The following is a 115,343-nucleotide window of genomic DNA, read 5'->3' on the forward strand; positions in this document are numbered from 1 at the left end:
AACAAAGGAAACATCTTCGGCCTCGGCCAAATCACAGATGCGGTGCAAGGTGTCGCGTGCCTTCAACCACATTTGTCCAGTGACAACCTCATGCTGCCAGATCGGGATTCCGCCCTCCCCGAGCCCCGTGCCATGCAGATTCAACCGGTCAACACCAAGGCGCTTGCCAACTTTGATCGTTTCCGCCGCCGATTTCAAAAGCATATCGGCCCCTTCATCATCAGCAAGCCGACCTTCGAGATAACCGTTCATGATGGTGAAATGCGCGCCGGACTTTTCCAGCGCATCGAGATCGTGGCCAGGCCAGTTCCAGAGACCGACGCCGAAGCCCATCTCCTTCAGCCGCGCGGCACGCCATTCGATGGGCCTGTCAGGCCATAACATTTCCGCACAGACAGCAAGCTGAAAAGGCTGGCTCATGTCACTCTCTCCCTCAGTCCCTTGCTCACGCGTCGCGCTTCATGATCCATTCAACTTCGGGAGCGGCCACAAAACGCCACTTGCGCATCGGCCCCGCCATGACGTTGAGATAATACATTTCGAAACCGTAAGGCGCGCCGCACGGATGATGCCCGCGGGGAACCAGGACCACATCGCCATCAGCGACAGCCATGGTTTCGTTCAATTGCAGATCGTCAGTATAGACACGCTGTATGCCGAAACCGTCTGCTGGATTGAGCCGATGGTAATAGGTCTCCTCCAGATAGGTGATCCGCGGGAAATCGTCTTCGTCATGCCGGTGGCTTGGATAGGAGGACCAATGGCCAGCCGGGGTGAAAACTTCCGTCACCAGAAGGCTGTCGGCATAGTCTTCGTTTTCCATGGCGATGTTATTGATGTAGCGCGTGTTCGTTCCCTTGCCGCGTTCGGTGAGCGTAATGCCATCCGGACCAATGCGGCGGGCTTCGTGACCGCCATTGCCCGGCGCTGAACACACGGCGATGACGCAATCTGTTTCAGCTTTCGCCGTCCAGTCCTTGCCATTCGGCACATAAAGGCAGTGGGGCGGCGACTTTTCAAAAACACTCATGCGCTCGCCAAGCACGCCCCAATCCTTGCCCGCCGCATGAAACGACGCCTTGCCCTCAATCATCACCAGAATAACCTCGCGGTCGCCGGTGGCTTCGGAGGCGCTTTCACCTGCCCGCAGATGATAAAGGCCGAAACCGACAAAGCGCCAGCCAGCTGATTGCGGCGTGATGTCGTGCACCTTGCCGTGTTTGCCAAAGGGTTTGCGCTGGAGATTGCTCATCATCATTTCCTTTCCGAAGCCTCAGATCAGGCCGGTCTCGGACGCCGCTGTCTTCAAGGTCTTCAATCCGAGCGACTGATATTCGAACGGATTGCGCTGGTCCGGATCCTGTTCGGCCTCAATCACAATCCAGCCGGAATAGCCGACATCTTTGAGGATTTTGAGAAGCGGCGGGAATTGAACGCCACCCTCCTCGTCACCCGGAACCGTAAACACGCCTGCGCGCACGCCGTCCATGAAGGACATGCCGGTTTCACGGACCTGTTTCATCACCGCAGGGCGAACATTCTTGGCGTGAAAATGGCTGACACGATCAGCATATTTTTCCAGAACCGGCGTAGGGTCTGCCCCATTGGACCCGAAATAGCAGTGTCCGGCATCAAACAGCAGGCGCGTCGCCGGGCCGGTTGCCGCCATGAACGCATCGATTTCGGCGAGGTTTTCCACCACCGTTCCCATGTGGTGGTGATACACGAGCTTGATGCCCTGCGCGGCGGTGAAGGCCGCCAGTTCCTCAACCTTCGCGCCAAAGGCTTTCATCTCGTCGGCTGAGAAAACAGGCTTTTCCGAAAGCGGCTTTTGCAGGCCCTGAATGGAGTTCGATGTTTCGCAGACAATGCAGACATCGCAGCCATTGTGCTTCAACTTGTCGAGATGTTTCTGGATGGCCTTTTTCTCGTCTTCCACCGATTGGGTCAGCAGGTTGAGCGAGTACCAGCCGGAAATGAAGGTGAGGCCATAGGAACCGAGAAGCTGTTTCAGCGCCTCTGGGTCATCCGGCCAGCGGTGGCCGTTTTCAATCCCGTCAAAACCGATTTCAGAGGCCTCGCGGAGAATTTGGTCAGTTGGAATATGTGCGCCCAGCGTCTGGTCGTCGTCATTGGCCCAGGCAATGGGGTTGGTGCCGAAGCGGATCATGGAATGTCCTTTAATTTACAAGATTTTGCCGGGCCGCCGCTGCAAGATAGCGGGCGTAGGCCTGTTTCAGTTTTTCGGTGGAGCCAACTTCGGGAACGGCAACATCCCACCAGTGGCCCGCCTCGCCAAAGCCCGGCCCCTCGGTCGGGTCGGTCTCAATGACGATGACAGTCGGGATATCGCGGCTGTGCGCTTCGGCGACCTTCGCTTCGAGGTCGGCAATGTCTGCCGCCTTGACCGCATGTGCGCCCATGGAAGCCGCATGGGCCACGAAGTCGATTTCCGGCTGCTGTTCGACATTGCAATTCTGGTAAAGGTTGTTGAACGGTTCGCCGCCGCTTGCCTGCTGCAGGCGGTTGATACAGCCGTAACCGCGGTTGTCGGTCAGCACCACGGTGAACGGCACCTTACGCATGACGGCGGTGGCGAGTTCGGAATTGGCCATCATGTAGGAGCCATCACCGACAAAGCAGATGACCTCGCGCTCCGGCCGCGCAAGCTTGAGACCCATCGCACCGGCAATTTCGTAGCCCATGCAGGAATAGCCATATTCCATATGATAGCCGCCCTGGCTTGGCTGCCAGAGAAGTTTCAGTGCGCCGGGCATTGTGCCTGCCGCGCACATGGCGATGGCATCCTCGCCGGTGGCACGCTGCACTGCGCCAATCACCTGCGCATCGGTTGGTAGACCCGCTACTTCCGGCGCGGCACAATGGGCATCAACGGCTGCCAGCCATTCTGCCCGCAACGCTGCGTCAGGGGCTGCCGCACGATAATCGCCCAAAGCCGTGTTCAACATTTCAAGCGCCACTTTGGCATCGGCCACAAGACCCATGGCACCATGTTTATCTGCATCATAACCGTGGGCATTGATGGACACGAGCTTGCGGCCAGCTGCTTCAAACAACGACCACGAGCCGGTGGTGAAGTCCTGAAAACGCGTACCAACACCGATCACCAGATCGGCCTTGCGCGCCAGCGCATTGGCTGCCGCCGATCCATCAACACCCGCCGCACCGAAATTCATCGGGTGCGACTGCGCAAGCGCGGACTTGCCAGCCTGTGTTTCGATCACCGGAATGTTGTGCGCCGTGGCGAAATCCGCCAACGTCTGTTCAGCATCGGAATAGATTACGCCGCCACCGGCGACGATCACCGGCCTCTTTGCCGCCTTGATCGCGGCAACCACGTCTTCAACATCACGCACATCAGGTGCGGGACGGCGAATGCGCCAGGTGCGGGCTTCGAAGAACTCCGCTGGCCAGTCATAGGCTTCTGTTTGAACATCCTGGCAGAAGGATAGCGTTACCGGGCCGCAATTGGCCGGATCGGTCATCACGCGCAGTGCACGCGGAAGTGCTGTCAAAAGCTGTTCCGGGCGCATAATCCTGTCGAAATAGCGGCTGACGGGCTTGAAGCAGTCATTGGCAGAGATCGTGCCATCCTCGAAGTCTTCCACCTGTTGCAAAACGGGGTCGGGCCGACGATTGGCAAAGACATCGCCGGGGATGAGAAGAACCGGCAGGCGGTTGACATGGGCCAATGCAGCCGCTGTCACCATATTGGTTGCGCCAGGCCCGATGGATGAGGTCACGGCTTGAATGCGCCGGCGCTTTTTCGCCTTGGCATAGGCAATCGCCGCATGCGCCATGGTCTGTTCATTCTGGCCGCGCCAGGTGGGCATGGCATTGCCGGCCTTTTGCAAGGCCTCGCCCAGACCCGCAACATTGCCGTGGCCAAAGATTGCCCAGACACCGTCAATAAAGCGCTCGCCATCTTCTGTCATCTGCGCTGCCAGCCATTTCACCATGGCCTGCGCCGCTGTCAGTCTGATTGTGTTCATGCCGCCATTACTCCTGCTTTTGCGCGCGCAGTATCCCAGATTTCGCAAAGCCGCCGGTATCGTCCGGCCATCTGCGAGACCGCCTCGTCGTCGCTCATGTCGCCTTTCAGCCAGCTGCGCGCTGCATCGCCAAAAATCGTGCGGCCAACGGCAAAGCCCTTCACCAATGGGAAACCGGCTGCAACCTCGAAGCTGGCAGCGAGTTCTTTCTCTGGTGCATCGAGCCCGAGCACCACAATGCCGCGCGTGTGCTTGTCGTGCTTTTCAATGGCCTCGATTGTATATTCCCAGGCCGCCCTGGTTTTCATCGGCTCCAGCTTCCACCAGTCGGGATAGATACCGACTTCATAGAACTGGTGGATCAGCCGGGCTGCGGTGTCCTCGCGCACACCACCCACCTTGGAGGGAATGATCTCGAGAAGAAATTCCAGATTGTTGCGACGGGATGCTTCAAACAGACGCTTGACCGTACTCTCTTGGTGACGCCGGGTGGCGGCATCATCATCCGGGTGGCAGAAGCAGAGAACCTTCACCACATTCTCGCGCGCCCACTGGTTAAGCCCGCCGTAGTCTGCGCCAAGTTCGGGCTCGAGCGTTAGCGGGCGCGAACCTGGCCATTCTGTCGGGCGGCCAATCCACAGGCCGGAACCAGAGGCAGCATGCAGCGCAGAGCGGCCTATGCGGTTGTCGCAGAGAATGCCATAACCATCGCGTCCTGCCTGAACATCCCTGGCGGCCTTGAGGCAAAGTTCCTTGAAGGCCGAACCCTTTTGCTGGCTGTAGCCGTCCATCTCTTCGAGCTGTTTTCGATGGTCGAAGGCGAAGACGCGCATTGAAGACCAATCGCCATTGACGCGGGTGTGGCGTGTGGTCGACCAATGAATCTGCTCCAGAGCCAGATCGTTGCGCAAATCCGGACGGACCACGCCGCGTTGCAGGAAGAATTGCAATTCCTCCCAGCTTGGATACGCTGGTGTGCAACCATGACGGCTGACCGCAAATGCACCACAGGCATTGGCAAATTTCAGCGTTGTCGGCCAGTCCTGATCGGTTATCCAGCCACGCAGAAGACCGGAGAAGAAGCCGTCGCCTGCACCCAGGACATTGAACACCTCGATGGGGAAACCCTGCCCCACCTGCCCCTTGTCCAGACTGTCCGGTATATCACCTTCAAAGGCGGATGCGCCGAGCGGGCCGCGCTTGCAGACAAGCGTTGCCGCGCTGACAGCGCGCACGGCTTTCAGCGCTTCCAACGTATCCGTCGAACCGCCTGCGATGTGAAACTCTTCTTCGGTGCCGACAATCAGGTCGAAATAATGCAGCGTCGTTTGCAGCTTGGCGGTGACTTTTGCGCTTTCCACAAAGCGGCTCTCGCCGTCACCATGGCCTGCAACACCCCAAAGATTGGGGCGGTAATCGATATCAAGCGCTGTGCGCAGGCCATGCTTGCGGGCAAGCTTCAATGCCTTGATAACCGCCGCCTCTGTGCGGGGATTGCTCAAATGCGTGCCGGTGACGACAACGCAACGCGCTGAAGCAATGAAGTCCTCATCGATATCGGCTTCCGTCAGCCCCATATCAGCGCAGTTCTCGCGGTAAAAGATCAGCGGGAATTGGTCTTCGTCACGAATGCCGAGGATGACGAGCGCCGTCAGTCGCTCCTTGTCGATCTTCACGCCTTGCGTGGAAACGCCTTCGCGCTTCAACTGCTCCAGGATGAAGCGGCCCATATGCTCATCGCCGACACCGGTAATGAGCCCGGTTTTCAGACCGAGACGCGCACTGCCGCAGGCAATATTGGTGGGCGAGCCACCGATATATTTCTCAAACGAGCCCATATCTTCCAGACGCCCGCCAATCTGGGCGCCATAAAGGTCGATGCTCGAACGGCCGATGGTGATGACATCAAGCGGCTTTTTCACTCTCTTGCCTTTCAATGCGAATAACCTGGCCGTTGGATCCGGCCATAGCGTGAATGATTTTTTCGATCTCCAACCCCTGCGCAAAATCCGGGCCGCAAGGCGGGCCACCGGCAATGGCGCTCAAGAGATCGCGCGCCTCGATGACCTTCTGCTCATTAAAGCCGAAATTATGGCCGGGAGCCGGACAAAATGCCGAAAAATCCGGTTGCGCGGGACCTGTGAGATGGCGGGTGAAGCCCGCCTCACCTGCCCTGTGGAGCCAAAGCTCGTTCATGTTTTCCTGATCGAACACAATCGTGCCTTCAGACCCATGCACCTCCCACTGAAGGCGGCATTTGCGCCCGCGCGCCACACGCGATGTGGCAAAAGAGCCCTGCGCGCCGGAGGCAAACTTGATGAGCGCCATGGCGCTATCTTCATTTTCCACCACCTTTGGTCCATCAGGCGAAGGCCGCAAGGGAACGGCAATCTGCGTTTGGGCGACAATCTCGCTGACCGGCCCCATCAAGGCAATCATCTGGCTCACGAGGTGACAGCCGAGGTCGCCAAGGGCACCCAGACCGCCAGCCTCGTGAGTCATCCGCCATGACCAAGGGAGGTTGGGATCGGCGGAATAGTCTTCATCATAAACGCCACGGAAAGCGAGCGGCACCCCGATGACGCCCTGCTCCACCATCTGACGGGCGGCCTGAAAGGCCGGGTTGCGCAGATAGTTGTAACCAAGGATCGTCATCTGGCCGGGATGGGACGCGGCCATATTCGCCATGGCATCAGCATCGTCCAGGGTCAGCGCCATGGGCTTTTCCAGCCAGACATGCTTTCCGGCCTGAAGTGCGGCTTCCGCCATCGGGCGATGCATGCCGTTTGGCGAGGTGATGGAAACAATATCGACATTGGGATCGCTGACCGCTTCTTGCCAGCTCGCTGTGGCGCGAGCAAAGCCGAACTGGGCAGCGTGGGCATCAGCACTTTCCGGTGTCAAATCGGCCAGCACTTCCAGCCGCGGATGCGCGCCACCAAAAACGGCGGCCACATTGCGCCAGGCCAGCGCATGGCATTTGCCCATGAAGCCGGTGCCGATCAGGGCCACGCCCAGCGCGTTCTTTGGCATTGGATGTGACATGTTTTCCTCCAAAGGGAATGAAACAGGCGGGCAGAGCTTGTCCGCCCGCGCCTTTTGATCAAACCGTTCCGCCGAGCGAACCTTCAAGATCGGCAAGCTCCTGCCCGCCTGCCATCAGGTCCTGCAGTTCGGATGCTGTGATTTCGCCGCGTTTGGCCGTGCCGAGCGTCTGACCGCGGTTCAGCACGGTGAAGCGATCACCCACAGCGAGTGCATGGCGCACATTGTGCGAGATGAAGACCACGCCGACACCCTGTTTGCGCACCCGGTCAATCGTTGCCAGAACATTGGAGGTCTGGCGCACACCGAGTGCAGAAGTCGGCTCGTCGAGGATCAGCACTTTCGCCCCGAAATAAACCGCGCGCGCAATGGCAACCGTCTGCCGCTCGCCGCCTGAAAGCGTGCCGACCGCCTGGTCGGGACCGCGAAGGTTGATGCCCATCTTGCGCATTTCCTCCATGGTCACTTCATTGGCCATCTCAATGTCGAACCGCCGAAACGGTCCCCAGCCCTTGGTCGGTTCCCGGCCCATGAAGAAATTGCGTGTCACGCTCATCAGCGGGATCATCGCGAGGTCCTGGAACACGGTGGCAATACCGGCTTCCATAGCATCACGGGTGGAGGCAAAATGCATTTCCTTGCCATCAAGGGTAACGGTACCCTTGGTGGGCTTGTGCACGCCCGACATGGTTTTGATGAAGGTGGATTTGCCCGCACCATTGTCACCCAGAAGGCAATGGCATTCGCCGGGACGGACATCGAAGCTGACACCGGCCAGCGCAATGATATTGCCGAAATGCTTTTCGATATCCTTCATTTCGATAATCGGCGCACTCTCGGGCTTTTGGCTCTTGATCTGCTCGTTCATCTCAACGCTCCCCGGTTACGCGCTTGCGGATTGCATTGTTGAAAAAGACCGCCATCAGCAGCATGCCGCCGAGGAAGACCTGGAACCAGTCCTGATCGAAATCGGTGTAGGTCAGGCCGATCACCACCATGCCGAAGATGATTGCGCCGAAGAATGCGCCGATGGCCGAACCATAGCCGCCGGTGAGAAGCGAGCCGCCGATGACGGCTGCGATGATGGCTTCGAATTCCTTCTGGAAGCCGCGGCGTGCATCCGTGGAACCTGCATCGATAACCGTGATGATGGCGACCAGCGCAGCACAGCAGGCTGTGACCATGAAGAGCGAAATCTTGACCCGGTCGACCGGAACGCCGGAATTGGCGGCAGCATTGCGATCACCGCCGGAGGCAAAAATCCAGTTGCCCACGGGGGTTCGCAGCAGAATGTAGGTTGCGAAAAGCGCAATCAGCACGAACCAGATGATTTCCACCGGAACACCCGGCACTTTGGGTGCGCCGTTTTTGAATGTGTCGATGACACCCATTTGTGCAAGCTTGTGGAACAGGCCGGTGAACGCATCACCGGAAAAGAACGGCGCAAGCCAATCGCCCTCGATGGCATCGCGAACACCGCGCAGCTGCGTGGAGCCGCCGGTTGCGAGTTTCAGACCAACCAGCGAAAGGCCGCGCAGGATGAACAGAAAGGCAAGCGTGACGATGAACGACGGCAGGCCGGTGCGGATCACGATATTGCCGTTGATGGCACCGACTGCAGCGGCGACCGCAAATGTGGCCGGGATGCAGACAATGAGCGGCAGCCCCCACGTGACGGCGCAGGTTGCGAAGAACAAGCCGGAAAAGGCGACCATGGAACCGATGGAAAGGTCGAATTCGCCGCCAATCATCAGCATGGCAGCGCCAATGGCCAGAATGCCGAGCTGGGCCGCGGGTGTCATGAAATTAATGGTTCCAGCCAGCGTGAACATGGCGGGATCGGCGGTCACCAGAAAGAAGATGACGACCAACACCAGACCTGCAATTGCGCCCAGTTCCGGCCGCTTCATGAACCTGGCGACAAACGATTCCGTCTTGACCCGTTCATCGGCTATTTGTGTGGATGCATCGCTCACAAGCGCCTCCTGAGACTTCTTTTTCAGGAGCGCCACCGAAAGGCAGCGCTCCGTTCTTTACTGACAAATGGCCGCCTGCGATTAGCGGATGCCCTTCGCGGAAAGATCGATCACCTGGGCGGCCTTGTCGGCAGTGATCAGGTTCGGACCGGAAGGAACATTGCCGCCCGGCATCAGGCCGTATTCGGCGTTCAGCGCCAGGAAGACCACCGGCAGGTAACCCTGCAGGAACTGCTGCTGGTCAATGGCAAATGCTGCATCGCCATCAACAACCGACTGCAGGAAGCTTGCTGACAGATCGAAGGAAGCGACATTGACCTTGCGGCCAGACGCCTTGGCAGCAGCCACAGAAGGTTCACCCGCGGTTGCCGCACCAAGCGCCATCACGGTGTCGATGGCCTCGTCGGATGCAAGTGCAGCGGAAACCTTGGACTCGATTTCAGACGGATCGTTGGTGGTCGGAAGGACGGAGACATCACCACCGAAACCTTCAGAGAAGCCAGCGCAACGCTGATCGAGGGAGACGTTACCGACTTCCTGGTTGACGCAGATGGCTTTCTTGCCGCCCATTTCAGCGAGCTTCTCACCGGCTGCCTTGCCGGCATCGAACTCGTCCTGACCAACGTGCAGAAGCGCGCCGAGCTTCTTGGATACATCGGAACCGGAGTTCATGGAAATCACCGGAATGCCAGCAGCAACGGCGCGTTCGATTGCCGGGCCGAGCGCGTCAGCGTCCGGAATGGAGACCACAAGGCCATCGGGCTCCTGGTTGACGGCGGCATCAATCAGCTGGGACATGGCGACCATGTCGAAGGTTTCCGGCGAACGGAAGTCGACATTGGCACCGGTATCTTCACCAGCCTTGGCAACGCCATTCTTGACTACAGACCAGAACGGGTCGTTGGCCTGACCATGTGCCACCACGACGATATCAGTGGCGAGCGCCGGGCCTGCGATGGCAATCGCAGCAGCAGTTGCAACAGATGCAAGAAACTTCTTCATACTTTCCTCCCATTTGAGTTTTGTTGGACAATTCAGCTTCGAATGCCCGATCCATCCGGCCATAGGGCCGGTCAGCGACCCGGAAATGCTTTCCCTCAGCATCCCCGGATATTCCGTTCAGGAGCAGAGCTCCCGTCTGTCACCCGCGCCTTACAGCGAGACCTCCACCGTCTCACCGGTTTTTGCGGATTGGGTTGCAGCTTCCGCCAGAGCCAGAGCAGCAACGCCGTCTGCCAGCGTGACAGGAATGTTTGCGCCATCAAGGACAGCAGCCACAAAGGCATCCCATTCGGCCACATAGGCGCGCATGTAACGCTCCAGGAAAAAGAATTCCGGCTTGGCACTGACAACACCAGCATTGGTGGATTTGGAAACCGTGTTCATCATCACGTTATTGGCGGACAACAAGCCTTCAGAACCCAGAAGCTCGAGACGCTGATCGTAACCATAGGCCGCGCGGCGGCTGTTCTTGATGACCGCAATGCGCCCGTCGGCATAGCGCAGCGTCACGACAGCGGTATCCACATCGCCTGCGGCACCGATTTCCGGGTTGACGATGGACGAACCGACGGCGTGAACGCTGGTTGGCAGATCGCCCATGATGAAATTCGCCATGTCAAAATCATGGATCATCATGTCGCGGAACAGGCCGCCCGACACCTTCACGTAGCTTACCGGCGGCGGTGCGGGGTCGAAAGAGGTGATGGAAAGAAGCTCAGCCTTACCGATTTCACCAGCTAGCGAAGCTGCTTTGACTGCCGCGAAATTCGGATCAAAACGACGATTGAACCCGATCATGACAGGCTGACCGTTGCCGGAGGTGCGCTCAAGGCAGAGCTTCGCGCGCTCAAGCGAGAGGTCAACAGGTTTCTCACACAATACGGCCTTGCCGGCCGCAGTCGCCTTCTCGATCAGGTCAGAATGCGTGTCTGTGGATGTTGCAACCAGCACGGCATTGATCGTGTCATCGGCCAGAATGTCATCCAGCGAACCCGCCTTCGCCCCGTAAAGTCCGGCCAGCTCTTCAGCCGCAGACGCATTGATATCGGCAACAGCAGCTAGCTCGCTTCTTGCGTGACCGGCAATATTGATAGCGTGAACACGGCCAATACGACCGGCGCCGAGCAACCCAACTTTGAGCACTCTCATCCTCCCTGAAATGCGATCTTATGACCGTCTTGAGCGTCATAAAACACAATCTTGCACGCGCGTGCAAGAGTAAAATGCACGCGCGTGCAAAAAAGAGTTTTGCGTCTTGCGCACAAAAGGGTCTATCAGTCGTGTTCAAGCGAAGCGGAAACCAGGAGGAAAGCTGCGTGGCGCGCGAAAAGAGGCCAGCCAACGGCGGAAACGTGACTGCGGACGATGTGGCTGCCGCAGCCGGCGTGTCGCGCTGGACAGTGGGGCGCGCCTTCAGGAAAGACGCCTCCATCTCGTCAAAGGCGCGTCAGAAGGTCATGATGGCCGCCGAAAGTCTTGGTTATGTGCCGGACCTTCGCGCAGCCAGCCTCGCCTCGGATCGCTCAAATCTGGTGGCCCTTCTGATCGACGATTTCGCCAATCCGCACAAACTGGTGATGATGGAGCGTCTGACGCGGATCCTGCGGCGCACCGGCTGGGATATCCTGCTGGTCAACACACTCGACAAGGACGATGCAGGGCACGCCTTCCTCAATGCAAACCAGAGGCGCGTGGATGCGGTCATTCTCATCGGCATCCAGTTTGATGATGATGTGGTTGATGCGGCCCTGCATGCGCGCCGCTTCCACAAACTGATCATCTTTGCGCGCGACTCCAAGAACCCCAATACGATTTCAATCGCCGTGGACGATATCCACGCCATGAAGGAAATCGCCAATTATGTGCATGAGCGGGGCTATCGCAAGCCGATGTTTCTGGCCGGTCCCCGCACGCATTCCGCCCACCTTCTGCGCAAGGAGACCTTCGTGGATTATTGGCAGCAGCATTTCGGCGCAGAGCCGGAAACAGAGGCTGTGGTCGCCTATGACCCCGCGCTAGCCGCCGAAATTGTCACCAAGGCGCTGGTTGGACGCCCACGCGACCAGATGCCGGATATTATTGTCTGTGAAAACGATGCGCTGGCCATGGGCGCAATTGACGTCATTCGCCACAAGCTTGGTCTGCGCATACCCGATGACATCGCCGTCACAGGCTTTGATGATGTGCCGGGGGCAGCCAGCCCCAACTATCGCCTGACGACCTATCGCCAGCCTTTGACCGCGATGGCCGAATATCTGGTCGAAGTTCTCGAAAGCGACGAGGATAACAATCTCGACCGCAAGTTCCTGGGAACACTCATTCCGCGCGAAAGCGCCTGACAACGGCTCTCCGGTATCGATCTGAATACAAGAAAACCGGGGCGAACTTCTCGCCCCGGCTCCGTGATCTTCAGGTCTGGAGAATTACTTCTGCCAGCTCTTGATCAGTTCATCATAGGAAACGGTTTCGCCCTGCGGCTTCTCGTTTTCGATCTTGGCCTTTGGCGAACCGGGTTTGGAGAGCCATTCCTGCGGGTCAACCTGCGGGTTCAGCTTCGGACCGATATCGCCCTGTACGCCAGCACGCTCGAGACGCTCCATCACCTTTTCCTGATCGGCGCAAAGTGCATCAAGCGCCTCCTGCGGTGTTTTCGCACCCGACATGGCATCACCGATATTCTGCCACCACAGCTGAGCCAGCTTCGGATAGTCAGGAACGTTGGTGCCGGTTGGCGACCACTGCAGACGGGCCGGCGAGCGATAGAACTCGACCAGACCGCCAAGCTTGGGCGCGCGATCAGTGAAGTGCTGGCTGTTGATCGTGGATTCACGAATGAAGGTCAGACCGACATCGGACTTCTTCACATCAACCGTCTTCGACGTCACGAACTGCGCGTAGAGCCATGCGGCCTTGGCGCGGTCGACCGGTGTCGACTTCATGAGCGTCCATGAACCCGCATCCTGGTAGCCGATCTTGGTGCCTTGCGTCCAATACACACCATGCGGGCTCGGTGCCATGCGCCACTTCGGCGTGCCGTCTTCGTTCATCACCGGCAGACCATCTTTTACCATATCGGCGGTGAAGGCCGTGTACCAGAACATCTGCTGGGCCACTTCACCCTGCGCAGGCACCGGACCGGCTTCGGAGAAGGTCATGCCTGCTGCTGCGGGCGGTGAGTACTTCTGAAGCCACTCGATCGCCTTTGACACGGCGTAGACAGCCGCTGGCGAGTTGGTTGCGCCGCCACGGTCCACGCAGGAACCGACAGGCTGGGACTGGTCGTTAACGCGGATACCCCATTCATCGACGGGAAGGCCGTTCGGCTCACCTTCATCGCCCATGCCGGCCATCGACATCCAGGCATCGGTGTAGCGCCAGCCGAGTGACGGGTCCTTCTTGCCGTAGTCCATATTGCCGTAAACGCTCTTTGGTCCGCCAGCGTACGACATGTCGCGACCAGTGAAGAATTCGGCGATATCCTCATAGGCCGACCAGTTGACCGGAACGCCGAGATCGTAACCGTATTTCGCCTTGAAATCGGCTTTGGTCTTCTCGTCGTTAAACCAATCGTAGCGGAACCAGTAAAGGTTGGCGAACTGCTGGTCGGGCAGCTGGTAAAGCTTGCCATCCGGTGCGGTGGTGAAGGATGTGCCGATGAAGTCGGCAATGTCGAGCGTCGGACTGGTCACGTCCTTGCCATCGCCGTCCATCCAGTCGGTGAGGTTGCGGGCCTGCTGATAGCGCCAATGCGTGCCGATCAGGTCGGAGTCGTTGATGTAGGCATCGTAGATGTTTTCGCCCGACTGCATCTGCGTCTGCAGCTTTTCCACCACGTCGCCTTCGCCGATCAGATCGTGGGTGATCTTGATGCCGGTGATGGCAGAAAAGGCCGGAGCCAGAACCTTCGATTCATATTCATGCGTGGTGATGGTTTCGGAAACAACCTTGATTTCCATACCTTCAAAAGGCTTGGCCGCATCAATGAACCATTGCATTTCCTTTTCCTGATCCGCGCGCGACAGCGTGGACATGTCACCGATCTCGGTGTCCAGGAATTGCTTGGCCTCATCCATTCCCGCAAATGCGGTTCCGGTGAAAGCCAGCAGCATGACTGCTGTTGACGTTAAAAGATGCCTTCGCATGATTGTGTCCTCCCGTTCATAGCGATTGCAGTTTTATGATCGGGCAGTTGCCTGTCCGATATTTCAAGCCTCAGACAAAGCGGAATACGCCAATTGCGTAGACCACAGACAAGGCAAGAGCCCACCAAAGGTTGGGCCCGACAAGACCCAGCCAAGCGAGATTGATGAACGCTGACCCGAGCAGCGATATGAAGAGACGATCGCCTCTGGTCGTCTCAAATCTCAAAATGCCCACGCGCGGATTGCCGCCAGGCGAGAAATATTCCCAAATTCCCATACTGGCGACGAGCGCGAAAATGACGATGAAGAAGATCGCGGTCGGCAGCGTCCATGCCATCCATGAAAAATCCATAGTCGGGTCCCCCTCACACGCGACCCAGGGCAAAGCCCTTGGCGATATAATTGCGAACAAAGTAGATAACGAGCGCACCGGGGATGATGGTCAGCACACCGGCTGCAGCCAGAACACCCCAATCCATGCCAGACGCCGACACCGTGCGCGTCATCGTGGCAGCAATAGGCTTGGCCTCCGTTGTCGTCAGCGTGCGGGCAATCAGGAGTTCCACCCAGGAAAACATGAAGCAGAAGAACGCCGCCACACCGATGCCGCTTGCCGTCAGCGGCATGAAGATCTTCACGAAAAAGCGCGGGAAGGAATAGCCGTCGATATAGGCGGTTTCGTCAATTTCCTTCGGCACCCCGGACATGAACCCTTCGAGGATCCAGACCGCCAGCGGAACGTTGAACAGGCAATGCGCCAGAGCGACCGCGATATGCGTATCGATCAGGCCAAACGCTGAGTAGAGCTGGAAAAACGGCAGCGCGAACACGGCAGGTGGCGCCATGCGGTTGGTCAGCAGCCAGAAGAACAGATGCTTGTCGCCCAGGAACGTGTAGCGCGAGAACGCGTAGGCTGCCGGCAGTGCCACCGACACGGAAATGACGGTATTCAAGACCACGTAGATAATCGAGTTGATATAGCCGGAATACCAGGAGGGATCGGTGAAGATCACAGCGTAATTCGCCAATGTCGGATTTTGCGGATAGAGCGAGAAGGAACCGAGAATTTCGGTGTTCTCCTTGAAGCTCATATTCACCAGCCAATAAATCGGCAGCAGCAGGAAGAGAATGTAGAGCGTTGGCACCAGCCAGCCGAACTTCGCTTTTTCAGAATGGTCGTTCATCGTGTTCAACCTTTCGCGTCGGAGCTGGTCATGACGGTGTAGAACACCCATGACAGCAAAAGGATGATGAGGAAGTAGATCAGGGACATGGCAGCAGCCGGACCGAGGTCGAACTGACCAATCGCCATTTTCACCAGATCGATGGAAAGGAACGTCGTGGAATTTCCAGGCCCGCCGCCGGTCACCACGAAGGGTTCCGTGTAGATCATGAAGCTGTCCATGAAGCGCAAGAGCACGGCAATCAGCAGAACCCGCTTCATCTTCGGCAACTGGATATAGCGGAAGACGGAAAAGCGGGATGCACCATCAATCTGCGCGGCCTGATAATAGGCATCGGGAATGGAGACCAGGCCAGCATAACACAGCAGTACCACAAGGCTTGTCCAGTGCCAGACATCCATGACGATGACCGTCACCCAGGCATCCATTGGATATTGGACGTAATTATAATCGATACCCATGGCTTCCAACGTGTGGCCCAGCAGGCCGATATCGACGCGACCGAAAACCTGCCAGATCGTACCCACCACATTCCACGGAATGAGAAGCGGCAGCGCCATCAGGACGAGGCAAACCGGCACGCCAAAACCCTTCTTCGGCATGTTGAGCGCAATCAGAATGCCCAATGGCACTTCTATGGCCAGAATGAAGAAGGAGAAAATGAGGTTTCGAACCAGTGCATCCCAGAAGCGGTCTGAGTGCAGCATATCGGAAAACCAGTCAGTCCCTGCCCAGAAAAACTGGTTGTTGCCGAATGTATCCTGCACCGAGTAGTTCACCACGGTCATCAGCGGAATGGCCGCCGAGAAAATGACGAGAACCAGAACCGGCATAACGAGGAACCAGGCTTTTTGATTGACTGTTTTTTCCATCGCTCAAGCCTCCCCGTTCACGCGCCAGGAATCGCGGTAAAGATTGACCCCGCCCGGCTTGAAGCTGATCTTTGCGTCTGTCGGAAGCGCCTCGTCTTCATCCATGACGACGGCAATCGGCAGACCTTCAAATTCGGCGCGCACGATTTTCTGCCGCCCCGTGTCTTCCACCTTTTTGATGGTGACTGGCAGACCTTCGCCGCCGAGCGTGATGAATTCAGGGCGAATGCCAAGCTCCATTTTAGCCTTCGCATCGGCAGGTGGGGCAAAGCCAAGATCGATTGTCTGCGAACCAACCTGCGCGGAGGCATTTTGAATTTTAGCGGGCAGCAGGTTCATACCCGGTGAGCCGATAAAATAACCGACAAATGTGTGGGCCGGGCGATTGAAAAGTTCATCGGGCGTGCCGATCTGCACGATCTCGCCCTCATACATGACCACCACCTTGTCAGCGAAGGTCAACGCCTCGGTCTGGTCATGCGTCACATAAACCATGGTATGGCCGAACTGGCGATGCAGCTTTTTCAGCTCGGTGCGCAGCATCCATTTCATATGCGGATCGATGACCGTCAGCGGTTCATCAAAGAGAATGGCGTTCACATCCGAGCGAACGAGGCCGCGTCCAAGCGAGATCTTCTGCTTCTGGTCCGCCGTCAAACCCGTTGCACGGCGATTGGCCCAATCGGTCAGGTCGATAATTTCCAGCGTTTCACGCACCTTGCGGTCCACTTCGGCTTCCGGCACGCGCCGGTTTCTGAGCGGAAAGGCCAGATTATCGTAAACGGTCATCGTGTCGTAGATCACCGGAAACTGAAACACCTGCGCGATATTGCGTTCGGGGGTTGAGAGGTTTGTCACATCCTTGCCGTCGAAGAGAATTTTGCCTTCTGACGGATGCAGGAGACCGGAGATGATGTTGAGAAGCGTGGTCTTGCCGCAACCCGATGGGCCGAGCAGCGCATAGGCGCCGCCGTCGACCCATTCGTGATGCACTTCCTTGAGCGCATAGTCATCGTCCGATTTCGGTTTTGCGCCATAAGCATGGCGGATATGATCGAGATTGATGCGTGCCATGGTCTTTGTCCTCCTCAGCCCGCATGCCCATCGGGCGCATAGGCGGCAATTGCCCGGCCGGATGTGTCGAATGCCATGAGATGCCGCGTGTCCACGAACATGGTCACGGCTGCATCGGTTTTGAGATCATGAATTCCGCGCACGAGCATCACCCAATCCGCGCCTGCAAATGTCAGGTGAATGAAACTCTCCGACCCGGTGATCTCGCAAATGCGCACGGTCGCGTCGAGTTTTTCAGCTTGCGCATGTTGCGGCGCCAGCGCCAATTGGTGGGGATGGAATGCGACGGTGAGCGGGCCATCCGGAATGCTTGCAAAATGTGGCGGCGCTGACAGCAGATGTTCCCCATCCTTGACCAGCGACATGCCCTTTTTCTCCACCTGCATCACATTGAGTGGCGGATCGGCAAAAGTCTGCGCCGTCACCAGATCGGCTGGATTGCGGTAGACGTCTACGGTGCTTCCAAACTGCGAAATGCGACCCTGGTGCAGCGCTGCTGTATTGCCGCCAAGCAGCAAGGCTTCCGAAGGCTCGGTGGTTGCATAAACAAAGATTGCACCAGATTCTGCGAAGATTTTCGGCAGTTCCTCGCGCAGCTCCTCACGCAGCTTATAGTCGAGGTTTGCCAGTGGTTCATCAAGCAGCACGAGGCTTGCGCCTTTCACGATTGCCCGCGCCAGCGCCGTGCGCTGCTGCTGACCACCGGAAAGGTTGAGCGGCGTGCGATCAAGATAGGGCGTAAGCTTGAGAAGGTCGGCTGTCTTTTTGACCGCGCGATCAATTTCTGAGGCGCTCTTGCCGGCAAGCCGCATGGGAGAAGCGATATTCTCATAAACGGTCATTGCCGGATAGTTGATGAATTGCTGATAGACCATCGCAACATTGCGCGACTGCACCTTCACGCCGGTTACATCAACACCGTCAAACCAGATGCTGCCTTCCGTCGGCTTGTCTAGGCCGGCCATCAGGCGCATCAGGCTTGTCTTGCCCGAGAGCGTCGGACCCAACAGCACGTTCAGCGTGCCGCGTTCAAGCGTCAGGCTGCTGGGGTAAATATGATATTCCCCACGCACCTTCTTCGCGGCATTGCGCAATTCCAGCATGAAATTTCCCGGCCTCCTCCTGCCGTTATTTCCTCCGTCAGGCCGCTTTCAGCACGCCTGACATATAGTCCTCCAAAGCAGCAATCTTATCCTGAGAGAGCCGCAAACCTTCCTTCGTGCGCCGCCACACAACATCCTCCGCCGTGCGCGCCCATTCCTCACCCATGAGCCACTTGACCTCAGCCTCGTAGAGGTTTCCGCCAAAATGCCGTCCAAGTTCCTCATATCCGGCAGCCTTGCCAAGAATATCCCATGCACGGGTTCCGTAAAGGCGTACATAGCGGGCGGCGTGTTCGTTCTTCAAAAAGCCAAACGCCTTCTTCAACCGGGCAACCTCATCTTGGTAACCGGTTGGAGGAAAATCGCCGCCAGGGAGCGTGGCTTTGGCCGTCCAGGCCTTGCCCTTTTCGCCGATTGTTTCACCGATCTTCTCAAGCGCATGTTCGGCAAGCCGGCGATAGGTGGTGAGCTTGCCGCCAAAGACGTTCAGCAACGGTGCCCCGCCCGCCGACTGCTCCACCTTCAGCACGTAATCGCGGGTGGCTTCCTGCGCCTGTGAAGCGCCATCGTCGAAAAGCGGACGCACGGCGGAATAGGTCCACACGATATCGTCACGGGTCACGGGCTCGGCAAAATATTCGCTGGCTGCACCGCAGAGATAGTCGATCTCGCTGTCACTGATCTTCACAGAATTTGGGTTGCCCTCAAAATCGCGGTCTGTTGTGCCGATCAAGGTGAAGTCGTTTTCGTAAGGGATCGCAAAGATGATGCGGTTGTCGGGGTTCTGGAAGAAATAGGCGCGCGGATCATCAAACTTTTTGCGGATGACGATGTGGCTGCCCTGCACGAGGCGCACATTATGCGCGTCGTTCTTGCCCATCACACCCTGGATCACCTTATCGACCCACGGGCCACCGGCATTGACCAGCATCCGGGTTTTCACCTGCTTGGTTCCGCCGCTCGCCCGATCGCGCAGCGTCACTGACCAGATACCGTTTTCCGAAATGGCGGAAGTGACTTCGGTCCGCACGAAAATAGACGCACCATGATTGGCTGCATCCTTGGCGTTCAGCACGACAAAGCGCGCATCATCAACCCAGCCGTCAGAATATTCAAACGCCTTGTTGAAGAGCGGCTTCAATGGCTTGGCCGCAGAATCCGTGCGCATATCAAGCGTGCGCGTCGGCGGCAGAAGCTTGCGTCCGCCCAGGTGATCATAAAGGAAAAGTCCAAGACGCACGAGCCAGGCGGGGCGGATACCGCCCTTATGAAAGGGCAGAACGAAACGCAGAGGCCATATGATATGCGGCGCAGAAGCCCAGAGAATCTCCCGCTCCATCAGCGCTTCCCGGACCAGACGGAACTCATAATATTCGAGGTAGCGCAAACCACCATGAATGAGCTTGGTTGCGCCCGAAGATGTGCCCGAAGCAAAGTCGTTCATTTCAGCCAGCCCGACGGAATATCCACGTCCGGCAGCATCCCGTGCGATACCCGAACCGTTGATACCGCCTCCAATGACAAAAATGTCGAAATCAACCTCTGTGGCCACTTCGCTCTCAGTCCTTGCTTCTTTCGCATTGCAGCAATATTTCGGAAATCCGAAATTTTCTATATCTTTTTCGAAAGCAAAACGAATGTCAAACGAAATTTCGAGTTTCGCTTTCTTTTACGACCGGATGCAGAAATTTCTCAGCCATTTTGCGTAGATAGGCGTGGGACAAGGCTTGCTCGAGCCGCAGTGCCATTTGACGAGCAGTGGCCTGCCCCTTCAATTTTGCCGAATTCGAAACCGGATTGACCCGGTGCGCCGCACAATCCGCGGGCCCTTGGATGCTGTCACGCGGGCGAAAAGCCATGCCGGGCGTAGAAGCGGTCAAGCTCGCGCTGCTCGGGAGCCTTGCCGGTATAAATCGCAATATATTCCGGAATGCGCTTCATCCGTAGCGCAATATCCTCGCGGGATTGCATGGAAATATAGCCGATCTGCACGAGATAAACCGCTCTGGCGCGCACATCTGCTGTCTCCTCGTCAAAACCGAACCGCGTGAACATGCGCGATATGGCGTCGATCCGGGCCTGATCGGCATCACGAACCTCCGCCAGAATGTCGGAAGATTGCAGCGCCCAGCTACGTACGGCGAACTCGAATTGGGAATCGAACAGGTCGGCATTCAGCCAGCAATCGAAAACGTTGAGCATCGCCTCGGCCAGCGATTCCGCGTAAGCCTGCGATTGCGCAACGAGATTGCCGGTGTTTTTTGACCGCCAGCGGGCGATCAATGCCGACAACAGTTCGTCCCGGTCCTTGAAGAACCAGTAAAAGCTGGTTCGCGACAGGTTCAACCGCTTGGCCAGCGGCATGATTTTCACCGAATCGACGCCGGACTCCAACAGGCTGGCATAGGCGGCATCAAGCCATCCCTCATAAGATCCGCGCCAACCACTGTCATTTGAAGCCTGTTCCATAATTGTTTTCTAACATGCTCCATCCCAACGGGACAAGAAGAATGTACACATATGATTGCTTACTTAACGCATGCGTTTATCCTTCTTGACACTTGTGAACATTTTACACTAGCGTAGCCATCATCTCTCTCGACCCGGAGTTCGACGCATGTCTGGCGATCCCCTTTTACAGCCCTTCCAACTCAAGCATCTGACCCTGAAAAACCGCATCATGGTCACTTCGCACGAGCCCGCCTACCCTGAAGACGGCATGCCCAAAGGTCGGTACAGGGCCTATACGGTGGAGCGCGCCCGCGGCGGCGTGGCCCTGACGATGACGGCCGGTTCAGCGACAGTTTCGAAGGACAGCCCGCCGGTCTTCAACAATCTCCTGGCCTATAAGGATGAGATCGTACCGTGGGTGCGGGAAATGACCGACGCGGTTCATGAACATGGCACCGCCATCATGATCCAGCTCACCCATCTCGGCCGGCGCACGCGGTGGGACAAGGGCGACTGGCTGCCAGCGCTGGCACCATCGCATCACCGTGAACCGGCACACCGCGCCTTCCCCAAGAAAATCGAAGACTGGGATATCGAGCGCATCATCAAGGATTTTGCCGATGCGGCCGAGCGCATGAAAGCAGGCGGGATGGACGGGATCGAACTGGAGGCCTACGGCCATCTCATCGATCAGTTTGCCTCGCCGCTGACCAATGAACTCGATAGCCCCTATGGCGGTTCGCTCGATAACCGGCTCCGTTTCTGTTTCGACGTCTTCAAAGCCATCCGCGAGCGGGTTGGTGAAGACTTCATTCTCGGTGTGCGATACACGGCGGACGAATGTCTCCCCGGCGGCAATGGGCGCGCCGAGGGGATCGAAATATCAAAACGGCTGCGCGACAGCGGGCTGATCGACTACCTGAACGTGATCCGCGGCCATATCGACACAGACCCCGGCCTGACCGATGTGATCCCCATTCAGGGCATGGCGAATTCGCCGCATCTGGATTTTGCCGGTGAAATCCGCGCCGCCACCAGTTTTCCGACCTTCCACGCGGCCAAGATTCCGGATGTCGCGACCGCCCGTCACGCTATCGCCTCCGGCAAGGTCGATATGGTGGGCATGACACGCGCGCACATGACCGACCCGCATATCGTGCGCAAGGTGATGGAAAAGCGCGAAGAGGACATTCGTCCCTGCGTGGGAGCCAATTACTGTCTCGATCGCATCTACCAGGGCGGCGAAGCCTACTGCATCCACAATCCGGCCACCGGACGTGAAGAAAAAATGCCGCATAGAATTGAAAAGGCGGCAGAGCGTAAGAAGGTCGTGATCGTCGGTGCTGGACCGGCGGGCCTTGAGGCCGCGCGCGTCTGCGGCGAACGTGGTCACGCGGTGATTGTGTTCGAAGCGGCCAACAATCCCGGCGGACAAATTCGCCTCACCGCGCAAAGTGAACGCCGCCGGGAGATGATCAGCATTATCGACTGGCGCATGAGCCAGTGCGAAAATCTGGGCGTCAACTTTCATTTCAACACCTGGGCTGACGCCAATGTGATCCAGGCGCAGGTGCCGGATATCGTCATTATCGCCACCGGCGGACTGCCGCATACCGAGGTTCTCTCGCAGGGCAATGAACTTGTTTGCTCGTCATGGGACATTATTTCGGGCGATGTGAAGCCTGGCTCCAACGTGCTTGTCTATGACGATGCCGGCGACCATCCCGGCTTGCAAGCTGCGGAAATCATCGCCAAGGCCGGTGGCAAGGTGGAGATCATGACGCCGGACCGGGCCTTTGCCCCCGAGGTGATGGCAATGAACCTCGTGCCCTATATGCGCTCACTGCAGAAGCTGGACGCCACCTTCACCGTCACCTACCGGCTGGAATCCGTGGAGAAAAGCGGCAATCAATTGGTCGCGCAGATCGGCAGCGATTATGGCGGGGTCTCCAAACAGAAGGCCTATGACCAGATCGTCGTCAATCACGGCACCATACCGCTTGATGATCTCTATTTCGAATTGAAACCGCTGTCGTCCAACCTGGGCGAAGTGTCCTACGAGCAACTCCTGGCCGGTGAAAAACAGTCTGTTCTTCGCAATCCTCACGGGGCATTTCAGCTGTTCCGCATTGGCGACGCGGTGGCGGCACGCAATACGCATGCGGCGATCTACGATGCATTGAGATTGGCCAAGGACCTTTAAGGCTCGCCCGGCCCCGACGGTTGCCCGCCGACACTCTGAAGAGGCCGGCGGGCAAATTGATAACGCCTTCTGGCTTGTCAGCAGGAGAATGCTATCTCCTGCTCAGACACGTTCAAGCGCGATTGCAATGCCCTGACCGACGCCGATACACATGGTCGCCAAAGCAAGCTTTTCACCTTTTTCATGCAGTTCCAGCGCAGCGGAGCCGGTAATCCGCGCGCCCGACATGCCGAGCGGATGGCCGAGTGCAATTGCTCCGCCGTTTGCATTCACAAAGTCGGCATCATCGGCAAGGCCGAGATCGCGCAACACGGCCAAGCCCTGGGATGCGAAAGCCTCGTTCAACTCAACGACTCCGAAATCGCTTGGATTGAGGCCCAGGCGCGCGCAGAGTTTGCGGGTCGCTGGTGCAGGTCCAAAACCCATGATCCGCGGCGGCACGCCGGCTGTGGCTCCGCCCATGATCCGGGCAATTGGTGTCAGGCCATATTTCCTGGCCGCGGCCTCGCTGGCGATGATGAGTGCGGCTGCACCGTCATTGACGCCGGAGGCATTGCCCGCTGTGACCGTACCGCCCTCGCGGAAGGGTGCGCGCAGTTTTGCGAGTGCTTCCAGCGTGGTGTCCGGGCGCAGATGCTCGTCTGCATCGACGACCGTATCACCCTTGCGGCCCTTGATCGTGACAGGCATGATTTCCTTCGCCAACCGACCGCTTGCTTGCGCCGCTGCGGCTTTCTGTTGCGAACGGAGCGTAAAAGTATCCTGGTCTTCCCGGGAAATTGAAAAGTCTTCGGCCACGTTTTCAGCCGTCTCCGGCATGGAATCCACACCGTATTGTGCCTTCATCAGCTTGTTGACGAAGCGCCAGCCAATGGTCGTGTCATGTATTTCGGCAGAGCGGGAAAATGCGCTCTCGGCCTTGGGCATGACAAAAGGTGCGCGCGACATGCTTTCCACGCCGCCGGCAATGATAAGCTCTGCCTCGCCCGCCTTGATGGCGCGGGCAGCGGAAATGACCGCGTCCATGCCAGAGCCACAAAGCCGGTTGATCGTATTGCCGGAAACGGAAGCGGGAAGACCGGCGAGAAGCAGCGCCATGCGCGCGACATTGCGGTTGTCTTCGCCGGCCTGGTTGGCGCAACCATACTGCACATCGTCGACGGCTTCCCAGTCAACGCTGCCGTTGCGCTCCATCAGCGCCTTGAGCGGCACGGCTGCAAGATCGTCAGCGCGAACGGAGGAAAGCGCGCCGCCGAAGCGGCCGATTGGTGTGCGTATGTAATCGCAAATAAATGCGTCAGGCATTCTCAGGGCTCCTTATAGAGAGGGAACGACAAGGTCGCCGACATTGGAGCCGGCAAGGATTTCGGCTTCGGTAACAGCCTGCAATTCGTCAAGCGAAATACTGGCGAGCTTTTCGCGCAAAACGAAACGCTTATCGATGATATCGAAGACCGCCAGAGAGGTATAAACCGTCGTGATACATTGCAGGCCGGTCAAAGGCATCGTGCATTGCCGCATCAGTTTCGGCGCGCCGTCCTTTGTGACATGGTCGGTCACCACCGCCACGCGCTTAGCACCATGGACAAGATCCATCGCCCCGCCAACAGCAGGAATGGCGCCCTTGCCTGTCGACCAATTGGCAAGATCGCCGTTTTCGGCAACCTGGAATGCACCCAGAACGGCAAGATCCAGATGTCCGCCGCGGATCATGGCGAAACTGTCAGCGTGATGGAAGAAGGCTGCACCGGGTTTAAGCTTAATCGCTTTTTTGCCGGCGTTAATAAGGTCCCAGTCCTCTTCACCAGCGGCAGGCACCCCACCAAAGCCGAGTATGCCGTTTTCCGTCTGATAAACGACCTCGCGCCCCTCTGGCTTGAATTTCGCCAGCATCTCCGGAAAGCCGATGCCCAGGTTGACATAGGCACCGTCTTCAATGTCCTGCGCGGCGCGCCAGGCAATCTGCGCGTTGGAAAGTTTGATCTTATCAAGCTGACTATTCATGGATAAACCGCCCCCTGGCGAATGAGAACCTCTTCCTGCTTCGGCTGCGTCACTTCCACGACTTTGTCGACGAAAATGCCTGGCGTGATGACGTGTTCCGGATCAATCGCACCAGCCTCCACAATGCGAGAGACCTGCACAATCGTGGTGGTCGAGGCCATGGCCATCAGTGGATTGAAATTGCGGCCTGCCAATCGGTAGGTGAGGTTGCCCATGGGGTCTGCAAATTCAGCTTTGATAAGACAGGCGTCGGCCTTCAGCCAGCGCTCCTGAACATAGTGGCGACCGTCAAATTCGGCGATGGGCTTACCTTCGGCAAGCTCGGTCCCGTAGCTGGCGGGTGTGTAGAAAGCAGGAATGCCAGCGCCGCCTGCGCGGATACGTTCGGCCAGGGTTCCCTGGGGCACAAGCTCCAGCTCAATGCCGCCAGCGCGATAGAGATTGTTGAAGACAGTTGAATCTGAAGAACGCGGGAACGAGCAGATGAGCTTGGCAACTTGCCCCTGCTCAATAAGTGCGGCAAGGCCCACATGCCCATTGCCGGCATTGTTGTTGACGACGGTCAGATTCTTTGGGCCAGCATCGACCAGCGCATGGATCAATTCCACCGGTGAGCCGGAGCCGCCGAAACCGCCAATCATGACGGTTGCGCCATCCTTGATCGAGGCCACGGCCTCACTCAGGGACCCTGTAATCTTGTTCATTCCTGTTTCTCCTCCCCTGGAGATGTCTGCGCCTTTTTCATCGGTGCAAATATCGCCAATGGCAAGCGCGGTTTGGCGCATGTTGACATTTGTTCAAAATGTGAAAAATTCCGTGCGCATGTTGAACAAAACAGACTTTGTCGCCTCTCTGGCGAAGGGGCTTCGCGTCCTCGAATGTTTCGCCGCCGAGCGCTCCCGACTTGCGATCGCCGATGTCGCAGACGCAACGGGGCTCGACAGGGCCACGGCAAGGCGTTGTCTGTTGACGCTCCACGAGCTTGGTTATGCAGACTATGACGGCAAGTTTTTCAGCCTCACCCCTCGTGTGCTCAGGCTTGGGGTCGGGGCCCTCGCGGCATTGCCCTTGCCACAGATCGTGCAGCCCTGGCTCGACCAGCTCTCCGAACAAATCGGCCAGTCCTGCTCCGTATCGATCCTCGACGACAAGGAGATTGTCTACATTGCGCGCGCGGCGCAGAAACGGGTCATGTCAGTCGGCCTGATGCCGGGATCACGCCTGCCTGCACATTGCACCTCAATGGGCCGCGTTTTGCTGGCCGCACTGCCGGAGGGGGAAGCCCGCGCTATCATCGAGGCCTCCGATCTGACCCCGCGCACGCCCCGCTCTCTGGCTTCGGTGGACGACATCATGCGCGTCGTCGCGGAGGTTCGTGTGAACGGGTATTCGCTGGTGGACCAGGAGGTGGAGCTCGGATTGCGATCGCTTGCCGTTCCCCTCGTCAACACGCGCGGAAAGGTTATTGCCGCGCTCAATACAGGCATGGCGGCGATCCACGGGGACTTGGAACAAGTCTTGAGAGACTATCTGCCGGCCCTCTTGCGGCTGCAGCAAAGCCTGCGCCGTCTGCTGAATTGAACGGAACCGTAAGCGTTGTCTTTCAAGCGCCCAAGGGCGGTGTGCGCGGAGGGCTGGAGCGGCGCGCGCCTGTCGCCTCGAAGGCTGCGGCCAATGACAACAGTTTGTTATCGTCATAGGCGCGACCGGCAAAGGTCAGGCCAACCGGCATGTGTGTGTCGGCCATCGTCCCCATGGGAACGGTAACTGTGGGGATACCAAGATGGCGGATGGTGAGATTGCCGTTTGCGACCCAGACGCCATTGCGCCAGCCGAGGTCTGCGTGGTGCGGGTCGATATCCATATCGGCGTGACCGATGTCTGCGACAGCCGGAAACAGGACGGCGTCAAGACCGAGATCATCCATCCAGGTTTCAAGGTCCTGTTTGCGGGTCTCTTCAAGCCCCTTCAGTCCGCTCTCCAGTTCCGGAATATCCTCGAAGGATCGGTAAGGATGGCTGCGCACCTGTTCCGGATAGGTAGCAATGTCATCAGAAAAGCCGGTATAGCGATCGGGCAGCGCGCCCGGCGGACGCGGGAAGATCTGCGCGCCATCTACATTCGCCAACGTGTTGAAATTGGGATCGTCGTTTGCCTTGAGAAAATCCTCCCAGGCCCAGGCCGACAAATCGACGATTTCATACTTCAGGAATTCAGGCCTGATGAGGCCGCGCGTCACGATCGAAGGTGCGCCCGGCCGATCAGCTTCGTAATTCGTCACAACCGGAAAATCGACCAGCACGACCTCCGCCCCGGCAGCTTCAAGGTCGCGTCGGGCCTTTTCCCAGAGGTCGATAATGGAAGCGCGCGTCTCAATCGGCTTTCCCGTCGATCCGCCGATGCCGCCGTTCGGATTGGTTCCCGCAACTGGATCAGCATTGATATACATGCGCGGCACGCCAAAGCGTCTTCCAGCAAGTGTATTCCGCGCACGGTCTTTGCCGTTCGGTGCGAGCGTCTTGTAACTTTGCGGTCGCACCGCCGATGCACTTGGCAATTTGATCCAGGGTTGCGCGCGCCAGAAGTCACCCCGCGTCTCCGGGTCATCGGCAACGATGATATCCAGCAGTTCCAGCATATCGGCCATCGTGCGCGTATGCGGCACCACCACATCCATTGTCGGCACGAGCGGCCAGTTGCCGCGCACGGAGATGACACCACGTGAAGGCGTGTAGGCACAAAGTGCATTATTGGAGGCTGGTGCCCGGCCACTCGACCATGTCTCTTCACCGAGACCGAAGGCTGCAAACGAGGCGGCGGTTGCTGTGCCGGACCCATTGGATGAGCCCGACCCGAAGGCGCTGGTCAGCCACTCGGCATTATAGGGGCTTTCCGCGCGTCCATAGACGCCGCGCTGCATACCGCCATTGGCCATAGGCGGCATATTGGTGAGGCCGAGACATATGGCGCCGGCATTGCGCAGCCTTTCGATGGTGAAGGCGTCGCGTTGCGCAACAAGGCTCTCAAAGGCGGGGCTGCCGGATGCAGCCGTCAAGCCACGCACGAGATAGCTGTCTTTGGCCGTGTATGGTATGCCGTCGAGCGGTGACAGCGTCGCGCCCGCTTTGCGTCGTTCATCAGAGCGCCGCGCTTCAGCCAGCGCATCCGGATTTGCAACCACAATCGAATTCAGGGCTGTTTCCGTGCCGGGAGCGTCATAAGCCTGAACGCGGGCAAGATAGGCTTCCACCAGTTCGACACTGGTTACGACACCCTCTTCCAAAGCTGTCCGCAGGTCTGCAATCGACGTTTCGACGACATCAAAGCTGGCCATGCTTTCGCCCCTATTCCAATGTCGGCTGCTGCTGCGTAATGCAGTGAATGCCGCCGCCGCGGGCGAAAATGGGACGGGAATCAATCGTGACAACCTCCCGCCCGGGATAAGCGTCCGCTAACACAGCGCGCGCCGCCGCATCTGCTTTTTCGTCACCGAAGCCGCAGGCAATGACCCCGCCATTCACCACGAGATGATTGACGTAGCTGTAATCAACAAAACCATCTTCGTCTTCAATTTGCGCCGGCGCATCAAGATCGAGAATTTCCCAGCTGCGCCCTGCGGCGTCGGTCGTCTCTGCAAGAAAGGAGCGAAGTTCTTGCATGACGGCGTGATCGGGATGCTCCGCATTGGGCTGGCGGTGCAGCAGCAACACGCCTGGCGAGGCAATGGTTGCGACGATATCCACGTGACCATTCGTGCCGAATTTCTCATAATCGCGGGTCAGGCCGCGCGGCAGCCAGATTGCCTTGGTCACACCCAGCGTGCGCGCCAGTTCGGCTTCAACACGGTCGCGGGTCGCATAAGGGTTGCGGCGGGGATCGAGCTGCACCGTCTCTGTCACCAGAACAGTGCCCTCCCCGTCAACATGAATGCCGCCGCCTTCGTTCACCAGCAAGCTCGAGACGATTTCTGCGTCACAATGGCGTGCAATGAAACGGGCAATCTCGGCCGACTTTTTCCAATCGGCCCAACCGTGATCACCCCAGCCATTGAAAATCCAGTCGACGGCGCCGAGTACGCCTGGCCGGTCATCGTCCACAACGAATGTGGGGCCGAAATCACGCATCCAGAATTCATCGAGCGGCGCTTCTATCTGCTCTATATCGCTTCCAAGCATGCGCGCGGCGCGGTCGCGCTCGGACGGGTCGACGATCATGGTCACCGGCTCGAACCGGGCAATCGCATGCGCGACCTCAGTCCACGCCGCATAGCCCGTTTCCTGCCAGGCCTCACCCTCACCCAAAGTTTCCCCGGCACGCGGAAAGGCCATCCAGGTGCGGTCGTGTCGCGCCGTTTCAGAGGGCATACGCCATTTCATTCCTGCACATCCCTCTCAATTGATCGGAGCGTTGATTGACTATGCAGCAGACTTGCCGGCCTTTTCAATGCATTCCCACATATAGCATTCCGCTTGCCGAGGAAAACCGCCCGGTGCTCTAAACGCCCAGTTTGTCGCGAATTCCGTACCACCAGGCACCCAATGCTGTGAGCGGCACACGGAACATGCGACCGCCAGGGAACGGGAAATTGGGCAACGATTGCCAAACATCGTAGCGCTCGGCGTGGCCTGCCACTGCCTCACCGAGAATGCGGCCCAGCAGATGCGTGGTCGTGACGCCATGTCCGCTATCGCCGTGAGAGAAATAGACCGTGCCGGAAATCTTGCCCATATGCGGAATTCGGGTCAGGGTCAGGGCAAAATTACCGCTCCAGGCATATTCTATTTTGACGCCCTTCAGCTCCGGGAACGTCTTCAGCATGTTCGGCAAGATCACCGATGTCAGGTTTTTCGGGTCCTGCCCGCCATAACCGATGCCGCCGCCATAGAGCAGCCGATTGTCAGCCGTGCGCCGATAATAATCGAGCACATAATTGGCATCTTCAACGCAGTAATTCGCCGGAAGCAGCTTTTCAATCGTGGCATCATCCAGCCGCTCGGTTGCCATGACTTGGCTTGAAACCGGCATCATGCGCGACGAGATGGCAGGCAGCAGTTCGCCGAGATAGGCATTGCCGCAGACAAGAACATATTTTGCCTGCACCTTGCCTTTCTCAGTTGAGACGCTTGGCTTGGCACCGGTATGAACATGCGTGACACGTGAATTTTCAAAAATCTGTGCGCCCAGACCTTCTGCAGCGCGGGCTTCGCCTTCGACCAGGTTCAGTGGGTGAATATGCCCACCCTTGCGGTCGATCATCCCGCCGACATAGCGATTTGAGGAGACGTAGTGCCCAACCTCGGCTTTCGACACCATTTCGAGGCCATCATGACCGCGCTTTTCCCAATCGCGGCGGACCTTATCCATCTCGCGCACCTGCTTGTCGTTGAAGGCTGCAAAGAAGCCGCCATGACGCAGATCGCAGTCAATGCCATATTTGGCGACGCGCTCGCGGATAATATCGCCACCTTCCAGAGACATTCGGCCAAGGGCAGCGGCCTTGTCCTCACCATACCATTTGCGGATGGTTTCAAGATCGCGGCTATAACCGTTGACAATCTGCCCACCATTGCGCCCCGAAGCGCCAAAACCAACGCGATTTGCTTCCAGGACGACAACCTTGAAACCACGTTCGGCCAGCTCAAGTGCGGCTGATATGCCCGTGAACCCCCCGCCGATAATGCAGACGTCGGTTTCCAGCGCACCTTCGAAAGCAGGCCGCGGGGACTGCGCAACCGCGGTTGCGGCATAGTAGGATTTGACGTGACCAGGATTGTCAAATTTGGCAAATGCGTTCATCTCACACCGTCCTTATATATGCGTCGTATTCGACGTCGGTCACCCGGAATGAAAATTCCAGGAGTTCCTGTTGCTTGCAGGCTGCGTAAAGCTTGCGGTATTCGGCTCCGAAGGCGCTCAGCGCAAAACCGGAATTGGCAAAGCGCTGCAATGCCACATCCCAGTTGGTCGGCAGCGGCTCATGCACCATTGAATGCTCGTCACCGCTGATTGCCGCACCCGGATGCAGTTTTTCGCTGATACCCGCAAGTGCTGCCTTCAAGATCATGGCCAGCACCAGATGCGGATTGGTGTCGGCGCCCGCAACACGGTGTTCGATCCGGGTTGCCTTTTGTCCGGCCTTGATCACCCGCACCGCCGCCGAGCGATTGTCGATCCCCCAGGAGGCATAGGTTGGCGCATGTTCGGAAGGCTTCAGCCGACGATAAGAATTTGCATGTGGCGCAAACACCGCCATACTGTCGGACATGTAAGTCAAGAGGCCGCCGACGGCGTGCATGAGGGTTTGCGACACGTCGTTTCCATCGGCGAAAACATTCTTGCCCTCTTTGTCCAGAACCGAGAAATGCACATGCATTCCGCTTCCGGCCTGAAGCCCATAGGGTTTGGCCATGAAGGTCGCGTCAAGATCGTGTTTGCGGGCAACCGCCTTCACAATGCGTTTGAGGAGGACTGCGGCATCCGCGGCCCGCATGGCATCCGGAACATGGTTCAGGTTGAGCTCATATTGCCCTGGTCCATTTTCGCGCACCACCGTGTCTGCCGGAATATCCTGCGCCCGGCAGGCTTCCGCAATATCTGTAAAAACCTCTTCATAATCCTGTAATTCCGAGATCGAAAGAACTTGCGTCTGGCCCGTATGCCAGCGGCCATCGCGTGAATTTGGCGGACGGACAGGATCAAGCGCGGAGCGGACAGGATCGATCAGGTAGAATTCCATCTCGGTTGCCGCCACCGGCGTCAGACCAAGTTTGGCATATTGGGACAGAACATTTGCCAGCACCGCGCGCGGATTGGCATGGAAATGCCCGCCCTCGCCATCAAACATGTTAAGCAGCACCTGCGCCGTCGGTCGCTTCAACCAGGTGACGCGCGAAAGGGTTCCGGGAACCGGCAGGCAAAGACCATCCGGATCACCGGTGCCTTCTGCCAGACCAGCCGCATTGACATCGCGGCCCCAAACATCAAGCGCGAAGACCGAACGAGGCATGGCAAGGCCATTGTTCAACACGTCGGCAGCGCGATCGCGCGGTATCCATTTGCCACGCGGCACTCCGTTGACGTCGATGACAAATGCCTCCAGCACCTCGATGTCTGGATTTGCGTCAAGAAACAATTCAGCGGCGGTGCGGGCATCCAGTGACGTACCGCTGGACAGCCCGGCTGATGCGCGCAGATTTTCAGGCTCTTTGTACAACATCACGCTCCCCACCCGACAAGACCTTTGACAAAATCTGTCTGTGCGCAATCGGCCGAGTCAACGCATGGGCCATCGATGTGGAATTGACGCTCTTGATGCATTGGGGGCTCCAGAATTTGCCTGATATGGATCAGTTGTTGTCTCGCATAACATTATTATGATCATAATTCTATAGAATTTGATCAAATTATTCGTGGCCGACAAATGAGCCTGCCGCGGAGCGCGTTTTTGAGACTGAAGAATGCAAGACGTTCAGATGGTCATACTCATGAAGCGCTTGCGGCCGAGGTAACCGGCACCATCCTGGATGTCCGAGGTGATGGCAGAACGCAAAGCCTCGCGATCCCTGGAGCGGATTGCCTGCATGGCTTCGGCGTGGCGATCCAACCGATAGCTCTCTTGCAGATTTTCCGTGGCCTCGCGCATGAACGGCCCGAGGCGTATCCAGACGGATTCAATCAGTGGCAAGAGGACTGCCGCTGAACGTGTTTCATACAGACAGCGGTGAAAATCAAAATTGCGCTCGATACCGGCCTCGATATCGCCGCGCTCGTAAGCTGCGTCGATCTCTGCATCGATCTTTTCCATTTTGGCGAGACGCAAATAATCGACGAAGGGCATGGCTCTGTCTGCCGCCAGCGTTTCAAGCGCGATACGGGCAGCCAGCGTTTCATCGAACTTGTCAGGCGTCATCTCCGGAACACGCACGCGGCGATTGTCCAGATGTTCCAGAGCGCCATCGGCAACCAGAAGATGGAGCGCTTCGCGCACCGGCATGGTGGAAACGCCCAGGGCTTCGGCGATCCCGGTAATCGTTACCGCCTGTCCAGGCGGCAAACGACCGGTCATCACCGCGTGCCGCAAGCTGCGATGCGTCAAAGCCTTCACGCTTTCATGGGGTTGTTTGTCCAATAGCTTGAGCACATCGTCTCCCGGTTTATACCCGCTTCGATGATCTATAAGCAACTTGGAGCTTGCTCGCCAGTTGCCAAGTTCATCGTCTGATCCGTCATGAACGTCTGGAAAGAACCCTGCGGATACTGGCCATCGCACCCGCCTGATCGCTATCGGCATTCATGCCGTCCAACCGTATTCACAGGCCCTCAAGCTTGAGAAACACCTTCTCCAAAAGACCGTTGAGCCGGGTAAGTTCCTCAGGCGTGATATTGACGAAGGAAGAGGTGAAAACCTGGTCGGCTTCCTGGCGGGCAAGGCGACGCAGCCGGTCTCCCTCAGGTGTCAGGCAGACGTCTGTAACACGCCCGTCATTGGGGCGGACACGGGTGACCACAAGGCCATCGGCGATCATGCGCTGGACGATCTTGGTGGCTGTGTTGAGCTTGATGACCGCATAGTCGGCAATCTCGGAAACGCTCAGATGCTCGTCTTCATAAAGCGACATCAGGACACGCCAGCGGGCCATATCCAGATTGAGCGGCTTGAGGCGCTTTTCCAGCACATTCACATAGCGCGCATTGACACGCGAGACCCAATAAAAGGGCCAGTCCTTTTTCATGCGCTTTTCAGCAGTGACGGCCTCGTGGCCGTAAGCTTCCGGTATCTGATCTGTAGACATCTGGGTCTCGGATTTTCGGAGCCAACCTCTTTTTGCGGAACATTCCGTTAGAGCATAAAAGACATATCCGCAACAGCTGGCGAGCATTTGCTTGCCATGACCAACAGACCTCACTTCCCGCCGTGTTCGTCACTCTCAGCAACAGCAGCGTCAGCAGACGACATTTGCACCGAAGGCTCTGCAGCGCTTAAGACCTGAACGAGGCGTTCGCGCATCTCGCTCATGGGTATCTCCTCACTTTCGACAGCAGGCGTCATGCCCACGGTAAAATCGTGTTCCAGAAAGCGTGCGAGGAGACTTTTGTCACGGCTGATGATGTGGATCGGTACAGCACGCGATGCATCCGGACCCGTCACAATTGGTGCAGGCTGGTGGTCGCCGAGGATAATGAAAACCGCATCATCCCCGTAATGCGCGATATAATCTCCCAGGGTCTGAAGGGAATAATCGATCGTCTGTATGTAGTGTTCGCGGATGCTGTCGCCATCCGACCAGACTTCCCTCGGGGAGAGGCCGCTTTCAGCTTGCGCGTTGAAGACGGCCCCGTCACCGACATCATTCCAATCGATCAGCTTTGCGACCGGTGTCCAGGGCGCGTGGCTGGAAATCAGTGCAATCTCCGCCATCACGGGCTGGCCTTGTGCCTGCGCGGGCTTGCGCGCCAGACGTTCGAATGCGCTCAGCGTATATTGGTCAGGCATGGTGACCCAGTTGAAGGGCTTGCCCTTGTAGTCGAGATCTTTGGCCGCCAAAACCTGATCGTAACCGAAATACGCAGCCTCCGGCCAATCCATGGTAATGGCGGGCATGACGGCCGTTGTGCGCCAGCCGGCTTTTTTGAAGAGACGGTTGAGGCTCTCTCTTCTGCTGATCATCAGGCGATCAAAACGCGCCTGGCTATCGGTCCACAGGCCGGACAGGAATGTGCCATGCGCAAGCCAGCTCAAGCCGCCCATTGTGGGTGAAAGTGACCAAGCGCTGACAGCGCCAAAGCCCGCGGCCTGCAACTGATCCTCAACACTCTGCAGACGCGGCTTCATAATGGGACTGTATCGTGGATCTTCGACAGCGCTTCTTCCGTAAGATTCCACAAACACAAGGATGACGTCTCGCCCTTTGATACCGGCGAACAGGTTTGTGGTTTGCGCCACCGGATCCGTGTTTTGCAAATCACGTTCAAACTGCCGCATATCGGCGACGGATTTTTGAACAAGCGCCAGCCTGTCGGCGAGATAGGGCAATCCGCGCAACTCTGCTCTCACTGGCAATGCCGGCGCTGCGACCCACAACACGGCTCCTGCAGCAAGCAAGACAAAAGCTGCCATCAGCGAACCCCACCACACAGTTCCGCGGAAAGAGGCAATCTTTCGCTGCGCGGCAAAAAAAAGAACGCCCAGCGCCAGAAATGCAGCCGCTCCAAGTGCGATCGCGAGCCCGGCGCTCCATTGGCCGATTGCACCGGAAAGCAGGTTCCAGGCGTCAGCCAGCATCTTCATGTCGAGATAGGGATTAAAGCGCCGCTGGAACGCTGATTGAACCCCGATATCGGCCCCTTTCAGAAAGAGCAAGGTGAACAACGCCAGTGTTGAAAGGATCGCAAAGGCAGCGGCCAAACGCCGTGGCAACAGCAACAGAACCAGGAGAATGACCGGAATTTCGACCGGAAAACGAAAGAAGGCACGAACGGAAAATGCATTCGGATGGTCGGGAAGCGTAAGCGACGCAAAGCTGATCAGAGTTACGAAGATAACCGCCAGTATCGCCAGCCAGGCAGGCGATGCTGACCCCTTCCCGATATTCGCATTTTTGGCCATCAGGTATTTTCCTTGGCAAAAATGTTCATGAGACCGCTGGGGGACGTATGTTTGCCAAGGCTTTCCAGAGACATCAACACTCCAGCCGTGCATAAATGTCGCCCGAACCGCTTTCAGGTCCCAGCGCTGCAAGGTCCCGGCGCAAGTGGGTACCATCCTGCCAATCGGTCCAGTGAAACTGGTGGCTTTCGCCGATCACCCGGTTGAAGCGGTAGTTGCCCAGTGCCATCAACACATCAATGGCCTTTTCCGCGACCGAAGGCATTGCCGGAATATATTCGAACGCGACAAGCTTCAGCGGTCTCGACAGTCCGCTTAGAATATCTGCCTCAGCCCCTTCGCAGTCTATTTTGCAAAAATCGGGAATGCCGTAACGTTCAATCAGCAGGTCCAACGTTGTCATGGGGACCACCACCTCGCTGTCCCACCGCACCTGCCGGAATCCATCCGTGCGACCAACCTTCTCGACAAAATCAGGCGAGGTCGTCGTGACCGTCGGGTGCCGGCGTGAAATCCGCAAAGAAACCTCGCCTGGCCGAGCGCCGACCGCAACACGTTCGAACCCCGCCAACTGTCCCGCAAAATGTTTTTCGATCAGATCGGCAAAGGCCGGCTGCGGCTCGACGGCGACCACCTTCGCGCCGAGCGAAAGCAGCGTTTTGCTGCGGCTGCCGGCATGTGCCCCAATATCAAAGACGAGATCGTCTGGACTGATCAGCGCTTGATAGAAGCGCCGCAAAGCGCGCCGACGCCAGGGTTGGCCATAGTAGACCACCATGGACCGGGCCATTCCGGCAGCTGTTTCCAGATGCGCGCGCAATGCCATGTCACCGTTTTTCCCGTGTCAGAAGATCATGTGTGTCCACCGCAAAGGAATAGGTGAGAAGCAGGAGAGCAACAAAGCAAAGGACGGAGGAAAATGCAGGCGAAACCACCGGCACGAGAATGAAACACAAGACGCCGCCCTGGATCACGCAAATCAGCTTCCTGCGAAAGGACGGCGGCAGCTGGCCGCCCAATTCCGGCAAAAAGGTCTGAGCAAAAACAAAGCCATAACGCATCAGGCCAATGGCCAGTATCCACCATCCCACCTTGCCCATCATCACCGCTCCGAGGCAAAGGACGAGAATGAGGAGTGCATCGACCTCCATATCGAAACGGGCTCCAAAGGGTGACACCCTTTCGGCGGCACGTGCAATGTAGCCGTCCACGCCATCAAGCAAAAGCGCAATCGACACCAGACCAATGAGCGTCCAGATTGCCGTGGCGTTGGTGGCGAGACCGTGGTTGAACAGGATGGCCGCAGTGACCAGGCACGTGATGGACGCCCGCACTGCCGTGATGAGATTTGCCAGGCCGAAGACCGGGTGGTGGTGGTGCGGCAAACCACGAAAAGCAATCACGAACAGGCTCGCCAACATGCAGAGCGCAAAAGCAATTGCGCCGCCGCGCAAGGCCAGATGCGGCGCGAAAACCCGGTAGACCAAAAACGAGCAAGCGAAAACGAGGCCGAGAATCAAGAGTGCATTGCTGCGCAGACGAGCAGGCTCACTCAAGCTCTGGCTATTGGTGTTCTCTGCGGCAGCTGGTCCCATGAAAGTACAGAGCCTGTTTCCTGATTCAACGACGCTGATCCTCAGGATATATCAGCCGGCAGCCGAGGCAATGCATGCGCGATGACACATTTTTGTGATGGCTGCGGCGGCACGAAGCTCCATCAAGGAAAAGCCCGGCGGATCGATTGAACCGCCGGGCTTCCTCTTTCGCTTATCTGGCTGGCTATTCTTCCTGAATACGCGGCACCAGCGCGCGCATAATTTCGGGCATTTCCAGCGTACCGACAGGTTTTCCGTCGCGCATAACGCGATAACGCTTGTCCAGCGAGCCTTCCGCTGCGCCAATGACACTCTCAAGATTGTCGTCATGATCAATGTCGCCGGAAAAATTGCCGGATGGTTCACCCTTGGTCATAACCGACCGCACCCGCAACACGCGGGCACGATTGATGTCAGCTACGAAATCCTCGATGTAAGGATCGTTCGGGTGCAACAGAATGTATTGAGGCTCGCCCTGCTGAACCACGCGACCATCTTTCAGGATCACCAGATGATCGGCCAGTTTCAGCGCCTCGTCGAGATCGTGGGTGATGAAGACAACGGTCTTGTGCAGCTCGTTCTGCAACTCGAGCAACAGGTTCTGCATATCCGTGCGGATCAGTGGGTCGAGAGCCGAGAAGGCCTCATCCATCAGCATGATTTCGGAATTGGAGGCAAGCGCCCGGGCAATGCCCACGCGCTGCTGCATACCACCCGAAAGCTGGTGCGGATATTGTTCGCCATAGCCGCCAAGCCCGACCCGGTCGAGCCACTTGTTGGCTTCGGCTTCGTACTGCTTGCGCGCAATGCCCCGTGTGTCCAAAGCCATAGCCGCGTTTTCCAGAACCGTGCGGTGCGGCAGCAACGCAAATTTCTGGAACACCATCGACATATGTTTGCGGCGAAGATCACGCAGCTTTGCCTCGTTCCAGCCGAGGATATCTTCACCATCGAATAGCACTTCTCCGGCAGTCGGTTCGATCAGCCGGTTCAGGTGACGGATAAGCGTCGACTTACCCGAACCTGAAAGCCCCATGATGACGGTGATCTTGCCGCTTCGGATATCGACATTGATATCGTTGAGGCCGAGAACGTGGCCCTTGGTTTCAAGGAGCTCGGACTTGCCCATGCCGGCCTTCACATCATCCATCATGGCTTGCGGATTTTCGCCAAAGATCTTGTAAAGATGGCGGATCGAAACCTTGATCTCGCCGGACGGGTCTGCAGTCTTGTTATTGTTTTCCATGTCGTCCTCCTCAGCGCGATGCCTGGCTGGCGTCAATGCGGGCGAGCGAAGCCTTGGTCACGCGATCAAGGGCGATGGCCAGGACAACGATGCCGAAACCGGCAATCAGGCCGACCCCAAGTTCGAGATTGCGGATACCGCGCAGCACCAGAACGCCAAGACCGGGCGCGGAAACGAGCGAGGCAATGACAACCATGGCCAGGCTCATCATGATCGTCTGGTTCACACCGGCCATGATGTTGGGCAATGCCAGCGGGATCTGAACACCAAAGAGCTTCTGACGGCTGGTCATGCCGAATGCGTCAGCGGCCTCGATCACATCCCGGTCTACAAGGCGGATGCCCAGATCCGTCAGCCGCACCACCGGAACGATCGCATAGAGAATGATGGCAATCCCGTAAAGCTTCGGCTCGGTCACCGAGAACAGGAAGATGAGCGGGATGAGATAGACGAAGGGCGGCAGGGTCTGCAGCATATCGAGGATCGGAATGACCGTTCGTTGCAGCCTGTCGCTGCGCGACATGGCAATGCCGATGGGCACCCCGATGATGACGCAGACAAAGGCGCAGACAAAGATGATCGCCAGCGTCTCCATGGCCGCATTGTAGTGATCGACAAAGGCCAGAAGTGCGAGGATGACCGCCACCAGTCCGATGATCCGCCATGAGCGCGTTACAAACCAGGTGATGACCAGCAGTGCCGGCATGATGATCCACCAGGGTGTCTGCGTCATCACCCACAGCATGTCGTTCAGCGCCCAGCTGAGTGGCTGGGTCAGCGGATCGATGACCACCCTGAGCGCATCGCGGATGTCGAGAAAGCCAGCTTCCAGGCCGCGTGTGAGTGCGCGTGATTGCGGGATCGCCTGACAGGCGTTGTGAAGAGCATCAAGCGAGGGAAAGGGCGTGTCCCAAAGCGATGAACCAGCATCGCTGCCGCCCTTTGCCTTAGCCAGAAGATCAGCCATCGACATGGGGGCGTTGTCGGCACCCTTGTCGCACCAGGCTCTCAAGCCCAGCGTATCGAAAAGACCGTCATATGTTGCCATGTTTGCTTCGGGCCCGCCGGGCCCGCCTTACCTTTTTGAATTGTTGTAACCAAAGAAAGGACGGGGCCAATCTGGGCCCCGTCCATAAAGCGCCGAAAAGCGCAACCGCAGGCCTTACTGGCTGGTCAGGTTGCTCAGCTTTTCCTTGGCCTCATCGTTGATCCAACCCGTCCAGACGTCCGGATTTTCAGTCAGGAAGTGCACGGCAACTTCTTCTGCCGAGGCGTTGTTCTCATCCTGCCATGCCAGCAGCGAACTCATGGTAGATGTCTTGAACGTCATCTTCTTGAAGAAGTCGGTGACTTCCGGATGCGACTCGGTGAATTCCTTGGTCGCCGACGTCAGGATCGGTGCCGCCGGAAAATCGGAAACCTTCGGGTCAGGCGTGTCTTTGTTCTGCAGTTCGGCAAAGGCTTCTTCATTGTAGTCGCCGAGCTTCACGCGGGTCATGTCGTATTTGCCCATCGGCACGGTCGGACCCCAATAGTAGCCGAACCACGGCTTTTCGTCGGTCACGGCAGAGCCCATGGACGAGGCGAGCGTTTCGCCGGAACCATGGTTGAAGACCTTGATGCCGGAGGATTCCAGATCGAGCGCGCGCACGAGGTTGTCTGAAACGACGCGGCAACCCCAACCATCAGGGCAATTGTTGAACTGGTTGCCAACCCATTCCGGGTGCTCCATCACGCCTTCGATGGTGGTCAGTTCCGGGTGCTCTTCGGCCAGATAGGTCGGAATCCACCAGCCTTCGACGCCACCGGGATCAAGCACATTGGCCAGACGAACCATCGTGCCGCCCTTTTCGAGCTTCTTGTAAGCATCACCGGCGGAATTGAGCCAGAGATTGGTCACAACATCCGGTTCGCCGTTTTCGGCGACGGAGGTGATGGCCGGAACAGTATCGGACTTTACCAGGCTGACATTGCAGCCATAACCCTGTTCCAGCAGGAACTTGGCAATATTGGTGGTGACCTCAGCGGCCGCCCAATTCATCTGTGCAATCGAAACATCGCCGCATTCTCCGCCTTCTGTTTCGGCTGCATTTGCTGTGAGCGGCGCGAGGAATAGAGCCGCCAGCGCGGTCGATGCGAGGCATAACTTGCGCATGGGTGTTCTCCTTTTTCAGGTTTTATTTGTAAGGTTCAGCTTGCCCGAGCGGATGCGTTTAGCGTCAAAAATATCACGACGCCGCAAGCGCACGGTCCACGTATGTGTGTCCGAATTTTTAGTATATGTTTCAGGCATGCGTGGATCGGTTAACATATGCGGCAAAATTATGCAAATCTATGAATTTCATGAATGATTAGTCTAAATACAAATTGAATTATATATTTCCGTGTAACATCATGTATATTGAAAAAGCTTAGTTCTGATTTCTATTTAATATATAAAAATTCTATTTATGTAACAAAATTTTTCAACCATATATGTTCTTATACGGTGGTCGAAGGAGGCCATACCGGACACCCACACGTGGAGTTTGAGCGCAGGAACAGCCCTCTGGGCGCGCATGTGCCGCTGCGTATGGCTTCAACTTGCACAGCGGCACACGCAAAAGGCGAACCTTCATCGCAAAGGGCTGACGGCATCTGATGAGACGGCCGGAGCAGCATTTCCGAATGAATTGCGCACATAGGTCGCGACAGCAGCAACCTGCTCATCATTCAGCTTCCAGGCGAATGCAGGCATTGCCTGGGGCGTCGGATACTTGTCTGTCGGGACGGCTCTTGCACCGTCCATGATCAGCCGCAAGAGGCTCGTGTCATTTTCACTCTTGACGATGCCCGATCTTGTGAGATCGCCGAACATGCCTGAAATACCATCCCCGTCCGGCGCATGGCAGGCGCTGCATTGAGCTTCGTAGATCACCTTGCCCACACGCATACGCTCGTCGTCCGAGGAAAGGGGCTGCCGTTGCTCGTCTTTAGACGAATGATCCTCATCCTCATCTTGCGGAAGGTCCAGAATATACGTCGACAACGCAGCCACGTCGTCATCGGTCAGGTGCTGTGTCGATTTGCTGATCACTTCAGACATTGGCCCGAATGCCGCCGTGTGACCATTGCGACCGTATTTCAGGAATTCCACCAGCTCTTCTTTCGACCAGTCGTCGAGGCCCGCATTCAAGTCCTTGCGCAGCGCCGGGGCGAACCAGCCTTCCGCCATGCCACCCGTATAGGCTTCAGATCCCGTTTTTTCCGCACCGATCAGGTTTTTGGGACTATGGCACATCGCACAATGACCGAGACCCTCTGCGATGTAGCGTCCGCGGTTCCATTCAGCGCTTTTGTCTGCGTTCGGAACGAATTCGCGATCTTCAAAATTGATCATGTTCCATCCCATCATCGCCAGACGGATATTGAGCGGGAACGGGAAATCAGGTGGATCGACCTCCTGATGCACCGGTTCGAGCGTCTTCAGATAGGCAAAGATTGCGTCGGAATCCTCCCGCGTCACGATCGTGAAATGCGTATAGGGAAAGGCTGGGTAAAGGCGCGTGCCGTCCGGGCGCTTGCCTTCATCCATCGCCCGATAGAAATCATCATCCGTCCAAGACCCGATGCCGGTTTGATCATCCGGTGTGAGATTGGCGCTATAGATCGTTCCAAAGGGCGTGGGCAGAGGATAATCCCCCGCCATGGGCTTGGCCTCGTCATTGGTGTGACAGGCGCCGCAATCTCCCATTCTGGTAAGATAATAGCCTCTCTGGATGGTCGACCACGTGTTCTTGTCCTGCGCGACGGCGGGACAGAGCGGAAGGACAATTGCGACGGAAAATGCCAGAGCGGCCGTGATGTTGCTTTGAAGGTTGCTTTTCATGACGCCCTCCCTCACGCCTGAACCAGCGGACCGGGCGACCGCAGATACTGCGTGCGAATGGCGTTTGCCGTGTGATAGGCAAGCGCACCAACCGTGCCTGTCGGGTTATAGCCCGCATTTTGCGGGAAGGCTCCGGCGCCAGTGAGGAACAGGTTCGGCAAATCCCAGCTTTGCTGATATTTGTTGATGACACTGTCACGTGGATTGTCACCCATGATGGTGCCTCCCGTGTTATGGGTGGACTGGTAAGGGACGATGGAATAGGGCCGTGTTCGTCGTGCGACCCGGATTTCGCGGCCATTCATGGCACGGGCGATTTCAACGGCACGATCCGTCAGAAAATTGCTCATCTTCATTTCGTTGTCGCCGAAATCAAACGTCATACGCATGAGCGGCCTGCCATACGCATCCTTGTACGTCGGATCGAGGTCGAGATAATTGCCGCGATAACTCATCACTGCGCCATGCGTGCCGATGCCGAGCGAATGATTGTAGTTGTCGCGCACCGCCTGCTTCCATCCAGCGCCAAATTTCGGCGTGCCTTCAGGAACGCGGTGCGTTTCCATGGGCCGGCCATTGGTCTGCCATGTCGCGATATAGCCGCCGCCAATAAAGCCGAGACCGGTGTGGTCGAAATTATCGCCGTTGAATTCGTCGATCACCATGCCGAGCGCGCCCGCACCCACGTAAGGGTTGATATGAACATCCTTGTCGAAGAAAACGCTGACGCCGGATGTGACCTGATAGGCGTAGTTCTTGCCGACAACGCCCTCGCCCGATCTTGGGTCGTAGGGCTCACCAATATCGGACACGAGCATCAGATGCACATTGTGTGTGATATAGGCTGCGAGGATAACGATATCGGCAGGCTGGTGATAGACCTCACCCTCCGGCGTGATATATTCCACCCCGTCGGCCATGCGCCCATCACCTGTCTTTAAAACCCGCAACACCATGGCCTGCGTGCGAAGCTCGAAATTGTCGCGGCGCATGAGCACCGGCAGGATCGTGGTGGCCGCCGTTGCCTTGGAATAGTTGCCACAGGCATATTTTTCGCAAAAGCCGCAATAGGTACACGGACCGAGCTGGACACCCAAGGGGTTGGTATAGGGTTGGCTCATGTTGGCTGACGGCCCGGGAAAGGGGTTGTGGCCAAGCTCGCTCGCCGCCTTTGCAAAAAGCTTGGGTGCCAAGACCATTTCCATCGGCGGATTGGGATATTCGCTCGAACGCCGGCCCTCGAATGGATTGCCGCCTTCCTGAATCTCGCCGTTCAGGTTTCCAGCTTTGCCGGCGATGCCGCAAATGTCTTCAAATTGGGTATAGTAGGGCTCCAGCTCATCATAGGTGATGCCCCAGTCCTGCACCGTCATATCCTCGGGCAGCGGGCCATAACGCTCTTCATTATGCGTGCGGGCCTGAAAATCCGATGGCAAGAAGCGCCAGGTCTGACCGTTCCAGTGCACCCCGGAACCGCCAACATTCGTTCCCGGCAGAAACGAACCCAGCATGCGCATGGGAAGCGCGTCCTGCGAAGTGTTGTTCCTGAAGGTCAGGCTTTCTCGCGAAAGCACTTCAAAAAGCTCGTCACGGTAGCGATAGCGAACCTCGTCCTGCGCGTTGGTTACGGCATAGTCGGTGGAGGTATCGCGCCAAACGCCACGCTCAAGCGCAACGACATCGAGCCCTTCTGCGGTCAGCTGTTCGGCCATAATGGCACCGGTCCAGCCAAATCCGACGATCACCACATCGCGGCGTGGAAGTTTCTTGCTCATGATTTGCCCCCTTGTGAAATTGCACCCGCAACGGAGATGGGTTCGAAATTCAGCTCTCTTCCATTGTGATCAATGTAGGGCCGGTAGTCGTATCTGGCGCCCGGGAACCCAACCATGCGCCAACTCACCATATCGCGATTGCCGCCATGCACCGGGTCACCGAAGAAGCCCAGCTGCGTGTCCTGCCAGAACGTGTCGAAAAACGTCTTCGCGTCGACATGCTCCAGCTCCACATCGCCGTTGGAGAGATCGAGGAGAAACTGATCCTGCTCCTCTTCGGAAAGCTCTTGGAAAGTCTTGTTTTTGTCGGCCTGCAGCCTGGCGGCGATATCAGCAATCGCCTGCCGGTACAGTATCGCCGGTGCCCGCTCCTGATAGCCTTGCGATGGCTCACCGCGCGAAAACGGCGCGTGCATGTAGTAGATGTCGCCGCGCCCATAGGCCCCGGATAGCTGATTTTCGAGAAAGGTCACGACGCCGGCCTGTGATGCAGAGGCAAACTCATCTTCCGGGATGAGACGGTCTACGGCTGCGGTCACGAAATCTCGCTCGCCAGATGTGAAGAAGCGGGCGGATGGATCAAAGACCTGTGGTGGATTAGCAGCTTCGGGCTCCCATGGGACGCCACCGATATAGGTTCGGGCCAAAGCAGTTGATGAAAGCGCGATGAGAGATGCCCCGGTGAGCAAGGCACGGCGTGTCAAATGCATAGCAAAACCCCTCCAAGAAATTTGCATTCTTCATGTTCAACCGAGAACCTTCCGCAATGTTCCGAATTTTTAAGAATTTTCTAAAGGCCGGCTTTTTTGAGCCGAAAGCGTATGCTGCAAGCAAGAACGACAGCGTCCAAAGCGAATTCGGCACCAGTGCAAATAAAAAATGGTCAAACGACTAATTTTGAGGCAACATGTTTGCAGTTATCAATCCGACGACGGGGAAGAACACACCGTAAAAAAGTTCAAACTATTGGTATTGAAGAGCTTTCAGCCGCGCAGGGTGACAGAGAAAAGAAGTCCCAGACAGCTGGCACGCTTATTGCTTTTTAATTGAACCAAGAGAAAGAGAACGCATAGAATATCATTCTTTCATCAAGAAAAACGGCCAATAACAAACAACGACCGGGGAACAATCTTGAGTGCAGAGCAGCGACAACGCGCAATCGAAATCCGTGGCGTCAGCCGTATTTATGGCGAAGGTGAACATAGGGTAACCGCACTCAGCGGGGTGAATCTGGCAATCGCAGAAAACGAGTTTTTCACACTTCTCGGCCCATCCGGATGCGGAAAAACCACGCTTTTGAGACTGATTGCCGGCTTTGATTTTCCCACTGACGGCGAAATCCTTCTGCACGGCGAGGACATTGCGCCTCTGCCCCCTTTCAAACGGCACGTCAACACGGTTTTCCAATCCTACGCGCTTTTCCCGCATATGACCGTTGCCGAGAACATTTCCTTCGGGCTGCAGATGCTCGGCCGCCCGAAAGATGAGATCAAGACCCGCCTCGATGAGATGCTGGAACTGGTGCACATGACCGCCATGCGCAACCGTCAGGTGAACCAGATCTCGGGCGGTCAGCAGCAGCGCGTGGCGCTTGCTCGCGCCCTTGCGCCCAAACCGCAGGTGCTGCTGCTTGACGAACCGCTTTCAGCGCTCGATTACAAACTGCGCAAGGAAATGCAGGTCGAGCTGAAGCGCGTCCAGGCGGAGACCGGCATCACATTCATCTTCGTGACGCACGACCAGGAAGAAGCGCTCACCATGTCGGATCGCATTGCGGTCATGTCCAACGGTGAGGTTCGCCAAGTGGGCACCGCGCGCGAAATCTATGATCAGCCCTCCGACCGCTTTGTGGCCGACTTTATCGGTGAATCCAACTTCCTCGAAGGCGAAGTGACCACAGTCTCGGAGACAAGCGCCCGTGTTAAACTGAGTTCCGGCGTGGAAATCGACGCCAGCCTGCCGGCGGGCAAAACGCCCAGCGGCAAGGTGACCGTCGTTATACGCCCCGAGCATGCGAGCGTCGGTGAGCCGGGGCCGGATCATCTCAACGGCACATTGGAAGAGGCCGCCTATTTCGGCACTGATACACATTTCCATATCCGTCTCGACAGCGGCGACCTGTTTACGGTGCGGGAGCAGAATGTGCGCTCGGTCCGCGATCAACATCGCAAGGGCGAACGCATCGCTGCCCATCTCGGACCGTCTGCGGCGCAAATTCTGAAGGATCGGTCATGAGCGGTGCCCAGAAAGCCGCCAGAGCGGCAGAAAGCAGAGATATTCGCAACCGCTGGCTTCTCAGCGCCCCTGCCCTTCTGATTGTCATTGTGGCAGCGGTGGGCCCCCTTTTCGTCATGCTGCTCTACTCCTTCATGGTGAAGGGTGATTATGGCGATGTGAAATTTGGGCAATTCTCGCTTGATGGCTGGAGCTCTGTCCTGTTTCAGCGCGACATATTCGATGACACGCTCGGCCTTGCAGATGCGCATCTGGCAATCATTTGGCGCTCGATCAAGCTGTCTTTTCTAACCACCCTGTTTACCGCCATTCTGGGCTTTCCCACAGCCTATTTCATTGCCACCCGCCCGGCCAAGACCCGCGAGATCTGGGTATTCCTGGTTACGATCCCTTTCTGGACGAACCTTCTGATCCGCACCTTCGCCATGCAGCAGGTGATCCGCAATGAAGGTCTGCTGAACAACGCTTTGGTCTGGCTAGGGATCATCGATAGCCCGTTGCAGATCATGTACACCGATACGGCAAACCTGTTGGGCATGACCTATGTTTACCTGCCGCTGATGGTTCTGCCGCTTTATGCGTCGATCGAAAAACTGGACTTTCGTCTGGTCGAGGCCGGCTACGACCTCTATGCAAATCGCCTTCAGGTATTGCGGCGCATCGTGCTGCCCCTGGTGAGCCCTGGGATCGTCGCAGGTTCGATCCTTGTCTTCATTCCCTCACTCGGTGCCTATGTTATTCCCCGCGTCCTTGGCGGCGGCAAGAACATGATGCTTGGAAACCTGATCGAATTGCAATTCGGTGCGGGTCGCAATTGGCCGCTTGGGGCCGCTATCTCGATCACCTTGATGGCACTCGTCATGATCGCCTTGCTCATTTATGTGCGCAACGCCGCACGCTCGGGAGCAGGCCATGCGTAAAAATCATTTTGACCTACGTGCACAACCCGGCTTCGGCCTCATCACGCTTTTTACCTTCTTTGCGCTTTATCTGCCCATCGCGGCCCTTGTGGTCTACGCCTTCAACGCCTCTGAATCTTTGTCCGTCTGGGGTGGTTTTTCCACACGCTGGTTTGTTTCTGCCTGGAACAATGACGCGGTTCAGGATGCGTCCATCCGGTCAATCGTCATCGCCCTTTGGGCATCCACTCTGGCGACACTGACGGCAACGATGGCAGCGCTTGCCACCACGCGCACCAGACCCTATCGCGGTCTGACCTTCAAATATGCGCTCATCAACCAGCCCCTTATGGTGCCGGAAATCGTCACGGCCGTGGCACTTCTGATCGTTTTCTCGCGCATCAAGGTGTGGACCGGCTATTCCGGTCTCGGCTACCTCGTGCTTGCCCACACGGCTTTCTGCATACCCTTTGCCTATCTGCCGATCCGGGCGCGTCTGGAGGGCATGGACCTGACCTTGGAGCGCGCCGCAGCCGATCTTTACGCCACGCCCTGGCAGACATTTCGCCGCGTGACGCTGCCGCTTCTGCGGCCGGGCATCATCGCGGGCTTCATGCTGTCCTTTGTGATCTCGCTCGACGACGTGGTGATTACCGAGTTCGTCAAATCGGGCGGTCAGGATACGCTGCCCACCTATATGCTCGGGCAGCTTCGGCGTGAAACCACGCCCGAAATCAATGCGATCGCAACCGTCTTTCTGGCGCTTTCGGTCGTCTTGGTGATGATATTCTTCTTCATCAATCGAAAGCGAGAATAACGACAGCCAACCCAAAACAGAGAGGAACGGAGAATGAAAATGAAATGGATGACAACCACCGCCTCGGCGGCAATTGCGACACTCGCGCTCGCAGGCAACGCATCGGCGGCCGGCGAACTCAATATCTACAACTGGGGTGATTACACCAGCCCTCAACTGATCGCCAAGTTCGAGAAGGAATTCGACGTCAAGGTGACGGTGACGGACTACGATTCCAACGATACCGCACTTGCAAAGATCCGCGCTGGTGGCCATGGCTTTGACATCGTGGTGCCGTCCGCCAACTATGTACCTATCTGGGTCAAACAGGGTCTGCTTTTGGAAGCCCGTCCTGACCAGATGGAGAACTTCAAGAATGTTGACGAACGTTGGGTTGACGTTCCCTGGGATCCGGGTCGTCATTACACCGTGCCGTGGCAGTGGGGTGTCAGCGGCATCGGTGTCAATACCGCCGTTTACAAGGGCGACATCAACACGTCTGCAATCTTCCTCGATCCGCCGGAAGAACTCGTTGGCAAGATCAACGTGGAGCCGGAAATGAACGACGTGCTCTTCGCGACCATCAAGTATTTCGGTGGCGACTGGTGCACGACCGACAAGGAGGTGCTTCGTCAGGTGCGCGACAAGCTGGTGGAAGCCAAGACCAAGTGGCTTGCCATGGACTATAGCGTGACCGAAAAGCTGCCGACTGGCGAATACGACGCTGTGTACTATTGGAACGGGGCCATCATGCGCTCGCGCCTGAAAAACGCGGACGTCAAGTTTGGCTATCCGAAAGAAGGCTTTCCAATGTTCATGGATAGCGTTGCAATCGTGAAGGACGCCAAGAACGTTGAAAACGCCAAGCTGTTCATGAATTTCATCATGGAGCCTGAAAACGCCGCCATGATCTCCGCTTACGCGAAATATGCCAACGGTATCAAAGGTTCCGAAGCGTTCATGCCGGAAGATATGAAGACGGCACCCGAGCTGGTGATCCCGGCGGAATTCCAGGATGCCGGCGCCTTCCTCGAAACCTGCGAGCCGGACGTGCAGCAGCTTTACACCAAGATCTGGACTGAACTGCAGAAATAAGTTCAACCAGAATGATCGCAAAGCGGGATGGCTCCAGGGCCATCCCGCGCATCCTTTTGAACACTATTTCAAAACGGTTGTCCGACCCTGCCCGCTGAAAGCGGCACGTCGGCGGCCAGAGTAATGAGCGCCGACAGGAACAGGCATATGGAACAGCAAGCAGATATCATCATCGTCAATGGCAAGGTTCTGACCATGGACGCGGCGAATCCGAGAGCCGAAGCGGTCGCCCTTCGCGCAAATATGATCGCAGCCGTAGGTACAGATGATGAGATCAGGAAGCTGGCAGGTGCGAAAACCCGCATTGTCGATGCAGGTGGCGCAACCGTGCTTCCCGGCATCAACGAAGCCCATATGCACATCTTTCCCGGATCCGTGTCGCTGACGCAATTGAACCTGCACCACGTCCACGGCCTCGAAAACCTCAAGACTGCGATTCTCGATTATGCGGCGGCCAACCCCGATGAGCCTCTGCTGATGGGCTTTTCTGCCGGTTATACGATCCTGGGCGGCGGTGAAAATGTCACCCGCCATCACCTCGACGCTATTCTGCCCGATCGTCCATTCATGATGTTTGCCCCCGACCATCATACGGCATGGGCCAATACGGCGGCCCTCAAGGCAGCCGGCATTTTCGAAGGCCGCGATGTGGGTGTCGGCAACGAAATCGTCATGGGGGACGATGGTTTTGCCAATGGCGAATTGCGCGAAGGAAACGCCTTTGGCCCGGTCGCCAGGCTCGCCTCGACGGGTGGCCGCGAGGAGCTCGGCATGCTGACGGGGCGCGATCCTGAAAACGTCACCCAGGAGCAATATGCCCTCGACCGCGCAATCCTGAAACGCGGCCTCGAATATTGTGCCACTGAGGGCATCACCTCGATCCAGAATTTCGATGGCAATCATTACCAGTTGAAGATCATGCATGATCTGGAACAGGCCGGTGAATTGCCGGTGCGCATCCGCATCCCCTTCCACATGAAGAATTTCATGGAACTCGATGAGCTCGAGACCGCCGCAGCGTGGAAGAAGACCTATGCCAGTGACATGGTGCGTGGCGACTTCGTGAAGGTTTTCATGGATGGTGTACTCGACAGCGGGACGGCGTTCATGCTCGGCGGCTACGGCGACCAGCCCGGCTATACCTGCGAGCCGCTTTTCACCGCCGAAGCCTTTGATGCCATCGCAACGAAGGCCGATGCGCTCGGTCTGCAAATTGCCGTTCATGCGATCGGCGATGCGGCGGTGCGCCAGACGCTGGACGGATACGAGGCCGCGATAAAGGCCAATGGCCAACGTGACAGCCGCCACCGGGTCGAACATATCGAAGTAATCGACCCCGCCGATATTCCGCGTTTCAAAACGCTGGGCGTGGTTGCCTCCATGCAGCCGGTGCACTACCCCGGCGGCTCATGCTTTCCGATCGGAGAGACGACGTCCCGAATTGGGGAGGATCGCTGGCCTTATGCCTATGCCTGGCGCACGTTGAAGGATGCTGGTGCCCGGATGGTGTTTGCGTCCGATTGGCCGGTCTCGCCCATCAACCCCTTTGAGTGCATGCAGGACGCGCTCACGCGCAAACCCTGGAGGGAAGGCCTTCCCGACGAACGTATGACGCTTCACGAAGCCATTTACGCCTATACGGCGGAAGGCGCGTGGGTGGAGTTCATGGAAGACCGCAAAGGGCTGGTAAAAGAGGGGTATCTGGCCGACCTCGTCGTTCTTTCCGGGGATATTGAAGAAGCAGCACCCAACAAGGTTGCGTCGCTAAAGCCTGTCATGACGATATGCGACGGGCGCGTAACCTATGAAGCGGCATGAAACCTGCAGGTGAACATTTACCGGCGGCGCGCGAGACAACGCCTGCCGTCGGCAATACGAAAAAGGGGCTCGAAACACGCGCGCGCGTGATCCGCGGCGCACGAGAGGCTCTCGAAAACGAGGGCATTGAGGCGCTGACAACGCGCAAGATCGCCGCCAGCGCCAATGTGCGGCTGGCCACACTTCACTATTATTTCGACAGCAAGGAAGCCATTCTCCTAGCCGTGCTGGAGGATATGATCGCCGACATGGCGATCAGTTATGAAAACGCCCCATTGGCATCCGACCCGGATGAACGCATTGCCGAGCTTTTCCAACTTATCTGGCACTATATCGGCAAGACCCGCAATCGGCAGATTGCCCAGTTTGAGCTGACACTCTATGCGCTCAGAACCCGTGGTTCGGAATGGCTCGCAGAACGCCAGTATGGCGAATATATCAGTTTCTACAGTCAGTTCGTCATCGACGACCCAGGCTTGAGCGAGCCGGAAAGAACGCGAATAACAACTGCGCTCGCCCGCTTCATCCTCATCGGGATCGACGGACTGATCCTGCAAACCTTTTCCCTCAATGACGACGAAATCGCCGAAGAGAGCGTCGAAGCCCTGATCATGGCAACACAGGCCTATCTGAAAAGGCTGAAAGGCGCACAGGTCGGCTAGTGCATCGGGCGACAATATTAAGCCATTCTGCGCCAAGGAAAGCTGGAACATTCGCCCAGAGCAGACGTTGGAAACGTAAGGACAACGAAGGGAGATTGTCATGTCAAAGACAAATGCTGAAGAAATCGCTGAAAACATCAAAAGCGTTGCGAAAAATTCAAGCGCTGGCGGACAGGTCGGCGGATCGCATTTTGGTCAGGAAAAAGACGCGACCAACGACTCCAGTAAGAAGAACAATTGAGCTGTCCCGGCGTTTGCTCAGATAAAGCAAAGCTTTAAAGAAAAGGCCCCAGGCGGAGCGTTAAAACTCTGTCCGGGGCTTTTCTAATTAATCTGTCGTTTCGGCGAGCGCTCCGGCAACAAGATATCGAAAAAGACGGTCTTTTGGACAACCGACCTTGTCGAGCCGCATGCGCTCCAGCGCAGCTCGGTCCTGCGCGCTAGAGGCCATTCCCCGCCATACGAGACCAGCCAATTTCCGATAAGATGATTGCGCCTGTTTCAGGTGCGAAAGCGCGGGCAGGAGGCGCTGCTCAACTGGTGTAAAATCGGTCCCGAACGGATAGGCCGGCAGTGTGTGATTGCGGCGGGCAGGCTCAAGCCAGCTTTTCAGTGTTTCCGGCAGATTGCTTCGATATTGCACCGGAATTTCATAATCCCTGCTCAGCTTGCCCGCCTTGACTGCCTGACGCCTCAACCCCTCCTGAAACCGGCTATCGGCGACGGACAGCATGGCCATGATACAGGCTTCATCTGTCTTGCCTTTCAAATCGGCCACACCGTATTCCGTGACAACGATGTCCCTATAGGGGCGCGGAACCGAGAGATATTCATAGTTCCATTTGATATTGGAAACCGTCTTGCCGCCGCTTTCGCGTGTTGCATTGATGGTGATGATCGCCCGCCCGTCCTTCAACGCAAAGGCTTGTTCAACGAAATTGAACTGGCCGCCAATACCGCTCACCACCTGCCCGTCAGGTACCATATCGGAGGCAACGGCACCGAGGCAGGTCACGATCATGGCATTGTTGATGAAACGGGCATTCTTGCGCGCCGCTCGCTTTTGCGGCTCATCGCCATAGAGCGCGTTGGTGAATGAAACCGGCATCATGGCAATCTTGTCGCGCTTTTCAGCCGGCATGGAGGAAAGTTGCTCGTAGAAATCGCGGCAATCAAGAAAGAACCCTGCATGGATCGCCGCCCCATCCACCTCACGGCGGATAATACCGGACTTGAACAATTCCAGAATACCGCCAACCAACATTTCAGTGACGCAATAAAGCCCTTCGTCGAACGGCATTTCATGGCTTTCCGGCGGCGCTGTGCCAAAGGGACAATCGGCAACAAGCGCCCGATAGGTGTCATTTTTCTGCTCTCGCAGGAGCAGCGACTGCGCAATCGCGTCGCCAATCGAGCCTATGCCAATTTGCAGCGTTCCACCGTCCGGAACGAGACGGGAGGCGTGCAGACCAATTGCAAGGTGTTCCAGAGCAACCGGCCGGCGCACGAGCGAAAACAGTTCGAAATGGTCGCCCGGCGGCTCTAAGGTAAAGTCCAGATCATCCGCATCAACAATGGCAGAGCGACCCATGAACGGCAGATTGCTGTTGATTTCCGCCGCAAAGATGAAATCCGTTTCACCCTCCCTGCGGGCTTTCAGAAGATCGACCGTGATATCCGTATTGCCGCTGAGACTGACCTGCCCTCTTTCATCCAACGCAACCAGCTGGGCGACAACATTGGGCCTGAAATTCAAAAGCGTATCAAAGGCATAGGTGTAGTTGGCCGCCACGTAATGCCGCTGGGCATATTCATTACCGAGCCAATTGCCGGTCTGCAGAAAAAACTCTGATACCTCGATATTTTCAGGCAGCTCTCCCTGCTTTATCAACTCGGCATAGAGCAGCGGCTGATACGCGCCGAAAAGCCGGTCTGCGGCAGGATCAAGCAGGCGCTTTTCCAGCTCTGAACCGGGTTTTGGGCGCTGCAGTGTCAGCGCGGTCAGAATGCTCAAGCGTATGTTCGGATTGTCGCAGGCAGCGCGTGTCAGCGCATTGGCAATTGTATTTGCCTTGCCAAGACCCAAGGGCAACGCAAGGCGGATGTTTCCGCCCGTGCGCTCTATCAGCGTTTCGGCAAGCTTTCCGACGTCCGAAAAGCACGCATCATCCGTGTTATTTGCCAAGCTCTTTCCAACCTTCATCAGGCTTGAAACGCGGTCCGTAAACGTCCTCGAGGGTCGTCAATGTCTCGATAACATAGTCGGTGCCACGCGTCTTGGCATAATGAATCGGCCCGCCCAGGAAGGGTGCAAAACCGCTTGCGAAAATCATTGCCGCATCCAGCGTGTCGCTGTCGCTCACGACCTTCTCGCGCAGGCATTCAACAGCCGCATTCAACATGGGCAGGATCAGCCGGTCTTCCATATATTCGGGCGCTTCTCCGCCGACACCCGACTTTTCAGGCTTGCCGTCCTTCCATTTGTAGATGCCGCGCCCGGTCTTTTCGCCCAGATGGCCGGCATCCACCTTTTCTTTCAGCTTTGCCGGTATGTCAGCCACTGGCGTATCGAGGTTGTCGCGCAGGCTCTTCGCCACATGAAGGCAGATGTCGAGACCCACGCGGTCGGCCACCTCCAGCGGCCCCATCGCCATGCCGAACTCTTGCGCCACGCGATCGATCAGCTCCGGCTCGTGACCTTCTTCCAGCAAAATGGCAGCTTCCAGCAGATAGGGCGTGAGGATGCGGTTGACCAGAAATCCGGGGTAGGATTTCACCGGGACAGCGAGATGATCAATCGCACCGACAAAGGCATTCAGATCGGCAAGTGTCTTCGCCGATGATCCTGGATGTGAAACTACCTCCACCAGCTCGAGCTTCGAGACCGGATTGAAGAAATGCAAACCGGCAAAGCGCTCAGGTGCGCGCAGCGCGGAAACAAGTTCCGGCAGTTCGAGGCTGGAGGTATTGGTGGCGATGATCGCATGCCCGGGTGCGCGCGCTTCAATCGAAGCCAGAAGCTCCTTTTTCAGCTCGACCTTTTCCGGTGCAGCCTCGATGACGAGATCGGCACGGGCGAGACCATATTGCTTCGGATCCGGCATCAGCCGATCCAGAACGTCGCGAACCTGAATTCCCGACAGGTGGGCATCGCTTGCGATTTTGCCTGCTTTCTTCACCGCCCGGCCCAACGCCTGATGATCGGGATCGCTCAAGGAGACCGTCAAGCCCTTCATCGCGCAGACGGCAGCAATTTCTGCACCCATCGTGCCGGCGCCAACCACATGCACATGCGCAACACTGCTTTTGCCACCACTGTTGGCCTTCAGCTTTTCACGCAGGAAAAACACACGGATCAGGTTTTGTGCCGTATCGCTCAAGAGCAGTCTGGCGAAGGAATTAATCTCCGCTTCCTGCATCTTCTTGCGGTTATGACCATGCTCCACCCAGATATCGATCAATTCGTGCGGGGCTGGATAATGCTCGCGCGGTGCTTTCTCCTCCACCTTGGCTGACATCTGGCGGGCGGCAAGCTGGCGCGCTGTTTCCAGATTGAAGGCCATCGCTTTCAAGCCGCGACTCCGCCCGCCCGGCCGCTTCTTTACGAGTGCGGCGATGGCGGCTCTGACATGCCGTTCTTCGGTGATCACCTCGACAATGCCGAGCGACTTGGCTTTCTGCGTATGCGCCGTTTTTCCGGTCAGCATCATGGTCATAGCTTCAATCGGATCGATCAGTTCCGTCAGCCGGAACGTACCACCCAGACCAGGATGAAGCCCAAGGCGGACCTCCGGAAAACCAAAGCTTGCGCCGGTGACCGCCACCCGGTGATCACAAGCCAAGGCGAGTTCAAAACCGCCACCCAGGGCATAGCCGTGAACAACCGCAATCGTTGGGCAGGACAAAGCCTCCAGACGATCGAGGATCGCATGGCCTTTTCTGAGACGTTCTTCCACCTGCGCCGGGTCGGTGACCTGTCTGAATTCGCCAATGTCAGCACCCGCGATAAAGCCGCCGCTTTTTGCCGAGCGGATCATCAGTGCTTTCGGGAGGCTTGTCTCCAACGCGTCCAGCACCTTCTCCAGATCGGCGAGCACATCCTGGGACAGCGTATTGGCGCGCGCATTCTTCTTGTCCACAATAGCCCAGGCGACATTATCGTCGTCGCGCCCCAGCCACCAATTGCCGAAATTCTGCTTCTCAGCAGGGCCTAGCTCAAGTTTCGTTTTTCCGATGATGTCGAGTACAGGTTTATTCATTGCACCATCTCCACCAGCATTGCGCCGCCAAGACCGCCACCGATACATTCCGTTGCGATACCGCGGTTTCTGCCCAGCCGGGCCATGGCGTTGACCAGATGCAGCACGATGCGATTACCGCTTGTGCCCACAGGGTGACCCAGCGAAATGGCCCCGCCATCCACATTCAGGCGTTCGTGGTCAATGCGACCGAAGGGTTTTTCCAGGCCGAGGATTTCCCGGCAAAATTCCTCGTCCTCCCAGGCCGAGAGGCAGGCCAGAACCTGGGCGGCAAAGGCCTCGTTCAGCTCCCAGAGATCGATATCCTCGCGCTGCAGACCATGGCGGGCCATCATGCGCGTCGAACACAAGACCGGCCCGAGCCCCATGACGGAAGGATCGAGTGCAGACCATTCGCTGTCGCGGATCACGGCTTTCGGCGTCAGTCCGTGTCTTTGCACCGCTTCTTCCGAAGCCAGAATGACCCACGAGGCTCCATCGGTAATCTGTGAGGAATTGCCCGGCGTCACCTTGCCATAGGGTTTTTCAAAAGCCGGTTTCAACTTTGCAAGCGAAGCCATGTCGTTCTTTGGCCGAACACCATCATCGGCCTCATAAACATTGCCCTCCCGGTCAAATGCGCTCTCTACCTCACCGTCAAGCCATCCCTCCTCCTGCGCATGGGCAAGGCGATGATGGCTGGCGACGGCATAGGCGTCTGCGTCTTCGCGGGTAATGTTGAAACGGTGCGCCAGGATTTCAGCCGTCTGTCCCATGTTCAATTCGGTGATCGGGTCGGTAAGCCCGCGCTCCAGCCCGATGACGGGCTTGAAGTAATCCGCCCGCAGCCTGGACATCTGACCGGCAATCGAAAACGGGCTTTTCGCCTTTGCAAGCTCTGCATACCATTCGACCGCGCCCTGGCGCAGCACGAGCGGAGAATGGCTGAGCGCTTCCGCACCACCGGCCAGGATCAGATCGGCAGAGCCTTCGCGAATATAGCGATAGGCCGTGTCGATCGACTGCATGCCGGACCCGCAATTGATCTGCACCGTAAAGGCAACCATCTGCTCGCCCATGCCCAAGCGAAGCGCGGCGACACGCGCAGGGTTCATTTCATCGGCAATGACATTGACGCAGCCAAGAATAACCTGATCGTAAGCATCGGGCTTGACCGGCTGACGGGCCAACAGGGGACGACCGCATTGCACGGCAAGGTCAACGGGTGTGAAAGGACCCGGACCTGATCTGGCCTTGATAAAGGGCGTGCGCGATCCATCGACAATGTAAACGGGGCGCTCTGTCATTCAGCGGCATCCTTGTATTCGCTTTGCGAGCGGCCCGTAATCTCCTCAGGATCGAAATCGTCAACGGCAACCACCTTGCCGACCAGCTCCCGCAGCTTGTGCAGTTTCTGCAGGTCTTCGTGGGGAAGCGAGTCTTCCGCCGTGACCTCATCAAGCGATTTGCCCATGTCCTTCAAGGTCTTCTGCAGAGGCGCAGTCGCGACCATGAGCTCGAACGCGTCCTCCAGCGTCTTGAGCGCACTGTCCTTGCCGACGGCATGAACGCCTTGCGTGATCCGATCGCGCGTCTGGGATGGCGCCAGAAGAAGCTCTGCGCATTCGCGCGTGAGGTCGTCCGACGGGCCGCGATGCGATCCACCCGGCAGCGTGGCCGCGCGCAGCAACGCTGCAAAGCCCCTGCTCGGCAGATTGGCAATGATCTGGTCCAGGCTTCTGCCCATCTTCGCGCAGCTGTTTTCGACCGACCACCTGACCAGTGGAAAGTCTTCCACCTTCTGACCCTCATCCTGCCAGCGCTTCAGCACAGCCGACATCAGATAAAGCTCGGACAGCACATCACCCAAGCGCGCCGAGAGCATTTCCTTGCGCTTCAGGTTGCCGCCGAGGCTCAGCAAAGCGATATCAGCGATCAGCGCAAAGGCTGCGGCATAGCGCGAGAGCTGGCGATAGAGACCTGTTGCCTTGCCGACGTCTTTCGGGGCGGGCGCGAAAGCGCCACCTGTCCAGGCGCGCCCGACAGTGCGGAAGACGTTTTTGATGGAATGACCAACATGGCCCCAGAAGGCCTTGTCAAAGTCATCCAGCGCTTTCTCACTGTCGCTCTCATCCAGCGCCAGCGTTTCTTTCAACAGATAGGGATGGCAGCGGATCGCACCCTGACCGAAAATGATCATGTTGCGCGTCAGGATATTTGCGCCTTCCACCGTGATACCGACGGGGACAGCCTTGTGGAAATTGTTGAGATAGTTGCTCGGGCCGTCAATCACCGTCTTGCCGGCATGAACATCCATCGCATCATCCACAGCTTCCCGCATGCGATAGGTGGCATTCGACTTCATGATGCCGGAAATCACCGCAAGCTTGCGACCCTCATCCAGTCCGGCACAGGTGAGCCGGCGGGCGGCATCCAGCGTATATGCCGTTGTTGCCAATCGACCCAGACTTTCCTGCACGCCTTCGAACTTGCCGATCGGAATACCGAACTGTTGACGCACCCGGGCATAGGCACCCGTTGTGTGGGCGGACATGGATGCAGCTGCAGAGGACAGCGAGGGAAGCGAGATACCCCTGCCCGCGGCCAGAGCGCTCATCAACATCATCCAGCCTTTGCCGGCATAATCCGGACCGCCGATAATGTGATCGAGCGGAATGAAAACATCCTTGCCGGAATTGGGGCCGTTTTGAAATTTCTGCCCGCACGGAATATGGCGGCGTCCAATGGACACACCTTCGAGGTCGGTCGGCACGAGTGCGCAGGTAATACCGAGGTCTTTGTCTTTGCCCAAAAGACCATCGGGGTCCGACAATTTGAATGCGAGGCCGAGCAGTGTCGCGACGGGTCCCAATGTAATGTAACGCTTCGACCAGTTCAGCCGAATGCCGGTGACCTCCTCGCCATTCCACATGCCTTTGCAGACGACACCGCTGTCTTGCATGGCCGATGCATCAGAGCCCGCGTCTTCGCTGGTCAGCGCGAAGGCCGGCACATCCTCGCCAGCAGTCAGGCGCGGCAGCCAGAAGTCGCGCTGTTCGTCGGTTCCAAATTGCAGAAGGAGTTCGCCGGGGCCAAGGGAGTTCGGCACCATCACAGTAACGCCGGCAGTGACCGAGCAGGTGGAAATGCGGCGGACAATCTCTGAATGGGCGAAGTTGGAAAAGCCCAGGCCGCCATATTTCGCAGGGATGATCATGCCGAAAAAGCGGTTTTCCTTGATAAATGACCACACCTCAGGCGGGAGGTCGCCGTCGCGGGTAATCTGCCAATCGTGGAGCATTCCGCAAAGCTCTTCGCATGGTCCCGCCAGAAAATCGCGTTCTTTCTCGCTTAGCCGTGCCGGGGGTGTATCGAGCAGCTTTTGCCAATCGGGATTGCCAGTAAACAGATCGGCATCCCACCACACTTCGCCGGCATCAATCGCGTCGCGTTCCGTTTCGGAAAGTGTGGGCAGCTGACCCTTTGCCCATCTGAAAATTGGTTTTGTCAGCGTATCACGTCGAAATTCTCTGATACTCATCGCCATTCCCTCTTCCCTCTTGCCACACACGCAAAACTGCGTGCTCGGCTTTCACCGCATAGGAATGCAACGTCGCAAATCCAACATTGTTCCTCAGCAGGCACGGGCTAGAGTATTACAGGGGTGCAGATTTATTCATCCGCCAGGGTGATCTCGGGTTTGCCATCGATGACGCGTTTTATGCGCCCGCGCTCCAACTGCTGCAATCTCATGGGAATAGCGACTGTCTGTCGACACGACAGTCCGAAAATCCCTGCGTGGCGCATGGCTTCAATGAAACCAAAACAGGCTTCTCTTCGTTAATAGAGCTTGGATCATTTTTTCGCCGGCTACGGTGAGTGCTATCATCGCTTATGTTTTGAAACGTGCAGGGACGTCGAATGCAGCCTTCCGATCTGTTGAAGCCGATGCCTGAAGGGCTTTATTGCCCACCGGGCGATTTTTTCATTGATCCTGCCGTTCCCGTCCATTCTGCCTTGATCACACACGGGCATTCCGATCACGCCCGATCCGGCCACCATTCGGTGCTTGCGACCGCCGAGACGCTGGACATCATGGCCTTGCGCTATGGTGACGGTTTTGCCGCACGCCGCCAGGCCGCCAAGCTTGGAAGCCCAATCGATATCAACGGGGTCAAGGTCACTTTTCTGCCAGCCGGTCACGTTCTCGGGTCAGCTCAGATCGTTGTTGAAAAGAACGGCATGCGCATCGTCGCGTCTGGCGATTACAAGAGGATGGCGGATGCGACATGCCTGCCGTTCGAGCCCGTGCGGTGCGATGTCTTTATCACCGAAGCAACCTTCGGTCTGCCAGTCTTTCGCCATCCCGACGACCATGAAGAAATCCGGCGTCTGATGCACTCTCTACGCCAGTTTCCTGATCGCACCCATCTGGTTGGCGCCTATGCCTTGGGCAAGGCGCAGCGCGTGATAAGCCTGTTGCGGCAAAACGGATACGACAGGACGATCTATATCCATGGCGCGCTGGAAAAGCTCTCCTCCTATTATCAAGCCCATGGCATTGCGCTGGGAACGCTTTTCCCTGCAACCCTTGAAACCGGCAACAAGGACGATTTCGCCGGTGAAATCATCGTCTGCCCACCATCGGCTTTTTCAGATCGCTGGGCGCGGCGCTTTTCGGAGCCGATGGCCTGTTTTGCCTCCGGCTGGATGCAGATCCGCCAACGGGCCAAACAGCGTGGCGTGGAATTGCCGCTTATCCTGTCTGATCATTCGGACTGGGACGCGCTCACGCAAACAATCCTGGAGACAGAAGCAAGTGAGGTTTGGGTGACGCACGGTCGTGAGGAGGCGCTTGTGCGATGGTGCGAACTGAACCAGATTGCAGCGCAACCGCTTCACCTTGTCGGGTTCGAGGAGGAGGCGGAATAAATGAAGGCGTTTTCCGAACTGATCGACCGTCTGGTTTTGACACCCGCGCGCAATGGAAAGCTCGCGCTCTTGACCGACTACTTCGCACAAACGCCTGATCCTGACCGCGGCTATGCACTTGCCGCATTGACCGAGGGACTGGATATCCCCGCTGTCAAGCCGGCGCTTTTGCGCGCACTGGCGCTCGAACGCATTGACGAGGTTCTCTTCGCCTATAGCTATGACTATGTCGGTGATCTGGCTGAAACCATTTCTCTGATCTGGCCCGATACCGGAAGAACAGAGGAGGACGGATCGCTATCCCTTTCCGCCTTTGTTGAAACGCTCTCAGCCACGTCCAAACTGGATGCTCCAAAAGTCTTCGCATCGCTGCTGGACCAGCTCGATCCATCCGAACGGTATGCCGCGATCAAGCTGGTGACCGGCGGCCTGAGGATTGGCGTTTCCGCGCGGTTGACGCGGCAGGCGCTGGCAAACCTTGGCGGCAAGGATATCATTGAGCTCGAAGAGCTCTGGCATGGGCTTGAAATGCCCTACCGGGACCTGTTCGCCTGGCTGGAGAACAAAGCCGATAAACCGCAAAATAATGCTTTGGCGCTCTTTCGGCCGGTCATGCTTGCCAACGCTGTGCAAACTGGCGACCTCGACGGCCTGGACCCGGATGACTATCGGCTCGAATGGAAGTGGGATGGAATTCGCGTTCAGGTCAGCTCTGAAGGCGGTGTGAGGAAGCTTTATTCGCGCAGCGGCGACGATATTTCCGGCGCGTTTCTCGACCTCCTCGATGCGGTTGATTTTGAGGCCGTGATAGACGGGGAGCTGTTGGTGGGGCGTCCAGGCGAATATGTCGGAACCTTCAATGAGTTGCAGCAGCGTCTCAACCGGAAAACTGTTTCGCAAAAGCTGCAGAAGCAATATCCGGCCTTTGTTCGCTGCTATGATCTGCTCATGCTGGATGGAACTGACACGCGCAGCCTGCCCTTGACGGAGCGGCGCAAACGCCTCGAAACACTGATCCAAACATTGGATACTGAACGCTTCGACCTGTCACCCCAACTTGACTTTGACGACTGGGCGCAGGTCGATGACATGCGAAAGCAGCCCGAACATCCCGTTATCGAAGGGGTGATGTTGAAGCACAAGGATTCGCCTTATATTCCGGGGCGGAAAAAGGGACCGTGGTTCAAGTGGAAGCGCGACCCGCATACGATCGACGCCGTATTGATGTATGCGCAGCGAGGCCATGGAAAGCGGTCAAGCTATTATTCGGACTACACGTTCGGGGTATGGCAAGACAGCGAAGGTCGTCGCGAACTGGTGCCGGTCGGAAAAGCCTATTTCGGCTTCAGTGATGCCGAACTGAAATTGATCGACAAATATGTGCGTGAAAACACGGTCGACCGATTTGGCCCCGTGCGCGCCGTCACCGCCACAACTGAAAAGGGCCTTGTATTCGAGGTGGCCTTTGAGGGTATCGCGCGTTCCAAGCGGCATAAATCGGGCGTCGCAATGCGCTTTCCGCGGATTTCGAGACTCAGATGGGACAAGCCGGCCAACGAGGCCGACACGCTGGAAACGCTCGAAAGCATGATTGAAACCGCGCCTGTCGACTGAACCGAAAACGAGCCAAAACAGTGCGCGTGATCCAAGATGGATCGGGCCAGCTAGCACTGTGAACTGTGAGAGCGGCGCCCAATTATTTCGCCGCCCGCGGAACCTTTAGCCAGCGCAGCGCTTTTACTTCGGCAACATTGCGAGATGAGCGGGACACCAATCGGAAATCCACCCCTTCCATGACCGCTCGACTTTCCATCAAGGACAATTCCATATGAGCTATTCATTTTCTAATCTGGATTTTGTTAAGCCTGAACTCGGTGCCAGCTTTGTGGGAACAGGAACTCACTTCGCTGTGTTTTCCGCCCATGCAGAGCAGATCGAACTGTGCCTGTTTTCAGAGGATGGGAAGCAAGAGCTTCAGCGTCTGGCTCTGCCGCATCGCGAGGGCGATATCTGGTCCGGCTACCTGGAGGGCGTCAAACCCGGTACCGTTTATGGCTATCGCGCCCATGGGGCCTACCGTCCAGAGGAAGGTTTGCGTTTTAACCCCAACAAGCTTCTCCTCGACCCCTATGCGATGCAGCTGCAGGGCGCATTGACCTGGGACGACGCTCTTCACGGCTATACGATTGGTGCTGAAAACGGCGACCTTTCCTTTGACGAACGCGACAGCGCGCCCTTCATGCTGAAAGGTGTCGTTCAAGACCCGGATTTTGATTGGGATGGCGACGAGGCCATACGCCGGCCCTGGACCGACACGATTATCTATGAAGCGCATGTGCGCGGCCTGACAATGCTGAATCCGCATGTGCCGGATGCCTTGCGCGGCACGTTCCTTGGCATGTGCAGCGACCCTATCCTGGATCACCTGCAAAGGCTCGGCATCACGGCCATAGAGCTCCTGCCTGTTCAAAGCTTCATCGATGATCGATATCTGGTGGACAAAGGACTGCGCAACTACTGGGGTTATCAGCCGCTCGGTTTCTTCGCCCCTCAGCCGCGTTTTATGTCGTCTGAGCGCATAACGGAGTTCAAGACCATGGTTCGCCGCTTCCATGAAGCCGGCATCGAAGTGATCATGGACGTTGTTTACAATCACACTGCAGAAGGTTCCGAACTCGGCCCGACGCTTTCTTTCCGCGGTCTGGACAATCTTTCCTATTACCGCCCCTCACCGGAAAGCCCGCGCTATACCTTCGACACGACGGGGACCGGCAATACCTTGAACGTCGCGCATCCCATGGTTCTGCGGATGGTGCTCGACAGTCTGCGATATTGGGTTGGAACAATGCACATTGACGGCTTTCGTTTCGATCTTGCCAGCACGCTCGGCCGCGAAAATCCCGATTTCGATCGTGAGGGGACCTTCTTCAACGCCATCAAACAAGACCCGATGCTCTCCGGCGTCAAGCTGATCGCCGAGCCATGGGACATCGGCCACGGTGGATATCAGGTGGGTGGCTTTCCGACCCCCTTCCGGGAATGGAACGACAAGTACCGCGATACGGTGCGTTGTTTCTGGAAAAAAGACGAAGGCCAAACCGCTGACCTGGCGGCACGGCTTGCCGGCTCGTCGCAGCAATTCAATCACTCCGGTCGCACGGCTTCATCCTCAATCAACCTTTTGAGCGCCCATGACGGTTTCACGCTTGCCGATATCGTTTCCTACAATGAAAAGCACAATGAAGCGAATGGGGAAGACAATCAAGACGGACACTCGAACAACCATTCTCACAATCTCGGCGCTGAAGGGCCGACAGATGATGCAGACATCAATGCCGCTCGTGTTCAGCGCCGCCGAAACATGATCGCGACCCTCATGCTGAGCCAGGGCGTGCCGATGCTTCTGGGCGGCGATGAGCTTGGCAATACCCAGTATGGCAACAACAATGCCTATTGCCAGGATAACGAGATCGGCTGGACGCACTGGGATGCGGCTGATGATGCCTTTATCGACTTCTGCCACAGCATTGTGGAGGTTCGCCGCAATCACCCGGCTTTGCGCCAGGACACATTCGATACGGGCGAACCCAACGACGATGGACTTCATGACATCGCGTGGTTTCGGGAGGACGGTCAGCGCATGGAGGACGATGACTGGAAACAGAACGGACGTCGCTTTCTCAGCGTCTACAAATCGAACATCCGCGATGTGGAGAATTTCGACACATCCTTTGATCAGGTTCTCATCGTTATCAATGGTGGTGCAGAAACATCTTTTACCCTGCCAACCATCGACGGCGTGTCGGAATGGAGCTGTATTTTTGACAGCAATCTCTCCGATCGCAAGAACGATGGAAACCACGATAAGACCATCCCGATTGCTGCAGATAGTCTGGCTGTATTCGTGCCCTGGACGGGCTCGTGAAAAGTTGGCCAGACGGTCAATGTCATCGGCGGCAAGCCATGTCGTTTTAAAGGAAACAACGTGTCATCTGTGAACCCCAATGTTGAAGCACAAAAACGCATCAAGACAGATGCAAACGCAGACAATGGGCCAGACAAAGATCCCCTCAGCAATGACGAGAAGGATGAGGTCAAAGAACGGTCGCCGCTGCGTCCCGTTGCTGTTTACGAAGTCGTTCGCCAACAGGGAGACGACGAGCTGGAGCGGCCCACGAGCAGCCTTTTATGGTCCGGGCTGGCAGCCGGCCTCTCCATCGGGTTTTCTGTTTATACGCAGGCTACGCTCCGGCATTTCCTTCCTGAAGCCAGCTGGACGCCTCTGCTGGAGTCCCTCGGTTATTCGGTAGGGTTCTTGATCGTGATCCTTGGACGCCAGCAGCTTTTTACCGAAATAACGCTGAGTGCCGTCCTCCCCTTCCTGGCGCAGCCAAGCTTTGCCGGCGGCTTGAAGATTGCGCGCCTGTGGACACTTGTCCTTGCTGCAAACATCGTCGGCACACTGGTTTTTGGCGCCGGCATTGCACTTGATGTTCTTAATCTGCCCGAAATTCGAATGGCAGCGATTGAAATATCTCAAAAAGCGATAGAGCCCTCCCCGCCATACATGTTCTTGCGCGCGATTGCTGCAGGATGGATCATTGCAACCGTCGTCTGGCTGCTGCCATCTGCGGAAGGTTCTCGTTTCCACATTATCGTTCTTTTGACATATTTGATTTCGCTTTTTCATTTGGCCCATATCATTGCTGGGTCAGTGGAGATGGCCACGCTGCTGTTTTCCGGGCAACTTTCGGTGCTAAGGGCGCTGACCCATTTCTATATCCCGACACTTGTCGGTAACATCATCGGCGGCAGCGCACTCTTTGCGCTGATCAGCTACGCGCAGATCGCCGGAGAGCTCAGGAGTGGCAAGAAACCAAAAGGGCGTGAGTGACAAAAAGCAGGGGGTGATGTTCTACCCTCCGGTGGGTTGGAAAAGCATCGCGACCGCTATGGCTAGACCAATCTCCGTATTGCCCGGCACCTGGTGGTTGTGGCGTTTACTGCGAATTTCAACGCAAGGAGAAACAAACGCCGCCCACGCACTGGACCTCGGCCGCGCAATAACAGATGATCAAAGCCCGAACATGAGACGTATACGACCGAAATGATCTACCTTCTGCGGCAAATTCTTCCCACCCTCCTTCTCTTCTGCACAGTGGGCTTTCTATTTGGAGGCAACCCTGCGCTGGCGCAAAGTGGTGGTACGGAACCTGCCATTTCGGCTCGGTCGAGCGCTGTTGACGATGCAGCAATTGCCAGGCGGCTGGGCTCAATCTACCGTGAAATCAATGGCCTCAACACAATCAACGTTCAGGTCAAAGCGGGCGTTGTCACGCTGACGGGCAAAGTGGCAAACAATCAGTTGATCGCCCAGGCGGAGGCTCTGGCAAATCGCGTCGAAGGCGTGGTTGCAGTCACCAATAATCTCGAGGAAGAAACCTCCGTTGACGAGCGGTTGACCCCCGTGTTCGAGCGTGTCGCAATCAGGCTGAATGAGGCGATACGCTACTTGCCGCTGATTGCCGTCGCTCTCTTGCTTTGGCTCCTGTTCATTCTGGTCGGGTGGTTCATGACCTCGCGCGACTGGCCCTGGTCGCGCATAGCACCCAACATTTTCATTGCCGACCTGCTGAAGCAATTTGTCTGGATTGTTTTCATCCTGGCGGGTGCCTTGCTGGCGCTGGATATCATTGGAGCAGGCACCATTATCGGTACGGTTCTTGGTGCTGCAGGTATTGTCGGTTTGGCCGTGGGATTTGCCGTGCGTGATACGGTTGAAAATTATCTCGCCAGTATCCTCCTCAGCCTGCGCCAACCCTTTCGGCCCAAGGATTTTGTGGACATTGAAGGCCAGGAAGGGTTCGTGACCCGGCTGACCTCGCGTGCAACCATCCTGCTTGATGCTTCCGGCAATCATGTGCGCATTCCCAACGCCGTCGTCTTCAAAGCCACCATCATCAATTATACGCGAAACCCGGAGCGCCGTTTTGAATTTGATCTCGGCGTGGATTCCGAAAGCGCACTCGACGTCGCACTCGAAACGGGCATCAGCCGCCTGAACGATCTCGAGTTCGCACTCGATAATCCACCGGCAAACGGCTGGATTGAGGCGATCGGCGATTCAAACATTGTCCTGCGGTTTTGTGCGTGGATCGACCAGAACCAAACAGACTTCGTCAAGGCGCGCTCAGAAGCAATGCGCTTGACAAAGAAGGCGCTCGAGAGCGCCGGTTTCGCATTACCTGAGCCTATCTACCGATTGAAGATTGACTCCATGCCTACAGGGGCCGCCCTTCTGCCTTCAGTAGAGCAAACGCCTCAGGAAAACAGGAAGCCTGAACCAAAGGCTCCGGCAATTGAAGACAAAGCGCATTTGAATGTGGAGGCGGACTCGACGATCAGCCGTCAGATTGACGAGGAAAGGGACAATTCGAAACGGAACGATCTTCTCACCGAGCAAGCACCCAGCGAACTCGATTAGTTCAACACTCATACTGAAAGATGTCGTTGAAAAAACCGAAATGCCCCGCAATCGCTTCCAACTGCGGGAGCATATTGTCGGGCTAAAGCTTACTTTGCCGCCTTCTTGACTGCGCTTTTTGCTTCACCCTTGGCCTGCTGAAGGTCGCCCTTCACTTCCTGGGCCTTGCCTTTGGCCTGCATGGATTTGCTGTCAGCCGCCTTGCCGGCAGCCTGCCGCGTTTTGCCCGCAACTTCGTTTGCTTTACCTTTTATTTTATCTGCTGTGGAACCCATCTCGAGAACTCCTCTAGCGACATGATTATCGCAGCATTGTAACGGGATGCCGGTCCGATACGTTCCACTTGATCCGGAAAATATTCTGAAGCCCTTAGTCGGTGACGATCAAGCCGTCCACCCGGCGACCGGTCCCATCATCAATATCGCAGGTGCGTGGAACCCGATCCAATCCATAAGACGGAACCGGTCAACTTTCTCCCACCCTACGAGAACAGCGCTGCACCATTAAAGCTGTAAAGCCTCGCGCAGAGACAGTGTTTCGGCTGAGCGCAGATCGAGGTCAGCTTCGATGTGGGCAATGTGATGCATCATAAGCGCGTTGGCTTTTTCCACATCGCGGGCTTCCAGCGCGTTGATGATATCTGCATGTTCGTCGCGACCGCAGCTGGAAATGCCTGTGCGGCCGTAGAGCGCGATGACGAGAGACGAACGGGCGATCAATTCGTTCATGAATTTCCGCAGGATTGCATTGCCGGCCATGTCGGCGAGCATCAGATGGAAATCGCCCGATGCCTTGATCTCCTCGCGCCGTGCCCTGGTGCCGCGATCGTTGCGCAGCCGCTCTTCTTCTTTCAGGTGCTGGCGAAGCGACGCGAAATCGTCCGCGGTCATGCGTTCGGCAGCCGCTGCAATCACGCCACGTTCAATCAACCGCCGGGAATCGAAGATCTGCCGGGCTTCCTCCGGCGATGGATTGGCGACAAAAGCGCCCTTGTTTCGTTCACTGTGGATTAGCCCCTCAAAGGCCAGCATTTGCAGAGCGCCACGGACAACGGTGCGGCTGACATCAAAGAGCGTTCCGACTTCAGCCTCTGAGAGCTTTGTGCCGGGCGCCAGACGGCGATCGACAATCGCATCACGCAACTCATCACGCACGGCTCTCGCGCGATCTTCCTGATGAGCGTCGAGACCGGTCTGTTTCTCAAATGCGATGTTCATGGAATGCAGTCATCTCCGCGAGCCAGTTATGCGGATCAACATCTAGCGCGAATTGCTGCTGTTGGAAACATGAAGCTTGATGTTTCCCGTTTCAATATTGTACGCAATCTAGCCACTATTCTGCATACGATGTTTAAATTTTGTGCATGCACAATATGCGTTCGAATGCAATCTCGATCCCCCACTTTCAAAAGAACTTTGAATTCATGCAGATAGCCATCGCTCAGCCGAATTGGCACGCTCCGTGCATTGCTATTGCCGGTTATCAAGGGGCACGGCATGGCGAAAACTGCAGAAATCGAACTCGCGTCAGTTTCCAAAATCTACGGCACGACAACGGCAGTTCATGCGATCAGTCTGAAAATCCCTGCCGGAAGCTATTGCTGCTTTCTGGGGCCGTCCGGCTGCGGCAAAACCTCGACGCTGCGTATGATTGCCGGCCACGAATCCGTTTCTGAAGGCGACGTGGTGCTCGGAAACAAGGTCGTCAACGACCTTGCGCCCGCCAAGCGCGGTACGGCGATGATGTTTCAGTCCTATGCGCTTTTTCCGCATCTCGATCTTGTCGACAATGTCGCGTTCAGCCTGAAGATGAAGGGCGTCGGCAAGGAAGAGCGTCGCCGTGAGGCGATCGAAATGCTCAAGCTCATGCAGCTGGAGCCCTATGTAAATCGCCGCCCGGCGCAGCTTTCCGGTGGGCAGCAACAGCGCGTGGCATTGGCCCGCGCCCTCATCACCAAACCACAAGCATTGTTGCTGGACGAGCCACTCTCGGCACTTGATCCCTTCTTGAAAATTCAGATGCGCGCCGAATTGAAAAAGCTGCAGGCATCGCTTGGCATGACCTTCGTCCACGTCACGCATAGCCAGGAAGAGGCCATGGCGCTGGCCGATCTCGTTGTCATCATGAATGACGGCCGCATTGAGCAGGCAGCACCGCCGCGCGAAATCTTCGAGCGACCAGCCACCCCGTTCGTCGCAGGCTTCATGGGCAGCCACAACGTGATTTCGGGCCGCCCTGTTGCGAACGCGGAGGGGAAGGCAACAATCGAAGTGCCAGGCGGCGGACAGTTCAGCGCATTCGGCCGAGCGCCGGAGGGCCAGGAAATCGGCAGTATCGCCGTTCGCACAGACCGTGTGCTTCTGGAAGAAGCGACGGAGCCTGGGTTTGGTTTTGCCGGTGTCATCTCGAACGTCGAGGATCTCGGAGCAACGGTAAAGCTTTCCATACAGGGTGCCGGTCTGGAGGATTTCACCGCCATCCTCGGCGATACCGCATATTTCGCAAAACCGGTGAAACCCGGCGATGCGGTTCACGTGTCCTGGGCGCCGGCTGAGGCCATCGTCCTCGGCCATATCTGAAGTCAAATCAGCCCTTAACAGGAGAAATCTCGCATGACTGAGAAGACAAAGACATCGACTGGCATCACACGCCGCTCCCTGCTCAAAACCGGTGCCGCAGCTGCAGGTGTGGCCGCAGGGTCCGGTGCCATCACCGGCTTCCCGACCATCTGGGCCCAGACCCCGATCACGCTGCGCCAGTTCGGCACCGGGGTTTCCAACATCAACGCGATTGCCGAAAAATGCAAGGCGGACCTCGGCATCACCCTGGAGATGACAGCAACGGATTCCGACGCGGCCGCACAGCGCGCCGTCACCCAGCCGGATTCCTACGACATCGCCGACATCGAATACTGGATCTTGAAGAAAGTGTTCCCGACCGGTGTGATCCAGCCGATGGACACCAAGAAGCTGAAATATTACGACAAGGTCGTGCCGCTCTTCAAAACAGGCAAACTGACGCCCGACAGCGTGATTGCGCAGGGCACAGCGCCACACACAGTGGGCTATGTGGAGAGCATCGACGCGAAGGAATTTGCTTCGGGTGAAACCGAATGGTTCACCATGATGCCAACCATCTACAACGCCGATACGCTGGGTATTCGCCCCGATCTCGTTGGCCGCGAAATCACCACCTGGGCCGACATCATGGACCCGGCCTTCAAGGGCAAGACCTCGATCCTGAACATTCCGTCCATCGGCATCATGGATGCCGCGATGATCATGGAAGCCATGGGCAATATCAAATATGCCGACAAGGGCAACATGACCAAGGAAGAAATCGACGCCACGATCGACTTCCTGATCAAGGCCAAGCAGGATGGCCAGTTCCGCGCGTTCTGGAAGTCGTTCGACGAGTCGGTCAACCTGATGGCTTCGGGCGAAGTCGTCATTCAGTCCATGTGGTCGCCAGCCGTTGCCGCCGTCCGCTCCAAGGGGATCGCCTGCAAATACCAGCCGCTCAAGGAAGGCTACCGTTCGTGGGGCGGCGGTCTCGGTCTTGCTTCGCACCTTTCCGGCGCTCAGCTCGACGCCGCTTACGAATATATCAACTGGTACACGTCCGGCTGGGTTGGCGGCTATCTCAACCGCCAGGGCTATTATTCCGCCTGCATGGATACTGCCAAGGACTATATGTCGGCCGACGAGTGGGGTTACTGGATCGAAGGCAAGCCGGCTCAAGGTGACATCCTGTCGCCGGAAGGCAAGGTCATGGAAAAAGCCGGCGCGGTGCGCGATGGCGGCTCGTTTGAAGAACGCATGGGCCACGTCGCCTGCTGGAACTCCGTGATGGACGAAGACCGCTACATGGTCCGCCGTTGGAACGAGTTCATCGCATCGTAAATGAAGTTGCCCGCATGTGGGCCAGTCAAGACCACGTGCGGGCATACATGACGCAGAATGTGAACAAGAAATGAGCGCAGCGCAAATGTCAGGTTCAAGAACGAACGATACCGGCCGGCAATTTCATTTGCCAGCCTGGCTGCCTGCCTATCTGCAGGCGGCTCCGCTTACGATTATCCTTGGCGGCTTTCTGCTGCTGCCGCTTCTGATGATCGCGATCGTGAGTTTCTGGGATTACGACTTTGCCAGGATGTATCCGGACTTTGTCACATTCAACTACTCAGAAACGCTCGGCTCCTGGATTACCTGGAAGACCTATCTCAACACGCTGAAATTTGCCGCGATCGTCTGGGCGATCACGCTGTTCATCGGCTTCTGGGTGGCTTACTTCCTTGCGTTTCATGTGCGCTCGACCGCAATGCAGATGGTTCTGTTTCTGGTCTGCACCGTGCCATTTCTTACTTCCAATATCATTCGCATGATTTCATGGATCCCCGTCTTGGGGCGCAACGGTCTCATCAATACAGCCCTCGTAAACACTGGCATCACGACCGAGCCGGTCGAGTGGCTTCTTTATTCCGATTTTGCCGTCGTGCTGGCCATGGTGCATCTCTACACGCTTTTCATGGTGGTGCCGATTTTCAATACGCTGATGCGTATCGACAAGACCCTTGTCGAGGCCGCGCATGATGCCGGCGCAACAACCTGGCAGGTTCTGACCAACGTGATCGTGCCGCTCGCCAAGCCCGGCATGGCGATCGGTACAATTTTCGTGGTGACACTTGTAATGGCCGATTTTTCGACCGTGCAGGTGATGTCCGGCGGACAGAGCGCTTCTGTGGCGCTGATGATGAAAAACCAGATGTCGCTGCTGCAATACCCGGCAGCTGCCGCCAACGCGATGGTTTTGCTGGTGCTGGTTCTCTTGCTGGTCGCCGCCATCCTGCGCGTCGTCGATATTCGCAAGGAACTTTAGGAGAGATCCGATGCATCAGGAAAAGCGCTCGCGGGAATTCTACGTACTGGCCATATTCTTCACACTCTTCGTGTTGTTTCTCTATGGACCGCTATCGGCCATTCTCATTCTTTCTTTTCAGGGGCCGAATGGTGGACTGACCTTTCCCTTGAACGGTGTCTCGCTCCACTGGTTCGCCAACCTGTTTGAAACGCAGGCCGTGGGCAATTTTGGCGGTTCCTTCCGGCGTTCCTTTGTGCTCGGCATCATGGTGATGATCGTGACGGTGGTTGTTTCGCTCTTGGCGGGGCTGGCTTTCAGGCGCAAGTTTGTCGGCGCGACACCGCTCTTCTATCTTTCGGTTGCAAGCCTCGTCGTGCCGTCCATCATCATTTCGCTCGGCATCGGTGTCCTCTTTCAACAGGTCGGCATTCGTCCCGCCTGGTACTCTTCCGCGTTCGGTGCACATCTGACATGGACATTGCCTTTCGGCGTGCTCATCATGCTGGCGATCTTCAACCGTTTTTCTCCGGCCTATGAAGAGGCGGCGCGCGACCTTGGAGCCACCTCCTGGCAAACCTTCAGATACGTGGTTTTGCCGATTATCCTGCCCAGCCTGATTGGGATCGGATTGTTGGGCTTCTCGCTTTCGTATGACGAATTTGCCCGCACGCTGCTGACATCCGGCACCTACAACACCTTGCCGCTGGAAATCTACGGCATGACCACCAATGTCACGACGCCGGTGCTTTACGCACTGGGCACAGTCACCACGCTGTTTTCCTTCCTGGTGATTGCAACCATGCTGGGGCTGATCGTCCGTTTCAACAAACGGCGCACAAAGGGATAGTTCACTCCGTGAAGATTGCAGTCATAAATCCAAATACCACTCAAAGCATGACAGACAAGATCGCAGATGCTGCGATGGGCGTTCGTGGACAGGGCACCGAAATTATTGCCGCAACCTCCGGCATGGGGCCGGTTTCTATCGAGGGCTATTATGATGAGGCCATGGCGGTTCCCGGCCTTCTGATCGAAATCGCGAAGGCTGAGCGGGAAGGCGCTGACGCGGCCATCATAGCCTGTTTCGATGACACCGGGCTGGATGCTGCTCGGGCGCTTGCCCATATACCGGTGATCGGCATATGCGAATCCGCGCTCGCCACCGCCGCACTGATTGCCAAGCGTTACACCATCGTCACGACCATGGAGCGGTCCCGCCTGCCCGTTTCGGAACTGGTGCATCGCTACGGCCACGCGCAACGGTGCAATGTGCGCGCTGCCGATATCCCGGTGCTCGCCCTGGAAGACCCGAATTCCAATGCGCGCGACAGATTGCGCAGTGAAATCGCCACAGCATTGCTGGAGGACAAGACCGAGGCCATCGTGCTGGGTTGCGCAGGCATGGCCGACCTGGTGATGAACCTGCGGGCCGAATTTTCCATGCCGGTGATCGACGGCGTGACGGCGGCTGTCAAGCAAGCCGAAGCACTGTTTGCGCTTGGCCTCAGAACCTCCAAGCGCGGCGCATATGCAAGCCCGCCAAAGAAATCTTATGTCGGCGCAATGGAATCCTTTTCCCCGGCATTTATCAAACGCCGCTGAGATAAGTCAGCTGAAACGGTCCCCTTTGCTCCCACCTTGCCCATGACAAGATCACTCGCCGATCCCTTTGAGGAAAACGCGGATAGCCAGATCAAGCCGGCGATGAAAGGCTTCGATCTGTTCGTGGGCGGGAAGAGGGGTGAGCAAATGTTCCAGAACACCGTCATAAGCCATGTCGGCCATCAGCCGGGCCGCAGCCTCGGTGTCGGATATACGAATTTCGCCCTGTGCGACGGCGCGGTCAAGCTCGGTACGGATCATGGCGTGAACCTTGTAAATTCCCTCCCGCAAGAATTCGGCTGCCAGACTGGGCTGTCTTTCGGCCTCCGTCACCATAGCCCGCAGGAGCATGGTCGGCAGCGGATCATAAAATTTGCTGCTGCGTGGGGTTAGCAGCAGGCGCAGGCGCGCTTCCAGGGAAAGTTTGGCTTCCTCCTGGCTCAAGGGGTGCGTGACTGCATCCCGCAAACGTCGAACAATCGCAGCAAACAGCGCTGAACGACTATCGAACAATTCATAGAGGGTGCGTTTCGACATGCCAGCCTCGCGTGCAATCGCCTCCATGGAAGCGGCCGCGAGCCCCTTTTCAACGACAATACGTTCGGCCGCAGCCAGAATGATGTCTGCGCGTTGCTCGAGTTCGAACTGGCGCGGGCGGCCTGGCCTACGACCACCGGCACTGCATTTTTGCAACACCATCGTTTTCCTTCCCTGCCATGCAAAAACACGGCTTGCGCAGCGCAACAAAACAATAATAAAACTCGTTGGTTTCCATATTAGCTGCAACGTGCATTTCCGCCAAGCGGCACCGATTTATTTTGCGGAGAAAAATCGATGAGCTTTGCAAAGAGCGCTTTTCTTTCCATCCTCATTGCCGCTGCCACGCTGCCGGCTGGCGCAGTTGCTCAGGAGGCCGCCAAGGCCCCGCCACAGCCTGTGACAGTTGTCACGATGAAGGCGCAATCCGTGACGATCACGTCGAGCCTGCCCGGCCGCGTGGTGGCTTCCGGTGTGGCGGAGGTCCGCCCGCAGGTAAACGGCATCATTACCAAACGTCTGTTCGAGGAAGGATCGAGGGTCAAGGCAGGCGATGTTCTCTACCAGATCGATCCGGCGACCTACGAAGCGCAGGTGGTGGCCGCCAAGGCCGCCGTTCTGGAGGCTCAGGTTAATCTCGATTCGGCCAACCGCGAGCTTGATCGTGTTCAATCGCTTCTCAAGAGCAATGTCGCCAGCCAGCAGACGGTCGATAACGCGGTTGCCAAGCGCGATTCGGCCAATGCGGCACTGGAGGTGGCCAAGGCGCAGCTTCTCACTGCCAATATCGACCTTGAGCGCACGACGATCCGCGCACAGATCTCCGGTGCCATCGGGCGTTCGCTCACCACGCAGGGCGCACTGGTTATCTCCGGCCAAACCTCGCCTCTCGCCGTCATCCGCAAACTGGATCCGGTTTATGTCGATGCCGCCCAATCGGCAGCCGATCTCATTCGCTGGAAGCGCAAAGGAATAGAAGGCCTGGTCGCCACAAAGGACGATACCAAGGTCAAGCTGACGCTGGCCGACCGCACGGTCTACGAACAAACCGGGGAACTGACCGCGGCCGAACCCAATGTGGACGAGCAGACCGGCATCATCACGCTTCGCCTGGAATTCCCCAATCCGAAGGAACTGTTGCTGCCGGGCATGTATGTGCAGGTGGAAATGCCCCAAGGCGTTATCGACGATGCCATACTCGTTCCACAAGAAGGCGTTTCACGCGACCGTCGCGGCAACCCCACCGCTTTGATTGCCAATGCCGACAATGTCGTGGAAGAGCGGACACTGACCGTGCTTGGCGACCGCGGGTCGGACTGGATCGTTACCGACGGATTGGAGACCGGCGACCGAGTCATCGTCGAGGGACTTCAAAAAATCGCCGTTGGCGCGACTGTCGCACCGGAAGAGCGCGCCGCTCAACCGGTAAAGAACTGATTTCGCGGAGACCGACATGGCACGTTTTTTCATAGACAGGCCGATTTTTGCCTGGGTGATCTCCATCGTCATCATGGGCGCTGGCCTCTTGTCGATCATGACACTGCCGATATCGCAATATCCGCAGATCGCACCGCCGACCATTTCTGTGCGCGCCGCCTATCCGGGCGCCTCGGCAGAAACGGTTGCCAATACGGTGACAAAAGTGATCGAGCAGCGCATGACCGGGCTCGACGGATTGCGTTATTTTTCCTCCAGCTCCACCTCCGCCGGCACCGCGTCGCTGAGCCTGACGTTCGAGACGGGGACCGATCCCGACATTGCTCAGGTGCAGGTGCAAAACAAGCTGTCACAGGCTTTGTCGCTTTTGCCGGAAGTGGTGCAGCGTCAGGGCGTTACGGTTCAGAAGTCGTCTGCCTCCTTCCTGATGGTTATCGGCCTGATATCGGAGGACGGCGCGCTGGATGAAGCGGATCTTTCCGATTATCTCAACACAAACCTTGTCGACGAGTTCAGCCGGATCGAAGGTGTTGGCGAGGTCCAGGTTTTCGGCTCGAAATATGCCATGCGTATCTGGCTCGATCCAGTCAAGCTCGCCGCTTATGGTCTTGCACCCAATGATGTCGTCAGTGCCGTATCTCAGGAAAACGCGCAGATTTCGGCGGGCGCTTTCGGCACGCTGCCAACCGTCGAGGGCCAGCAGCTCAACGCCACAATCACGGCGCAATCGCTGTTGCGCACCCCGCAGGATTTCGAGCAGATCGTGCTGCGCGCAGCAACCGATGGCGGCCTCGTGCTTCTCAAGGATGTCGCACGCGTCGAGGTCGGCGCACAGGATTATTCGACAATCGCGCGCTACAACGGCAAGCCCTCTTCAGGCATGGCCATTCGCCTTGCATCGGGTGCCAATGCGCTGGAGACCGCCGAGCTGGTCAAGCAGAAGATTGAGGAATATTCCGCCTTCTTCCCCGAGAACGTCTCTTATGTCATCCCCTATGACACGACGCCTTTCGTGCAGCTTTCGATCGAGGAAGTGGTCAAGACGCTGATCGAGGCGATCGTGCTCGTCTTCCTCGTCATGCTGCTGTTCCTGCAAAATATCCGTGCGACGCTGATCCCCACACTGGCGGTTCCGGTTGTCTTGCTCGGCACGTTCGGCATTCTGGCGCTTGCCGGCTTCTCCATCAATACGTTGACCATGCTGGCGATGGTTCTCGCCATTGGTCTCCTCGTGGACGACGCGATCGTCGTCGTGGAAAATGTCGAGCGCATTATCGAGGAAGAACAGCTCAGTCCGCTTGAAGCCACGCGCAAGTCGATGAGCCAGATCACCGGTGCGCTCATCGGTATCGCACTCGTGCTTTCGGCCGTGTTCGTGCCGATGGCGTTCTTCGGTGGTTCGACAGGCGTCATCTATCAGCAGTTCTCCATCACCATCGTTTCGGCAATGGGGCTTTCCGTGCTTGTGGCGCTATCGCTGACGCCGGCGCTTTGCGCCACCATTCTGCGCTCCAAGGATGCGCATCATGCCAAGCGTGGTCCGGCCGGCTGGTTCAATCGCGGCTTTGATTCCGTGAGCCATGGTTATGGCAGCACTGTTGGTTGGATCATACGCAGGCCGCTACGCATCGGCCTCATCTATCTTCTGATCGTTGGAGGCATGGCGTGGACATTCACCAGGACGCCCACCGGCTTCCTGCCGGATGAAGACCAGGGCATTCTGCTCGCCCTTGTGCAGGCACCCACCGGTGCCACAGCCGAGCGCACGCAGAAGGTCATCAAGCAGGTCGAGAACCATTTCCTCGAGACGGAAAAGCAGAATGTCGATTCCATGTTCGGCGTTGTGGGCTTCTCCTTCGCGGGTCAGGGGCAGAATATGGGCCTTGCCTTTATCCGCCTGAAGGATTGGTCGGAACGTATGGCGCCCAGTCAAAGCGCACAGGCAATCGCGGGTCGCGCCTTTCCCGCGCTGATGTCGATCAAGGACGCCATGGTGTTCCCGATCGTGCCGCCAGCCGTGCCTGAGCTTGGCATTGTCAGTGGCTTCGACTTCTACCTCCAGGCCCGCAACGGGCAGTCGCATGAAGAGCTTCTGGCCGCGCGCAATCAGTTGCTGGGTATGGGAAGCCAAAGCCCGCTGATTGGGTCGATCCGCCCCTCGGGCATCGAAGATGCCGCCCAGTATCACCTCGACATCGACTGGCGGGCTGCCGGTGCCATGGGGGTCTCTGCCAGCGACGTCGCCAATCTACTGCAGGTCGCCTGGGCCGGCTCCTACGTCAACGACTACATCGACCGGGACCAGATCAAACGCGTCTATATCCAGGGCGAGCCATCATCCCGCGCCACGCCTTCGAATATCAGCCAGTGGAGAGTGCGCAATTCTAACGGCGGTCTGGTGCCGTTCTCCAACTTTGCAGAAGGAAGCTGGACATTCGGGCCGCAGGGGCTCGACCGCTATAATGGCGTCTCCGCCATGCATATCCAGGGCACGCCCGCCGCAGGCGTAACCACAGGCGAAGCCATGGCGGAGATGGAACGTCTCGTCGCCAATCTTCCTGGCTACGAACTGGCCTGGACGGGCCTATCGCTGGAAGAGCGTCAATCCGGCAATCAGGCGCCCATGCTCTATGCGATCTCGCTTGCCGTGGTCTTCCTTTGCCTGGCTGCCCTCTATGAAAGCTGGTCCATTCCCTTCGCCGTGATGCTGGCGATGCCCATCGGTGTGGTTGGCGCGCTCTTGTGGACCTGGCTTGGCGGCTTCCAGAACGGCGTGTTCTTCCAGGTCGGCCTGTTGACCGTTATCGGTCTGACCGGCAAGAACGCCATCCTGATTGTGGAATTCGCCCGAGAACGCTTCGAGGCCGGTGAGCCGCTGTTCGAGGCGGTCCGTGACGCCGCCCGGCAGCGCTTCCGCCCGATCATCATGACGTCCATGGCGTTTTCGCTCGGTGTATTGCCGCTGGTGATCAGCACCGGTGCCGGCTCCGGCGGTCGGCAGGCCATCGGAACGAGCGTGCTTGGCGGTACGCTTTCAGCCACTCTCCTCGGCATTCTTTTCGTTCCGCTGTTCTTTGTGCTGGTCAATCGACGGCGCGAGAAAACAGCCGAATGAAGCCGAAATCTCCAACCGGAACGTGGTGCACAGCCACGTTTCCACATGCTGGACGCAAACCTCTCGCCCAAGCTATCGGCCACTTTATCAGGCTGAAACTGCCCGGTTCATAGCGCGTCCATCAGCTTTCGGTATGCCTCTTCAGTCCTGCCGTAAGCATCGTGTGCATATGCCTCAAGTTGGCTTCGGTTTACGATCGTAATGCGACCGCGATCACCTCGAATGAAACCCTTGCCTTCCAGTATGTGCAAGGCATCGGTTACGCTCGCTCGCCTGACGGCAAGCATGAGGGAGAGGTATTCATGGGTGATGGAAATCTCATGGCCTGGAATACGATCATCACACATGAGCAGCCAACGTGCCAAACGCTCGTTCACCGAATGAATGGCATTCGAAACCGCCGTATATGAAACCTGGATCAGGAAGGCTTCGATGGCAGCCATAATAATCTTCGGGAAGGCTGTGTCGCTGTTCATCCAGTTGCGGAAGTTTGAAAATGACATCCGATAGGCGTCAGCTTCGATCTGTATCTCCACATCCGCAGGGCTGCGGCTGTTGTTCGACATGGCGGAGGTGGGCACATAACCGTCCGCGCCGAACAGACCGGCTTCCACGGAATGGCCAAGCGGCGTTCTCATGATAACCGATCCGACGCCCCAATTGAGGAAATAAATGTGCTCGATAGGTGCACCCGCGCGTGCGATTTTAACCCCGCGGGGCAAGCGCTCGAAGGTCAGGTCAGGAGCAATCCGGGCGAAATCTTCACTCGGCAGCCTGTTCAAAAGCTTGTTTTTGACCTCTGACTGCCTGAGCGGCACGGCTTGCGCTTCATAGCTGATGTCCATTCGTGTCCAATCCTTCGCAATTGCTGCTATTGATGGCCGGACGCTCACGCGGCAATAGGAGACAGAATTTATCTGGTCTTGGGCCCCGGTTCGGGAAGACTCAAGTTTATGTCACGTGTTCTTCCTCGCGCGTGCCGGTCGTCGCGCTTGAATGAACTGCCCACCTGGCAAAGTGCGCAGCGCTTGCGCTCTGTATCGACCAACTCGATTTCGGGTGATTTGTTCCAACTGTGCGCTTACCCCAGATGGCGCTGTGTCCAATCAGGCATAACTGGCTCTCTCCAGATACTCCTGCGACGCCATGAACATTGCGGTCGGAAGACCGACATTTTAGATAACATGTTATCTATAAACACATGAACATAGATGATGAACTTCGATTTCTGGTCACCTCGTCGGTGCCCCGCGCTGAGCGTCAATGGCCTGTGGTGGCGTGGCTTTCATCCGTACAGATGACACGCCGTGATCGGCAAAGTCGCGACAGGTTCACGGTGAATTTTACGAAAGCCTTAGGGCTATCGTTCCAGTTTATCAGGAGCGGTATCGTGCTGAGTTCATTTACCTAATGTCGGATCGAGCTTGTCGCGCAGCCAGTCGCCGATCAGAGAAATGCACAGCGTTGTCAAAACGATAATAGCGGCGGGTGCGAGCATGATCCACGGCGCGGATTGAATATAGTCGCGTCCATAACCCACCATTGCCCCAAGGCTGGTTTCCGGCGGCTGAACACCCAGGCCCAGGAACGAAAGGCTTGTTTCGAGCAGGATGACCTCCGGAAAGTTGAGGGTCATCGAAATGAGCAGGGTCGAAGCAATATTGGGTAGTATGTGCCGCCCATAGACCCGCAAAGGAGAAGCGCCGAGATCGCGCACGGCGGCTGCATATCCCTGTTCCTGCGCGGCAATTGCCAGGCCCCGGGCGATGCGCGCAATCCGCTCCCATCCATAAAAGCCAAGCAGGATCGTAAATAACGGCAGCGAGTTCCCAAGAAATGCCAGCACGGCCAGCGCAATGATCATGAAGGGCATGGCGGCCTGGGCATCGATAAGCATCAAAATGGCTTGCTCCACACGACCGCGGGCAAAAGCCGCGAAAAAGCCGAGAAGGACACCGAAACACGCCGAAACAAGTGTTGCCAGAAAGGCGATCGTCAAGCTGATGCGAATTGAAGCGATCAACCGGGAAAGCACGTCGCGACCCAGTTCATCCGTTCCCAACACATGGGAAAATGTGCCGCCCATGAAAACCGGTTCGCTCAGCCGCGCCTGCAGATCCATTGCCGTGTAGCTCTGTGGCGCGAAAAAATTGCCGAATGCGATCAGCACCAGCATGGCGACGATCCAGAAAATGGCGAGAAGAATGACGGGCGGCCACGCCTCGAAGAAAGCAGATGCCCGAGATTTTGCGGTGAAAACAGAGGCTGTTCCAGATGGTGACCGTGTTTCGTCAGCGATTGCCATGTCGAATTCCTTCTATTTAGCGGGCGTGGAATGACGCAGCCGCGGATCGATGACTCCGTAGGCCAGATCAACAATCAGATTGGCGAGAACCATCGTAAAACCGATGAGGATCAAGATCACCTGCACCACGGCGAGATCGCGGTTGGCCACGGCACCGACGAGCAGGCGACCGACACCGGGCCAGGAAAAAATACTTTCAACCACCACCGCACCCGCCACCAGCGAGCCGATCATGAAACCAATTATCGTCAGTGTTGGTATGGCGGCGTTGGGAAGCGCGTGTTGGATCACCACATCCGTCCAGTTCAACCCCTTTGCCGATGCAGTGCGAATATAGGGCTGACCAAGAACTTCCAGCATGGCAGAGCGGGTGAACCGTGCGATAATCGCAGCCCCAATCAGGCCCATGGTGACACTCGGCAGGATTGTATGCTGCCAGGTTTCGGATCCGCCGGAAGGGAGCACCTTCAGTTTCACGGCGAAGATCAGCGCCAGCACCAGACCCATAACGAAACTTGGCACCGTAAACCCGGTGACTGAAGCTGTCATGATAGCGCGGTCGATCCATGAATTTCGGTTGAGCGCGGCGAAAATGCCCGCCGTGATGCCGATGACGAGATTGAACAACAAGGCCGGCACGGTGAGCAGCAAGGTTAGCGGGACGCGTTCCATCACGACATCAAGGGCAGCACGCCCGTCACGCATGGACTGTCCCAGATCACCTTTGAGGATAGCAGCGAAATAGCTGAGATATTGAATGAACAAAGGTTGGTCGAGCCCCCAATTGCGGCGGAATGCCTCGTAGGCTTCGGGCGGGGCGTCGGGCCCAAGAATGATGGTGGCAGGATCGCCGGTCATGCGCAAAATGACAAAGGCAAGCGTTATGATCAGCGCAACCGTTATCAGGGCGCGGGCAATGCGGGATAGGACGTAAAGAAACATCAAACCGCCTCGAGAGCTTTGGATTTAGGGTGTGGAGCAGGCGAAAAGCCGCCTCCACCGGCACTTCCGGCAAGATGACAGGAGACCGCCCGGTCGCCTTCCCGCGACAATGACGGCACATCCGTACGGCAGCGGACGACCGCGACCGGACACCGGGGATGAAAAGGGCAGCCGCCCGGCACATTGACCGGATTGGGCGGGTCACCGGAAAGCACGATGCGGTTGCGCCCCCGATTTCCATGTATACTCGGGGCAGCTGAAACCAGAGCCTGCGTATAAGGATGCAAAGGCGCGTGAAAGACGTCCTCCGGCGGCCCCTCCTCCACGATGCGCCCGAGATACATGACCGCGACCCTGTCGGCCATTTGACGCACAACCTTCAAATCGTGGCTGATGAACAAAGCCGAAAAGCCGGTCTTCCGTCTGAGGTCATCCAGGAGATTGAGCACCTGCGCCTGGATGGAAACGTCAAGAGCCGAAACCGGTTCGTCACAGACCAGAAGGCGAGGTTCAAGGGCAAGCGCGCGGGCAATCACCACACGCTGACGCTGTCCGCCCGATAATTCATGGGGATAACTGGATGCTTGATCCGGACGCAAGCCAACCTGCAACATGAGCGCCTGCGCCTTTTCCCTGCGCTCGGCACGTGACCCGCCGATACCGTGAATAGTGTAGGGCTCTGCAATCTGTTCGATGATTGGCAAACGACGGTCGAGCGCGCCGAGTGGATCCTGATAAATCATCTGCATGTGCCGGCGCAGGTTTCGCCACTGCTGAGTTCGACTGGACGGAACCGTCTTGCCCTCAAAAATCACCTCGCCCGCGCTTGGAGGGAGCTGGCCGAGCGTCAGTCGTGCAGTGGTGGATTTTCCACATCCCGATTCACCGACCAATCCCAAAACCTCGCCGCGCGCAAGGTCAAAGGAAACACCATCGACCGCCTTCAAAGTCGCTTTGGTGACCATCAACCCTCCGGGCACCCTTATGGAATAATGACGCGCGACATTCCTGACGGAAAGCAATGGAGAATGGCTCATGCCTCGACCCCTTCCTGGAGACCGGCTCTCTGATGTACCAATTTGGAAGGTTGGGATGCTAGGTTCAATTCCTGATCCTCGATAGCATCAAGGCGGACGCAGGCTGCGCTATGATCGTCTTCTCCGCCCACCAAGCCGAGGATCGGCGGCCCTTTGTGACAGATAGTCTCGACATGGGAGCAACGATCCGAAAAGGCGCAACCGGGTGGCAAGGCACTGGGTGCCGGCACCGCACCAGGAATAGCCTCCAGCCTGTGCCGAGGACCGTCGATATCGGGAAGCGCCCCGATCAGTCCCCGTGTGTAAGGATGAGCTGGCCTTTCAAAAAGTGCTTCTGCCGAAGCTTCCTCTATCACCCGTCCGGCATACATGACAGAGACGCGATCTGCCATATCGGCGATCACGCCCAGATCGTGTGAAATCAGCGCCATGGCCATGTGAGTTTCGGCCTGCAGATCACGGAGCAGATCGAGAATTTGCGCTTGAATGGTTGCATCCAGTGCAGTGGTGGGCTCGTCGGCAATCAAGAGATCCGGCTCACCGGCCAATGCCATGGCAATCATGACACGCTGGTTCATGCCCCCGGAAAGTTCGTGCGGATACTCATTGAGGCGCTGCGCGGCGTTGGAGATGCCCACCCTGTCGAGCAGCCTTCGTGCCTCTTCTTTGGCTGCTTTTCCAGTGAGACCGCGATGCAAGCGCAAGGCTTCAGCGATCTGCCGCCCGATACGATGCACGGGATTCAGCGCGCTTGCAGGATCCTGGAAAATAAGCGCTATGCGTCCGCCCCTGAAAGCAGTCAGCTGGCGCGGCGTAAGACCTACCAATTCCTGGCCGTCAAATCGGGCTGAACCCGATACTTTGGCACCGCCCCCGAGAAGCCCCAGAACAGCAAGCCAGGTGATCGATTTACCGCAGCCCGATTCACCGACGACACCCAGTGTTTCTCCACGACGGATCGAAAGATCGACGCCGTGAAGCGCACGCACATAGTGATTGCCAATGTCGAAATCGACGGTCAGACCGCGGACGTCAATCAAAAAATCCTGCTGCTTTGGCTTGAATATGGTTTGCTTCCCTGAGTGGGTCATGAAAATCTCCGGAAAAAGAACGGTTCGGGACGCCGTCTCAACAGCGTCCCGATTTGCGCTTGATACCAGTTCAGTTGGCGGGGTTTATGCTGAAATTCTCAGCACGAAAGTCCATGGACTGAAGGGGCGACCAAGCCCATTTGATATCCTTGCGCTTGCCGTAGAAGATCGCATTCTGATGAAGAACGGTATAAGCGGGGTCCTCACGTTCGGCGATTTCCAGCATGCGCTTGAAGGCAGCTTTTCGTTCGTCGTGGTTCATCGAGGTTTCGAGCACCGTGCAGAGCGTGTTGAACTCTTCATTGGACCATTCACCCGATTGTTGCTGTCCGCCGTTGGGGCAATGCTGGTTGACAATCGAGGAGACAGGGTCCGGGTAAGGTGCGGAATTCGACCAGTCGCGGATCGCACGGTTGCCTTCCTTGTCCATGATCTGAGCCCAGTTTTCCTTCATCTGAAAGTCGATGTTGAGGCCAATCTGACGGAAACTTTCGGCATTGATCTGGGCGGTTGAAACCTGATTGGTATAGTAGTTGTTGAGCACCCGCATGACGATCGGCTCACCGTTGTAGCCGGCTTCCGCAAGAAGCTTCTTGGCGAGTTCAGGATCGTATTTGGGAACTTCCCAGCCGTCGATGAACATGTCGCCGTAATAATCCCACTGCAGACCTGCCGGGATTACCGTGCGACCACCCCAGAGAGCATCAACAATGGCCTGGCGGTCAATCGCGTGGGTGAGGGCCTGACGGATCAGCGGGTTCTGCATGACGCCGTTGTGCTTGTCGAACACCATGAGACGGTGATTGCCAATGGGACCGCCGGTGACTTCAAAGGCCTTTTCTTTCTCGATCAAGGAAATCTGGTCGGGCGGGACATCCGTGATGAAATCATATTCGCCGGAAAGAAGGCCGTTGACGCGGCTTGCCACTTCGGGGACGACGACAAAACGCAGTTTCTTGATCGGCGGCTTGCCACCCCAATAGTCGTCGAAGGCTTCAAGTTCGAGAATGTTGTCATCCTGAAAACGAACGACTTTGTAAGGTCCTGTGCCGATCGGCTTTTGCGCGTGCGCCATCCAGCTTTCGGCGTCGCGATATCCTTTTTCGGAATAGATTTCAGACCCATAGCGGGCGATACGGCCCATGAAAGTCGGGTCCGGTTGTTTCGCAATAAAACGGACCGTCATGTCGTCGACTTTTTCCACATGGTCCAGCAGCGGCCAGGAACGCTCATAAACCTTGGCAACCTCCGGGGGCGGAACCTTGCCCTCAACACCGGTTTCCTTGTTTATGAATGTTTCCTTGCCGGCAGCAGCGGCTTCGATTTGCTCCGGCAGAAGACCAAATCGTTCCGGCGAAAAGGTAAAGACCACGTCATCGGCGGTCATCGTTTCGCCGTTGTGAAATTTGACACCCTCGCGAAGTTTCAGTTCGATCGTCTTGTCGTCGATCTGCTTCCATTCGGTAGCAAGCATAGCCTTACGCGGCAAAGTGGGATCCTGACGGTCATAGTCCACAAGCGTTTCAAAGATCGAGAAAAAGACCCGCGCTCCGACATTTGACTGTTCACGCATTACGTCCAGTGCGCCGGACGTTACAATATCTTGCACGGCAACATTGATCGTTGGGCGATTGTCTTCCTGGGCGAGCGCTGGTGTTGCAATGATAGCAGCAACAGCGGCGGTGCGGATCATCCACCGGCGGATGTTCGGTATATTCATCATGAATCCCCTATTTGGATAGGACGTAAATTTGCAGGCCACACGAGTCCCCCCGGTGCAGCGTCGGGACCTTCATCATGTGGCGCTGAAATGTCTGTTACGTGACCGGGACGTAACGAAGCCGTGAAGTTTCGTTGAAGGAAATGTGAAACTTGCCGACTGCCCTTTCACGGTCATGTGTCTGTCATCAGCCGTTTCTATTCGTGCCGTCAGAACAGTTCTTCTGAGCACAAAAAGGATATTTGAAATGACTGATGATTGCCCTGTAATCGGCGCTTGCCTGCCTGTCGACGCGATTGCGCAATACCGCGACTGGCTTTTTGAATCTGACCGCGACATCGAATTGCAGAGCTTTCATCTTGCCGAAGTGCTCGACGGTGACTGGAAATCAATTGCCGATGAAGCCAATCGTTTGCTGGACGGTCACAAAGGTCGTATCGGCATCCACGGTCCTTTCTGGGGTTTCTCGGTCCATTCGCTGGATCCCGAAATTCGCCGTATCGTTGAAAAGCGCATGATGCAGGGCCTGGATGTTTGCGAAGCCGTCAACAGCGATCAGATGGTGATCCATTCGCCCTACTCGACCTGGGACTACAACAATATGGAAAACGTCGCCGGTACGCGGCAGAAGATCCTGGACCTGACTCACGACACGCTGGATGCCGTGGTGCGCCGGGCTGAGGAGCAGGGTGTTACACTTGTGATCGAAAACATCCAGGACATCAATCCCGCTGACCGACGTATCCTCGCCGAAAGCTTCAACTCCAGTCGTGTGAAGCTTTCAGTCGATACGGGTCATGCCCATTATGCCCATGGCTCGACGGGTGCTCCGCCGGTCGACTATTTCATCCAGGATGCAGGGGCCATGTTGGAACATGTCCACCTCCAGGACGCAGACGGTTATGCAGACCGTCATTGGTCGATTGGAGAGGGCAATATTCTATGGCACTCGGTTTTCCGCGCGGTTTCGAAGCTCGAACAAAAGCCAAGGCTTGTTCTGGAGTTGCGCGACAAGAACAAGGTCCCGGATTCGATGAAGTTCATTTCCGATCAGGGTCTTGGTCGGTAAGAAACGCGCCTCCCAAGACAACGATCCAGGCTCAGGATTCGTTGAATCAAAGCCAGAAAGTGGTGGTTGCTGCGACGCATATTTTCGAGAAGATGGTGTGCGCGCAGCAATCATCAAAAATCCCTATACAGTCTCCTGCTGAAGCATGAGCCACTGTGATGACGCCATGGATGGTTCGACCAGCACAGCGTAGCACTGCTCCTCAAGATCATCGCTCCGATCAAAAGGGGCGAGAAGCGCGATGCACCGCGGCAGGGCGTCATCTTGCCTGACGAGTACTGCTTCTGGCCTTCAGCAGCATCGGGCCATAGACGATGGCGAAGCCGAAAAACGCGGCGCACCAGAGCATTCCCGCGACATCAAAGAGAACATGGCCGGGCCAGAAACCTGCGATGAAGCGGGCCAATGTCGATCCCAGAATTGCGGCATAGATCAAAACAGTCTGCCCGCCGGCATGCAATGTGTGCCCGGTATGGCCGAGTGTGGCGCGAGTCATGACGGCGAGTGTCATGGTGCCAATTGCACCAGCCATCCACAGATGCTGGGCCGCGGCAACGGGGAGAAGGTCGGGCCCCAAGATGGCTGCACCAAGCGCAAGTGCACCGAAAGGCACAAAGAGATAACCGAGATGCAGTATGGCAACGAGCGCCTCTGCTCCTGTTTTCATACCTTTCCAGCGGGCCAGACGGACCAGGTGCCCGACCCCCATGACGAGCAGTGCGAGCCCTGTGAGCCAAATGTCGGGGAACAGGACCCATAGAAGGAGAGCGGCGGCAGAGAAGATCAGGACCGCCTTGTCCAGCCGCTGCATGGGCGGCACCGGCAAGGACGTGCTTTTTCTCTGCGCGAGCCAGTTGCGTGTGAAAGAGGGAATAATTCTGCCGCCGATCACGCCGATCATCATAATGACCGCCGCGAGACTGAGGCGCAGGCCCACACCTTGAGCAGGATAATCGCCCAAAGCCGCTTCCATGTGAAAGATCAGATTGGCGAGGGTGAAAAAGGCAAGCAGCACCAGCACAATGAGGTTTCGCCAATTGCTGCCTGCAATGATCTCCCGAAGGATAACAGCACTGAGCGCAACGGGAAAAAGCAGATCAAGTGCCGCGGCAACCCAGGCCGGCATGTAGATCGAGAAAGAGACGGCAATACGCCCCATGAACCAGAGCGCTGCAAGAGCTGCCAGGCGCCAGCCAACCACTGGCAAACGCCCTGTCCAGTTTGGAACTGCCGTCAGCAGAAAGCCCGCGATGACCGCGCCGAGATAACCGAAAATGAAGGCATGCGCATGCCAGGAAATCGGGTCAAAGCGGCTGGGCGGCGCATAGGCGCCGGTCAATGCCAAAATCCACATCACCATTGCCAGCCCGGCCCAGATGGAGCCGAACAGGAAGAACGGGCGAAAACCGAAAGTGAAGATGGCCGGGCCATTCCAGTGCCGCATTTGTTCTGCTGAAGACTTTGCCATGTTGCTCTCCGTGTTTGGCTTATCCAGCCTGATTGTTGGTTGCATCAGCCTCGTCCATCAGATGGCGAATATGGCGGGCAAAGAAATAGGTTGCTGGCACCGCCACCACCGCCCCGGCGATGATGGAAACACCCGTGGAAAGCACGGGCAACCCGAGCCAGCTGCCAATCAGCGAGGCGAAGAAGACATTCACCGCCATGGCACCTGCTCCGAAGGGATAAAGAACCAAGGCGATGCGGTATGCGGGCCAGCCGTTTTTCATCGCCGTGCCACCATCCAGTGAACCGCATAAAGGGCAAGGCATAGGGCGATGGTGGCCAGAGCGAACCAGAATTCGGCAGTGGTGGACTGGGCTTGCGGCGTGGGTCGCACAAAAGCCTCCGCCAAAGCGGGTGATGCGGTGAGAAGCAAAATAGGTTTGAGAAAGCGCATGTCAGTTCTCCTGGGTGAGTGTGCGGTAAATTTCCGGAAGCGCGCGCGTCAGGCGTTCCGGGTGCGGCAGAAGCGTGAAGCCGCCACGCCCGAAAATGCGGGCGAACCAGTCCTGCCCGTCTTCATCGATGATGACGCCATGAAGGCTCAGTCCTGAGCGACGGGCCTCGCGCACGGCCATGTGGCTATCTTCGATGCCATGCTGGCCTTCATAATGATCGAGATCGTTGGGTTTGCCGTCGGTGAGCACGATCAGCAGTTTGCGCGAGGCCGTTTCCTTTGAAAGCTGGGTGCTGACATGACGGATGGCAGCGCCCAGCCGTGTATAAAAACCGGGCTTGAGCGAACCGATATTGGCGGTGACGGAGGCCCCCATCGCGGCATCGAAGGCTTTGACTTTCGTTAAGAACACGCGATCGCGGCGCAGCGACGAGAAACCCCAGATACCGAGCCGGTCGCCTGCAGCGTCAATGCCGAAGGCAAGAGCGGTCATGGCTTCGCGCGCCACGTCAATGATCGAGGTGTCACCAATGGCAGCTTCGGTGGAGCGGGAAGTGTCGATGAGAAAGGCGACGGCAAGATCGCGCTCGCTTTGGCGCACATCCTGCCAGATGCGATCGCTGCCGCGACCTGTCGCCTGTAAATCGGCTTGCGCGCTGATCAGGGCATCCAGATCAAGCTCTGCCCCATCGATTTGACGGGGCCGCAGCATGCGACGGGGCCGCAGGGTTTCAAACTGCCGGCGCACGGCACGGATTTGACGCGCATTGGGCCTGAATTCGTCATTTGCATCCGGCACGGCAGGTGCATCCAGTACGCGGCAATGGTTATCCAGATAGGACTTCGTGCGATGGTCCCACTCGGGGTAAACATGTTCACCTGCAAGCTTCTCATGATCCGCATCGGCTGGCGAAAGATCGAGATGCAGGCGCAGCCGTGTGGCGGCCTTCTTGTGGTGTTTGGAAAGGGTAATCTTCTCCTGATCGTCCGCCGCCTTCTTGGCATTATCCTCCTCGTCATCATCGACGCTGCGGTTGAGGTTCATCGACTCGACCCAGGACAGGATTGCTTCGAACCGGTGCATGATGAAACTGTCGCGTCGACGGGCCTGATCCTGATCCTTGCGTTCGCCCATCTTGCGGGTGGTGAAAATGCCGCCCGAAGGGGCGTTGGCGCTGTCGGGCTGCTCTTCTGTTGCCGCGCCGCCATTCCTCCTTTGTTCGAAACGCAGCCAGATCGGCACAGGCGCAAAGGGCTTGTAGCCGAAAACAGCGGTGTTGGGCGCAACGATGGAATTGGCGGTCGGATCGAGCTGTCCACGGATGGCATTTTCAATATCCGCTTCTGCAGCGGAACGCTCAACATCGGGCCGCTGTTTGAGGCTATCTCTCACCATGGTTTCATAGGTGGGACGCAGGCCGGGGCATTCGCGATAGACACAGTCGCCGGCATGCGCATTGGCCGCTATCTGCAATCGATCGAAGGCGATCGCGTCATCGCTTTCGGGAAATTGCAATTCTTCCGGTTTGGACAGCGCCGCCGTGGCTGCAAGCCAGAAATAGGCGGCGCGGTTCGATGCCTCCTCTTCAAATGCAGCGATGAGAGGAGGCAAGCGCAGGCGCTCACCATCAAAGGTGGGCACCCATTCCTTGTCTTGTTCACCACTCAGCCTTCTGGTGAGGGAACGGCGGTGCCGGGCAATGGTTGCCGGAGCCTCGCTGATTTCCACACTGCCGCTGCCTCCCAGTGCATGAAACAGCAGAACGAGGCTCTGACGAAGCTCGTCCATGCGCACCGCTGCATCGGGATATGTAACCGCCCTGCCCATGTCCCTGGCAATGCCATGCCAGAGATGGCCGACGGTTTCTTCCGGTTCCATCAGGTCGAGAAGATGCATAGCCTCACCCGTAAATGGTCGAGATCAGATCGCGCAGCGATTGCTTCACGTCCGGCTCGTCTGTCAAAGGTTCGATAATGGCAACCTGGATTGCCTGATCCACGTTCATGCCGCGGGCCATCAGCTTGGCGGTATAGACCAGAAGACGGGTGGAAACACCCTCTTCCAGATCCATTCCGGAAAGGGCGCGGATATGCCCGGCAAGACGCACGAGAGGTGCAACGCGACCCTTTTCGAGACCGCTTTCGCGGGCAACAACGGCGATTTCCGCTTCCGCTTCGGGAAAGCCGAATGTCATGGACAGGAAACGCTGGCGGGTGGAAGGCTTCAGCCGCTTCAACACATTCTGATAGCCCGGATTGTAAGAGGCAACCAGCATGAAGCCGGGAGGCGCCTGCAGCTCTTCGCCGGTGCGGTCGATCATCAGCGTGCGCCGGTCATCGGTCAACGGGTGCAGAACGACGGTCACGTCCTTGCGCGCTTCCACCACCTCGTCGAGATAGCAGATCGCACCTTCGCGCACGGCACGGGTCAGAGGCCCGTCCACCCATTCTGTCTCCCCGCCCTTGAGCAGATAACGCCCTATGAGGTCCGCCGCGGAGAGGTCGTCGTGGCATGCGACAGTATAGAGCTGCTTACCCAGTTTTGCCGCCATATGTTCGACAAAACGGGTTTTGCCGCATCCGGTCGGCCCCTTCAGAAGAAGGGGCAAACCGTTTTCAAAAGCCATTTCAAAGAGCTCGCATTCACGTCCGGCTGGCTCGTAAAAGGGCAGAGTGGAAGAGATGTGCATGTTCATTGCTTACTCTCCTGGTGCCGGGTTGGCTTCACCAGGCGCAATGACCTCGCGCCTATGAACGACAGCCATCGAATAGATGAAGAGAAGCGCGCCGATGACCACCGCCGCACCTGCGCCAAAGCGCATGATGTAGAAGATGGAAAGCGTGTCTTGCACATCCATGTAATAATCGCCGACCACACGCTGCATATGAGTCTGGATGGTTCCGGCAAATGTCAGGACAAAGGTCATGAAGGCCATGCCGCCGGTCATCAGCCAGAAACTTGCCATATTGAGCACCTGATTATAGGGCTCGCGGCCGCGCAGCATCGGCATGGCATAGGTGAACATTGCAAGATTGAGCGCAACATAAGCGCCAAAGAAAGCAAGGTGACCATGTGCTGCGGTGATCTGCGTGCCGTGGCTGTAGAAGTTCACGCCGTGCAGCGTATGCAGGAAACCCCAGACACCAGCGCCGAAGAAGGCAACGGTGGACGAGCCGAGCGACCAGAGAAGTGCTGCCTTGTTGGGGTGGTTGCGGCGGCCCTTCCAGACCATGATGAAAGCAAACGACATCATGAGGAAGAAGGGAACGACTTCGAAGGTTGAGAAGATCGAGCCGATCCATTGCCAGTAGCCTGGCGTGCCGATCCAGTAGAAATGGTGGCCAGTGCCGAGAATACCGGAGAAGAGTGCTGTGGCGACGATGACATAGAGCCACTTTTCGACAACCTCGCGGTCAACCCCGGTGAGTTTCAAGAGCAGGAAGGCAAGGATTGCGGCCATGACCAGTTCCCAGGTCGCTTCCACCCACAGGTGAACGACGAACCACCAGTACATCTTGTCGAGGCCCAGATTGTCTGGATTGATGAGTGCAAAGATCCACAGCAGAGACAGAAGCCACAGCCCCATGAGCAGCACATTGGTGATCGCAGTCTTGCGGCCTGCAAGGGCGGTCAGCGAAATATTCACGAGGAATATGACGGCAGCAACCAAAATGCCGAGTTTCACCCACATGGGCTGTTCCAGAAATTCTCGCCCGCCATGGATACCCACGAGATAGGAAACCACGGCACCGAGCGTGCCGACGACCAGCAGAGCGAGCTGCAGATAGGCGAGTTTGACGGAGAAGATTTCCCGTTCGGATTCTTCCGGCACAAGAAAGTAAGCCGCGCCAAAGAAGCCGAGCAGAAGCCAAACGATCAACGCGTTCGTGTGGATCATGCGAATGACATTGAACGGCAGAAGCTCTGACAGAAAATTGGGCGAGACATAAACCCAGCCGGCCAAAAGCCCGCCGAGAACCTGGATTGCAAACAGGGCAAGCGCACAGGCAAAATAGGCAAGTGCTACCTTTTGTGATTGGTATTTCATCGGTTTTCCTCCTTAACCCGCATCGTTGGGCGGCCAGCCCTGGGTGTCCATGTGATCGGCCCAGCGGAGGAATTCCGAAAGACCGCGGATTTCTTCATCGGTGAGATGGAATTGCGGCATTTGCCTGCGCCCCTCGATGCCGGAGGGCTGTGCTTCCATCCACCCTTTCAAGGTTTCAAAGGCAGCCTCCGGATCGTCGGCAACTCCCCAGCGGGTCATCACATTGCCGACCTCAGGTGCGAAATAGGCACCCTCCCCGTGCAGCGTATGGCAGTTGATGCAGGAATTTCGCTCCCACACCTCCTTGCCGTGAACGACCTCGTCATTCAAAGGCAAGGCGGACGTGGATGCGTCGGTAATGTAAATGTGGCTATGCACGGTGAGCGCCACAAAAACGGCCACGAAGAACAATGAGCCCCCGTAGAACACGTTTCGCGCCCTCGATTTCGTTAGAATTTCAGCCATGAATCGGCCCCCCTTGGTTCAAGATGGAGCCGAGGGGTAGCGGCTTTCACGACAGGGAAGTTTGTGCTGGAACAACGTTTGAAGCGAATTCTTGGCTATCATCAAATTCGAAAGGATGTTGCTATGCCGCACGCACGCATTACCGATCCCGATATCACCTTGAACGACCTGATGGAGAAATGGCCACAGACCATACCGGTTTTCATGCGGCATCGAATGCTGTGTGTGGGCTGCCTGATCAACCCGTTTCACACGGTCTCTGATGCCTGTGCCGAATATGACTTGTCTGAGGATGCGTTTGTCAGCGAACTTGTCGATGCGGTCAATGCGGCTGGCTGAGAAGGACCAGCCGGTGCGGGTCGCTGACGACGATGCGCTTGCGCCTGCTTTTCACGATACCGTCCTTTTCCCATGCGCTTAAGAGACGGCTGACCGTGTGCAGGGTGGAGGCGGTCATTTCCGACAGATCCTGCCGGGTGATCGGGAAATCGACCTCAATACCATCTTCCACCTTGCGACCGGTCTGATTGACGAGACGCAGAAGTGCGTTGGCAATGCGTTGCTCGACCTGCTGCGTGGCCAATTCCACTATGCGGGTGTTCATCTCGCCGATGCGCTTACCGACAGTCTTGTAGGTTTCTGTCGTGAAGCCATCATAAGAGGCGAAATGATCCCACAGCCGGGTCGGCCAACTCAATATGATTGCTTCGGATGCGGTGACGGCTGTCGCCGGGTATGTGTCACGGCCAAGTGCGCGGGCAATGCCAAACAACTGACCGCTCGGAATATGCAGTGCTATCACCTGCTCACCGGTATCGGTGATGCGCATCACCCGGATGTATCCATCCAGCAGCATGAAGAAGCGCTCGGCTTCCTCGCCTTCGCCAAATACCGTGACGCCCTCATTATAACGCTTCGATGTAGCCTGATCGAGAATGTCGCGAATCTGCCTGTTGTCCAGCCGCGAAAAAGGCGGCAGGTGCGTCAACAGGCTTTCATCCAGGCGCGCCATGGGCTTTTGCTGTGCTTCGTCTCGCATGCCATCCAATAAACATACGATCAGCAGCAACGCCACAGTTTCTTTTCTCGGCCTCCGGCGAAAACGATCACGAAGTTTGCGCCAGCACAACGTTCGCGAGGGCGAAAGACCTATTGTTCTTGTCAACGAACACAAGATTGAAAGGACAAGACCATGTTCCGCGTTATCGCTACTTCACTGCTTGCTGCGTCGCTCTTCAGCGGCGTTGCATTTGCCGAAACCATCGAAGTCAAAATGCTCAACAAATCTGGTGAAGAGAAAATGGTATTCGAGCCCGACGCCGTTCGCGTCGCACCCGGCGATACGGTTAAATTCGTGGCGACCGACAAGGGCCACAATGCCATGACCGTAAAGGGTATGGCACCGGATGGTACCGAGGACTTCAAGGGCAAGATCAGCAAGGAAATCGAGGTCACCTTCGACAAGGAAGGTTACTACGGCGTCGAATGCCAGCCGCACTTTGCCATGGGGATGGTGATGACCGTTGCAGTGGGCAATGGAGCCGCACCTGACGATTTCCTCGCTGGCCGCATTCCGCCGAAGGCTAAGGAACGTTTCGAAGCGCAACTCCAGAAGCTGGCCGAGACCGCACCTGCAACAAACTGATTTCTCAAACCTCCGGAGCCAGATGGACTGACCCCGGTAATCGTGAACCATTGGAGGTTACAATGCGTAAGTTACTCAATACCGAAAACCTGAAGGTCAATCGCCGCAACCTGCTGAGGGGCGGGTTGCTGGCGGGCGCGGCAGCAGCAGCCGTTGGTTCTGCTGCAAAGGCGCAGCCCGTCATGCCAAAACTCAACCTGGTAAGACCACGCCAACTGCCCGTTCACCGGATTGCCGCTGAAGTCAGCGAAGGCAGCAAGGCGAAACCTGCGGACCTGACGGGCTACACCCGCGTAAAGCAGGAGCTCGTTCAACCGCCTTTTGCACCGGAGCATGAGCAGATTGCCACCGGTGGCCCGAAGATCATCGAGGTCACCATGGATATCGAAGAAAAGCTGATGGTGGTGGACGAAGACACCGGCGCCAGCATCTGGGCTCTGACCTATAATGGTTCGGTTCCCGGACCACTCATCATTGCCCACGAGGGCGACTATGTCGAACTCACGCTGCGCAATCCCGCGACCAATCTGATGGAGCACAATATCGACTTCCATGCGTCGACCGGTGCACTTGGCGGCGGTGGTCTCACTCACGTCTTCCCCGGCGAAGAAACGGTTCTGCGCTGGAAAGCCACCAAACCCGGCGTCTTCACCTATCACTGTGCACCCGGCGGGGCGATGATCCCCTACCACGTTGCCCATGGCATGAACGGCACAATGATGGTGCTGCCGCGCGACGGGCTGAAAGATGCCAAGGGCAATCCGCTGCACTATGACAGCATCGCCTATATCGGTGAGCAGGACTACTATCTGCCGCGCGACGAGAACGGGGACTTCAAGACCTATGATGCTGCCGGCGACGACTACAGCGACAGCGTGGATGCGATGCGGACGCTCGTTCCCACCCACGAGGTCTTCAATGGTGCCGTTGGCGCTTTGACCGGGGATCATGCGCTGAAGGCAAAAGTCGGACAAACAGTGCTGATGGTCCACAACCAGGCCAACCGCGACACCCGCCCGCACCTGATTGGTGGTCACGGCGATTTCGTGTGGGAAACCGGTTCATTCGGTGATGCACCGCAGACCGGTCTTGAAACCTGGCTCATTCGCGGTGGCAGTTCGGGCGCAGCGCTCTACACATTCAAACAGCCCGGTGTTTACGCCTATGTGAACCATAACCTCATTGAAGCCGCGCTTCTGGGAGCTACAGCCCATTTCGTGGTGGAAGGCGAATGGGACAACAACCTGATGGAACAGGTGGTTGCACCGCATCACATCGGCAGCTGAATGAGGAGATGACATCATGAATCCCGCCGCCGCCCGACTGGCTGATCACCGCGCAACCCGCCTTGGGCTTGCAGGTTTGCTGGCGGCGGCACTTGCCATCGGGGCCGCGTATGCCATGCGCGGCCCCGATATGCGTTATGTTCCGCAGATGGCTGAGCAACCGGTTGCCATGCCGGATGGCCGTCTGATCTACGTTCAGAAATATGAAGTAACGATTGCGGAATGGAATGCCTGTTTCGAGGATGGCGCATGCTCTGAAGCGTTGCGTCCCAAGCCCGGAAAAGAGCCTGAAGACACACCTGCAACCGGACTTAACTATCTGGATATCTTACAATACGTGCTCTGGATTGGTCAGAGGGCTCACCATCCCTTCCGGCTGCCTTCCATGGAGGAATGGGAATTCATGGCCAAGGATGTGCTGCCGAAGGAGCCGGACCCGATTTTCACATCCCCCGATCTCAGATGGGCCTCCACCTATATGACAGCCGGTCTTGCGCCGCGCACACTTAAAACCAAGGGAAGCTTCTCCATCAGCAAGGAAGGTGTCGCCGATCTTGACGGCAGCGTCTGGGAATGGACGGATGACTGCTACAGCGGCGAAGGCGAACAGCCGGTACCCCGCGAACGATGTCCCGCATTCTTCGCTGGCGGCGAACATATCGCAGCCATTCCCTACATCGAACGCGATCCCGCCCGCGGAGGCTGCGCGGTGGGCGCACCACCCGCGCATCTGGGTTTCAGATTGGTGACAGACGAGCCGGTTTTGCCAGTCACGCAGAAATAGCCCTTGCACGGCCTGGCAGCGCTTTTCTCAATGTCTTGAGTGCCAGCGCCACTCACAAAAGCAACAATTGCGCGGCTCTTGACATCACCCCGGTGCGGCTAACCTTTCTACATTGAATGCAGGTTGCTCTGCCGTTTGTTTGTTCGAATAAGGCAGATCGTAATAGGTCGCGTCGGGTGTCCAGCCATAGTCGCCACCGTAAAACGGATATGCACGCAACCCTTCTCCTCCCTGTGCCTGAAAAGGATCGATGAGCACTGCTGCTATCTTGTCGTTCTTGAAGACCAGGTCCGAGACGTAGCCGTAAGAATGATGCGGGCCTTGTGTCACGCGTGGCGCAGCCGAGTAGTTCTCTTTTGCCGACTTATCATCAGCGCCGTCCTCGGCGGGAACGTTGCTCATCACATAGGTACGGGCCATATCGCCAATGAACCTACCGGTCCGCCAGACATTGGGGCCGATTTCACTTTTTGTGATGTTCGTCTCCACATTGTCGGATACCGCCTCGCGCGAAAGAACCTGATTTGTATTATAATCGTCCACATTGTCTTCCGTGACGGGAATGACAACGCTGCGGTCCTGGCGAAATTGCACCTCGTCCCACGGCACGCTGACATGCGTATCACCGATATCCCAGAAGCCGCCGACCTCGGCCACCAGTGCCTCGATGCGTCCGTCACTGGCAATCAGCAGGGTCTCAACGGAGCCGATCTCCTGCCGGTCGCGACCGAACACGGGTTTGTCCAAAATCGCATCAAGGTTCCACCCGTCCTGATAAAGACTGTCGGGATCCCATTTGGACAATTCGATGATCGGCTGTTCGGCCTCCAGGGCGGAATAGTCGTTGTTTTGCGGTGCTGCCTGATCGGCGATCTGCTCAAATGGGCTCATGCCCATTCGTTCCACCGCGTCGAATATGTCGTTGTTGAACTGGTCATAGGACATTTGTCCGTCATTCATGCCCATCCAGCTATTGGCGAAATGCGCGTTGCGAATGGCTACCAGCAACTCGTCCTTTGAAAGGCGTCCGTTGCCGTTTTTGTCCGCAGCCGCGAAGTCCGGCGCCGGTGTGTCGAGCCATGCCTGCCAGTGCGCGTCGAGCACCTCCTTGTCCAGGCTTTTGCTGGGCCCTGTCCATGCCTGATGCAGACCGGCGGAGAACTCACCCAGGCCGATCAGATCGTCCCCATCTGCGTCCCAGCGTTCAAAAACGGCTTTGGTCAGGCGGCTAACCTCTGATGGATCAGGCTGAATCGGCTCGCCTTCACGGCGAATGACCTGGGCGTGGAGCGGCACCGCAGACAGTGCCAGTGTGATGGTGGTCAGGGTTTTCAGCATGAGTGCCTCCCTCCTTCCTATCTATCGATTGTTTCTGCAGTGACCTCGGCCCTCACGGCAATGTCGACGATGATCTCCGCGGTCTCGCGGGTCCCACCGGCGACGGTCGTGGTAGAAATCTCGGCCGCGATAATGACGATCCCAATAAGGGCCAATTGAGAATGTGGCGTTGGGGATACCAAGCGGGCGATAGACGCGCGGCCTGACCGGCACACGGCGGTTCTGGTAGGGGACCTGCAGATAATTCTGCGAGGTCCAACCACGTGTGCCGCGATAGGCGACATCACACCAGCTGCGCTGGCGCATACAGCCAAAAATCTGCACGCGTGCATTGTCTGGAATGACATCGAGAACCGGATAGTTCGTGCCCGGACCCGCCCGCATGTTCACGTCTGTTGTTGCATACGCACTGGCAGCCTCTGCAACTGCCGGCAGCAGCAGGCCTAGACCCAAGCCGAGCGTAAAGATGGTTTTCCTGTCCATTTTTGGAACCTCCTTCCGGCCATGGTCCCGAGTAAGTCTCGGAACCGTTGGATTGAAAGCACCCCAACAAAGCCCCTCCAGACTTGTTCCCGAAAGAGGTCTTTTGGCGACCAGCAAAGTTCAGAAATGGCTGCCAACGAGCGCAATCGCTGACTTACGGCCTTCCCCGTTGGCGTGCAGGTGGAGCGCGAAATGCGTGGCGGACTCCGCCAGAAGTGGACTTTGCGAGGCGCGACCATCAAGCCACTGATCGAGAAAACGGCGAATGTCGCTACGCATCGGCTCGGTACCGCACCCGCCGCAGGTTGCCTGCAACAGGTTTATGCTGCGCCAATCGCCTCGCCCCTCGGGCAAAGCGGCGTAGATATCCCTGCCATCGTTGAGCGAGCTGCCGTTTTCCTGAAGGTTCAAAGCCGCTTGCGCGAGATGATCGCTCGGCTGAAGGGGAGAAAGCCCCGCCTCCCGGCGTTTCTCATTGAGTACGGAAAGTGCAAAGTCGCTTTGTTCATCGCGGGAAAGGCTCTTCTCTCGTACTTGTTCTTCGCCGCCAGCGGAGGTGCCAGCGCCTGCGAATGTCTGCACAGCGTAAATCGTGCCGTCTGCGCCGGCGATGCCAAAGCCGAAACCGGACAGTCCTTCCTGCAAGATGTTGCGGCGGTGGCCGGGGCTTTGCATCCACCCTTCATGAAACTCTCGCACACGCCCGGCGTCGGACGGAACTGAGCAACCGCGGCATGTCGCGATATTCTCGGCCACCAGTTTCCATCGGCTGCCGCCCTGGTCCATAAACCGGTCTCGCACATCGTCGCCCTCGGGTGACGTGTGGCTGTAGTAGTTGCGTTGCAGCATGTCCTCGGCGTGGGATTGGGCGGCCGCATTGAGCGGCTCTGAGAGATGAAGCTCCGAACGATCCCTTGTGGTTCGGGCTTGATTGACCAGGGAAAGCGCTTGCTTGCGCAAGGCGCGCAGGTCCGTCTCATCCCGTGATTGGCCGTCTGCGTTCTCGGTGGTCAGCAGGACCGCCGCGCCGATCAAAGCCGATGCGATGAAAGCGCCGATGATAATGCGTCCGTTGATCCGTATCATTCCAACTCCGCTGACCCTGTATCAGGGTGATGGCATATGCACATAAAATGTCACCGCCCCGGTCGGATCGCGTGTCACGGCCCGCACGTCGTCGATGCTCACGCCTCTCTCGAGAAGCTTTTTTTCCCAGGCTTCATTTCGCACGATCGCCGAGCGAACTTCCGCAAAATTGTCTTCTGCATTTCCCAGCGTGTCCTGAAGGTCCTGCAGGCGGGCTCCTTCGAAATCCGCGAGTGTCACCACGCGCACGCTTGTTATCGCATCCTCCTGCAGAATTTCTTCCGCGCTCATGCTGTTTTGGGCAATGTCGGTAACAACCTGCCCGGCAGGCAATCTAATGGGCTCGTCGGCATGCGCGGGTTGATAAGAGGCGGCAGCCGCAACGAGGGTGATTGCGGCCAAGGTTTGTCGATTTTTGTGAACTGAGTTTTGCATAGGGGGCCAACCAGCAGGCGTTCGGTTTGTTCCAGGCCTCCTGTGGGGACCGGGCAGTTGGTGAAACGACCGCTCCCGCTCGCGGGGTTGAAGGGGAGGAGGCTTCGGGGAAGACGGGGCGGTCGTTTCGGGTGGCAGCGTTTATTCCGGCAGATCCCTGGCCATCTGGAGATGATCACGAAGTGTCGGAAGCGTTTCTGCCGCCCATTGCCTGAGCGCCTCGTCGTCGCCCCGGTTGCCGTATTGATCAAACAGTTCAACAGCCTTTTCATGCACGTTGACCTGCTGGTTGCGATACTGGGTTGCGAAAGCATCAGCGTCCAGCGATCGCAACTCATCGAGCATGTCCTGCTGCTTCTGAGACATGGCGGTGGGCAATTCCGCATCGATCGACCCGGATGTAACCAGGTCCTTCAGCTGCTTGGTTGTCTTTTGATGATCGTTCACCATCTGCTCGGCAAAGTCCTTTGTCGCGCCATCCGTGCGTCCGGCGGCCAGTTGACTGGACTGGATTTCGAACATGTCGCTGCGTGCAGCTTTTTCCACGAATTCTGCGGTGGCTGGTGCCATCTCGGTATCATTTGCTGCGTCTGACGATGACGATGCTGCCGTGGCTGCGCCGGACGGTGCGGTCTCCATTGTGGAGTTTGTGTCGCTCGACTGTGCGAATGCCGGCGCGGCAAGCATCAAGAGCACGGATGTCAAAGTGGTAAGTTTCATAACTGTCTCCTGTTTTGGAAGCCGTCCTAACCCGACTTTGCCGATAGTGTTCCCCAGGAAATTCGTCGTTTGCGCGAAAAGCGCCGATGCGTGGAACTATGACTTTGAGCCTTTGTGCGTGCGCTGCAGGCGCCGTGAATGAATGTTCACTGCTGCGGGAACATTGACCGCACAACACTGTTCGACGCGCATTCAGCCAACCCGAGAGAGAGGAGATGCATGATGGCGAATGCCGACAAAAAACACTTCAAACAGGGAAGCCAGGGCAAAGGCGATGGAAGCGGCGCGATGACGGAACTCGATGACGACATCCTGGATAAGGACAAGGTTCTTTCCAATCGCGACAAGGCCAGCCACTCCGAAGAACGCGGCCTCGACAGCAAGAACGTGCAGACCGAGGAATACAAGGACCACGCCGCAAACAGGCGATCAGATCGGTAATTCCCGGACATTTGCGAACCGATAAAGGACGCTGCGCCGTTCGCGCTGCAGCGTGGAAGGGAACAGACATATGAATGTGGGCTTCAATTCAGCAATCCTGATTGCTGGCGGAGTGGTTTTGGCGCTAAGTCTGGTCGCTGGCTACTTCAAGAACAAGCTCTGGATTGGCGAAAGCCTCATTTGCATCCTGCTCGGCACGTTTCTCGGGCCGCATGTGAGCGGACTTGTCGATCCCGACAAGCTGCCGGTAGACAAGTATTTCGCCCTTGAAGAGCTTGCCCGGCTGACACTTTGTATCGCGGTTATGGCAGCAGCACTGCGCATGCCGCGGCATTATTTGTCTAACGCCTACCTCTCCGTTGCCATGGCAATCGGCCCGTTGATGCTATGCACCTGGGCGGCCAGTGCGGCAGCCGCCTATTTCGTTCTTCAGCTGCCGCTTCTTCTTTCCCTGCTCATTGGCGCAGCACTCGCCCCCACCGATCCTGTGGTGGCGGGTGCTATCGTCAACGGCAAGGTTGCCAAAGAAAACGTGCCCGCCCGCATGCGCAACCTGCTGACGGCGGAAAGCGGCGCCAATGACGGGCTTGCCCTGCTTTTCGTCATGCTGCCCATTCTGTTGATTGGAGAAACGGCACGCGCCGCCTGGACTGAATGGCTGGTGCGCGTGCTGATCTGGGAAATCCTGGGCGGCGCAGCACTGGGGGTCCTTTTCGGCTGGGGTGCCGGGCGGCTCTTTAAATGGGCCAGACGGCAACCGGTTTCCGAACCGCAATCGATCATGACAATCGCGCTCGCCCTCTCCATCGTCGTTTTGGCAGCCACACGGCTGATGGGCAGCGACGGTATTCTGGCAACCTTTGCCGCGGGCGTGGCTTTCAGCCAGGTGGCGGGTCCTGAACTGCAAAAACAGGAGCACCTTCAGGAGGCGGTGGAACGCTTCTTTGATCTTCCGGTTTTTGTGCTGATCGGCATCATGCTGCCATGGGACGCATGGGTGTCCTTCGGCTGGCAAGGGCCAGCATTCTCCATAGCCGTTCTGCTGCTGAGAAGGCCACTGTTCTGGATTATCGCCCGGCGCGCGATCCCGAAAGTGGCTTCATTGAATGAAGCCGCCTTCCTCGGATGGTTCGGCCCCGTGGGGGTTTCGACGATCTATTACCTCACCTTCTCGAAGGAAGACGCAGGTACATCCATCCTGTGGGAAGCCGGTTCCATGGTCGCTTTCGTGTCTGTACTGATTTATGGCGTTTCGGCCACACCGCTGGCACGTTCATTTCGCGCTGGCAGAAAGGACTTCCATCAAGAGCGTTTGGATTGACGCCGATGTTTGGCAAGCAGGGCAGCTGTCTGGCCAAGCCTTGCCGGATCAACCATTCCCCGGGCATAAAGCCTGACCACGGTTTCTTCGAGCACCCCGTCATCCTGGAAGGGTTGTCCTTCCTGTTCGCTGCGGGCAATGCGGATCGCTTCACGCATGATCGCGATATCCTGCGGCGTAAACGTTCCATATATATTTAAAATCTGGTCTTTCACCGCCCGTCCTTCCCTTGTCTCGGATGGAAGGCTTTGGCGCGACCAAACACTGACGTTTTTTGTCAGCAAAGAGGCTTTCATTAGATTTTCTATCATTGAAAATTGACGGAAATCTGAATTAATTTGAGGATAACAATAACACAACGCTTGGTTGGCGTCTACGAACGCATGCCGCCATTCCTCGTATGTACAGTTTCGTACCTTCGTCGCGGGCTAATACAGATTTAAAGGTAGAACTGGCCAACCGGAGGTTCCGGCTGGCCAGATTTGCTTGTTGCGCATCTCTTGTTTTTCGCGTGATCTTACCGGTCAGCTTTCGTCGTTTAGCCGGTCCTGATTGAGGGGCTCCACGGTTGCGGCCTCGTCGCCCGTGTAAGGCAGGTCATAATACTGGCTGCCCGGCGTCCAACCATATTCATAACCGTAATATGGGTAAGCGAAGCGGCCTCGCACACCATAACCCGGTGCAACCTCGACAACGGCTGCAGCGATCTTGCCCTCATCAAAAAGCAGGTCCTGAACATAGCCGAAGTCCCGGTAATTTGCAGATTGGCTGTTCATTGTCGTGTCGCTTCCGGCAGAGGTTTGATCACCAACCTGGTCTGTGCCTGCGTGAACACGCGCACGGTCGCCAATCAGTTCGGATGCACGCCATGCGCGAAGACCGATGTCGCGATCATCGAGATTGGACACGATCCCACCGGATAGCTGCTGTTTCGAAGGCGTGTTGATGATGCTGAAGTCATCCGCGTTCTCTTCGGTCACCGGAACCGTCAGCGAACCGTCATCGCGGAAGCTGACTTGATTCCACGGGATGCTGACATGGGTATCGCCGATATCCCAGAAGCCGCCGACTTCGGCGACCAGAGCCAGTAGTGTACCATCGGACCCCACGATCAGGTCCTCGACGTCGCCGATCTCTTCGCCGCCGGGGCTATAGACATTGCGATCGAACAGGGCTTCCGCGCTCCAGGTCGAACCGTAGAGGCTGTCGGTATCCCAGTCACGTAAGGAAATGACGTTTCCAACACGCACCTCGCTGGGGTCTGCCTGGCTGTTTTGAGATGCAGTTTGCGTGTCGGCCGGAACGATCACTTCGACGATTGTGAGAAGCCCTTCGGTCTCCTGCTGATCCAGGGTGCCATCGCGGTTGCGGTCATTGACAGACTGCATGCCTGCTCTGAACTCTTCCGGCGTGAGATAGCTGTCTTCTGCTCCCTGCCAATTGTCCTGCAGGTTGGCTTCGTTGACGGCAGTGTTGAGCTCGTCCTGCGACAACTGGCCATCGTCGTTTTCGTCGATCTCGGAAAAATCAGGCTTTTCGGCGGTGAACCAGTTGTTCCAGTTCTCGTCGAAAGCGGCCTGGTCGATCTGATCATTGTCGCCGCTCCATGCGTCATGAAGTCCGCTGACAAACTCCTGATTTTCGAGGCGCTGATCGTTGTTTGTATCCCAACGGGAGAATACGGCATTCTCAGCACGGTCGACCTCCTGCTGGTTATTGGATTTTGCCGTATTGTCAGCAGTGTTTTGCTGCGCGGCAACGGCTGGCGAGGCCATCAAAATGACAGCAAGCGCTGTTTCTAGCTTTCGCATAGCGTTCTCCTTCTTTTGGGATGCACGAAATCTGGACATGTGGATACGCACATCCTCATGAGTGGATGGGTTTGCGCCGTGGCGGCAAATGTTCGTGTCAGCCGCACCGAAAGGCGCTGTCCGAATGCCCTTTATCCGGCGCATGTAAGCGCCAGCTGAGAGACATCTGCCCGCCTAACGATAAAACCGCGGCGACGTTCCAGGATCACGTCGAAAAACCGGCATTTGTGCAGCGACACCATGGCCACGGCGTGTGTTCAGGCGCAGTTATTCTTTTTTTGCCGGCATCTGTGGCGAACCAGCATATTGGTCGGTTGCACCGGCCATCTCCAGCATGAGACCTTCCATGGAAATGGAATTGTCTCCATAAGGGTAGAAGTCCGACATATCGCCCTCTTCCCATTTCTTGCGCAGTTCGGGCCTTGTAATATCCCAATCCTGATAGGTCTTTTGTGCGAGATCGCGAAGATCGGCGTGCAGCTCGGCCATTGATGGGCGACCCCAATAGTAATAACCGTTATAGACCTTGTGGATTTCGAGGTCGCGCCCGAGAACGATGGTGTGCGGGATCATCACGTCGTGAGAGGTATCGGTATATTCCTTGATATCCAGATCCTTCTGGACCATGCGCTCTTCATCATAAAGAAACGGCCATTGCGCATCCGTTTGCTGACGATAATTGTTGGTCACGTGCCAGTCATCTGTGGTGATGGTGACAAGCTGGGTATAGCCGACCACGCATTGCTGATGAAACCGCACAAGTTCCAGCATATGCGCCCGGTCCTTCGGGCAGAAGAAACCGCGTGTGAGTACGACGATCATCAATTGGTCGCCTTGCAACCAGGAAAGTCGACGGGCCGTTTTGGTATGGTCTGGGAGTACGTAGTCCGGAAACTTCGCACCCGGTTTTATGTCCGGTTTCATGGGATCGCTCCGTTGTTTGTGCTGGGATCTTTTCGCCCGACCTAACCGGGGATCGCACGCCATGTTCCAATTGCCCACAAACCGTAAGCTTCCCGCCGTTCAAACCGTCCGAAAAAGATAATCCGGTGCAACCAGGAGAAAGAAGATAAAGAGCCAGAGGATGGCAACGACAGCGGACAGTCGCACAAGGCCTTTCTCGCCCCTCAAGTCCATAAAGTACCAGAAGACAAGGCCCGCCTTGATGGATGCGATGGACAGCCCGGCGGCAAGAGAGGGAATTCCGGTTAAGAAAAAGCTCGCAACCACGGTTGCAACAAGAAGCGCAGAAAGCGCGACCCAAACTGAAAAGAGAACGCCTGTTTTCATGTCGGCCTCACCGCGCCAGATAGAGAAGGGGATAGAGAAAAATCCAGATGATATCGACGAGATGCCAATAGGCTGCTGTCGTTTCCACCACCACGGAGCGTTGCGGAAGCGCTGAACGGCGCGTGTAGATCCGGCCCGCAACCACCAGAAGGGCAATGACGCCAATTGTCAGATGGACGGCGTGCAGCGATGTTGAAACCAGATAGAGATTGAGAAAAAGCCTGCCCGGCGCACTGTTGATTTTCTCCATCCCTCCCGCAACGGGCAGCCTGCCCTCCTGAAATTCGCTCCAATACTCAAAGCCCTTCAGACCCAGGAACAGAAGACCGAGAAAGGCAGCCGAAACGAGCAGCGCAAGAACGGCCTTGCGACGCGCATGGCGCGACATGTGCACGGCTGCAGCGACCAGGAAACTCGAGGTCAGGAGGAGCATCGTGTTGATGGCACCCAGGTAATAGTGCAGCTCCTTTGAATACTCGACCACCTCCTGCGAATGCGCTTGGCGAATGACGGCGATCGCCATGAAAATCCCGCCAAAAAGCATGATCTCGCTTGCCAGAAAGATATGCATTCCCATGATCCCGGCCTCATGCTGCTGGGCGCGATCAACATAGGGGGTCTGAACTTTCGGCAGTTCACGCATGCTTGGCCTCCTTCCTGACAGGGTAGTTGTAAGGCGGCCCGTCTACGGTCGGAATCTCATCGAAATTGTGCTTTGGCGGGGGCGACGGAATGGTCCATTCAAGCCCCGTGACGTTCCACGGATTGTTTCCCGCCGGCTGGCCATATCGAAGCGAGTAGTAGAGATAGACGGCGGGCATCAGGTAGGCGATGCCGAGAATGCTGGCGCCGATGGACGACATGTCGTGCAGCACCTGAAACTGCTCGGGATAGACATGATAGCGTCTCGGCATGCCCTCGTATCCCAGGATGAACTGCGGGAAGAAGGTGAAGTTGAAACCGATGAAAATAAACATCGCGCTCAACCGGCCCCAGACGACCGAATAGAGCCGGCCGACAATCTTCGGCCACCAGAAATGCAGCGCGCCGAAATAGGCCGATACCGTTCCGCCCACCATGATGTAATGAAAATGCGCGACGACAAAATAGGTGTCGTGCAAGTGGACGTCGATGGCCAGCATGGCAACGGCCAGTCCGGTCAGTCCGCCGACGACAAAAAGTCCGATAAAGCCCATGGCAAACAGAAAGGGCGGATCGAGCGATATATCGCCTTTGTAAAGTGTTGCGGTCCAATTGTAGATTTTGATGCCCGATGGCACGGCGACCACGAGGCTGAGAAACGAAAACACCGCACTCGCATAGATCGACTGGCCGGAAACGAACATGTGGTGTCCCCAGACCAGAAAGCCGATAACGGCAATGGCGATGGAGGACCCGGCCACGAACTTGTAGCCGAAGACGGGCTTGCGGGCCGCGGCAGCCACCAGCTCTGACACAACGCCGAGCGCCGGCAGCACCATGATATAGACAGCAGGATGGCTGTAGAACCAGAAGAGATGCTGGAACAGGAGCGGATCGCCGCCGAGCTCCGGATTGAAAATGCCAAGTCCGAAAAGCCGCTCGGCAGCAATGAGCGCAAGCGTGACGGAAAGCACCGGCGTTGCCAGAACAAGAATGACTGACGTGGCATAGTGCGACCAAATAAAGAGCGGCAACCGGCCCCAGGTCATACCCGGCGCGCGAAGCTTGTGGATCGTCACGATGAAATTCAGTCCGGTCAGGATGGATGAAAACCCGACAATGAAAACAGCGGTCGCGACCAGAACGACATTGCCATTGGCATACATGGATGAAAGCGGCGTGTAGAAGGTCCAGCCGGTATCGACGCCGCCCAGAATGAGCACGAAAAGCGTGAATATCCCTCCCAGAATGAAGATGTACCAGCTGAGAAGGTTCAGTCTCGGAAAGGCGAGATCACGCGCGCCGATCATCAACGGGATGAGGAAATTGCCGAATGTATTCGGGATTGAAGGAATGAGGAAGAACCACACCATGATGACCCCGTGAAGGGTAAAGGCGCGGTTATAGCCTTCGTTGGTCATAAGATCGGCTGAGGGTGTCAGAAGATCAGCACGCACAAAAGCCGCCGCGATGCCTCCAATGAAAAAGAAGAACGTGATCGACATCATGTAGAGCAGCGCGACGCGCTTGTGATCGGTCGTGAAGAGCCAGGATCTGAGCGTATGCCCGGCGCGAAGATAACTGACGCGCTCGGTCTTCGTTTCGGAAAGGCCGGGATCGTCGAGATTGTCCGGATTGGGCCGCTCGTCGTGATTGGTGACGCTGCTCATGGCAAATTCTCCTCACTGGCCTTTGCCAGGGATTTCACATAGGCGACGAGTTTCAACACATCCTCCTCGCTCAAGATGTTCTCGAAGGTGGGCATGATGTGTGGATAACCGGCTGCGATCTGCGATTGCGGCAGGAGGATACTGTCGCGGATATATTGATCGTCAGCCGTGACAACGTCGCCGTTTTCCAGCGGCACAGGCCGACCGTACAAGCCCGCAAGGCTCGGCGCGTGAACCTTGGCATCCGGCGAATGACAGCCGCTGCAACCGCTCGACACAAAGAGCTTCTCGCCTTCGGCTGCCAGCGACCCGTCACTGCCGTTTTCGGCAAGCCAGCGGGAATAGTCTGCAGGGCGCAAGGCGATGAACTTGCCTGTCATTGCCGAATGGTCCGTGCCGCAGAATTCGGCGCATGCCAGCCAGTAGGTGCCAGGCTTTTCTGCGTTGAACCAAAGCTCGGTATAACGGCCCGGCACCGCATCCTGTTTGATCCTGAGGGCTGGAATGTAAAGACTGTGAATGACATCCTGGGATGCCAGGACGACCTTTACGTCCTTGCCCACAGGCACATGCAGTTCATTGATTTCGCGCTGGCCGCCCGCGTGCTGGAACTTCCACATCCACTGCTTGCCAACGGCCTTGATTTCCAGCGCATCCGAAGGCGGACTGGCGTGGACGATGAAAAGGGATGTAGCCCAGCCGTAGAAAAACAGGATGAGCAGAAACGGAACCACGGCCCATGACACTTCGACCCACATATTGCGGTTGATCGGCTCTGTCCGGTCGGCATTCTTTCCGCGGCGATATTTGGTGGCGAATACCACCATCAAAATAAAAACGGGTGCCGACAGGATGACAACCAACGCCATGAAAAACAGCGCCAGCAAATCGACATTCGATGCATAGGCGGAGGCCGCATCGGGCCAGGCGGAGGCAAAATCGTTCATGCCTTGCTCCCCTTTGTTTTCCTGCGCTCCCGCATCAGCGCGAAGCCAATGAGGCTGCCGGCACCCACGACGAAAAGACCGCCGCTGACCTTGAGCGCAATCTGGACGATTGAGCCGTATTGGCCGGTGACCGGATCATAATGGTAACAAAGCAGGAGAAGCTGGTCCGTCCAGTTGCCGATTTCTCCTCGCCCGGCTTCCGTCAGCGCAAGCTTCAGGTCGTTGGGTTGCGGCGATAATCCGTAAAGCCAGCGCGAAAGCGTGCCGTCGGATGTCAGCACTGCCGTGGCGGCAACATGGGCATATTGTTCGATCGTCTCATCATAGCCATAGCGATAACCGAGTGCATCCATCGCCTCGAAAACGGGCTTCTGATCGCCGGTCAGGGCATGAATGCCCTCGAATGACATGTCCGGGAAGCGCTTGCGCAATGCGTCGAGGTCGTCTCTTGCCGCTGCCGGCCCCTCGTCCGGGTCGATGCCGAAGGCGACCAGCACAAAGTCTTCGCCCGGCTTGAACGCCTGCGCTTCGATCGCGCTCATCAGACCACCGAGCGTGACACCGCAGATGTTGAGGCAATGGTGGAGGACGGGAACGAGAACGATGGGCTTGCCGCCGCCAAGCTGGCCAAGGGTTACCGGCTCTCCGCCCGCATCTGTGAAGACGCGGTCCATGGGAACGTGCGCATTCTCCTTCTGGTCGATCCCGGCCTTGTCGAAAGGATTGAAATTTGCCACCGCCGGTGTGGCGGCAAGAAACAGGCAGATCAGGATGTGGCTGATACGCATCATGTCCCTCCTTCTTCCTTTGCCTGGCGCGGCCACCCCTCCCGAGCGATCAGCTCCATGGCCCGCTCAATGGGAATATGAACCCGCCCGGCGGCTTCGTCGGCCCAACCAAGGCCCTCAAGCCTTGCCGCATTCCTTCTGCGCAAGGCAGCCCCCTCTTTGCCTGGTCTGACCTGCAGATGCGGAAACGCGGCTGACTGCCATGAAGGCGCGTCAAGCATTGCCGGCGTGGGTTTCCACCCGCCCAACAAAGCAACAATTCCAGCGACGACGCCGAACGAAACGAGGATCCCGGCAATGAGCCCTGCTCCAACCAGAAGGACAGAACGCGTGCTTGCGTCACGGGCTTCATAATCGGGTCCTGATGTTTCTTTTCCTGCTTCAGGCACCATGACTCGCTCCCGAGGTGTTCGAAGCAAAACCACCATTTTGCAAGCGAGCCCTTGCTGCAAAAGCCACTATTAGGCTCAGGCCGCCGAGCCCGACAAAGCTCAAGGTCGCCACCAGCACAGAGGACCCGTTTTCATGTCCGGGCAGCACGATCCAGAGCGTCTCCAGCCACTTTCCAATGAGGACACTGACGGCGAAACCGGCGAGCCAATAACGCCCGCGACGAAGCGGCGCAAAAAGCAGGAGAAAGGCCGGAATGAAGTGAAGCATAGCAATCACCCAGATCAGGATGTTCCACACGCCCTCCGCACGAATGAGGTACCAGGCAACCTCGTTGGGAAGATCGGTGGACCAGATGATGAAAAACTGCATGAAAGCGAAATAGATCCACAACAACAGCGCGCAGAGCAAAAGCCCGCCATGCAGGCCATAGGCCGTGTCGGACAGAGGCCGGAACATGCGCAGTAAAATGAGCCCGCAAAGCGCGATCGTCGCCTGAATTGACAGGACATAAAGGCCGAAGCCGGAGGAGTGAAAATCGTGCGTCAGCGACATCAGCCAGTCGGAATAGACCACCATGCCGCCCACCGAGAGCAGTATCAGCCCCAGTACGGCAACGGGCGTTGACCAGTGTGGCCGCCACAACAACGCAATCGAAATGAGTGTTGCCGCAGCAAAGAAGCAAACCGTGCGCAGAACGAAAAAGGAGGTGGAGAAATAAATCCTTGCGCTTCGCCCACTCCCCTCCTGCGCCCACGGATAGATATCCACGGTCGAAAGAACCACCGGCAGGAACAAGATCAACGCCAGGGGAAAGAGAAACAGAAGCGGCTCGATTCCATCGGCATATTCATGGGTCCATCGCCCCGGAATGAGTTGCATCATCAGAATGAGGAGCAAGCCACCAATGGGAAAACTGCTCCAGAAAAAGATGGCAGTAAGCCAGCCGTAAAGGCCGCCGGGCATCATGAAGGCTGCAAGGAGCGCAAGCAGGGTCAGCACGACGGCTGCAATGACAATACCGAGGTGACGGCGTCTCATGATCCCCCCTTTGCTAGTTTTTGCCGTTCTGCGGCTGTAAGCGCATCGAGGGTTGCGCTTTGGCTGCGCTGAAGGGCCAGAATATAGGCGGCAATCGCCCAGCGGTCGGCAGGCGCAACGCGATCCGCATAGGAGTACATCACCCCATGGCCGTCGGTGATGACGGAGACAAAGTAGGCCGGACCTGCAAGGCGAAGCCGGGCGCTGTGAAAACTAGGCGGCTTTGGAAAGCCGCGCGCCGGCACTGTTCCATTGCCGTAGCCGGAAGCGTCGTGGCATGGCCTGCAGTAAATCTCGAAACGCTCCCTGCCCCGTTCGAGCAGGGCAGACGTCATCGGCGGGCGGTTCAGCAACGCTTCCGCATCAGCCCGCGCGTTTCTGGAGACGGTGCCGGGCGGAGCCGATTGCAGTGATTTTCCGTCTCTGAAGAGCGGGCTCTCTTCATAGGAATCGTAGCGTGGCTGTTGGTTCATTTCATCACAGGCCGACAATGCCAGTAGCGCGAAAAGCATGGTGAGGTAGCGGCGCATCATTCCGGCTCCTCCGCGTGCTGCACGGCTTCAGCCCGCAAGGGCTGCAAACTTTCCAGAAATTGGAGCGTCTGTTCCGGGTGAAACTTCTCATCATTTGCAAAGATGATCAGGAAGAACTTTTCCGAACTGGCAAGCTGGAAATCCTCCACATCGAAAACCGGATGGTGAAGCCGCGGGAGATGATTGAGCACCAGCATGCCGATGATTGAAAAGAGGACGGCGAAAAGCACCAACAGTTCGAACGTGATCAACATGAAAGCCGGGAACGCAATCAGCGGTCGCCCGCCAATATTGAGCGGATAATCGAGATTGGTGTAAATCTGCAGCCCCAAGCCGATAGCCGCGCCAAAGATTCCACCAAAGAGGGTGAGCCAGGGTACACGCATGTCACTATGGCCGAGGGCTTCAGCCAAACCGCTGATCGGGAAGGGCGAATAGGCGTCCATGGACACATAGCCCTCCTTGCGGGTGGTTTCAGCCGCCTCGACAAGCCGGGATGGCCGGTCAAACTCGGCTATGAAGCCGAACATGGCCTCCTTGTTAGGTGCCGGTTCGCGTTCGCGAGAAGCTTCAGCCACGTGCAGCCTCCTTTTCCTTCGACAGAACCTCATTGACCTCGAATGCGGAGATCATTGGCAGGAAGCGGACGAAGAGCAGAAAAGGCACCAGGAAAACGCCGATCATGCCGGCATAGAGCGACCATTCCCAGAAGCTGGCGTGATATTCACCCCAGGAGGAAACGAGATAGTCGCGGTAAAGGGAGCTTACGAGCAGCATGTAACGCTCGAACCACATGCCGACGACGACCGACAGGCTGATGAGAAAAAGAAGAATGGGATTGCGGCGAATGGCGGCGAACCAAAGCAGTTGGAGCGGCACAAAATTGGCAATCACCGCACCCCAGTAGCTCCAGGCATAGGCACCCGAAAACCGGTCCATCATGGTTGCCATTTCCTGCTGCTCGCCGGAGTAAAAGACGTCATAGACCTCTGCAACATAGCCATATGCCGTCATGAAGCCGGTCGCCAGCAGGAATTTGGCCAGCAGGTCCAGATGGCGTTCCGTGACCAAATCCTTGAGACCGAAAGCATGCCGCAAAGGCACGGCAAGCATTGCAACCACCGCAAAGCCTGAAAAAGCGGCCCCCAGCACAAAATAGGGTGGAAAAACCGTGGAGGCCCAACCCGGAATGGGTCCGGCGGCAAAGAGAAGCGAGATTTCCGAATGAACGGAAACGACGAGTGGCACGGCAATTGCAGCTACCAGCCGGTAACTCTGACGCCAACGCGCCCAATGGTGCGCAGACCCGCGCCAACCCAGGGCAAAAAGCCCGTAAAAGACCTGATACCGACGCTTTTTTGCCCGGTCGCGGACGGCGGCCAGATCCGGCACAATGCCGATGTACCAAAAGAGCACTGAGACGGTCAGATAGGTCAAAACGGCAAAGAAGTCCCATGTGAGCGGGCTCTTGAATTGCGGCCATATCGCCATTGAATTCGGATAGGGGGCCATCCAGTAAAAGAGCCACGGCCTGCCCAGATGCAGGATGGGATAAAGGCCGGCGCAGATGACGGCAAACAGCGTCATCGCTTCGGCAAAGCGGTTCAGCGAATTGCGCCAATGTGCATTCACGAGAAGCAGGAGCGCCGATATCAGAGTACCGGCATGGCCGATGCCCAAGAACCAGACATAGTTGGAAATCGCCAGCCCCCAATTGACGGGGATATTATTACCCCAGACCCCGACGCCGTAGCGGAAGAGAACACCTGCCGAGATGAAAAAGAGCAGGAGAAGGCAAAGGGAAAAACCAAAGCAGATCCACCAGGCCCGCACATTCGGAAACGCGACCGGAATGCCGGTGATTTCGCCCGAAATGCCGCTATACGTTCGATCGGTGCTTGGGGTGGCTTCACTCATCCCTGCACCTCCTCCGTCTCGTCGCCTTGACCCTGGCGAGATAGGTGGTGCGGGGACGCGTATTGACCTCTTTCAGAAGCGTGTAATGTCTGGGTTCCGCCTTGTGTTTGCTCACCTCGGTATCGGGATCGACGACATCGCCGAAGGCAATGGCCTGTGTCGGACAGGCCTGCTGACATGCGGTGCGAACCTCTCCGTCGCGGATGTCCCTGCCTTCCTTCTTGGCCTCGATCCGGGCTTCACTGATGCGCTGAACGCAATAGCTGCATTTTTCCATGACGCCCCGGTCACGCACCGTAACCTCGGGGTTTCGCATCGCCTGAATCTCTTCGGCATCACTGCCCGTATAATCGAACCAGTTGAACCGGCGCACTTTGTAAGGGCAGAATGACGAGCAGGTGCGCGTGCCGATGCAGCGGTTATAAACCTGCATATTGAGCCCATCGGACGTGTGCACGGTGGCATTGACCGGACAACCCATTTCACAGGGCGCGTCTTCACAATGCATGCAGGGTACGGGCTGAAAATGCGATTGCGGATCAAGATCGTCACCGGCAAAATAATGATCAACGCGCAGCCAGTGCATTTCACGACCTTCGGCAACGAGCTCCTTGCCAACCACAGGTACGTTGTTCTCGGCCATACAGGCGACGACGCAGGCATTGCAGCCGATGCAGGCGTCAAGATCGATGGACATGCCCCAGGACGGACTGTCCCATTGCTGCCTCGGATAAAAGCTCGGCAGCTCTTCGGCAGGCTCCTCCTCCAATGGTGGATTGCCACGCTCGAAGGTGCGAACGAACGCGTACTCGCCCATGTCCTGATTGGGCTGGGTTGTTGCGAGTTCTTCATGCTCGCTGGTCGCCGACAGGTTGACGTGTCTTGGCGCGCCTGACCCCTTCGGTGAAAGCATGGAATAAGCATCATAGCCCAGCCCATCGGCAAGACGTTCACCGCCTGAACGGCCATATCCAAGGGTCAGGCCGATCGTATTGTCGGCTTGTCCCGGCATGATCCAGGCTGGACCCGCGATACCACCGTCTTCCCCCTCTACCCAAACGACGTCGCCGTTCGAAATCTGGCGCTCCAGGGCGAAGGCGGGGCTGATCGTCACCACATTGCCCCAGGTGATTTTGGTGATCGGCTTGGGCAGTTCCTGCAGCCAGCCGATGTCGGAAAAGCGCCCGTCCCAGATGGCGGGATCGGGCCTGATGGAAAGACGCAGTTTGTCTTCATCTGAGCTTTCACCCGCGTTCCAAACCTCTCGTTCGAAGAGCTTCGGGCGAATGGGATCTGCGGCACTTGCCTCCATATAGCCGGCGATGAGC

Annotated in this window: 105 protein-coding genes (2 of these 105 running past the window's edge); 29 read left to right on the forward strand and 76 right to left on the reverse strand. The window is 57.1% G+C overall.

The genetic code is table 11. From position 1 onward, the window contains the following. The 10 genes from NHF56_RS15800 to iolG all read right to left on the reverse strand — a co-directional run. Positions 1 to 420: the 5' portion of a TIM barrel protein gene (locus NHF56_RS15800; protein WP_252806274.1), read on the reverse strand. The gene continues 360 nt to the left of window position 1, outside the view; the window shows 420 of its 780 coding nt (coding positions 1-420); the start codon lies at positions 418 to 420; the stop codon falls past the left edge of the window. Positions 421 to 445: 25 nt separating this feature from the next. Next, a complete protein-coding gene (gene iolB / locus NHF56_RS15805) occupies positions 446 to 1,252 on the reverse strand; it encodes a 5-deoxy-glucuronate isomerase (protein ID WP_252806276.1) in 807 nt (268 codons plus the stop codon). A gap of 21 nt (positions 1,253 to 1,273) precedes the next feature. After that, positions 1,274 to 2,170 carry a myo-inosose-2 dehydratase gene (iolE, locus tag NHF56_RS15810; protein WP_252806278.1) on the reverse strand — a complete coding sequence of 299 codons (897 nt, stop codon included), beginning with the start codon at positions 2,168 to 2,170 and terminating at the stop codon, positions 1,274 to 1,276. Between the two features lie 10 nt (positions 2,171 to 2,180). Beyond that, positions 2,181 to 4,013 (reverse strand): 3D-(3,5/4)-trihydroxycyclohexane-1,2-dione acylhydrolase (decyclizing), encoded by a 1,833-nt coding sequence (iolD, locus tag NHF56_RS15815; RefSeq protein ID WP_252806280.1) that lies wholly within the window; start codon positions 4,011 to 4,013, stop codon positions 2,181 to 2,183. Next, positions 4,010 to 5,935: a 5-dehydro-2-deoxygluconokinase gene (gene iolC, locus NHF56_RS15820; protein ID WP_252806282.1), complete on the reverse strand. Its 1,926-nt coding sequence runs from the start codon at positions 5,933 to 5,935 to the stop codon at positions 4,010 to 4,012. Before iolC ends, iolD begins: the two co-directional genes overlap by 4 nt. Continuing rightward, complete coding sequence (locus NHF56_RS15825) at positions 5,919 to 7,058, reverse strand: Gfo/Idh/MocA family protein (RefSeq protein WP_252806283.1); 1,140 nt, start codon at positions 7,056 to 7,058, stop codon at positions 5,919 to 5,921. The genes iolC and NHF56_RS15825 overlap by 17 nt, the downstream gene beginning before the upstream one ends. Before the next feature lie 58 nt (positions 7,059 to 7,116). Next, complete coding sequence (locus tag NHF56_RS15830) at positions 7,117 to 7,926, reverse strand: ATP-binding cassette domain-containing protein (protein WP_252806285.1); 810 nt, start codon at positions 7,924 to 7,926, stop codon at positions 7,117 to 7,119. Between the two features lies 1 nt (position 7,927). Next, complete coding sequence (locus NHF56_RS15835) at positions 7,928 to 9,034, reverse strand: ABC transporter permease (protein WP_373456322.1); 1,107 nt, start codon at positions 9,032 to 9,034, stop codon at positions 7,928 to 7,930. A gap of 81 nt (positions 9,035 to 9,115) precedes the next feature. Continuing rightward, a complete protein-coding gene (locus NHF56_RS15840) occupies positions 9,116 to 10,036 on the reverse strand; it encodes a sugar ABC transporter substrate-binding protein (RefSeq protein ID WP_252806288.1) in 921 nt (306 codons plus the stop codon). Positions 10,037 to 10,186: 150 nt separating this feature from the next. Further along, on the reverse strand, positions 10,187 to 11,179 hold the full coding sequence (gene iolG, locus NHF56_RS15845; protein ID WP_252806290.1) for an inositol 2-dehydrogenase: 993 nt from the start codon (positions 11,177 to 11,179) through the stop codon (positions 10,187 to 10,189). A 173-nt stretch (positions 11,180 to 11,352) separates the two neighbouring features. On the opposite strand from iolG, the gene NHF56_RS15850 reads away from it, so the two are divergent. Continuing rightward, positions 11,353 to 12,375, forward strand: a complete 1,023-nt coding sequence (locus NHF56_RS15850) for a substrate-binding domain-containing protein (protein ID WP_252806292.1) — start codon at positions 11,353 to 11,355, stop codon at positions 12,373 to 12,375. A gap of 84 nt (positions 12,376 to 12,459) precedes the next feature. Here the strand turns inward: NHF56_RS15850 and NHF56_RS15855 are convergent, their stop codons facing one another. The 8 genes from NHF56_RS15855 to NHF56_RS15890 form a co-directional block, all read right to left on the reverse strand. Further along, positions 12,460 to 14,178: an ABC transporter substrate-binding protein gene (locus tag NHF56_RS15855; protein WP_252806294.1), complete on the reverse strand. Its 1,719-nt coding sequence runs from the start codon at positions 14,176 to 14,178 to the stop codon at positions 12,460 to 12,462. Positions 14,179 to 14,248: 70 nt separating this feature from the next. Then, positions 14,249 to 14,530 carry a DUF2160 domain-containing protein gene (locus tag NHF56_RS15860; RefSeq protein WP_252806296.1) on the reverse strand — a complete coding sequence of 94 codons (282 nt, stop codon included), beginning with the start codon at positions 14,528 to 14,530 and terminating at the stop codon, positions 14,249 to 14,251. 13 nt (positions 14,531 to 14,543) lie between these two features. Next, on the reverse strand, positions 14,544 to 15,362 hold the full coding sequence (locus NHF56_RS15865; RefSeq protein ID WP_252806298.1) for a carbohydrate ABC transporter permease: 819 nt from the start codon (positions 15,360 to 15,362) through the stop codon (positions 14,544 to 14,546). Between the two features lie 5 nt (positions 15,363 to 15,367). After that, positions 15,368 to 16,234, reverse strand: a complete 867-nt coding sequence (locus NHF56_RS15870) for a carbohydrate ABC transporter permease (protein WP_252806300.1) — start codon at positions 16,232 to 16,234, stop codon at positions 15,368 to 15,370. A 3-nt stretch (positions 16,235 to 16,237) separates the two neighbouring features. Then, positions 16,238 to 17,308: an ABC transporter ATP-binding protein gene (locus NHF56_RS15875; RefSeq protein ID WP_252806301.1), complete on the reverse strand. Its 1,071-nt coding sequence runs from the start codon at positions 17,306 to 17,308 to the stop codon at positions 16,238 to 16,240. 14 nt (positions 17,309 to 17,322) lie between these two features. Further along, the gene (locus tag NHF56_RS15880; protein WP_252806303.1) at positions 17,323 to 18,411 is read right to left on the reverse strand and encodes an ABC transporter ATP-binding protein; all 1,089 of its coding nucleotides are present in this window, start codon (positions 18,409 to 18,411) and stop codon (positions 17,323 to 17,325) included. 37 nt (positions 18,412 to 18,448) lie between these two features. Next, positions 18,449 to 19,963, reverse strand: coding sequence for a glycerol-3-phosphate dehydrogenase (gene glpD / locus NHF56_RS15885; RefSeq protein WP_252806306.1), 1,515 nt, complete (start codon positions 19,961 to 19,963; stop codon positions 18,449 to 18,451). A gap of 287 nt (positions 19,964 to 20,250) precedes the next feature. Beyond that, a complete protein-coding gene (locus NHF56_RS15890; RefSeq protein ID WP_252806308.1) occupies positions 20,251 to 20,880 on the reverse strand; it encodes a TetR/AcrR family transcriptional regulator in 630 nt (209 codons plus the stop codon). A gap of 148 nt (positions 20,881 to 21,028) precedes the next feature. On the opposite strand from NHF56_RS15890, the gene NHF56_RS15895 reads away from it, so the two are divergent. Then, the gene (locus NHF56_RS15895) at positions 21,029 to 23,065 is read left to right on the forward strand and encodes an NADH:flavin oxidoreductase (RefSeq protein WP_252806310.1); all 2,037 of its coding nucleotides are present in this window, start codon (positions 21,029 to 21,031) and stop codon (positions 23,063 to 23,065) included. A gap of 102 nt (positions 23,066 to 23,167) precedes the next feature. Here NHF56_RS15895 and pcaF read toward each other — a convergent pair whose 3' ends face one another. The 3 genes from pcaF to NHF56_RS15910 are packed head-to-tail and all read right to left on the reverse strand — an operon-like array spanning position 23,168 to position 25,773. After that, the gene (pcaF, locus tag NHF56_RS15900) at positions 23,168 to 24,370 is read right to left on the reverse strand and encodes a 3-oxoadipyl-CoA thiolase (RefSeq protein WP_252806312.1); all 1,203 of its coding nucleotides are present in this window, start codon (positions 24,368 to 24,370) and stop codon (positions 23,168 to 23,170) included. A 12-nt stretch (positions 24,371 to 24,382) separates the two neighbouring features. Continuing rightward, positions 24,383 to 25,069 carry a 3-oxoacid CoA-transferase subunit B gene (locus NHF56_RS15905; protein WP_252806314.1) on the reverse strand — a complete coding sequence of 229 codons (687 nt, stop codon included), beginning with the start codon at positions 25,067 to 25,069 and terminating at the stop codon, positions 24,383 to 24,385. Continuing rightward, positions 25,066 to 25,773, reverse strand: coding sequence for a 3-oxoacid CoA-transferase subunit A (locus tag NHF56_RS15910; RefSeq protein WP_252806316.1), 708 nt, complete (start codon positions 25,771 to 25,773; stop codon positions 25,066 to 25,068). Before NHF56_RS15910 ends, NHF56_RS15905 begins: the two co-directional genes overlap by 4 nt. Positions 25,774 to 25,891: 118 nt before the next feature. On the opposite strand from NHF56_RS15910, the gene NHF56_RS15915 reads away from it, so the two are divergent. After that, positions 25,892 to 26,650, forward strand: a complete 759-nt coding sequence (locus tag NHF56_RS15915; protein WP_252806318.1) for an IclR family transcriptional regulator C-terminal domain-containing protein — start codon at positions 25,892 to 25,894, stop codon at positions 26,648 to 26,650. A 22-nt stretch (positions 26,651 to 26,672) separates the two neighbouring features. On the opposite strand, the gene NHF56_RS15920 is transcribed toward NHF56_RS15915, so the two are convergent. From NHF56_RS15920 to NHF56_RS15990, 15 genes are all read right to left on the reverse strand, one after another. Beyond that, positions 26,673 to 28,403 (reverse strand): amidase, encoded by a 1,731-nt coding sequence (locus NHF56_RS15920; RefSeq protein ID WP_252806320.1) that lies wholly within the window; start codon positions 28,401 to 28,403, stop codon positions 26,673 to 26,675. A gap of 10 nt (positions 28,404 to 28,413) precedes the next feature. Then, complete coding sequence (locus NHF56_RS15925) at positions 28,414 to 29,445, reverse strand: agmatine/peptidylarginine deiminase (RefSeq protein WP_252806322.1); 1,032 nt, start codon at positions 29,443 to 29,445, stop codon at positions 28,414 to 28,416. A gap of 118 nt (positions 29,446 to 29,563) precedes the next feature. Next, positions 29,564 to 30,865 (reverse strand): FAD-binding oxidoreductase, encoded by a 1,302-nt coding sequence (locus NHF56_RS15930; RefSeq protein WP_252806323.1) that lies wholly within the window; start codon positions 30,863 to 30,865, stop codon positions 29,564 to 29,566. Position 30,866: 1 nt separating this feature from the next. Continuing rightward, entirely contained in the window at positions 30,867 to 32,285 is a 1,419-nt protein-coding gene (locus NHF56_RS15935) for a glutamine synthetase family protein (protein ID WP_252806326.1), read from the reverse strand. A 252-nt stretch (positions 32,286 to 32,537) separates the two neighbouring features. Beyond that, positions 32,538 to 33,209, reverse strand: coding sequence for an FCD domain-containing protein (locus NHF56_RS15940; RefSeq protein ID WP_252806328.1), 672 nt, complete (start codon positions 33,207 to 33,209; stop codon positions 32,538 to 32,540). Positions 33,210 to 33,378: 169 nt separating this feature from the next. Next, on the reverse strand, positions 33,379 to 33,861 hold the full coding sequence (locus NHF56_RS15945) for a MarR family winged helix-turn-helix transcriptional regulator (protein ID WP_252806330.1): 483 nt from the start codon (positions 33,859 to 33,861) through the stop codon (positions 33,379 to 33,381). Positions 33,862 to 33,971: 110 nt separating this feature from the next. Then, positions 33,972 to 35,675 (reverse strand): sulfatase-like hydrolase/transferase, encoded by a 1,704-nt coding sequence (locus NHF56_RS15950; RefSeq protein WP_252806332.1) that lies wholly within the window; start codon positions 35,673 to 35,675, stop codon positions 33,972 to 33,974. Between the two features lie 73 nt (positions 35,676 to 35,748). Next, a complete protein-coding gene (locus tag NHF56_RS15955) occupies positions 35,749 to 36,501 on the reverse strand; it encodes an FkbM family methyltransferase (RefSeq protein WP_252806334.1) in 753 nt (250 codons plus the stop codon). 1 nt (position 36,502) lies between these two features. Then, complete coding sequence (locus NHF56_RS15960) at positions 36,503 to 37,270, reverse strand: CDP-alcohol phosphatidyltransferase family protein (protein WP_252806336.1); 768 nt, start codon at positions 37,268 to 37,270, stop codon at positions 36,503 to 36,505. Positions 37,271 to 37,454: 184 nt separating this feature from the next. Further along, the gene (locus NHF56_RS15965) at positions 37,455 to 38,516 is read right to left on the reverse strand and encodes a glycine betaine/L-proline ABC transporter ATP-binding protein (protein ID WP_252806338.1); all 1,062 of its coding nucleotides are present in this window, start codon (positions 38,514 to 38,516) and stop codon (positions 37,455 to 37,457) included. 10 nt (positions 38,517 to 38,526) lie between these two features. Next, entirely contained in the window at positions 38,527 to 39,564 is a 1,038-nt protein-coding gene (locus NHF56_RS15970; protein ID WP_252806340.1) for a proline/glycine betaine ABC transporter permease, read from the reverse strand. 114 nt (positions 39,565 to 39,678) lie between these two features. Beyond that, the gene (locus NHF56_RS15975) at positions 39,679 to 40,671 is read right to left on the reverse strand and encodes an ABC transporter substrate-binding protein (RefSeq protein WP_252806342.1); all 993 of its coding nucleotides are present in this window, start codon (positions 40,669 to 40,671) and stop codon (positions 39,679 to 39,681) included. A gap of 459 nt (positions 40,672 to 41,130) precedes the next feature. After that, on the reverse strand, positions 41,131 to 42,384 hold the full coding sequence (locus NHF56_RS15980) for a cytochrome c (RefSeq protein ID WP_252806344.1): 1,254 nt from the start codon (positions 42,382 to 42,384) through the stop codon (positions 41,131 to 41,133). Between the two features lie 11 nt (positions 42,385 to 42,395). Beyond that, positions 42,396 to 44,159, reverse strand: coding sequence for a GMC family oxidoreductase (locus NHF56_RS15985; protein WP_252806346.1), 1,764 nt, complete (start codon positions 44,157 to 44,159; stop codon positions 42,396 to 42,398). Beyond that, on the reverse strand, positions 44,156 to 44,869 hold the full coding sequence (locus tag NHF56_RS15990) for a gluconate 2-dehydrogenase subunit 3 family protein (RefSeq protein ID WP_252806348.1): 714 nt from the start codon (positions 44,867 to 44,869) through the stop codon (positions 44,156 to 44,158). The genes NHF56_RS15985 and NHF56_RS15990 overlap by 4 nt, the downstream gene beginning before the upstream one ends. Positions 44,870 to 45,290: 421 nt before the next feature. Here NHF56_RS15990 and NHF56_RS15995 point away from each other — a divergent pair, with 421 nt between their 5' ends. The 7 genes from NHF56_RS15995 to NHF56_RS16025 all read left to right on the forward strand — a co-directional run bounded on the left by NHF56_RS15995 (position 45,291) and on the right by NHF56_RS16025 (position 51,905). After that, entirely contained in the window at positions 45,291 to 46,394 is a 1,104-nt protein-coding gene (locus NHF56_RS15995) for an ABC transporter ATP-binding protein (protein ID WP_252806350.1), read from the forward strand. Beyond that, positions 46,391 to 47,314 carry an ABC transporter permease gene (locus tag NHF56_RS16000; protein WP_252806352.1) on the forward strand — a complete coding sequence of 308 codons (924 nt, stop codon included), beginning with the start codon at positions 46,391 to 46,393 and terminating at the stop codon, positions 47,312 to 47,314. Before NHF56_RS15995 ends, NHF56_RS16000 begins: the two co-directional genes overlap by 4 nt. Further along, positions 47,307 to 48,110: an ABC transporter permease gene (locus NHF56_RS16005; protein WP_252806355.1), complete on the forward strand. Its 804-nt coding sequence runs from the start codon at positions 47,307 to 47,309 to the stop codon at positions 48,108 to 48,110. Before NHF56_RS16000 ends, NHF56_RS16005 begins: the two co-directional genes overlap by 8 nt. A gap of 39 nt (positions 48,111 to 48,149) precedes the next feature. Further along, the gene (locus NHF56_RS16010; RefSeq protein WP_252806356.1) at positions 48,150 to 49,184 is read left to right on the forward strand and encodes an extracellular solute-binding protein; all 1,035 of its coding nucleotides are present in this window, start codon (positions 48,150 to 48,152) and stop codon (positions 49,182 to 49,184) included. A 147-nt stretch (positions 49,185 to 49,331) separates the two neighbouring features. Beyond that, positions 49,332 to 51,002 carry an amidohydrolase gene (locus tag NHF56_RS16015; protein ID WP_252806358.1) on the forward strand — a complete coding sequence of 557 codons (1,671 nt, stop codon included), beginning with the start codon at positions 49,332 to 49,334 and terminating at the stop codon, positions 51,000 to 51,002. Further along, on the forward strand, positions 50,999 to 51,664 hold the full coding sequence (locus NHF56_RS16020; RefSeq protein WP_252806360.1) for a TetR/AcrR family transcriptional regulator: 666 nt from the start codon (positions 50,999 to 51,001) through the stop codon (positions 51,662 to 51,664). Before NHF56_RS16015 ends, NHF56_RS16020 begins: the two co-directional genes overlap by 4 nt. 100 nt (positions 51,665 to 51,764) lie before the next feature. Continuing rightward, complete coding sequence (locus NHF56_RS16025) at positions 51,765 to 51,905, forward strand: hypothetical protein (RefSeq protein ID WP_252806361.1); 141 nt, start codon at positions 51,765 to 51,767, stop codon at positions 51,903 to 51,905. Between the two features lie 87 nt (positions 51,906 to 51,992). On the opposite strand, the gene NHF56_RS16030 is transcribed toward NHF56_RS16025, so the two are convergent. The 4 genes from NHF56_RS16030 to NHF56_RS16045 are packed head-to-tail and all read right to left on the reverse strand — an operon-like array spanning position 51,993 to position 59,443. Next, complete coding sequence (locus NHF56_RS16030; RefSeq protein ID WP_252806363.1) at positions 51,993 to 53,849, reverse strand: acetyl-CoA hydrolase/transferase C-terminal domain-containing protein; 1,857 nt, start codon at positions 53,847 to 53,849, stop codon at positions 51,993 to 51,995. Continuing rightward, positions 53,839 to 55,923, reverse strand: a complete 2,085-nt coding sequence (locus tag NHF56_RS16035) for a 3-hydroxyacyl-CoA dehydrogenase NAD-binding domain-containing protein (protein ID WP_252806365.1) — start codon at positions 55,921 to 55,923, stop codon at positions 53,839 to 53,841. The genes NHF56_RS16030 and NHF56_RS16035 overlap by 11 nt, the downstream gene beginning before the upstream one ends. Beyond that, entirely contained in the window at positions 55,920 to 57,209 is a 1,290-nt protein-coding gene (locus tag NHF56_RS16040; protein ID WP_252806367.1) for an acetyl-CoA C-acetyltransferase, read from the reverse strand. Before NHF56_RS16040 ends, NHF56_RS16035 begins: the two co-directional genes overlap by 4 nt. Beyond that, on the reverse strand, positions 57,206 to 59,443 hold the full coding sequence (locus NHF56_RS16045; RefSeq protein WP_252806369.1) for an acyl-CoA dehydrogenase: 2,238 nt from the start codon (positions 59,441 to 59,443) through the stop codon (positions 57,206 to 57,208). The genes NHF56_RS16040 and NHF56_RS16045 overlap by 4 nt, the downstream gene beginning before the upstream one ends. A gap of 380 nt (positions 59,444 to 59,823) precedes the next feature. Between NHF56_RS16045 and NHF56_RS16050 the strand changes: the two genes are divergently transcribed. The 5 genes from NHF56_RS16050 (at position 59,824) to NHF56_RS16070 (ending at position 67,318) form a co-directional block, all read left to right on the forward strand. Then, complete coding sequence (locus tag NHF56_RS16050; protein ID WP_252806371.1) at positions 59,824 to 60,834, forward strand: ligase-associated DNA damage response exonuclease; 1,011 nt, start codon at positions 59,824 to 59,826, stop codon at positions 60,832 to 60,834. Continuing rightward, a complete protein-coding gene (locus tag NHF56_RS16055; RefSeq protein ID WP_252806373.1) occupies positions 60,835 to 62,448 on the forward strand; it encodes a cisplatin damage response ATP-dependent DNA ligase in 1,614 nt (537 codons plus the stop codon). A 214-nt stretch (positions 62,449 to 62,662) separates the two neighbouring features. Next, on the forward strand, positions 62,663 to 64,759 hold the full coding sequence (gene glgX / locus NHF56_RS16060; RefSeq protein WP_252806376.1) for a glycogen debranching protein GlgX: 2,097 nt from the start codon (positions 62,663 to 62,665) through the stop codon (positions 64,757 to 64,759). Between the two features lie 60 nt (positions 64,760 to 64,819). Continuing rightward, positions 64,820 to 65,728 carry a formate/nitrite transporter family protein gene (locus NHF56_RS16065; RefSeq protein WP_252806378.1) on the forward strand — a complete coding sequence of 303 codons (909 nt, stop codon included), beginning with the start codon at positions 64,820 to 64,822 and terminating at the stop codon, positions 65,726 to 65,728. Between the two features lie 213 nt (positions 65,729 to 65,941). Then, the gene (locus tag NHF56_RS16070; RefSeq protein WP_252806380.1) at positions 65,942 to 67,318 is read left to right on the forward strand and encodes a mechanosensitive ion channel domain-containing protein; all 1,377 of its coding nucleotides are present in this window, start codon (positions 65,942 to 65,944) and stop codon (positions 67,316 to 67,318) included. Between the two features lie 89 nt (positions 67,319 to 67,407). Here the strand turns inward: NHF56_RS16070 and NHF56_RS16075 are convergent, their stop codons facing one another. Beyond that, on the reverse strand, positions 67,408 to 67,593 hold the full coding sequence (locus tag NHF56_RS16075; protein WP_252806382.1) for a CsbD family protein: 186 nt from the start codon (positions 67,591 to 67,593) through the stop codon (positions 67,408 to 67,410). 228 nt (positions 67,594 to 67,821) lie between these two features. After that, positions 67,822 to 68,535: a GntR family transcriptional regulator gene (locus NHF56_RS16080; protein ID WP_252806383.1), complete on the reverse strand. Its 714-nt coding sequence runs from the start codon at positions 68,533 to 68,535 to the stop codon at positions 67,822 to 67,824. Positions 68,536 to 68,814: 279 nt separating this feature from the next. Between NHF56_RS16080 and NHF56_RS16085 the strand changes: the two genes are divergently transcribed. The 5 genes from NHF56_RS16085 (at position 68,815) to NHF56_RS16105 (ending at position 73,780) form a co-directional block, all read left to right on the forward strand. Next, a complete protein-coding gene (locus tag NHF56_RS16085) occupies positions 68,815 to 69,897 on the forward strand; it encodes an ABC transporter ATP-binding protein (RefSeq protein ID WP_252806384.1) in 1,083 nt (360 codons plus the stop codon). A gap of 33 nt (positions 69,898 to 69,930) precedes the next feature. Further along, positions 69,931 to 71,220 (forward strand): PotD/PotF family extracellular solute-binding protein, encoded by a 1,290-nt coding sequence (locus NHF56_RS16090; protein ID WP_252806386.1) that lies wholly within the window; start codon positions 69,931 to 69,933, stop codon positions 71,218 to 71,220. An 85-nt stretch (positions 71,221 to 71,305) separates the two neighbouring features. Next, entirely contained in the window at positions 71,306 to 72,196 is an 891-nt protein-coding gene (locus NHF56_RS16095) for an ABC transporter permease (RefSeq protein WP_252806388.1), read from the forward strand. 10 nt (positions 72,197 to 72,206) lie between these two features. Further along, positions 72,207 to 73,025 (forward strand): ABC transporter permease, encoded by an 819-nt coding sequence (locus tag NHF56_RS16100; protein ID WP_252806390.1) that lies wholly within the window; start codon positions 72,207 to 72,209, stop codon positions 73,023 to 73,025. Between the two features lie 8 nt (positions 73,026 to 73,033). Next, on the forward strand, positions 73,034 to 73,780 hold the full coding sequence (locus NHF56_RS16105) for an aspartate/glutamate racemase family protein (RefSeq protein ID WP_252806392.1): 747 nt from the start codon (positions 73,034 to 73,036) through the stop codon (positions 73,778 to 73,780). Positions 73,781 to 73,831: 51 nt separating this feature from the next. Here the strand turns inward: NHF56_RS16105 and NHF56_RS16110 are convergent, their stop codons facing one another. Further along, a complete protein-coding gene (locus NHF56_RS16110) occupies positions 73,832 to 74,479 on the reverse strand; it encodes a TetR/AcrR family transcriptional regulator (RefSeq protein WP_252806394.1) in 648 nt (215 codons plus the stop codon). A 135-nt stretch (positions 74,480 to 74,614) separates the two neighbouring features. On the opposite strand from NHF56_RS16110, the gene NHF56_RS16115 reads away from it, so the two are divergent. Together NHF56_RS16115 and NHF56_RS16120 are read left to right on the forward strand one after the other, a co-directional pair. Then, positions 74,615 to 75,754, forward strand: a complete 1,140-nt coding sequence (locus NHF56_RS16115; RefSeq protein ID WP_252806396.1) for an efflux RND transporter periplasmic adaptor subunit — start codon at positions 74,615 to 74,617, stop codon at positions 75,752 to 75,754. A 16-nt stretch (positions 75,755 to 75,770) separates the two neighbouring features. Then, positions 75,771 to 78,869, forward strand: a complete 3,099-nt coding sequence (locus NHF56_RS16120; protein WP_252806398.1) for an efflux RND transporter permease subunit — start codon at positions 75,771 to 75,773, stop codon at positions 78,867 to 78,869. Between the two features lie 107 nt (positions 78,870 to 78,976). On the opposite strand, the gene NHF56_RS16125 is transcribed toward NHF56_RS16120, so the two are convergent. The 6 genes from NHF56_RS16125 to NHF56_RS16150 form a co-directional block, all read right to left on the reverse strand. After that, positions 78,977 to 79,714 (reverse strand): Crp/Fnr family transcriptional regulator, encoded by a 738-nt coding sequence (locus NHF56_RS16125; RefSeq protein ID WP_252806400.1) that lies wholly within the window; start codon positions 79,712 to 79,714, stop codon positions 78,977 to 78,979. 554 nt (positions 79,715 to 80,268) lie between these two features. Next, positions 80,269 to 81,174, reverse strand: a complete 906-nt coding sequence (locus tag NHF56_RS16130) for an ABC transporter permease (protein WP_252806402.1) — start codon at positions 81,172 to 81,174, stop codon at positions 80,269 to 80,271. A 12-nt stretch (positions 81,175 to 81,186) separates the two neighbouring features. After that, the gene (locus NHF56_RS16135; RefSeq protein WP_252806404.1) at positions 81,187 to 82,116 is read right to left on the reverse strand and encodes an ABC transporter permease; all 930 of its coding nucleotides are present in this window, start codon (positions 82,114 to 82,116) and stop codon (positions 81,187 to 81,189) included. Beyond that, on the reverse strand, positions 82,116 to 83,153 hold the full coding sequence (locus NHF56_RS16140) for an ABC transporter ATP-binding protein (protein WP_373456324.1): 1,038 nt from the start codon (positions 83,151 to 83,153) through the stop codon (positions 82,116 to 82,118). Before NHF56_RS16140 ends, NHF56_RS16135 begins: the two co-directional genes overlap by 1 nt. Further along, a complete protein-coding gene (locus NHF56_RS16145) occupies positions 83,150 to 84,244 on the reverse strand; it encodes an ABC transporter ATP-binding protein (protein ID WP_252806408.1) in 1,095 nt (364 codons plus the stop codon). The genes NHF56_RS16140 and NHF56_RS16145 overlap by 4 nt, the downstream gene beginning before the upstream one ends. Before the next feature lie 70 nt (positions 84,245 to 84,314). Next, complete coding sequence (locus NHF56_RS16150; protein WP_373456325.1) at positions 84,315 to 85,967, reverse strand: ABC transporter substrate-binding protein; 1,653 nt, start codon at positions 85,965 to 85,967, stop codon at positions 84,315 to 84,317. 244 nt (positions 85,968 to 86,211) lie between these two features. Between NHF56_RS16150 and NHF56_RS16155 the strand changes: the two genes are divergently transcribed. Then, positions 86,212 to 87,033: a sugar phosphate isomerase/epimerase gene (locus NHF56_RS16155; RefSeq protein ID WP_252806411.1), complete on the forward strand. Its 822-nt coding sequence runs from the start codon at positions 86,212 to 86,214 to the stop codon at positions 87,031 to 87,033. Positions 87,034 to 87,292: 259 nt separating this feature from the next. Here the strand turns inward: NHF56_RS16155 and NHF56_RS16160 are convergent, their stop codons facing one another. The 7 genes from NHF56_RS16160 to NHF56_RS16190 are packed head-to-tail and all read right to left on the reverse strand — an operon-like array spanning position 87,293 to position 93,447. Further along, complete coding sequence (locus tag NHF56_RS16160) at positions 87,293 to 88,501, reverse strand: NnrS family protein (RefSeq protein WP_252806414.1); 1,209 nt, start codon at positions 88,499 to 88,501, stop codon at positions 87,293 to 87,295. 19 nt (positions 88,502 to 88,520) lie between these two features. Then, positions 88,521 to 88,763: an NnrT protein gene (locus tag NHF56_RS16165; RefSeq protein ID WP_252806416.1), complete on the reverse strand. Its 243-nt coding sequence runs from the start codon at positions 88,761 to 88,763 to the stop codon at positions 88,521 to 88,523. Continuing rightward, positions 88,760 to 88,933: a hypothetical protein gene (locus NHF56_RS16170; RefSeq protein WP_252806418.1), complete on the reverse strand. Its 174-nt coding sequence runs from the start codon at positions 88,931 to 88,933 to the stop codon at positions 88,760 to 88,762. The genes NHF56_RS16165 and NHF56_RS16170 overlap by 4 nt, the downstream gene beginning before the upstream one ends. 1 nt (position 88,934) lies before the next feature. After that, positions 88,935 to 90,830, reverse strand: a complete 1,896-nt coding sequence (locus NHF56_RS16175; protein WP_252806420.1) for a nitric oxide reductase activation protein NorD — start codon at positions 90,828 to 90,830, stop codon at positions 88,935 to 88,937. Positions 90,831 to 90,834: 4 nt separating this feature from the next. Beyond that, entirely contained in the window at positions 90,835 to 91,629 is a 795-nt protein-coding gene (locus tag NHF56_RS16180; protein WP_252806423.1) for a CbbQ/NirQ/NorQ/GpvN family protein, read from the reverse strand. Positions 91,630 to 91,632: 3 nt separating this feature from the next. Next, positions 91,633 to 92,982 carry a cbb3-type cytochrome c oxidase subunit I gene (locus tag NHF56_RS16185; protein ID WP_252806425.1) on the reverse strand — a complete coding sequence of 450 codons (1,350 nt, stop codon included), beginning with the start codon at positions 92,980 to 92,982 and terminating at the stop codon, positions 91,633 to 91,635. Positions 92,983 to 92,994: 12 nt separating this feature from the next. After that, on the reverse strand, positions 92,995 to 93,447 hold the full coding sequence (locus tag NHF56_RS16190) for a cytochrome c (protein ID WP_252806427.1): 453 nt from the start codon (positions 93,445 to 93,447) through the stop codon (positions 92,995 to 92,997). Positions 93,448 to 93,570: 123 nt separating this feature from the next. On the opposite strand from NHF56_RS16190, the gene NHF56_RS16195 reads away from it, so the two are divergent. Next, complete coding sequence (locus NHF56_RS16195) at positions 93,571 to 93,786, forward strand: DUF1858 domain-containing protein (protein ID WP_252806429.1); 216 nt, start codon at positions 93,571 to 93,573, stop codon at positions 93,784 to 93,786. On the opposite strand, the gene NHF56_RS16200 is transcribed toward NHF56_RS16195, so the two are convergent. Further along, positions 93,770 to 94,486 carry a Crp/Fnr family transcriptional regulator gene (locus NHF56_RS16200; protein WP_252806431.1) on the reverse strand — a complete coding sequence of 239 codons (717 nt, stop codon included), beginning with the start codon at positions 94,484 to 94,486 and terminating at the stop codon, positions 93,770 to 93,772. The genes NHF56_RS16195 and NHF56_RS16200 overlap by 17 nt on opposite strands. 153 nt (positions 94,487 to 94,639) lie before the next feature. Here NHF56_RS16200 and NHF56_RS16205 point away from each other — a divergent pair, with 153 nt between their 5' ends. The 3 genes from NHF56_RS16205 (at position 94,640) to NHF56_RS16215 (ending at position 97,162) form a co-directional block, all read left to right on the forward strand. Further along, positions 94,640 to 95,092, forward strand: coding sequence for a pseudoazurin (locus tag NHF56_RS16205; protein WP_252806434.1), 453 nt, complete (start codon positions 94,640 to 94,642; stop codon positions 95,090 to 95,092). A gap of 62 nt (positions 95,093 to 95,154) precedes the next feature. Continuing rightward, positions 95,155 to 96,378 carry a copper-containing nitrite reductase gene (gene nirK, locus NHF56_RS16210; protein WP_252806436.1) on the forward strand — a complete coding sequence of 408 codons (1,224 nt, stop codon included), beginning with the start codon at positions 95,155 to 95,157 and terminating at the stop codon, positions 96,376 to 96,378. A 16-nt stretch (positions 96,379 to 96,394) separates the two neighbouring features. After that, complete coding sequence (locus NHF56_RS16215) at positions 96,395 to 97,162, forward strand: SUMF1/EgtB/PvdO family nonheme iron enzyme (protein WP_252806438.1); 768 nt, start codon at positions 96,395 to 96,397, stop codon at positions 97,160 to 97,162. An 84-nt stretch (positions 97,163 to 97,246) separates the two neighbouring features. On the opposite strand, the gene NHF56_RS16220 is transcribed toward NHF56_RS16215, so the two are convergent. The 5 genes from NHF56_RS16220 to NHF56_RS16240 form a co-directional block, all read right to left on the reverse strand. Beyond that, entirely contained in the window at positions 97,247 to 98,500 is a 1,254-nt protein-coding gene (locus tag NHF56_RS16220) for a PRC-barrel domain-containing protein (protein WP_252806441.1), read from the reverse strand. Positions 98,501 to 98,521: 21 nt separating this feature from the next. Next, entirely contained in the window at positions 98,522 to 98,983 is a 462-nt protein-coding gene (locus NHF56_RS16225; RefSeq protein ID WP_252806443.1) for an SH3 domain-containing protein, read from the reverse strand. A gap of 120 nt (positions 98,984 to 99,103) precedes the next feature. Further along, positions 99,104 to 100,069: a CAP domain-containing protein gene (locus NHF56_RS16230; RefSeq protein WP_252806445.1), complete on the reverse strand. Its 966-nt coding sequence runs from the start codon at positions 100,067 to 100,069 to the stop codon at positions 99,104 to 99,106. Between the two features lie 21 nt (positions 100,070 to 100,090). Beyond that, positions 100,091 to 100,471, reverse strand: a complete 381-nt coding sequence (locus NHF56_RS16235; RefSeq protein ID WP_252806447.1) for a hypothetical protein — start codon at positions 100,469 to 100,471, stop codon at positions 100,091 to 100,093. Positions 100,472 to 100,645: 174 nt separating this feature from the next. Next, complete coding sequence (locus NHF56_RS16240) at positions 100,646 to 101,224, reverse strand: DUF4142 domain-containing protein (RefSeq protein WP_252806449.1); 579 nt, start codon at positions 101,222 to 101,224, stop codon at positions 100,646 to 100,648. 222 nt (positions 101,225 to 101,446) lie between these two features. Here NHF56_RS16240 and NHF56_RS16245 point away from each other — a divergent pair, with 222 nt between their 5' ends. Then, the gene (locus NHF56_RS16245) at positions 101,447 to 101,665 is read left to right on the forward strand and encodes a hypothetical protein (protein WP_252806451.1); all 219 of its coding nucleotides are present in this window, start codon (positions 101,447 to 101,449) and stop codon (positions 101,663 to 101,665) included. A gap of 70 nt (positions 101,666 to 101,735) precedes the next feature. Continuing rightward, positions 101,736 to 102,986, forward strand: a complete 1,251-nt coding sequence (locus NHF56_RS16250) for a cation:proton antiporter (RefSeq protein ID WP_252806453.1) — start codon at positions 101,736 to 101,738, stop codon at positions 102,984 to 102,986. Here the strand turns inward: NHF56_RS16250 and NHF56_RS16255 are convergent. The 14 genes from NHF56_RS16255 to NHF56_RS16320 all read right to left on the reverse strand — a co-directional run. Beyond that, entirely contained in the window at positions 102,968 to 103,144 is a 177-nt protein-coding gene (locus NHF56_RS16255) for a hypothetical protein (protein ID WP_252806455.1), read from the reverse strand. The genes NHF56_RS16250 and NHF56_RS16255 overlap by 19 nt on opposite strands. A gap of 366 nt (positions 103,145 to 103,510) precedes the next feature. Next, entirely contained in the window at positions 103,511 to 104,797 is a 1,287-nt protein-coding gene (locus NHF56_RS16260) for a PRC-barrel domain-containing protein (RefSeq protein ID WP_252806457.1), read from the reverse strand. A gap of 267 nt (positions 104,798 to 105,064) precedes the next feature. After that, entirely contained in the window at positions 105,065 to 105,721 is a 657-nt protein-coding gene (locus tag NHF56_RS16265) for a redoxin domain-containing protein (protein ID WP_252806460.1), read from the reverse strand. A 99-nt stretch (positions 105,722 to 105,820) separates the two neighbouring features. Next, the gene (locus tag NHF56_RS16270) at positions 105,821 to 106,087 is read right to left on the reverse strand and encodes a cytochrome C oxidase subunit IV family protein (RefSeq protein ID WP_252806462.1); all 267 of its coding nucleotides are present in this window, start codon (positions 106,085 to 106,087) and stop codon (positions 105,821 to 105,823) included. 7 nt (positions 106,088 to 106,094) lie between these two features. After that, positions 106,095 to 106,730 carry a cytochrome c oxidase subunit 3 gene (locus NHF56_RS16275; protein WP_252806464.1) on the reverse strand — a complete coding sequence of 212 codons (636 nt, stop codon included), beginning with the start codon at positions 106,728 to 106,730 and terminating at the stop codon, positions 106,095 to 106,097. Then, positions 106,723 to 108,399 (reverse strand): cbb3-type cytochrome c oxidase subunit I, encoded by a 1,677-nt coding sequence (locus tag NHF56_RS16280; protein WP_252806466.1) that lies wholly within the window; start codon positions 108,397 to 108,399, stop codon positions 106,723 to 106,725. Before NHF56_RS16280 ends, NHF56_RS16275 begins: the two co-directional genes overlap by 8 nt. Continuing rightward, positions 108,396 to 109,346, reverse strand: coding sequence for a cytochrome c oxidase subunit II (gene coxB, locus NHF56_RS16285; RefSeq protein ID WP_252806468.1), 951 nt, complete (start codon positions 109,344 to 109,346; stop codon positions 108,396 to 108,398). The genes NHF56_RS16280 and coxB overlap by 4 nt, the downstream gene beginning before the upstream one ends. Continuing rightward, positions 109,343 to 110,137, reverse strand: a complete 795-nt coding sequence (locus NHF56_RS16290) for an SCO family protein (protein WP_252806470.1) — start codon at positions 110,135 to 110,137, stop codon at positions 109,343 to 109,345. Before NHF56_RS16290 ends, coxB begins: the two co-directional genes overlap by 4 nt. Next, positions 110,134 to 110,526: a hypothetical protein gene (locus tag NHF56_RS16295; protein ID WP_252806472.1), complete on the reverse strand. Its 393-nt coding sequence runs from the start codon at positions 110,524 to 110,526 to the stop codon at positions 110,134 to 110,136. The genes NHF56_RS16290 and NHF56_RS16295 overlap by 4 nt, the downstream gene beginning before the upstream one ends. Continuing rightward, complete coding sequence (locus tag NHF56_RS16300) at positions 110,516 to 111,565, reverse strand: hypothetical protein (protein WP_252806474.1); 1,050 nt, start codon at positions 111,563 to 111,565, stop codon at positions 110,516 to 110,518. The genes NHF56_RS16295 and NHF56_RS16300 overlap by 11 nt, the downstream gene beginning before the upstream one ends. Beyond that, positions 111,562 to 112,095 carry a cytochrome c gene (locus tag NHF56_RS16305; RefSeq protein ID WP_252806772.1) on the reverse strand — a complete coding sequence of 178 codons (534 nt, stop codon included), beginning with the start codon at positions 112,093 to 112,095 and terminating at the stop codon, positions 111,562 to 111,564. The genes NHF56_RS16300 and NHF56_RS16305 overlap by 4 nt, the downstream gene beginning before the upstream one ends. Next, complete coding sequence (locus NHF56_RS16310) at positions 112,095 to 112,676, reverse strand: quinol:electron acceptor oxidoreductase subunit ActD (protein WP_252806476.1); 582 nt, start codon at positions 112,674 to 112,676, stop codon at positions 112,095 to 112,097. The genes NHF56_RS16305 and NHF56_RS16310 overlap by 1 nt, the downstream gene beginning before the upstream one ends. Continuing rightward, a complete protein-coding gene (gene nrfD, locus NHF56_RS16315; protein ID WP_252806478.1) occupies positions 112,669 to 114,015 on the reverse strand; it encodes an NrfD/PsrC family molybdoenzyme membrane anchor subunit in 1,347 nt (448 codons plus the stop codon). Before nrfD ends, NHF56_RS16310 begins: the two co-directional genes overlap by 8 nt. Continuing rightward, positions 114,008 to 115,343, reverse strand: partial view of a 4Fe-4S dicluster domain-containing protein gene (locus NHF56_RS16320; protein ID WP_252806480.1) — the end only. Its footprint extends 1,607 nt past the window's final position; only the last 1,336 of its 2,943 coding nucleotides appear in the window; its start codon lies off the right edge, out of view — the gene reads right to left on this strand; its stop codon occupies positions 114,008 to 114,010. Before NHF56_RS16320 ends, nrfD begins: the two co-directional genes overlap by 8 nt.

The sequence above is a fragment of the Rhizobium sp. L1K21 genome (assembly GCF_024055895.1).
Taxonomy (GTDB): Bacteria; Pseudomonadota; Alphaproteobacteria; order Rhizobiales; family Rhizobiaceae; genus Ensifer_A.

What these genes read in the sequence shown, in the direction of transcription:
- NHF56_RS15960 (WP_252806336.1), bottom strand. Translation starts at nt 37,270, where the DNA reads ATGGGACCAGCTGCCGCAGAGAACACCAATAGCCAGAGCTTGAGTGAG.
- NHF56_RS16280 (WP_252806466.1), bottom strand. Translation starts at nt 108,399, where the DNA reads ATGAGCAGCGTCACCAATCACGACGAGCGGCCCAATCCGGACAATCTC.
- NHF56_RS16075 (WP_252806382.1), bottom strand. Translation starts at nt 67,593, where the DNA reads ATGGGTTCCACAGCAGATAAAATAAAAGGTAAAGCAAACGAAGTTGCG.
- NHF56_RS16025 (WP_252806361.1), top strand. Translation starts at nt 51,765, where the DNA reads ATGTCAAAGACAAATGCTGAAGAAATCGCTGAAAACATCAAAAGCGTT.
- NHF56_RS16215 (WP_252806438.1), top strand. Translation starts at nt 96,395, where the DNA reads ATGAATCCCGCCGCCGCCCGACTGGCTGATCACCGCGCAACCCGCCTT.
- NHF56_RS16045 (WP_252806369.1), bottom strand. Translation starts at nt 59,443, where the DNA reads ATGAGTATCAGAGAATTTCGACGTGATACGCTGACAAAACCAATTTTC.
- NHF56_RS16135 (WP_252806404.1), bottom strand. Translation starts at nt 82,116, where the DNA reads ATGTTTCTTTACGTCCTATCCCGCATTGCCCGCGCCCTGATAACGGTT.
- NHF56_RS16150 (WP_373456325.1), bottom strand. Translation starts at nt 85,967, where the DNA reads ATGATGAATATACCGAACATCCGCCGGTGGATGATCCGCACCGCCGCT.
- NHF56_RS16170 (WP_252806418.1), bottom strand. Translation starts at nt 88,933, where the DNA reads ATGCGCTTTCTCAAACCTATTTTGCTTCTCACCGCATCACCCGCTTTG.
- NHF56_RS16265 (WP_252806460.1), bottom strand. Translation starts at nt 105,721, where the DNA reads ATGAAACCGGACATAAAACCGGGTGCGAAGTTTCCGGACTACGTACTC.
- NHF56_RS16015 (WP_252806358.1), top strand. Translation starts at nt 49,332, where the DNA reads ATGGAACAGCAAGCAGATATCATCATCGTCAATGGCAAGGTTCTGACC.
- NHF56_RS15965 (WP_252806338.1), bottom strand. Translation starts at nt 38,516, where the DNA reads ATGGAAAACAATAACAAGACTGCAGACCCGTCCGGCGAGATCAAGGTT.
- NHF56_RS15950 (WP_252806332.1), bottom strand. Translation starts at nt 35,675, where the DNA reads ATGGCCAAAAATGCGAATATCGGGAAGGGGTCAGCATCGCCTGCCTGG.
- coxB (WP_252806468.1), bottom strand. Translation starts at nt 109,346, where the DNA reads ATGAACGATTTTGCCTCCGCCTGGCCCGATGCGGCCTCCGCCTATGCA.
- NHF56_RS15920 (WP_252806320.1), bottom strand. Translation starts at nt 28,403, where the DNA reads ATGGCCAGCTTTGATGTCGTCGAAACGTCGATTGCAGACCTGCGGACA.
- iolD (WP_252806280.1), bottom strand. Translation starts at nt 4,013, where the DNA reads ATGAACACAATCAGACTGACAGCGGCGCAGGCCATGGTGAAATGGCTG.
- NHF56_RS16035 (WP_252806365.1), bottom strand. Translation starts at nt 55,923, where the DNA reads ATGAATAAACCTGTACTCGACATCATCGGAAAAACGAAACTTGAGCTA.
- NHF56_RS16200 (WP_252806431.1), bottom strand. Translation starts at nt 94,486, where the DNA reads ATGCGAGACGAAGCACAGCAAAAGCCCATGGCGCGCCTGGATGAAAGC.
- NHF56_RS16005 (WP_252806355.1), top strand. Translation starts at nt 47,307, where the DNA reads ATGCGTAAAAATCATTTTGACCTACGTGCACAACCCGGCTTCGGCCTC.
- NHF56_RS15955 (WP_252806334.1), bottom strand. Translation starts at nt 36,501, where the DNA reads ATGGCATTGCGCGCGCATCTGGAAACAGCTGCCGGAATGGCCCGGTCC.
- NHF56_RS15880 (WP_252806303.1), bottom strand. Translation starts at nt 18,411, where the DNA reads ATGCTGGAATTGCGCAATGCCGCGAAGAAGGTGCGTGGGGAATATCAT.
- NHF56_RS16220 (WP_252806441.1), bottom strand. Translation starts at nt 98,500, where the DNA reads ATGCTGAAAACCCTGACCACCATCACACTGGCACTGTCTGCGGTGCCG.
- NHF56_RS15860 (WP_252806296.1), bottom strand. Translation starts at nt 14,530, where the DNA reads ATGGATTTTTCATGGATGGCATGGACGCTGCCGACCGCGATCTTCTTC.
- NHF56_RS15870 (WP_252806300.1), bottom strand. Translation starts at nt 16,234, where the DNA reads ATGGAAAAAACAGTCAATCAAAAAGCCTGGTTCCTCGTTATGCCGGTT.
- NHF56_RS15980 (WP_252806344.1), bottom strand. Translation starts at nt 42,384, where the DNA reads ATGAAAAGCAACCTTCAAAGCAACATCACGGCCGCTCTGGCATTTTCC.
- NHF56_RS16195 (WP_252806429.1), top strand. Translation starts at nt 93,571, where the DNA reads ATGCCGCACGCACGCATTACCGATCCCGATATCACCTTGAACGACCTG.
- NHF56_RS16120 (WP_252806398.1), top strand. Translation starts at nt 75,771, where the DNA reads ATGGCACGTTTTTTCATAGACAGGCCGATTTTTGCCTGGGTGATCTCC.
- NHF56_RS16175 (WP_252806420.1), bottom strand. Translation starts at nt 90,830, where the DNA reads ATGCATCTTCTCGACCTGATGGAACCGGAAGAAACCGTCGGCCATCTC.
- NHF56_RS15905 (WP_252806314.1), bottom strand. Translation starts at nt 25,069, where the DNA reads ATGAATAGTCAGCTTGATAAGATCAAACTTTCCAACGCGCAGATTGCC.
- NHF56_RS16230 (WP_252806445.1), bottom strand. Translation starts at nt 100,069, where the DNA reads ATGATACGGATCAACGGACGCATTATCATCGGCGCTTTCATCGCATCG.
- NHF56_RS16000 (WP_252806352.1), top strand. Translation starts at nt 46,391, where the DNA reads ATGAGCGGTGCCCAGAAAGCCGCCAGAGCGGCAGAAAGCAGAGATATT.
- NHF56_RS16275 (WP_252806464.1), bottom strand. Translation starts at nt 106,730, where the DNA reads ATGCGTGAACTGCCGAAAGTTCAGACCCCCTATGTTGATCGCGCCCAG.
- iolE (WP_252806278.1), bottom strand. Translation starts at nt 2,170, where the DNA reads ATGATCCGCTTCGGCACCAACCCCATTGCCTGGGCCAATGACGACGAC.
- NHF56_RS15925 (WP_252806322.1), bottom strand. Translation starts at nt 29,445, where the DNA reads ATGAAATGGCGTATGCCCTCTGAAACGGCGCGACACGACCGCACCTGG.
- NHF56_RS16110 (WP_252806394.1), bottom strand. Translation starts at nt 74,479, where the DNA reads ATGGTGTTGCAAAAATGCAGTGCCGGTGGTCGTAGGCCAGGCCGCCCG.
- NHF56_RS16145 (WP_252806408.1), bottom strand. Translation starts at nt 84,244, where the DNA reads ATGACCCACTCAGGGAAGCAAACCATATTCAAGCCAAAGCAGCAGGAT.
- NHF56_RS16185 (WP_252806425.1), bottom strand. Translation starts at nt 92,982, where the DNA reads ATGAAATACCAATCACAAAAGGTAGCACTTGCCTATTTTGCCTGTGCG.
- NHF56_RS15985 (WP_252806346.1), bottom strand. Translation starts at nt 44,159, where the DNA reads ATGAGCAAGAAACTTCCACGCCGCGATGTGGTGATCGTCGGATTTGGC.
- NHF56_RS15935 (WP_252806326.1), bottom strand. Translation starts at nt 32,285, where the DNA reads ATGTTGTACAAAGAGCCTGAAAATCTGCGCGCATCAGCCGGGCTGTCC.
- NHF56_RS15875 (WP_252806301.1), bottom strand. Translation starts at nt 17,308, where the DNA reads ATGGCACGCATCAATCTCGATCATATCCGCCATGCTTATGGCGCAAAA.
- NHF56_RS16240 (WP_252806449.1), bottom strand. Translation starts at nt 101,224, where the DNA reads ATGAAACTTACCACTTTGACATCCGTGCTCTTGATGCTTGCCGCGCCG.
- NHF56_RS16305 (WP_252806772.1), bottom strand. Translation starts at nt 112,095, where the DNA reads ATGCGCCGCTACCTCACCATGCTTTTCGCGCTACTGGCATTGTCGGCC.
- NHF56_RS16050 (WP_252806371.1), top strand. Translation starts at nt 59,824, where the DNA reads ATGCAGCCTTCCGATCTGTTGAAGCCGATGCCTGAAGGGCTTTATTGC.
- nrfD (WP_252806478.1), bottom strand. Translation starts at nt 114,015, where the DNA reads ATGAGTGAAGCCACCCCAAGCACCGATCGAACGTATAGCGGCATTTCG.
- NHF56_RS15970 (WP_252806340.1), bottom strand. Translation starts at nt 39,564, where the DNA reads ATGGCAACATATGACGGTCTTTTCGATACGCTGGGCTTGAGAGCCTGG.
- NHF56_RS16095 (WP_252806388.1), top strand. Translation starts at nt 71,306, where the DNA reads ATGTCAGGTTCAAGAACGAACGATACCGGCCGGCAATTTCATTTGCCA.
- NHF56_RS15990 (WP_252806348.1), bottom strand. Translation starts at nt 44,869, where the DNA reads ATGCATTTGACACGCCGTGCCTTGCTCACCGGGGCATCTCTCATCGCG.
- NHF56_RS15910 (WP_252806316.1), bottom strand. Translation starts at nt 25,773, where the DNA reads ATGAACAAGATTACAGGGTCCCTGAGTGAGGCCGTGGCCTCGATCAAG.
- nirK (WP_252806436.1), top strand. Translation starts at nt 95,155, where the DNA reads ATGCGTAAGTTACTCAATACCGAAAACCTGAAGGTCAATCGCCGCAAC.
- NHF56_RS15930 (WP_252806323.1), bottom strand. Translation starts at nt 30,865, where the DNA reads ATGAACGCATTTGCCAAATTTGACAATCCTGGTCACGTCAAATCCTAC.
- NHF56_RS16290 (WP_252806470.1), bottom strand. Translation starts at nt 110,137, where the DNA reads ATGATGCGTATCAGCCACATCCTGATCTGCCTGTTTCTTGCCGCCACA.
- NHF56_RS16180 (WP_252806423.1), bottom strand. Translation starts at nt 91,629, where the DNA reads ATGAACATGCACATCTCTTCCACTCTGCCCTTTTACGAGCCAGCCGGA.
- NHF56_RS16270 (WP_252806462.1), bottom strand. Translation starts at nt 106,087, where the DNA reads ATGAAAACAGGCGTTCTCTTTTCAGTTTGGGTCGCGCTTTCTGCGCTT.
- NHF56_RS16260 (WP_252806457.1), bottom strand. Translation starts at nt 104,797, where the DNA reads ATGCGAAAGCTAGAAACAGCGCTTGCTGTCATTTTGATGGCCTCGCCA.
- NHF56_RS16205 (WP_252806434.1), top strand. Translation starts at nt 94,640, where the DNA reads ATGTTCCGCGTTATCGCTACTTCACTGCTTGCTGCGTCGCTCTTCAGC.
- NHF56_RS16055 (WP_252806373.1), top strand. Translation starts at nt 60,835, where the DNA reads ATGAAGGCGTTTTCCGAACTGATCGACCGTCTGGTTTTGACACCCGCG.
- NHF56_RS16125 (WP_252806400.1), bottom strand. Translation starts at nt 79,714, where the DNA reads ATGGACATCAGCTATGAAGCGCAAGCCGTGCCGCTCAGGCAGTCAGAG.
- NHF56_RS16160 (WP_252806414.1), bottom strand. Translation starts at nt 88,501, where the DNA reads ATGGCAAAGTCTTCAGCAGAACAAATGCGGCACTGGAATGGCCCGGCC.
- NHF56_RS15830 (WP_252806285.1), bottom strand. Translation starts at nt 7,926, where the DNA reads ATGAACGAGCAGATCAAGAGCCAAAAGCCCGAGAGTGCGCCGATTATC.
- NHF56_RS16020 (WP_252806360.1), top strand. Translation starts at nt 50,999, where the DNA reads ATGAAACCTGCAGGTGAACATTTACCGGCGGCGCGCGAGACAACGCCT.
- NHF56_RS16040 (WP_252806367.1), bottom strand. Translation starts at nt 57,209, where the DNA reads ATGACAGAGCGCCCCGTTTACATTGTCGATGGATCGCGCACGCCCTTT.
- NHF56_RS15975 (WP_252806342.1), bottom strand. Translation starts at nt 40,671, where the DNA reads ATGCGCAAGTTATGCCTCGCATCGACCGCGCTGGCGGCTCTATTCCTC.
- NHF56_RS15945 (WP_252806330.1), bottom strand. Translation starts at nt 33,861, where the DNA reads ATGTCTACAGATCAGATACCGGAAGCTTACGGCCACGAGGCCGTCACT.
- NHF56_RS15890 (WP_252806308.1), bottom strand. Translation starts at nt 20,880, where the DNA reads ATGGAACAGGCTTCAAATGACAGTGGTTGGCGCGGATCTTATGAGGGA.
- NHF56_RS15895 (WP_252806310.1), top strand. Translation starts at nt 21,029, where the DNA reads ATGTCTGGCGATCCCCTTTTACAGCCCTTCCAACTCAAGCATCTGACC.
- NHF56_RS16190 (WP_252806427.1), bottom strand. Translation starts at nt 93,447, where the DNA reads ATGGCTGAAATTCTAACGAAATCGAGGGCGCGAAACGTGTTCTACGGG.
- NHF56_RS15855 (WP_252806294.1), bottom strand. Translation starts at nt 14,178, where the DNA reads ATGCGAAGGCATCTTTTAACGTCAACAGCAGTCATGCTGCTGGCTTTC.
- NHF56_RS16245 (WP_252806451.1), top strand. Translation starts at nt 101,447, where the DNA reads ATGGCGAATGCCGACAAAAAACACTTCAAACAGGGAAGCCAGGGCAAA.
- NHF56_RS16085 (WP_252806384.1), top strand. Translation starts at nt 68,815, where the DNA reads ATGGCGAAAACTGCAGAAATCGAACTCGCGTCAGTTTCCAAAATCTAC.
- NHF56_RS16155 (WP_252806411.1), top strand. Translation starts at nt 86,212, where the DNA reads ATGACTGATGATTGCCCTGTAATCGGCGCTTGCCTGCCTGTCGACGCG.
- NHF56_RS16080 (WP_252806383.1), bottom strand. Translation starts at nt 68,535, where the DNA reads ATGAACATCGCATTTGAGAAACAGACCGGTCTCGACGCTCATCAGGAA.
- pcaF (WP_252806312.1), bottom strand. Translation starts at nt 24,370, where the DNA reads ATGCCTGACGCATTTATTTGCGATTACATACGCACACCAATCGGCCGC.
- NHF56_RS16225 (WP_252806443.1), bottom strand. Translation starts at nt 98,983, where the DNA reads ATGGACAGGAAAACCATCTTTACGCTCGGCTTGGGTCTAGGCCTGCTG.
- NHF56_RS16295 (WP_252806472.1), bottom strand. Translation starts at nt 110,526, where the DNA reads ATGGTGCCTGAAGCAGGAAAAGAAACATCAGGACCCGATTATGAAGCC.
- NHF56_RS16130 (WP_252806402.1), bottom strand. Translation starts at nt 81,174, where the DNA reads ATGGCAATCGCTGACGAAACACGGTCACCATCTGGAACAGCCTCTGTT.
- NHF56_RS16115 (WP_252806396.1), top strand. Translation starts at nt 74,615, where the DNA reads ATGAGCTTTGCAAAGAGCGCTTTTCTTTCCATCCTCATTGCCGCTGCC.
- NHF56_RS15840 (WP_252806288.1), bottom strand. Translation starts at nt 10,036, where the DNA reads ATGAAGAAGTTTCTTGCATCTGTTGCAACTGCTGCTGCGATTGCCATC.
- NHF56_RS16140 (WP_373456324.1), bottom strand. Translation starts at nt 83,153, where the DNA reads ATGAGCCATTCTCCATTGCTTTCCGTCAGGAATGTCGCGCGTCATTAT.
- iolB (WP_252806276.1), bottom strand. Translation starts at nt 1,252, where the DNA reads ATGAGCAATCTCCAGCGCAAACCCTTTGGCAAACACGGCAAGGTGCAC.
- NHF56_RS16100 (WP_252806390.1), top strand. Translation starts at nt 72,207, where the DNA reads ATGCATCAGGAAAAGCGCTCGCGGGAATTCTACGTACTGGCCATATTC.
- NHF56_RS16255 (WP_252806455.1), bottom strand. Translation starts at nt 103,144, where the DNA reads ATGCGTGAAGCGATCCGCATTGCCCGCAGCGAACAGGAAGGACAACCC.
- NHF56_RS16165 (WP_252806416.1), bottom strand. Translation starts at nt 88,763, where the DNA reads ATGAAAAACGGCTGGCCCGCATACCGCATCGCCTTGGTTCTTTATCCC.
- NHF56_RS16250 (WP_252806453.1), top strand. Translation starts at nt 101,736, where the DNA reads ATGAATGTGGGCTTCAATTCAGCAATCCTGATTGCTGGCGGAGTGGTT.
- NHF56_RS16070 (WP_252806380.1), top strand. Translation starts at nt 65,942, where the DNA reads ATGATCTACCTTCTGCGGCAAATTCTTCCCACCCTCCTTCTCTTCTGC.
- NHF56_RS15915 (WP_252806318.1), top strand. Translation starts at nt 25,892, where the DNA reads ATGTTGAACAAAACAGACTTTGTCGCCTCTCTGGCGAAGGGGCTTCGC.
- NHF56_RS15865 (WP_252806298.1), bottom strand. Translation starts at nt 15,362, where the DNA reads ATGAACGACCATTCTGAAAAAGCGAAGTTCGGCTGGCTGGTGCCAACG.
- glgX (WP_252806376.1), top strand. Translation starts at nt 62,663, where the DNA reads ATGAGCTATTCATTTTCTAATCTGGATTTTGTTAAGCCTGAACTCGGT.
- NHF56_RS16300 (WP_252806474.1), bottom strand. Translation starts at nt 111,565, where the DNA reads ATGAGACGCCGTCACCTCGGTATTGTCATTGCAGCCGTCGTGCTGACC.
- NHF56_RS16090 (WP_252806386.1), top strand. Translation starts at nt 69,931, where the DNA reads ATGACTGAGAAGACAAAGACATCGACTGGCATCACACGCCGCTCCCTG.
- NHF56_RS16010 (WP_252806356.1), top strand. Translation starts at nt 48,150, where the DNA reads ATGAAATGGATGACAACCACCGCCTCGGCGGCAATTGCGACACTCGCG.
- NHF56_RS15825 (WP_252806283.1), bottom strand. Translation starts at nt 7,058, where the DNA reads ATGTCACATCCAATGCCAAAGAACGCGCTGGGCGTGGCCCTGATCGGC.